Annotated in this window: 103 protein-coding genes, 1 tRNA gene and 2 pseudogenes (2 of these 106 only partly in view); 39 read left to right on the top strand and 67 right to left on the bottom strand. The window is 56.1% G+C overall.

Annotated features, from left to right (window positions below; translation table 11 throughout):
- From AC0TNJ_RS16760 to AC0TNJ_RS16735, 6 genes are all read right to left on the bottom strand, one after another.
- Positions 1-1,493, bottom strand: the 5' portion of a protein-coding gene (locus AC0TNJ_RS16760; RefSeq protein WP_473771748.1) for a S9 family peptidase. It extends 325 nt beyond the left edge of the window; only the first 1,493 of its 1,818 coding nucleotides appear in the window; its start codon is at positions 1,491-1,493; the stop codon falls past the left edge of the window.
- A gap of 36 nt (positions 1,494-1,529) precedes the next feature.
- Positions 1,530-2,564, bottom strand: coding sequence for a prolyl aminopeptidase (gene pip / locus AC0TNJ_RS16755; protein ID WP_473771747.1), 1,035 nt, complete (start codon positions 2,562-2,564; stop codon positions 1,530-1,532).
- Positions 2,565-2,928: 364 nt separating this feature from the next.
- Positions 2,929-3,861 carry an isoaspartyl peptidase/L-asparaginase family protein gene (locus AC0TNJ_RS16750; protein ID WP_473768158.1) on the bottom strand — a complete coding sequence of 311 codons (933 nt, stop codon included), beginning with the start codon at positions 3,859-3,861 and terminating at the stop codon, positions 2,929-2,931.
- A gap of 56 nt (positions 3,862-3,917) precedes the next feature.
- A complete protein-coding gene (locus AC0TNJ_RS16745; RefSeq protein ID WP_473768159.1) occupies positions 3,918-4,298 on the bottom strand; it encodes a hypothetical protein in 381 nt (126 codons plus the stop codon).
- Between the two features lie 48 nt (positions 4,299-4,346).
- On the bottom strand, positions 4,347-4,586 hold the full coding sequence (locus AC0TNJ_RS16740) for a hypothetical protein (RefSeq protein WP_473768160.1): 240 nt from the start codon (positions 4,584-4,586) through the stop codon (positions 4,347-4,349).
- A 187-nt stretch (positions 4,587-4,773) separates the two neighbouring features.
- Complete coding sequence (locus tag AC0TNJ_RS16735; protein WP_473771746.1) at positions 4,774-5,274, bottom strand: hypothetical protein; 501 nt, start codon at positions 5,272-5,274, stop codon at positions 4,774-4,776.
- Positions 5,275-5,475: 201 nt separating this feature from the next.
- On the opposite strand from AC0TNJ_RS16735, the gene AC0TNJ_RS16730 reads away from it, so the two are divergent.
- Complete coding sequence (locus AC0TNJ_RS16730) at positions 5,476-6,795, top strand: class I SAM-dependent methyltransferase (protein ID WP_473771745.1); 1,320 nt, start codon at positions 5,476-5,478, stop codon at positions 6,793-6,795.
- A 650-nt stretch (positions 6,796-7,445) separates the two neighbouring features.
- Here the strand turns inward: AC0TNJ_RS16730 and AC0TNJ_RS16725 are convergent.
- The 7 genes and pseudogenes from AC0TNJ_RS16725 to katA form a co-directional block, all read right to left on the bottom strand.
- Entirely contained in the window at positions 7,446-11,207 is a 3,762-nt protein-coding gene (locus AC0TNJ_RS16725) for an ATP-dependent DNA helicase (protein ID WP_473771744.1), read from the bottom strand.
- Positions 11,208-11,367: 160 nt separating this feature from the next.
- Positions 11,368-12,186, bottom strand: a pseudogene (locus AC0TNJ_RS16720) (tyrosine-type recombinase/integrase); the annotation flags it as partial.
- Positions 12,187-12,504: 318 nt separating this feature from the next.
- Positions 12,505-14,067 (bottom strand): glutamine-hydrolyzing GMP synthase, encoded by a 1,563-nt coding sequence (gene guaA / locus AC0TNJ_RS16715; protein WP_122001221.1) that lies wholly within the window; start codon positions 14,065-14,067, stop codon positions 12,505-12,507.
- 77 nt (positions 14,068-14,144) lie between these two features.
- Complete coding sequence (locus AC0TNJ_RS16710; RefSeq protein ID WP_473771743.1) at positions 14,145-14,807, bottom strand: 5'-methylthioadenosine/S-adenosylhomocysteine nucleosidase; 663 nt, start codon at positions 14,805-14,807, stop codon at positions 14,145-14,147.
- On the bottom strand, positions 14,804-15,259 hold the full coding sequence (locus AC0TNJ_RS16705) for a PaaI family thioesterase (protein WP_122001054.1): 456 nt from the start codon (positions 15,257-15,259) through the stop codon (positions 14,804-14,806). Before AC0TNJ_RS16705 ends, AC0TNJ_RS16710 begins: the two co-directional genes overlap by 4 nt.
- Positions 15,260-15,272: 13 nt before the next feature.
- Complete coding sequence (locus AC0TNJ_RS16700; protein WP_473771742.1) at positions 15,273-16,562, bottom strand: RsmB/NOP family class I SAM-dependent RNA methyltransferase; 1,290 nt, start codon at positions 16,560-16,562, stop codon at positions 15,273-15,275.
- 123 nt (positions 16,563-16,685) lie between these two features.
- Positions 16,686-18,185 carry a catalase KatA gene (gene katA / locus AC0TNJ_RS16695; protein WP_122001056.1) on the bottom strand — a complete coding sequence of 500 codons (1,500 nt, stop codon included), beginning with the start codon at positions 18,183-18,185 and terminating at the stop codon, positions 16,686-16,688.
- Positions 18,186-18,350: 165 nt separating this feature from the next.
- Between katA and AC0TNJ_RS16690 the strand changes: the two genes are divergently transcribed.
- Positions 18,351-19,280: a hydrogen peroxide-inducible genes activator gene (locus AC0TNJ_RS16690; protein ID WP_473771741.1), complete on the top strand. Its 930-nt coding sequence runs from the start codon at positions 18,351-18,353 to the stop codon at positions 19,278-19,280.
- Between the two features lie 86 nt (positions 19,281-19,366).
- Complete coding sequence (locus AC0TNJ_RS16685; RefSeq protein WP_473771740.1) at positions 19,367-20,458, top strand: c-type cytochrome; 1,092 nt, start codon at positions 19,367-19,369, stop codon at positions 20,456-20,458.
- 59 nt (positions 20,459-20,517) lie between these two features.
- On the opposite strand, the gene guaB is transcribed toward AC0TNJ_RS16685, so the two are convergent.
- Complete coding sequence (gene guaB / locus AC0TNJ_RS16680; RefSeq protein ID WP_473771739.1) at positions 20,518-22,011, bottom strand: IMP dehydrogenase; 1,494 nt, start codon at positions 22,009-22,011, stop codon at positions 20,518-20,520.
- A 116-nt stretch (positions 22,012-22,127) separates the two neighbouring features.
- On the opposite strand from guaB, the gene AC0TNJ_RS16675 reads away from it, so the two are divergent.
- The 4 genes from AC0TNJ_RS16675 to AC0TNJ_RS16660 all read left to right on the top strand — a co-directional run bounded on the left by AC0TNJ_RS16675 (position 22,128) and on the right by AC0TNJ_RS16660 (position 25,739).
- Positions 22,128-22,328: a hypothetical protein gene (locus tag AC0TNJ_RS16675; RefSeq protein WP_473771738.1), complete on the top strand. Its 201-nt coding sequence runs from the start codon at positions 22,128-22,130 to the stop codon at positions 22,326-22,328.
- A gap of 21 nt (positions 22,329-22,349) precedes the next feature.
- The gene (locus tag AC0TNJ_RS16670; protein WP_473771737.1) at positions 22,350-23,441 is read left to right on the top strand and encodes a P1 family peptidase; all 1,092 of its coding nucleotides are present in this window, start codon (positions 22,350-22,352) and stop codon (positions 23,439-23,441) included.
- Positions 23,442-23,539: 98 nt separating this feature from the next.
- Positions 23,540-25,420 (top strand): DNA mismatch repair endonuclease MutL, encoded by a 1,881-nt coding sequence (gene mutL, locus AC0TNJ_RS16665; protein ID WP_473771736.1) that lies wholly within the window; start codon positions 23,540-23,542, stop codon positions 25,418-25,420.
- An 82-nt stretch (positions 25,421-25,502) separates the two neighbouring features.
- The gene (locus AC0TNJ_RS16660; protein ID WP_122001062.1) at positions 25,503-25,739 is read left to right on the top strand and encodes a DUF2093 domain-containing protein; all 237 of its coding nucleotides are present in this window, start codon (positions 25,503-25,505) and stop codon (positions 25,737-25,739) included.
- Here the strand turns inward: AC0TNJ_RS16660 and lpxK are convergent.
- From lpxK to AC0TNJ_RS16630, 6 genes are read right to left on the bottom strand one after another with little or no spacing between them, the layout of a single operon-like run.
- Positions 25,736-26,767, bottom strand: coding sequence for a tetraacyldisaccharide 4'-kinase (gene lpxK, locus AC0TNJ_RS16655; protein WP_473771735.1), 1,032 nt, complete (start codon positions 26,765-26,767; stop codon positions 25,736-25,738). The two genes, AC0TNJ_RS16660 and lpxK, sit on opposite strands and share 4 nt — an antisense overlap.
- A 2-nt stretch (positions 26,768-26,769) precedes the next feature.
- The gene (waaA, locus tag AC0TNJ_RS16650; RefSeq protein WP_473771734.1) at positions 26,770-28,110 is read right to left on the bottom strand and encodes a lipid IV(A) 3-deoxy-D-manno-octulosonic acid transferase; all 1,341 of its coding nucleotides are present in this window, start codon (positions 28,108-28,110) and stop codon (positions 26,770-26,772) included.
- Positions 28,107-28,880 carry a lysophospholipid acyltransferase family protein gene (locus AC0TNJ_RS16645; protein ID WP_473771787.1) on the bottom strand — a complete coding sequence of 258 codons (774 nt, stop codon included), beginning with the start codon at positions 28,878-28,880 and terminating at the stop codon, positions 28,107-28,109. Before AC0TNJ_RS16645 ends, waaA begins: the two co-directional genes overlap by 4 nt.
- A gap of 17 nt (positions 28,881-28,897) precedes the next feature.
- The gene (locus AC0TNJ_RS16640) at positions 28,898-29,149 is read right to left on the bottom strand and encodes a DUF4170 domain-containing protein (RefSeq protein WP_071633573.1); all 252 of its coding nucleotides are present in this window, start codon (positions 29,147-29,149) and stop codon (positions 28,898-28,900) included.
- Positions 29,150-29,198: 49 nt separating this feature from the next.
- The gene (locus AC0TNJ_RS16635; RefSeq protein ID WP_473771733.1) at positions 29,199-29,996 is read right to left on the bottom strand and encodes a 3'(2'),5'-bisphosphate nucleotidase CysQ; all 798 of its coding nucleotides are present in this window, start codon (positions 29,994-29,996) and stop codon (positions 29,199-29,201) included.
- On the bottom strand, positions 29,983-31,326 hold the full coding sequence (locus tag AC0TNJ_RS16630) for a TldD/PmbA family protein (RefSeq protein WP_473771732.1): 1,344 nt from the start codon (positions 31,324-31,326) through the stop codon (positions 29,983-29,985). The genes AC0TNJ_RS16635 and AC0TNJ_RS16630 overlap by 14 nt, the downstream gene beginning before the upstream one ends.
- Positions 31,327-31,529: 203 nt before the next feature.
- Between AC0TNJ_RS16630 and AC0TNJ_RS16625 the strand changes: the two genes are divergently transcribed.
- Complete coding sequence (locus AC0TNJ_RS16625; RefSeq protein WP_473771731.1) at positions 31,530-33,377, top strand: monovalent cation:proton antiporter-2 (CPA2) family protein; 1,848 nt, start codon at positions 31,530-31,532, stop codon at positions 33,375-33,377.
- A 64-nt stretch (positions 33,378-33,441) separates the two neighbouring features.
- Here the strand turns inward: AC0TNJ_RS16625 and AC0TNJ_RS16620 are convergent, their stop codons facing one another.
- From AC0TNJ_RS16620 to AC0TNJ_RS16600, 5 genes and pseudogenes are all read right to left on the bottom strand, one after another.
- Positions 33,442-34,317, bottom strand: a complete 876-nt coding sequence (locus AC0TNJ_RS16620) for a patatin-like phospholipase family protein (RefSeq protein WP_473771730.1) — start codon at positions 34,315-34,317, stop codon at positions 33,442-33,444.
- 11 nt (positions 34,318-34,328) lie between these two features.
- Positions 34,329-35,669, bottom strand: coding sequence for a M16 family metallopeptidase (locus AC0TNJ_RS16615; RefSeq protein ID WP_473771786.1), 1,341 nt, complete (start codon positions 35,667-35,669; stop codon positions 34,329-34,331).
- 11 nt (positions 35,670-35,680) lie between these two features.
- Entirely contained in the window at positions 35,681-37,219 is a 1,539-nt protein-coding gene (locus AC0TNJ_RS16610) for a M16 family metallopeptidase (protein WP_473771785.1), read from the bottom strand.
- A gap of 85 nt (positions 37,220-37,304) precedes the next feature.
- On the bottom strand, positions 37,305-37,868 hold the full coding sequence (gene rsmD / locus AC0TNJ_RS16605; RefSeq protein ID WP_473771729.1) for a 16S rRNA (guanine(966)-N(2))-methyltransferase RsmD: 564 nt from the start codon (positions 37,866-37,868) through the stop codon (positions 37,305-37,307).
- Positions 37,849-39,618: pseudogene (locus AC0TNJ_RS16600) on the bottom strand (pseudouridine synthase). The gene rsmD and the pseudogene AC0TNJ_RS16600 overlap by 20 nt, the downstream one beginning before the upstream one ends.
- Positions 39,619-39,780: 162 nt before the next feature.
- On the opposite strand from AC0TNJ_RS16600, the gene AC0TNJ_RS16595 reads away from it, so the two are divergent.
- The gene (locus AC0TNJ_RS16595) at positions 39,781-40,233 is read left to right on the top strand and encodes a nucleoside deaminase (protein WP_122001224.1); all 453 of its coding nucleotides are present in this window, start codon (positions 39,781-39,783) and stop codon (positions 40,231-40,233) included.
- Positions 40,234-40,238: 5 nt separating this feature from the next.
- Here the strand turns inward: AC0TNJ_RS16595 and AC0TNJ_RS16590 are convergent, their stop codons facing one another.
- From AC0TNJ_RS16590 to AC0TNJ_RS16565, 6 genes are all read right to left on the bottom strand, one after another.
- Entirely contained in the window at positions 40,239-40,799 is a 561-nt protein-coding gene (locus AC0TNJ_RS16590) for a cytochrome b (protein WP_473771728.1), read from the bottom strand.
- 269 nt (positions 40,800-41,068) lie between these two features.
- Positions 41,069-41,743 carry a hypothetical protein gene (locus AC0TNJ_RS16585; RefSeq protein WP_122001073.1) on the bottom strand — a complete coding sequence of 225 codons (675 nt, stop codon included), beginning with the start codon at positions 41,741-41,743 and terminating at the stop codon, positions 41,069-41,071.
- A 248-nt stretch (positions 41,744-41,991) separates the two neighbouring features.
- Positions 41,992-44,904: an isoleucine--tRNA ligase gene (ileS, locus tag AC0TNJ_RS16580; protein ID WP_473771727.1), complete on the bottom strand. Its 2,913-nt coding sequence runs from the start codon at positions 44,902-44,904 to the stop codon at positions 41,992-41,994.
- A gap of 306 nt (positions 44,905-45,210) precedes the next feature.
- On the bottom strand, positions 45,211-46,008 hold the full coding sequence (locus AC0TNJ_RS16575; RefSeq protein WP_473768306.1) for a MipA/OmpV family protein: 798 nt from the start codon (positions 46,006-46,008) through the stop codon (positions 45,211-45,213).
- 162 nt (positions 46,009-46,170) lie between these two features.
- A complete protein-coding gene (locus tag AC0TNJ_RS16570; protein ID WP_473771726.1) occupies positions 46,171-47,160 on the bottom strand; it encodes a bifunctional riboflavin kinase/FAD synthetase in 990 nt (329 codons plus the stop codon).
- 41 nt (positions 47,161-47,201) lie between these two features.
- Entirely contained in the window at positions 47,202-48,050 is an 849-nt protein-coding gene (locus AC0TNJ_RS16565) for a TIGR01459 family HAD-type hydrolase (protein ID WP_473771725.1), read from the bottom strand.
- A 243-nt stretch (positions 48,051-48,293) separates the two neighbouring features.
- Here AC0TNJ_RS16565 and AC0TNJ_RS16560 point away from each other — a divergent pair, with 243 nt between their 5' ends.
- From AC0TNJ_RS16560 to groL, 3 genes are all read left to right on the top strand, one after another.
- Positions 48,294-50,186 carry a TadE/TadG family type IV pilus assembly protein gene (locus AC0TNJ_RS16560; protein ID WP_473771724.1) on the top strand — a complete coding sequence of 631 codons (1,893 nt, stop codon included), beginning with the start codon at positions 48,294-48,296 and terminating at the stop codon, positions 50,184-50,186.
- Between the two features lie 241 nt (positions 50,187-50,427).
- Positions 50,428-50,724, top strand: a complete 297-nt coding sequence (gene groES / locus AC0TNJ_RS16555; RefSeq protein WP_006472506.1) for a co-chaperone GroES — start codon at positions 50,428-50,430, stop codon at positions 50,722-50,724.
- A 78-nt stretch (positions 50,725-50,802) separates the two neighbouring features.
- Entirely contained in the window at positions 50,803-52,443 is a 1,641-nt protein-coding gene (gene groL / locus AC0TNJ_RS16550) for a chaperonin GroEL (RefSeq protein ID WP_122001077.1), read from the top strand.
- Positions 52,444-52,738: 295 nt separating this feature from the next.
- Here the strand turns inward: groL and AC0TNJ_RS16545 are convergent, their stop codons facing one another.
- Entirely contained in the window at positions 52,739-53,134 is a 396-nt protein-coding gene (locus AC0TNJ_RS16545) for a winged helix-turn-helix transcriptional regulator (protein ID WP_122001078.1), read from the bottom strand.
- 81 nt (positions 53,135-53,215) lie between these two features.
- On the opposite strand from AC0TNJ_RS16545, the gene AC0TNJ_RS16540 reads away from it, so the two are divergent.
- The 4 genes from AC0TNJ_RS16540 to AC0TNJ_RS16525 all read left to right on the top strand — a co-directional run bounded on the left by AC0TNJ_RS16540 (position 53,216) and on the right by AC0TNJ_RS16525 (position 56,181).
- Complete coding sequence (locus AC0TNJ_RS16540; RefSeq protein WP_122001079.1) at positions 53,216-53,776, top strand: NAD(P)H-dependent oxidoreductase; 561 nt, start codon at positions 53,216-53,218, stop codon at positions 53,774-53,776.
- A gap of 92 nt (positions 53,777-53,868) precedes the next feature.
- Positions 53,869-54,126 carry a hypothetical protein gene (locus AC0TNJ_RS16535; protein WP_122001080.1) on the top strand — a complete coding sequence of 86 codons (258 nt, stop codon included), beginning with the start codon at positions 53,869-53,871 and terminating at the stop codon, positions 54,124-54,126.
- 161 nt (positions 54,127-54,287) lie between these two features.
- Complete coding sequence (gene fumC, locus AC0TNJ_RS16530) at positions 54,288-55,679, top strand: class II fumarate hydratase (protein WP_473771723.1); 1,392 nt, start codon at positions 54,288-54,290, stop codon at positions 55,677-55,679.
- Between the two features lie 100 nt (positions 55,680-55,779).
- Complete coding sequence (locus tag AC0TNJ_RS16525; protein ID WP_122001082.1) at positions 55,780-56,181, top strand: DoxX family protein; 402 nt, start codon at positions 55,780-55,782, stop codon at positions 56,179-56,181.
- 97 nt (positions 56,182-56,278) lie between these two features.
- Here the strand turns inward: AC0TNJ_RS16525 and hisG are convergent, their stop codons facing one another.
- From hisG to AC0TNJ_RS16500, 5 genes are all read right to left on the bottom strand, one after another.
- Positions 56,279-56,974: an ATP phosphoribosyltransferase gene (gene hisG, locus AC0TNJ_RS16520; RefSeq protein WP_473771722.1), complete on the bottom strand. Its 696-nt coding sequence runs from the start codon at positions 56,972-56,974 to the stop codon at positions 56,279-56,281.
- Entirely contained in the window at positions 56,971-58,101 is a 1,131-nt protein-coding gene (locus tag AC0TNJ_RS16515) for an ATP phosphoribosyltransferase regulatory subunit (protein ID WP_122001227.1), read from the bottom strand. The genes hisG and AC0TNJ_RS16515 overlap by 4 nt, the downstream gene beginning before the upstream one ends.
- 8 nt (positions 58,102-58,109) lie before the next feature.
- A complete protein-coding gene (gene hisS, locus AC0TNJ_RS16510) occupies positions 58,110-59,618 on the bottom strand; it encodes a histidine--tRNA ligase (protein ID WP_473771721.1) in 1,509 nt (502 codons plus the stop codon).
- 110 nt (positions 59,619-59,728) lie between these two features.
- On the bottom strand, positions 59,729-60,346 hold the full coding sequence (locus AC0TNJ_RS16505) for a LysE family translocator (RefSeq protein ID WP_122001085.1): 618 nt from the start codon (positions 60,344-60,346) through the stop codon (positions 59,729-59,731).
- Between the two features lie 51 nt (positions 60,347-60,397).
- A complete protein-coding gene (locus tag AC0TNJ_RS16500) occupies positions 60,398-61,060 on the bottom strand; it encodes a DNA-3-methyladenine glycosylase I (RefSeq protein ID WP_473771720.1) in 663 nt (220 codons plus the stop codon).
- 238 nt (positions 61,061-61,298) lie between these two features.
- Between AC0TNJ_RS16500 and AC0TNJ_RS16495 the strand changes: the two genes are divergently transcribed.
- Positions 61,299-62,066 carry a L,D-transpeptidase gene (locus AC0TNJ_RS16495; protein ID WP_473768206.1) on the top strand — a complete coding sequence of 256 codons (768 nt, stop codon included), beginning with the start codon at positions 61,299-61,301 and terminating at the stop codon, positions 62,064-62,066.
- Between the two features lie 305 nt (positions 62,067-62,371).
- Positions 62,372-63,202 carry an aldo/keto reductase gene (locus AC0TNJ_RS16490; protein WP_473771719.1) on the top strand — a complete coding sequence of 277 codons (831 nt, stop codon included), beginning with the start codon at positions 62,372-62,374 and terminating at the stop codon, positions 63,200-63,202.
- A gap of 41 nt (positions 63,203-63,243) precedes the next feature.
- Here the strand turns inward: AC0TNJ_RS16490 and glcF are convergent, their stop codons facing one another.
- From glcF to AC0TNJ_RS16475, 3 genes are read right to left on the bottom strand one after another with little or no spacing between them, the layout of a single operon-like run.
- The gene (gene glcF, locus AC0TNJ_RS16485) at positions 63,244-64,551 is read right to left on the bottom strand and encodes a glycolate oxidase subunit GlcF (protein WP_473771718.1); all 1,308 of its coding nucleotides are present in this window, start codon (positions 64,549-64,551) and stop codon (positions 63,244-63,246) included.
- Positions 64,552-64,555: 4 nt separating this feature from the next.
- Positions 64,556-65,782, bottom strand: coding sequence for a glycolate oxidase subunit GlcE (glcE, locus tag AC0TNJ_RS16480; RefSeq protein ID WP_473771717.1), 1,227 nt, complete (start codon positions 65,780-65,782; stop codon positions 64,556-64,558).
- 15 nt (positions 65,783-65,797) lie between these two features.
- Positions 65,798-67,294: an FAD-linked oxidase C-terminal domain-containing protein gene (locus AC0TNJ_RS16475; RefSeq protein WP_473771716.1), complete on the bottom strand. Its 1,497-nt coding sequence runs from the start codon at positions 67,292-67,294 to the stop codon at positions 65,798-65,800.
- 197 nt (positions 67,295-67,491) lie between these two features.
- On the opposite strand from AC0TNJ_RS16475, the gene AC0TNJ_RS16470 reads away from it, so the two are divergent.
- From AC0TNJ_RS16470 to AC0TNJ_RS16455, 4 genes are all read left to right on the top strand, one after another.
- Positions 67,492-68,421 (top strand): LysR family transcriptional regulator, encoded by a 930-nt coding sequence (locus AC0TNJ_RS16470; RefSeq protein ID WP_473771715.1) that lies wholly within the window; start codon positions 67,492-67,494, stop codon positions 68,419-68,421.
- A gap of 165 nt (positions 68,422-68,586) precedes the next feature.
- On the top strand, positions 68,587-68,874 hold the full coding sequence (locus tag AC0TNJ_RS16465) for a hypothetical protein (RefSeq protein WP_122001093.1): 288 nt from the start codon (positions 68,587-68,589) through the stop codon (positions 68,872-68,874).
- Positions 68,875-69,003: 129 nt separating this feature from the next.
- Positions 69,004-69,816 (top strand): FCD domain-containing protein, encoded by an 813-nt coding sequence (locus AC0TNJ_RS16460; RefSeq protein WP_473771714.1) that lies wholly within the window; start codon positions 69,004-69,006, stop codon positions 69,814-69,816.
- Positions 69,813-70,556, top strand: a complete 744-nt coding sequence (locus AC0TNJ_RS16455; RefSeq protein WP_473771713.1) for a metallophosphoesterase — start codon at positions 69,813-69,815, stop codon at positions 70,554-70,556. Before AC0TNJ_RS16460 ends, AC0TNJ_RS16455 begins: the two co-directional genes overlap by 4 nt.
- Positions 70,557-70,561: 5 nt before the next feature.
- On the opposite strand, the gene AC0TNJ_RS16450 is transcribed toward AC0TNJ_RS16455, so the two are convergent.
- The 6 genes from AC0TNJ_RS16450 to AC0TNJ_RS16425 form a co-directional block, all read right to left on the bottom strand.
- On the bottom strand, positions 70,562-70,702 hold the full coding sequence (locus tag AC0TNJ_RS16450) for a hypothetical protein (protein WP_162997303.1): 141 nt from the start codon (positions 70,700-70,702) through the stop codon (positions 70,562-70,564).
- 253 nt (positions 70,703-70,955) lie between these two features.
- Complete coding sequence (locus AC0TNJ_RS16445) at positions 70,956-71,654, bottom strand: type 1 glutamine amidotransferase (protein ID WP_473771712.1); 699 nt, start codon at positions 71,652-71,654, stop codon at positions 70,956-70,958.
- Positions 71,655-71,722: 68 nt separating this feature from the next.
- Positions 71,723-72,589: an efflux RND transporter periplasmic adaptor subunit gene (locus AC0TNJ_RS16440; RefSeq protein ID WP_473771711.1), complete on the bottom strand. Its 867-nt coding sequence runs from the start codon at positions 72,587-72,589 to the stop codon at positions 71,723-71,725.
- Entirely contained in the window at positions 72,586-72,795 is a 210-nt protein-coding gene (locus AC0TNJ_RS16435; RefSeq protein ID WP_473771710.1) for a DUF1656 domain-containing protein, read from the bottom strand. Before AC0TNJ_RS16435 ends, AC0TNJ_RS16440 begins: the two co-directional genes overlap by 4 nt.
- A 19-nt stretch (positions 72,796-72,814) precedes the next feature.
- Entirely contained in the window at positions 72,815-74,908 is a 2,094-nt protein-coding gene (locus AC0TNJ_RS16430; RefSeq protein ID WP_473771784.1) for an FUSC family protein, read from the bottom strand.
- A gap of 52 nt (positions 74,909-74,960) precedes the next feature.
- Positions 74,961-75,395, bottom strand: coding sequence for a MarR family transcriptional regulator (locus AC0TNJ_RS16425; RefSeq protein WP_122001100.1), 435 nt, complete (start codon positions 75,393-75,395; stop codon positions 74,961-74,963).
- Between the two features lie 174 nt (positions 75,396-75,569).
- Between AC0TNJ_RS16425 and AC0TNJ_RS16420 the strand changes: the two genes are divergently transcribed.
- Together AC0TNJ_RS16420 and AC0TNJ_RS16415 are read left to right on the top strand one after the other, a co-directional pair.
- Positions 75,570-76,316: a 16S rRNA (uracil(1498)-N(3))-methyltransferase gene (locus AC0TNJ_RS16420; RefSeq protein WP_473771709.1), complete on the top strand. Its 747-nt coding sequence runs from the start codon at positions 75,570-75,572 to the stop codon at positions 76,314-76,316.
- A 98-nt stretch (positions 76,317-76,414) separates the two neighbouring features.
- Positions 76,415-77,788, top strand: a complete 1,374-nt coding sequence (locus AC0TNJ_RS16415) for a glutamate--cysteine ligase (protein ID WP_473771708.1) — start codon at positions 76,415-76,417, stop codon at positions 77,786-77,788.
- 61 nt (positions 77,789-77,849) lie between these two features.
- Here the strand turns inward: AC0TNJ_RS16415 and AC0TNJ_RS16410 are convergent, their stop codons facing one another.
- The 3 genes from AC0TNJ_RS16410 to AC0TNJ_RS16400 form a co-directional block, all read right to left on the bottom strand.
- Positions 77,850-78,602, bottom strand: a complete 753-nt coding sequence (locus AC0TNJ_RS16410) for a L,D-transpeptidase (RefSeq protein ID WP_473771707.1) — start codon at positions 78,600-78,602, stop codon at positions 77,850-77,852.
- A 109-nt stretch (positions 78,603-78,711) separates the two neighbouring features.
- Positions 78,712-80,292: an exodeoxyribonuclease VII large subunit gene (gene xseA, locus AC0TNJ_RS16405; RefSeq protein WP_473771706.1), complete on the bottom strand. Its 1,581-nt coding sequence runs from the start codon at positions 80,290-80,292 to the stop codon at positions 78,712-78,714.
- Positions 80,293-80,360: 68 nt separating this feature from the next.
- Positions 80,361-81,317 (bottom strand): LysR substrate-binding domain-containing protein, encoded by a 957-nt coding sequence (locus AC0TNJ_RS16400; protein ID WP_122001105.1) that lies wholly within the window; start codon positions 81,315-81,317, stop codon positions 80,361-80,363.
- A gap of 167 nt (positions 81,318-81,484) precedes the next feature.
- Here AC0TNJ_RS16400 and AC0TNJ_RS16395 point away from each other — a divergent pair, with 167 nt between their 5' ends.
- From AC0TNJ_RS16395 to AC0TNJ_RS16375, 5 genes are all read left to right on the top strand, one after another.
- Positions 81,485-81,787 carry a DUF1127 domain-containing protein gene (locus tag AC0TNJ_RS16395; RefSeq protein ID WP_473771705.1) on the top strand — a complete coding sequence of 101 codons (303 nt, stop codon included), beginning with the start codon at positions 81,485-81,487 and terminating at the stop codon, positions 81,785-81,787.
- A 361-nt stretch (positions 81,788-82,148) separates the two neighbouring features.
- Positions 82,149-82,222: transfer RNA gene (locus AC0TNJ_RS16390), tRNA-Gln, on the top strand.
- A gap of 301 nt (positions 82,223-82,523) precedes the next feature.
- Positions 82,524-83,543, top strand: coding sequence for a TerC family protein (locus AC0TNJ_RS16385; protein ID WP_473768219.1), 1,020 nt, complete (start codon positions 82,524-82,526; stop codon positions 83,541-83,543).
- A gap of 136 nt (positions 83,544-83,679) precedes the next feature.
- On the top strand, positions 83,680-84,561 hold the full coding sequence (locus AC0TNJ_RS16380; RefSeq protein ID WP_473771704.1) for a DMT family transporter: 882 nt from the start codon (positions 83,680-83,682) through the stop codon (positions 84,559-84,561).
- 122 nt (positions 84,562-84,683) lie between these two features.
- Positions 84,684-85,916, top strand: a complete 1,233-nt coding sequence (locus tag AC0TNJ_RS16375; RefSeq protein WP_473771783.1) for an FAD-dependent oxidoreductase — start codon at positions 84,684-84,686, stop codon at positions 85,914-85,916.
- A 10-nt stretch (positions 85,917-85,926) separates the two neighbouring features.
- On the opposite strand, the gene AC0TNJ_RS16370 is transcribed toward AC0TNJ_RS16375, so the two are convergent.
- The gene (locus AC0TNJ_RS16370; RefSeq protein ID WP_473768222.1) at positions 85,927-86,775 is read right to left on the bottom strand and encodes a MurR/RpiR family transcriptional regulator; all 849 of its coding nucleotides are present in this window, start codon (positions 86,773-86,775) and stop codon (positions 85,927-85,929) included.
- A gap of 109 nt (positions 86,776-86,884) precedes the next feature.
- On the opposite strand from AC0TNJ_RS16370, the gene AC0TNJ_RS16365 reads away from it, so the two are divergent.
- Genes AC0TNJ_RS16365 through AC0TNJ_RS16345 form a run of 5 tightly spaced genes read left to right on the top strand, consistent with a single transcriptional unit; the run spans position 86,885 to position 91,709 of the window.
- A complete protein-coding gene (locus AC0TNJ_RS16365; RefSeq protein ID WP_122001113.1) occupies positions 86,885-87,622 on the top strand; it encodes a 5-formyltetrahydrofolate cyclo-ligase in 738 nt (245 codons plus the stop codon).
- Between the two features lie 27 nt (positions 87,623-87,649).
- On the top strand, positions 87,650-88,621 hold the full coding sequence (locus tag AC0TNJ_RS16360) for an ABC transporter substrate-binding protein (RefSeq protein ID WP_473771703.1): 972 nt from the start codon (positions 87,650-87,652) through the stop codon (positions 88,619-88,621).
- Positions 88,621-89,388 carry an ABC transporter ATP-binding protein gene (locus AC0TNJ_RS16355; protein ID WP_473771702.1) on the top strand — a complete coding sequence of 256 codons (768 nt, stop codon included), beginning with the start codon at positions 88,621-88,623 and terminating at the stop codon, positions 89,386-89,388. The genes AC0TNJ_RS16360 and AC0TNJ_RS16355 overlap by 1 nt, the downstream gene beginning before the upstream one ends.
- Positions 89,381-90,952 carry an ABC transporter permease gene (locus AC0TNJ_RS16350; protein ID WP_473771701.1) on the top strand — a complete coding sequence of 524 codons (1,572 nt, stop codon included), beginning with the start codon at positions 89,381-89,383 and terminating at the stop codon, positions 90,950-90,952. The genes AC0TNJ_RS16355 and AC0TNJ_RS16350 overlap by 8 nt, the downstream gene beginning before the upstream one ends.
- A 16-nt stretch (positions 90,953-90,968) precedes the next feature.
- Positions 90,969-91,709 carry a 5-formyltetrahydrofolate cyclo-ligase gene (locus tag AC0TNJ_RS16345; protein WP_122001228.1) on the top strand — a complete coding sequence of 247 codons (741 nt, stop codon included), beginning with the start codon at positions 90,969-90,971 and terminating at the stop codon, positions 91,707-91,709.
- A gap of 54 nt (positions 91,710-91,763) precedes the next feature.
- On the opposite strand, the gene AC0TNJ_RS16340 is transcribed toward AC0TNJ_RS16345, so the two are convergent.
- Positions 91,764-92,372 carry a LysE/ArgO family amino acid transporter gene (locus AC0TNJ_RS16340; protein ID WP_473771700.1) on the bottom strand — a complete coding sequence of 203 codons (609 nt, stop codon included), beginning with the start codon at positions 92,370-92,372 and terminating at the stop codon, positions 91,764-91,766.
- A 94-nt stretch (positions 92,373-92,466) separates the two neighbouring features.
- On the opposite strand from AC0TNJ_RS16340, the gene AC0TNJ_RS16335 reads away from it, so the two are divergent.
- Complete coding sequence (locus AC0TNJ_RS16335; protein ID WP_473771699.1) at positions 92,467-93,375, top strand: LysR family transcriptional regulator ArgP; 909 nt, start codon at positions 92,467-92,469, stop codon at positions 93,373-93,375.
- A gap of 374 nt (positions 93,376-93,749) precedes the next feature.
- Here the strand turns inward: AC0TNJ_RS16335 and AC0TNJ_RS16330 are convergent, their stop codons facing one another.
- From AC0TNJ_RS16330 to minC, 4 genes are all read right to left on the bottom strand, one after another.
- A complete protein-coding gene (locus AC0TNJ_RS16330) occupies positions 93,750-93,920 on the bottom strand; it encodes a hypothetical protein (RefSeq protein WP_006468450.1) in 171 nt (56 codons plus the stop codon).
- Positions 93,921-93,965: 45 nt separating this feature from the next.
- Complete coding sequence (minE, locus tag AC0TNJ_RS16325; protein ID WP_006468449.1) at positions 93,966-94,235, bottom strand: cell division topological specificity factor MinE; 270 nt, start codon at positions 94,233-94,235, stop codon at positions 93,966-93,968.
- Positions 94,232-95,047, bottom strand: coding sequence for a septum site-determining protein MinD (gene minD, locus AC0TNJ_RS16320; RefSeq protein WP_122001119.1), 816 nt, complete (start codon positions 95,045-95,047; stop codon positions 94,232-94,234). The genes minE and minD overlap by 4 nt, the downstream gene beginning before the upstream one ends.
- 149 nt (positions 95,048-95,196) lie before the next feature.
- Complete coding sequence (gene minC / locus AC0TNJ_RS16315; RefSeq protein ID WP_473771698.1) at positions 95,197-95,925, bottom strand: septum site-determining protein MinC; 729 nt, start codon at positions 95,923-95,925, stop codon at positions 95,197-95,199.
- Positions 95,926-97,723: 1,798 nt separating this feature from the next.
- On the opposite strand from minC, the gene AC0TNJ_RS16310 reads away from it, so the two are divergent.
- On the top strand, positions 97,724-99,397 hold the full coding sequence (locus tag AC0TNJ_RS16310) for a hypothetical protein (RefSeq protein WP_473771697.1): 1,674 nt from the start codon (positions 97,724-97,726) through the stop codon (positions 99,395-99,397).
- 11 nt (positions 99,398-99,408) lie between these two features.
- Here the strand turns inward: AC0TNJ_RS16310 and AC0TNJ_RS16305 are convergent, their stop codons facing one another.
- The 12 genes from AC0TNJ_RS16305 to leuA form a co-directional block, all read right to left on the bottom strand.
- Positions 99,409-100,824 carry an aspartate aminotransferase family protein gene (locus AC0TNJ_RS16305; RefSeq protein ID WP_473771696.1) on the bottom strand — a complete coding sequence of 472 codons (1,416 nt, stop codon included), beginning with the start codon at positions 100,822-100,824 and terminating at the stop codon, positions 99,409-99,411.
- Positions 100,825-100,832: 8 nt separating this feature from the next.
- Positions 100,833-101,840 (bottom strand): NAD-dependent epimerase/dehydratase family protein, encoded by a 1,008-nt coding sequence (locus AC0TNJ_RS16300; RefSeq protein ID WP_473771695.1) that lies wholly within the window; start codon positions 101,838-101,840, stop codon positions 100,833-100,835.
- 15 nt (positions 101,841-101,855) lie between these two features.
- Positions 101,856-102,275, bottom strand: a complete 420-nt coding sequence (locus AC0TNJ_RS16295; protein ID WP_122001123.1) for an EamA family transporter — start codon at positions 102,273-102,275, stop codon at positions 101,856-101,858.
- On the bottom strand, positions 102,272-103,600 hold the full coding sequence (locus AC0TNJ_RS16290) for an FAD-binding oxidoreductase (RefSeq protein ID WP_473771694.1): 1,329 nt from the start codon (positions 103,598-103,600) through the stop codon (positions 102,272-102,274). Before AC0TNJ_RS16290 ends, AC0TNJ_RS16295 begins: the two co-directional genes overlap by 4 nt.
- Positions 103,600-105,039 carry a UbiA family prenyltransferase gene (locus AC0TNJ_RS16285; protein WP_473771693.1) on the bottom strand — a complete coding sequence of 480 codons (1,440 nt, stop codon included), beginning with the start codon at positions 105,037-105,039 and terminating at the stop codon, positions 103,600-103,602. Before AC0TNJ_RS16285 ends, AC0TNJ_RS16290 begins: the two co-directional genes overlap by 1 nt.
- 159 nt (positions 105,040-105,198) lie before the next feature.
- Positions 105,199-106,029 (bottom strand): SDR family oxidoreductase, encoded by an 831-nt coding sequence (locus tag AC0TNJ_RS16280; protein WP_473771692.1) that lies wholly within the window; start codon positions 106,027-106,029, stop codon positions 105,199-105,201.
- A 71-nt stretch (positions 106,030-106,100) separates the two neighbouring features.
- Positions 106,101-106,499 carry a DoxX family protein gene (locus tag AC0TNJ_RS16275; RefSeq protein ID WP_473771691.1) on the bottom strand — a complete coding sequence of 133 codons (399 nt, stop codon included), beginning with the start codon at positions 106,497-106,499 and terminating at the stop codon, positions 106,101-106,103.
- A complete protein-coding gene (locus tag AC0TNJ_RS16270) occupies positions 106,499-107,953 on the bottom strand; it encodes an MFS transporter (RefSeq protein WP_473771690.1) in 1,455 nt (484 codons plus the stop codon). The genes AC0TNJ_RS16275 and AC0TNJ_RS16270 overlap by 1 nt, the downstream gene beginning before the upstream one ends.
- A gap of 178 nt (positions 107,954-108,131) precedes the next feature.
- Positions 108,132-108,599 carry a redox-sensitive transcriptional activator SoxR gene (soxR, locus tag AC0TNJ_RS16265; protein ID WP_162997308.1) on the bottom strand — a complete coding sequence of 156 codons (468 nt, stop codon included), beginning with the start codon at positions 108,597-108,599 and terminating at the stop codon, positions 108,132-108,134.
- Positions 108,600-108,720: 121 nt separating this feature from the next.
- The gene (locus tag AC0TNJ_RS16260) at positions 108,721-109,257 is read right to left on the bottom strand and encodes a flavin reductase family protein (RefSeq protein ID WP_109986766.1); all 537 of its coding nucleotides are present in this window, start codon (positions 109,255-109,257) and stop codon (positions 108,721-108,723) included.
- Between the two features lie 220 nt (positions 109,258-109,477).
- Positions 109,478-109,870 (bottom strand): c-type cytochrome, encoded by a 393-nt coding sequence (locus AC0TNJ_RS16255; protein WP_109986765.1) that lies wholly within the window; start codon positions 109,868-109,870, stop codon positions 109,478-109,480.
- 88 nt (positions 109,871-109,958) lie between these two features.
- Positions 109,959-111,644, bottom strand: coding sequence for a 2-isopropylmalate synthase (leuA, locus tag AC0TNJ_RS16250; protein ID WP_473771689.1), 1,686 nt, complete (start codon positions 111,642-111,644; stop codon positions 109,959-109,961).
- A gap of 308 nt (positions 111,645-111,952) precedes the next feature.
- Between leuA and AC0TNJ_RS16245 the strand changes: the two genes are divergently transcribed.
- The 3 genes from AC0TNJ_RS16245 to AC0TNJ_RS16235 all read left to right on the top strand — a co-directional run.
- A complete protein-coding gene (locus tag AC0TNJ_RS16245; protein WP_122001131.1) occupies positions 111,953-112,702 on the top strand; it encodes an AraC family transcriptional regulator in 750 nt (249 codons plus the stop codon).
- 362 nt (positions 112,703-113,064) lie between these two features.
- Positions 113,065-114,234 carry an iron-containing alcohol dehydrogenase gene (locus tag AC0TNJ_RS16240; protein WP_473771688.1) on the top strand — a complete coding sequence of 390 codons (1,170 nt, stop codon included), beginning with the start codon at positions 113,065-113,067 and terminating at the stop codon, positions 114,232-114,234.
- An 88-nt stretch (positions 114,235-114,322) separates the two neighbouring features.
- A protein-coding gene (locus AC0TNJ_RS16235) for a hypothetical protein (protein ID WP_208851915.1) crosses the window boundary here: on the top strand, positions 114,323-115,343 show its 5' portion. Its footprint extends 341 nt past the window's final position; the window shows 1,021 of its 1,362 coding nt (coding positions 1-1,021); its start codon is at positions 114,323-114,325; its stop codon lies beyond the right edge, outside the window.

Genomic DNA, 115,343 nt, shown 5'->3' with positions numbered 1-115,343 from the left:
AGGAAATTGGCGATCCCGTAATATTCAACGCCAAGCTTCCACAGGTCGGGATATTCCGTCATGGCCGACAAGACCATGAACCCGCCATAGGAGCGGCCAAACACACCGATGCGGTTCCCATCCACATCGCTGCGCGCCGCGACCGCCATGCGCACTGCCTTGAGATCGGCAACGCTGTCCATGCGCAATTCGCGATCATCCAGATGCTGATAGGCGCGGCCATAACCGGTGCTGCCGCGAATATTCGGCGCGATGACCATAATGCCGTGCGCCAGCATGTGCTGGATGTCCGCCCGGAAATCCGGCTTCCACTGGGCTTCGGGGCCGCCATGCACGATGATCATCACGGGATAACCATCAGGGCCTGCGGTTCGCTCCGGCTTGTAGACGAAATAGGGAATGTCCAGACCGTCGAAACTAGCAACACTCGTTACTGTTGGTTCGAGGAAAGTCGGTAATTTGACCTTGGCCTTCGGCGCATCGGTCAGGCGGGTGAAGGCATCTTTTTCCACGTCGCAGCGCCAGATATCCCCCGGCGTCGCAGCACCCTCCATAGGCATGATCAGTGATGTGCCATCCGGCGTCCATGCGACCGAAGCCACCACCGCAGCAAACGGCAATTCAAACTCTTTCAGCACCGCGCCATCACGGTCGATCAGCACCAGATCATTCCAGCCCTGACGATTGAGGACGAGCGCTATCCTGCTCTGATCCGGCGATATGGCGAGCGCTTCCACATCTTGGCCGTCAAAGGCGGCAAGCTCGGTCAAGCTTGACGCATCATGCGGCTTGACCATGACCGAGAGATATTCGCGTTGCTGGTCGGCAATCATCACAATGCCGGAGCCGTCCTTGAAGAATTTCGGCGCCTGATAGAGCGCCCGGCCTTCATGAGGCAGGATATTCTCATAAGCGCCGGTTTCGAGATCGAGGCGGCAGAAATCCTGATCCGTCATGGCTCGCTGGCAATCATTGACGAGAAGCGACTTGCCATCGGGCGCAAAGGCGGCTGGCGTGCGCCAGCCGATGCCCTTGTAAATGCATTTCGTCTCGCCGGTGGCGACGGTCATGACATGGATGTCCATATGCGAACGGTCGCGATAATTGGCGCCAAAGGCGATCTGCGTGCCGTCAGGCGACCAGCACCCCCAGGCATGAACCACCGTGGTATCGGCGGTGAGAAGACGTGGTTCGCCTTCGGCGTTTTCGATCAGCCAGAGCTGGTGGCGTTCGTCACCGCCCCAGTCGGTGGTAATGAGCAGGTCACGGCTTTTGGGATTGAAGGCAAGATTGCTGACCGGCTCCGGCAGATTGGTGAGCTGGCGCGGCGTGCCGCCGGCAAGTGGACGCGTCCACACCTGCGCCGTGCCGCTTTCGTCGCTGAGATAGGCCAGAAGCTCGCCGTCCGGGGAGACAGCGGGCTTCACCGCCTTGCAGATATCGATGTAGTGCGTCATCGAAAGCGATATGTCGGCGGTCGTTGTATCGAACATCGAACTTTCCTCAATTCCAGAGATTGATGAATGGGGTCACGCCAACTGTCCTGCCAGCCGGGCCGATGCAGCGGTCAGCGCATCAGCCATCGGACCTATTGTCGACTGATGATTGGCAAGGGTGACGATGGTGAAACCGGCCTCCGGCCAGGCTTCCTTGAGCTTCCACGCCGTCATCATCGGCGTCACCGTATCGTAGCGCGCCTGTACGATTTCGGCGGGCAGGTGACGAATACGGTCAATATTCTCGATGAGATAATTCTCCGGCAAGAAAGCGCGGTTGACGCAATAATGTGTGAAAATGCGCGATACGGCCAAAGCCGCTTCCGGCTTCAGAAGTTTGGAAACGTGATCCGTGTTCGGTTCGAAGGTCTGTGTGCGTGCCGAAAATCCACGCAGGCTCTGGGCCGCTTCATGCTCCTGTGCCGGATCGCCCGAGATGAGACGCTTGTAATAAGCGGCCAGCAGATCGCCGCGCTCGCTCACCGGTATAAATTCGGCAAATTCCTGCCAGTGATCGGGGAAAATGGCCCGACAGCCATAGAACCACCAGTCGATATCCTCCTGTCCGCCTAGAAATATGCCATGCAGCCGAAAGCCGAGGCAGCGTTGCGGATGCGCAATGCCATAGGCAAGCGAGAGACACGATCCCCAGGAGCCGCCGGCTACCAGCCAGCGCTCGATATCCAGTTTCTCGCGTAAGTCCTCCATATCCGCGATCAGATGCTGCGTGGTGTTTTCAGCAATTTCTGCGACAGGGGTGGAACGTCCCGCGCCGCGCTGATCGAAGGTAATGACGCGATAGGTATCGAGATCGAAACTGGCGACCTGACTGGCCGAAACGCCCGCACCGGGGCCGCCATGCAGGAACACCGCGGGGATGCCCCGGGGATTGCCATATTCCAGAACGGAAAGCTCATGCAGATCGCTAACCCGTAAACGGAATTCGTGCGTCGGAAGAACGACGGCCTCCGCTCCACCGAGTTCGATTGGATTCAAGCCTTTGAATTGCTGCGCATTTTTGGCGGAAGGATAAATCTTTCCCTCCGGAACGCGCTTGGCTTCCGTCATTCATTTTCCCCATTTTTGCGCTCGTTGGAAAGGCGCGCCAGCCAACATTGCCCGAAGCAGATCTTCTTGCCTTTTCAAGAGCTTGAAGAAAACCCGGCGAGCAATCTCTCTTGACCGTCTTTTTTATTATTTGAAATTTATAGGCAGCAATTTTGGGGTTTGGCCAATGCAAATTTAGACTTGCCATTCCAATTTGGAATAGCGAGATATAACGGCCGCTTGAAATTTTCGGCCGCCTGTTTTTGGATCGTCATATGACTTTGGTCCCGCAGCACCAGCGAGACCAATATTGTCAATCAATATAGGAGGCCGAGTCGATGCTCGTTGAACCTGCCCCCACGAGGGTCAGGAAGTTCTTTCGGCGCTACCGATAGATTCCAGTGTGAACCTCACCGTCCAGACCGCACCACGCGCGGTACATGCCCGGACTGTTGAAGGGCAGGCTGACGTTCCCATTGCGATCCACAGCGACAAGACCGCCTGAACCGCCGATTTCGCCAAGTTCCCGGACGACAGCGCCAGCCGCTTCGTTGAGCGACTGCCCTGCCCAGCGCATCCGCGCATCCACTTCGTGGCCCACGGCCCAGCGAATGAAATATTCGCCATGGCCGGTGGCCGACAGCGCAACCGTCTGGTCATCCGCCCACGTTCCAGCGCCTATAACCGGGCTATCACCAACGCGTCCCGGTGTCTTGGCGGTCATGCCACCCGTGGAGGTGGCCGCAGCCAGATGCCCGAAGCTGTCTAATGCTACCGCGCCAACCGTCCCATGCTTACGGGCAGGGTCTCCGTCGTCCGCGGCACCGCTGCGGCGGCGCTCCATTTCGTCATGAAGCGCCTTGCGGCGCTGCTCCGTCGAGAACCATTCTGGAGCCATCATTTCGAGACCCGCAGTTTCACAAAACCGTCTCGCCCCTTCCCCTGCAAAGAATACATGCTCGGTCTGTTCCATTACAGCACGTGCCGCAAGAACGGGATTGCGCGGCCCACAAATTCCCGAAATCGCGCCGCATGCACGTGTTGCACCATCCATGATGGCGGCATCCATCTCATGCGTTTCATCCGTCGTGAAAACAGCCCCGCGACCGGCGTTGAACAACGGATTTTCTTCCAGGGCAATGACGGATGCCGTCACGGCGTCGAGCGCTTTCCCGCCACCCCGCAACACATCCAACCCGGCCTGCAGGCATTCGCGCAGGCTGGCGTGATAGGCCGCTTCCTTCTCCGGCGTCATATTGGCTTTGAGAATGGTTCCGGCGCCGCCATGCAGCGCGATTACAGGTACGAATTTAGACATCTGAACTCACTATTGAAGAGACTATCAAAGTCGAACAACTTGAAGAACCTTGCGATCTATCGAAATGTATCCGCCTGTTTTGACCGGTTCGTTACGCTTGGCGTACTTTCGAGTTCCTTGGGCAGAGGCGCACTGGAACAGCGGAGATGCATCTCGCGAACGAACAGTTTTCGTTTCTTCTCATCGTTCTCTTTTATAGCCGCAGCAATAGCCAGCCCGTAGGGACCTATGAGAAGCCCCGGTGCTAAATCGGAGGCTTTCTTTTCTCTCGCCTGATAATTCACGGCCTCTGCACGAATTTCCTCGCATTGTGGCGAAACCCATTTCGGGTCGTGCGGCGAGAGAGTGGCCGCATAATTCTGCGGCGCAGTCGTGCATCCAACTACGATCATGGACACCAGGCAAACGATCCCTGCCCCTAAACGTTCGATTACCATTTCATTCCGCTTCCATGCGCGACAGGTTTCGACCACGATTCGATCATTCTAATCTGCAACATTGCTATTGCCTGCAAGTATAGCATCTGCGGCCAACCCGCCAGCCATGCGATAATCGTCTGACCATTCTTCATCGTCAAACACGCAAAGCGCAATCGTCGCGCATCGCTGTCTTTCCCTGAGTATAGCAAGCGCGATTGCGTCAACAGGTGCTATTTTTTCGTCGGCCTCTGAGACTTCGAGCCACAAATTGCTGGCCGTATCTACGATGTCACGGGGAAATTCCATGCCCTCTGCCTTTTAAAGTGCTCCATTGCGCAGCAATTTCCGCTCGTCGAATCACAAATTTGTACGCGCCGTTTTTATATCGTTTCATAGTTCGACGTGTCAGACACTTCTCAGACACTTCTCAACAACGCCGAATTGAATGAACAAAAAGTGCCAGCCCGCAGATATATCGACTGGGATACACCAGCTACTTACCCGTACCGTCAGAAAACCTGTTTGCCTTATAGGTCAGGCTCCCCGGGTCAGCAGCCTCCACGTCGATCCGGATATTTCTGATTTCGATGGCATGTTGGTCAGGCGGGAAATCCAATATCTGCCCCGTATTCGGGGTTTGCAGATCATTGGCGGTGTAACCACGGATTTCAAAACGCATCCTGCCGTCGACAATGCCCAAATAAACGATATCAAAAATCGTTCCGGACTCGTTGGGATCGTATTCATCAGGATTCGGTATCTCCGACCCTTTTGCATAATCGCGCGGAGGGACGATGGGATCGCCGCTTAGAACGAACTGCGTCTGACCAAAGGTAGCAGTTGCCGGTGCAGGATGGTGCGATGTCTCTTCAGTGCCTATTGAAACCTCTGCATCCGCAGCTTGTTGGGCATGCAAGTCAGCCGAAAAACTCAGAATACAGCCTGCGATCAAGAATATTGCAAGCCATCGACTTATCTTTGAACGTTTATCCATCGCCTGTTCTTTTCCTGACTCGCAAGTTAACGCCGCTCTTTTGACCGAAACGCGACATGCAGGCAATCCTTCCTATCACACGCTGTTCTCGCTGAAGGCATGGCAGGAACTGTCACGATTTTATGACTGCAATCGCAAGCACCTTAGGTTAGGGTCGGCGTGGGAAGATCACCGTCGGAAACCTCAATAGAGAGGCATGGCATGACCGTTGAAGCCAGATCTGTTCGCATCATTCGGACAGTTGTTGAAACGCTGCGCCCACAGTTCAATGTGGAGTTATGGGACGGTACGCGCATAGGTGCATTCGACGGTCCGTCCCTGGTGATCAATGATCCGACGATCGTTCGGCAACTCCTTCTCAAACCGAACTACGATTCACTGATCGATATCTGGACCTCAGGTCGGGTGGATATCAGCAATGGTACAATCTTCGATCTCGCCAAAGCAAAAACCAACGGAAGCGTAAAGAACAGGTTGAAGGAGTTGCCAAAATGGCAACTCCTCAAGGACCTTCCAGCTCTTCTTTTTGCTGGTAAAGCCAGTGGGCGCGAAGTTCTCGACGGCAGGGAACCTTTCGTCAGCGGATCAAGCAAGGAGGCGATCACGCATCACTACAATGTCTCCAATGAGTTTTACCGCTTATTCCTGGACGAGCGGATGGTTTACACGTGTGGCTACTTCACGGATTGGGCAAATGATATCGACCAGGCCCAGAAGGACAAGCTGGAGCTCATCTGCCGAAAACTACGATTGAAGCCGGGTGACCGTCTTCTGGATATTGGCTGCGGTTGGGGCGCCCTTCTGATCTATGCGGTACAGAATTTTGGCGTCATTGGCACCGGCGTTTCATTGTCGGAAGCCCAGACGGCGCTGGCGCGCGAAAGGATCAGAGAAGCAGCACTGGAAGACAGGATTACCATCCACGTCAAATCCTATGCCGAGCTTGACGGTCAGTTCGACAAGATTTCCTCTGTGGGAATGTTCGAGCATGTCGGTATCGCCAATTACGACAGCTATTTCAGCGCTGTGAACCGGCTTCTACGCCCCGGTGGGCTTTACATGCATCATGCAATCACGCGACGCATGAAAAAGGACAAGAAATCCTTCAAACGCAAAAGCGCCGAGCACAAAGCACTGGTGAAGTACATTTTCCCGGGAGGAGAACTCGATCATCTGGGAATGACGGTAGAAAACCTGGAAGGACATGGCTTCGAAGTCCACGACATCGAGAATCTGCGCGAACACTATGGCATGACATGCCGGTTATGGTGCGAGCGTCTCTATAGCAATTTCGATAAGGCCGTCGCTGAAATCGGCTATCCGAAAGCGCGTCTCTGGCTGCTGTATCTTGCGGGTTGTTCGCTGGCATTCGAGCGCGGCACCGTCCAGATCAACCAGACTGTGGCTTCAAAACGCAAACGCGGCATTTCCGCCGTACCTCAAACAAGAGCGGATATTTATACCGATTTCGGAAGGTCCCGCTTAGCGACTCGAAGCGCTTCAGACAATGTCCAAGAATAGAAAAAGCCCGCAATCACGCGGGCTTAGATGTATCTCTATGCTCTCCGGTGCTGGTCTATGCCGGACGCGGGCTCATTCCCATTCGAATTTTTTTCGGCCCTAAGCGTCTGATATACTTACGAAAATAAATCCTCGGGCGGGTATACCGCTGAAGATACCGTCAAAAACTTAGCCTTTTGATTTTGCTATTTTTTTTTGGGATTTCAGGACGGTAAAATTCTGTGAACTATCGGTATCTATCGACCGTTTCGCGGTGAGGCGTAGACCTCAGACTTCGAATCTTTTGCTACCGATAAAAGTACCGCCAAAATCGGCGAAATCAATACACCCATCTCGATCTTGGGTTGCCGGGATGGTGGGTTTGGATCAAGCGCGACAGAGGTTGAGAGGGTGAAGACAGTTTCCCGGGAAGAGCTTCACGTATAGCAGACGTTCCCCAAAAACACCGTCACAACAAATCGTAGAGTCGAAGCACGAGCGTAGACGCCCCGCTGTAACGGCCCTCCTCCTATCCAATAGGAGGACAAATATCCCGACGAAAGCCATTCGCATAGGTGACAACTCTCACTCAGATTGTTTGATCAGGAAGAGGGCAGCCGCTGCACTCGCTAAGAGACAGGGCGTCAATACCAGAGACGATCGCGCAATGCTCAGCCCACGATCAAGCGGGCAAGCCGATTAACCTCGACCATGTCCAGGCCCGATCCCGCCGTTTCCATGGTCTCGATCAGGACATCTCCCCCTGCCTGTTCATCGATCGGCCGGATGCCTGCTGCCAGGTACGCCATGCGCTTGATCTGCCATCGTGCCGCGTATTGCGGGTCCGACAGCATGCCCAGATGCTCCCAATAATAGGTGACCCCCGAGTCCTCATCGACGATCGTGAAATCAGGCCAGCGCGTCTTCCCATCAAGTTGCAGGGGCTGTTCGTAGACGTAGCCGATGCCCATCCCGTTCAATTTCTCTGCGATGGCCAATTCCGATTTGGACCGCACGAACTCGCCGCGGCTCGTCCGATGCAGAAGATGCTTGTCGAGAAAGCGTGGGCCCGAGACGGTTTTCACTTCAACGGGCCCAGGCGCCTCGAAGAGGTCCGTCATTCGCCGCGCGATCTCCGAGGCAGACGGGTCTGAGTATCGCCGCAGGGCGCCGATGTCATCTTCGTGGAGAAGAATGAGTTCTTGCTGATGTCGCGTGATCGCGGTGTAGAGCAGTTCTCGCGACAAGGGCCGACAATTGCGCGGCAGCACAATAAACGTTCGCTCGAACTGACTTCCCTGGGTCTTGTGAACCGTTAGGGCATACGCAAGTTCGAGCTCCGGCGTGCCCTCTTCGCCAGAGAACTCGCCCGCATAGTAGGTAAATTTCACGCCGGGCTGACTCGCGAATTCGACTTCGAGGTCTCGCGGGCGAAACTTCATCTTCCCGGTCTTGTAGCCGCCGACGACGATGCCTATGTCGCCGTTGGCGACATAGGCTCGTTCCTGGCGCGGATAAGTGCGACGTCGGCCGTTGTTGCGGAGGTTGATCACCTTGTCGCCCCACAAAACGCCTTGAGGCCCGGCAGGCTTTGGGTATTTCGCATATGGGGTCAGCGCGCGATCTCGCACCTTGTCCCGAAACCGGCGCTGGATCGCCAGGTTAATTGCTTCCACACCGGGGGGGCCTGACCGCACAGGCGACAAGATTTGCCAGTCGTGAGCTGCCTCCGCAGCGCCGCCCTCGGTCTCACCGGCGCGTCGTGCCCAGAAAAGAACGTGCTCTTCCCATTCGCTTCCGCCGATGCTCAGTTCGAACCCGCGCTGATCGGAGTGGTCGGCAAGCGCCAGACCTCGGACAATCTCGTTCGTAAGTCGCGGCTCCAGGTCGCTCGGGAGGGCCCAATGCGCAGTTCGCACGTGCGACAGCGTGCCGGACCTCAGCGCCTCCCACACCTCGTCCGCGCCGGCATCCAACGGCTCGCCGCTGAACTGCCGGGCCAGCAGTACGTCGCCCCGGTCTGTTCCCCGCTGGCGACCGATGATCGTGAGTTCGGCGTAACCTGGCGCGACCTTCGGAAACTGAGGAGTTTCCTCAGAGGGCGCGAGCTTCCGACAGATGTCCACGAACGGCCTGCCAGCGCCTATGGGCGGGAGCTGGCGAGGATCGCCAACCAGGATCAAACGATCAACGCCCTCGATCGCATCGATCAGCGCCGAAAGCTGATCCTCGGTGAGCATCGAACATTCGTCGACGATGACCGACCGATATCCCTTTTCTCGCGGCGCTTCGGGATTCCGGAAGTAGCGCCCACTTGCGCCGTTGTACCGCTCATAGCGTTGGAGAAATTGAGCCAGTGTCTGACCCTCCCCAAGACGTTCCGTCGCTTCCTCCAAGCGCACGCGCGCTTTGCCGGTTGGGGCCAAAAGAAGAATCCCGCCCGAGCTTATCTCTGGAAGGTCACACAACACTTTCAGAAGCGTGGTCTTGCCCGATCCTGCCGGACCGATGAGGACGGAGAAACGTCCACATGCGAGCTGCTCAAGCGCTCCCGATTTTTCCCTTCGTGCCAGTTCCTCGACCTCCGCCTCCGGTCCGGCTCCTATCGGAGGCAGCACCGCATCGACGAGCGCGCGCCATTTGTGAACGATCGAGTGGCGCTTGCCACCGACGCGTTTCCGGATCGCGTTTGTGATTACGGTCCGCGAGGTGCCATACCGCCTGAGCTTCAGCGCGAGTTCGTCATCTGAGGTTCGCGCTCTCTCCAAGGTGAGGGCGAGGTAGTCCGCGACCATGTCGATAACGTCCTCGTCGACCACGCAGAGAGGATCGAGGGGCGCTTCGATTGCTCGACTCACAATCCAGCTCCGAGGAAGAAGCGTGTGCCCCTCGTTCTGAACGGCATGCTCCAACATGTTGGTGATCAGCGCGCGGACACGACGCTTGTCGATCCCGTCGGTCATCATCGATTGAGCTGGCAGCGGTGCAACATCGCGAATGACCTCCGCCGGGAATACGCCACGATCGACGACACCAAAGGCAATCCGTTGAGCCGCTGACTCATCCCGCTCGTAGAGCAGGTACGGATTGGCCAAGAGGTCCCCGTCGCTGGTCGCCTCAGTGAAGACGCCTCGCTGACTAGGCTGGTAGGCTCGCAGCGCCTGGTCGGCGGTCAGGTTGCAACGAGCGACAAGATCGAGCAATTGGCGGCGTGGCGATGCGAGGCTCTTCCATTTTTCGCGGTAAGTCGAGCCGAAGCCGAGCTTCTCGGCCTGCGGAAATGTCGATGGTTTCTTCACGATGCCGTCGATGAAGGCGAAGGCGTCGAACACCTCGCCTTCGCGGCTTCCGACACGCACGATCTCATGCGCGAGCAGCGATCCATGCTCCAGCCCGAAGGCGCTCAGAGCACTTCCGAGTCCCGGGTGAACGCCTCGCGCAGTCCAAAGGCGAGCAATCTCACGGTCGATCCACGCGAGCGAGCCGGAAACGTCGGTTTCGACAATCTTCGCGGTAGCTCGCAAAGCCGCGGCGCAGGAAAGCAGCGACGCTATCGCGCCATCGTGACCGAGATGCTCTGAGCCGTAGGAGAACGCGTCGAACTGGTCTTCCGGCGCGAAGGCCACGCAATCTTCGATGGGCACGCGCACGTCGGCCTGGGCAGCGGCTAACACGTCGTAATATGGCATCAGAAAGCCGTCGTCGCCCCCGGGCCGAAGGGAGTGCCTGACGCATCGCTCCCAGAGAACGCCCTTGAGGTCACCGGCCGATTCATAGGCGTATTCAGTATGCCCTCCGACGCCGTTCACCCTCGCAACGCCGACGATGACGCGGTTTGCGCTTTCCGAGAGCGGCGTTTTCTTCGCATAGAAAAAACAGAGTGATGTCTTTGGCTGGAGGGCACCGAAGAAAGTGTCCAGCATGATGAGCTGGTTCGTCTTGTCCTGAACCCAGCCCGTTTCAAAAGACAGGTCCGGCTCGCGCTCGGGATCGTAGGCTAGCCGCAACGCTGTTGCCTTGCCGAGCTCACACTCGCTCTCGTCGTCCTCGACGTTTGCTTTCAACATCCATCCGAAGGGGATGCATGCTGCGGAATAGGCTTCGATCCGCAGCTTCGTCTCGCCGAAATGGCCGTGCGTCGTAGGGCTCGAAAGTTTATAGGGGTGCTGCTTGGTCAGAACGAGGTCGTGATCGCACATGAAGCTGACGCGCTCATCGACACATGGCGGCAGCTCCGACGGCGCGAGCTCATCGAACAGCTTTCCCGCTACAGCATCCTGATTGTCGCGTTTTGCCGACGCGATGCGTCCGAGGACCAGACATGAGGTGTTCGCTGACGGGGCATTGCAGACACGCCCATTCCAACCACCATCATGCCAAGGCACACGTATCGTTATGTGCTGCCACGGCAGCTGTCTGGAACCTGCGATCATCTTCCCCCCCTCAATAACGTCGCCAAACCACCTTGCGGAAGCCTCCATCGATACTAGCCATTTTATCCCCCGGCAAGATCTCGAGAACTATAACTCCGAATTATCTAATCAACAGGAGGAACTTGAGGGTGCAGTGTGCAGTGCTCTCGAAGAGAGATGGATAGACGTTGTGCGGCTTGGAACGCTTCATCCGCTCCTTCGGGATCGACCACACCGCATTCTCGAAGTCGACTTCATCCCACACCGCGTCCTGCAACTCGCTCTTGCGAACCATTGTAAGCAGGATCAGCTTTAAGCCGAGCCGGATGGTCGGCAGCGTAGCCATATGCTCTAGCTGGCCGAGCATCACCCGAATTTCAGCGGGCGAAAGCGAGCGGTCCTTGGGAACGAAGGTCGCGATCGACGCCGGCCCGACCTCTTCGGCGGGGTTCGCCACCTTCTCCCCGTGCAGCTTCGCGAAGGCGAAGACCAGCTTCACAATGTCCCGGACATGGACCGCCGTGGCTGGCGCTCCCCGCTTCTTCACTTTGTCGCACATCGCCCGAAGATCTTCGTGCGTGATTTCCGTCAGCAACCGATTGCAGAACGTCGGCAGTATATCGCGCACGTAGATCGAGCGCCGCATCGCGCGAGTGCTTTCGGCCATCCGGTGCTCTTGCAGCCAGCGTTCGCCAAACTCGCCAAAGCTCTTTGCTTCCTTGATGCGGCGCTTCTCGCGCTGCTTCTCCTGGGCGGGCGACCGCCCCTCCTGAATCGAGCGCTGTGCGTCGATTAGCTTTTCCCGAGCAGGGGCGAGAGAAAGGCCCGCTGGCCCGTATCGGCCGAGGGTCAAGGTCTCGCGTCGACCGTGCATACGGTAGTCATAGCGGAACACGACGGCGCCCGACGGGTTTACGACGACATACATACCGTCACGGTCGGAGACCTTGTATAATTTATCCTTTGGTTTCAGTGCTCTGATTGCCGCATCGGTAAGCATTGGCCCCTCCTAGATCGTTCAAAAAACGCCAGAGAGCCCCTAAAAATACCGTCAGGCCAAAATCGACCAATCACGACGGCGAATTATCCTTTATTCTCAATGGAATAAGGTCAAAAAAATACCGTTACAAGCTCTCTAAGCCATGACGGTATATGCAAATCTGCGATGTCACACGACGCCCCATACCGTCAGCTCCCCCGTCGATCGTGAGGCTGACTCGGCGATTGACGGCGAAAGACGGCGGAAAGAAAAGTTTTTATTTTCAGTGGTTTATAGAGGTAGATAGGCGACTATCGGCGGCGTCTGGGTAGGCGCGAATCATTCCCACTCGATAGTACCGGGCGGCTTTGAAGTCACATCGTAGACAACGCGGTTGATGCCGCGTACTTCATTGATGATGCGGGTCGCCGCATTGCCAAGGAAGTTCATGTCATAGTGATAGAAATCCGCCGTCATGCCGTCCACCGACGTCACCGCACGCAGAGCGCATACGAACTCATACGTGCGGCCATCGCCCATCACGCCGACGGTCTGGACCGGAAGCAGGACCGCGAAAGCCTGCCAGATCGCGTCATAGAGGCCAGCCTTGCGGATTTCATCGAGATAGATCGCGTCTGCTTCACGCAGGATTTCCAGCTTCTCGCGGGTAATGCCGCCGGGGCAGCGTATCGCAAGACCCGGTCCGGGGAACGGATGGCGCCCGATAAAGCTGTCCGGCAGACCCAGTTCCTTGCCGAGCAGTCGCACTTCGTCCTTGAACAATTCGCGCAGCGGCTCAACCAGCTGCATCTTCATGCGCTCCGGCAAGCCACCTACATTGTGGTGGGACTTGATCGTGACGGAAGGTCCGCCGGTGAATGAAACACTTTCGATCACATCGGGATAAAGCGTGCCCTGCACGAGGAAATCTGCACCACCCAACTTTTTGGCTTCTTCTTCGAACACTTCGATGAAGAGACGTCCAATCGTCTTGCGCTTCTTTTCCGGATCGGTTTCGCCTTCCAGTTCGCCGATAAAGCGGTCGGAAGCATCCACAAGGATCAGCGGCAGATTGTAATGTTCGCGGAACATTTCAACGACCTGCTTAGCCTCGTTCTTTCGCATCAGGCCATGATCGACGAGAATGCAGGTGAGCTGATCGCCAATGGCTTCGTGCGCCAGAAGTGCGGCAACAGACGAATCCACGCCACCAGAAAGCGCGCAGATAACCTTGCCGCTGCCAACCTGTTTGCGGATCGCTTCGACCGCCTGCTCGCGATAAGCGCCCATCGTCCAGCCCGGCTTAACGCCGACAATACGATGAACGAAATTCTGCAACAGCTTCGCGCCATCTGGCGTATGTACGACTTCCGGATGGAACTGAACGCCGTAATATTTGCGCTTTTCGTCAGCAATGGCTGCAAAAGGCGCGTTCGGCGATGTACCGATAATCGTGAAACCGTCAGGAAGTGACGTCACGCGGTCGCCATGGCTCATCCAGACCTGATGGCGGGTGCCCTTGGCCCAAATACCTTCGAAAAGTGGACTATCTTCCTGCACGTCGAGGAACGCGCGCCCGAATTCACGATCATGGCCGCTTTCCACCTTGCCGCCCAGCTGGGCGCACATGGTCTGCTCGCCATAGCAGATGCCGAGAACGGGGATACCTTCTTCAAAAACGGCCTGTGGCGCGCGCGGCGACCCTATATCGGTCGTCGAATGCGGACTGCCCGAAAGGATAACGCCTTTGGGCTTCAGCCGTTTGAATGCCTCTTCAGCGGACTGGAAGGGGACAATTTCACAATAGACATTGGCTTCGCGCACGCGCCGCGCGATCAGCTGCGTAACCTGACTGCCAAAGTCGATGATAAGGATTGTATCGGGATGTGCCGTGGTGCTCATGTGCAGCATCTATTTAAAAAGTGACCGGGATGCAATGCCTATATGGTGTATAGCCCGCATGCTCAACAAGTGCGTTGTCAAAAACCGACGGATACTGACATACCATTGTCAGGAGCAGACAGGAGTCCCTCCACGATTGCGAGTTCCAATCGCTCAACGGCATCGGCCAGTTTTTCATCTACGACATGCAGATATTGGGTCCAGTCGCCCACGTGCCGCAACTCACTTGCACCATCGGAGATGCCGCGAAGGCCGAAAAGCGGAACTCCTGACAGCTGGCATGCACGCAGACACGCATAGGTTTCCATGTCGACCATATCTGCGTCGATATTGTCATATCCCTTGCCGGAAATGATATTGGCCCCTGTTGAGAGCGATGCAGCAGGGATACCGGGGACGAAAACCGGAAGTCTGATGACCTTGGGGAGGTCGAGAAACGGCGTTGTTCCCTTCTCAAATCCCAGTGGTGAAGCGTCCATATCACGATAGGATACGGAGGAAACCTGGAACACTTGCGCTTGCTGTAACCTGGCCGAGCCCGCTGAGCCCAGCGAGACAACAAGGTCAGGTTTTTCGCCTGCTTGCGTCAAACCTGCAAGGGCATAAGAAAGAGTAGCCGCCGCTTCGACTGGTCCAACTCCAACCATGAGTGGCGTGAACAGCTTCGCCAGATGGCGCCCGTATTCAGCATCTGCCGCCATAACGTAGAGCAGGCGCTTGCCCGCGACGATTTTCATCATCCCTGCAAGCCCTTTCTGTCCTGCACCACCATCATGGTACCGGTCATCGTGGCGATGAGGCGCACTTCCGTGTCGGTCACGGCAAAGGCCTGCCCGTCGCTTACCATGATGGTGCGGCCCGGCTTGGTGACTTCGCCGCGAAACAAGAACCGTTCACCCTTGCCGGGTGCAAGCAGATTCACCTTGAATTCGATAGTCAGTACGGCGGCTTCAGGAGGCATCAAGGTAAGCGCGGCATAGCCGCAGGCGGAATCGAGCGCGGCCGAAATCATCCCCGCATGCAAAATGCCGTGCTGTTGCGTCAATTCCTCCCGAAACGGCATTTCGACTTCTACGATGCCGGGCTCGCAACGCGTCAGTTCAGCGCCGATCAGTTTCATGGCGGCCTGCCGCCCGAAACTTTCCTCGACGCGCTCCTTGAAATCCGGTTCCGCTACGCGCTGGGCTGGCATCGGGTCCCCCGTCCTATTTCGATCTTTGTAGAATGCTTACATAAAATCCGTCAGTACCGGTGGACAGTGGCGAAAAAACCGTGCCCTGAGAAGGGAACACCGGGCTCAAATCGCCAGCATCGGCTACCACTGCATCCCACAATGCCTGTGGCTCAACTTCGGTGAAATCGTTGTTTTCCGCAAGAAATCGCGTCACTTGTCGCGTATTTTCCTCAGCAAAGAGTGAGCAGGTAACATAAGCAAGTCGCCCGCCCGGCTTCACATAATGCTTGGCGGATTCCAGAACCTCCATCTGATCTTGAACGCGCCGCTCAAGCTGCTGCTCGTTCAGCCGCCATTTCGCATCAGGACGGCGTCGCCAGGTTCCGGAGCCCGTACAAGGCGCATCGGTGAGTACAAGGTCCATCTGTCCCGTAAGAGGATCGAGCGCATCAAGGTTTCCGTGCACCTGCGTGTTGCGCACGCCTGCCCGCTGCAATCGCTCGTGCATGGGTGAGAGCCGAGCGCGCTCAGCATCATAAGCATGAATCTGGCCGCTGTTCTGCATTGCAGCAGCCAAGGCCAATGTCTTGCCGCCTGCCCCGGCACAATAATCAAGCACCTGTTGGCCAGGCTTCGCACCGGCGAAAAGGGCTGCGAGCTGCGAGCCCACATCCTGAACCTCGAACCAGCCATCAAGAAAAGCGTGCTCGCCTTGCACGTTTGGATGACGCCCAAGCGCTTCGATCGGCGGAATGCGCAGTGCCTGCGCCAAGAAAGGAGCTGGCGCCGCCCCAGCCTTTTCAAGCGCGGCGAGGGTTTTTTCAGGCGTCGCCTTCAAACTATTTACGCGAAGATCGACTGGAGGTCGCGTAGCCAGCGCCCTGCCTTCATCCACCCAGCGCGCACCGAAAAGCTCCTCAAGTGACGATGCGCACCATTCCGGTACATCTGCCTGAACGTAACCTGGTGCGTCAGTTATTTTCCGGCTTTCCCAGGCTGCACGGCGCGTTTGTTCCAGTGTTTCCGGTGCAAACTTGTCGCCGTCAAGCACTGTATCGATAGCGGCAATATCCATACCGCCGTCGGCCAGCAGTGCACCAAAAGCTAGAGCACGAGCATCATCGGCATCCATTCGCCACGCGATAGACAGTCTGCGGCGCAGCGCATCATAGACAATGTTGCCAATCACGGCGCGATCGCCTGCGCCTGCAAAACGATGGGAAGCTCCCCAATCCTTCAGCACGTCAGAAGCCGGGCGCGTGCCCGCTTCAATCTCGCCCAGAACCTCGATAGCCGCCTGCAGGCGTCCGCCAAGCCGCATTGTGTCTCCTTCTCGAATGCCTGCTCGGGCATAGCCTTCCTTGCAGGGAAAAGGCAATCGGCAAATCAAAACAAAAAGCCGGAGCTACGAGCTCCGGCCTTCTTTCTACTTTATGGAGGCGATTTATTCAGCCGCTGTTGCCTCTTCGTTTACGGCAATCGTGTTGGCTTCATAGCCATGAGCATTCTTGAGTGCCTTGCGCACACCGGCTTCGTAATCGGGATGAACGAGCTTGAAGTGCGCGAGCTGGCGTTCGACGATGAAGCCCGGCACGCCGCCCATTGCCGCAGCAATGTTGGAAAACAGACGTTGCTTCTGGCCGTCATCGAACAGATTGAACAGCGCGCGCGGCTGCGAATAATCGTCATTGCCGATACGATGGTTGTAGCGATCCGCATTGCCGGAGATGCGCAGCGGCGGCTCCTTGGCGGATGGCTGCTCCACCGGCCCATTGAACGAATTTGGCTCGTAATAGGCATCCGGATTGCCGGTCTTGATGCCGCCATAGACATTCATCTGGCCATCGCGGTGATAATGGTGCACCGGGCATTTCGGCTGGTTGACCGGAATGGTCTCATAATGCGTTCCGAGGCGATGGCGATGCGCATCCGCATAGGAGAAGAGACGCGCCTGCAGCATCTTGTCCGGCGAATAGCCGATGCCCGGCACAATGTTTGACGGCGAGAAGGCGGCATTCTCAATCTCGGTGAAGTAGTTTTCCGGATTGCGGTTCAGCTCCATGATGCCGATATCGATCGGCGGATAGTCGGCATGCGGCCAAACCTTGGTGAGGTCGAACGGGTTATAGGGCGTCTTGTCGGCATCAAGCTCGGGCATGATCTGCACCTGAACCTTCCACTTCGGGAAATCTCCCTTATCGATGGAGGTGAACAGGTCTTCCTGAGTGGATTCACGCGTGCGGCCGATCACCTGTTCGGCTTCCGCATTGGTCCAATGCCTGTGTCCCTGCATGGTCTTGAAGTGAAACTTGACCCAATAGCGCTCACCGGCATCGTTCCAGAACGAATAGGTGTGCGAGCCGTAACCGTTGATATGGCGCACATCGGTTGGCAGGCCGCGATCCGACATCAGGATTGTCACCTGATGCAGGCTTTCGGGCGACAGCGACCAGAAATCCCACATGGCGGTTGCCGAGCGCAAGTTCGTCTTGGGATGACGCTTCTGGGTATGGATGAAGTCGGGAAACTTGACCGGATCACGCACGAAGAAGACCGGCGTGTTGTTGCCGACCAAATCCCAATTGCCTTCTTCGGTATAGAACTTCAAGGCAAAGCCGCGCACGTCGCGCTCGGCATCCGCCGCACCCTGCTCGCCGGCAACGGTCGAAAAACGCGCCAGCATCGGCGTTTTGGCACCTGGCTGCAAAGCCTTCGCCTTGGTATATTTCGAAATATCGCCGGTGATCGTCAGCGTGCCATAAGCACCCCATCCCTTGGCATGCACTGCCCTTTCCGGGATACGCTCGCGGTTCTGGTGCGAAAGCTTTTCAATGAGCTGGTAATCCTGCATCAAAAGAGGGCCACGCTCGCCGGCACTCAAGGAATTCTGGTTGTCCGGTATCGGAGCGCCTGCACTCGTCGTCATAATTGGGCGATCTGTCATGGAAATTCCCTCCTGAAAAGCCGATATTAAATGAGACCAGCCTTGCTAGAGCGCGATCCAGTTCATCTGTGTCACGCTGCAGCCAGGCAACTAACCCAGATTAGACCTATTCCAATCATAATCTCCAATTGCTTTTCCGATTATTTTCGATAAGTTTTTCCTATCATGTTCACGGTCCGTCAAATGCGCTATTTCGATGCGCTCGCCTCCACTCTGCATTTTCGCAAGGCCGCGCAGCTGGCGCACGTATCCCAACCTGCCCTCTCCGCCCAGATTGCGGAAATGGAAGCCCTTGCGGGCGCCCCGCTTTTCGAACGGTCACAGCGACAAGTCATCATGACAGAGCTTGGCAAGCAGCTTTATCCCGGCATCCAGACCGTCCTGCGCGAACTCCACGCGCTTGAGGAGATAGCCGCGCAAAGCCGGGGCTTGCTGCAAACGCGGCTGCGTCTGGGTATCATTCCTACTGTTGCGCCTTATCTGGTTCCTGTTCTCATTCCGCTTTTGCGCGAACGGCATCCGTCATTCCGCCTTCAATTGCGGGAAAGCGTAACTGCCAAACTCCTCGATGAACTGCATGCTGGCGAAATCGATGCCATTGTTGCCGCATTGCCGATTGATGATGAGCGACTTACGCAGAGAAAACTGTTTGATGATCGCTTTCTGATCGCGACTTCCACCAACGATCAAACGGTTCTGTCCTCCCCCATGACACAGGACAATGTAGCTCTCGATCGTTTGCTCCTATTGGAGGAAGGGCATTGTATGCGAGATCAGGCGCTTGCCGTTTGCTCGCTACCCTCGCAGCGGCAGCTGGTAAAATATGGCGCCACCAGCATGACCACCCTTTTACAAATGGTGAGCCATGGTATGGGCCTTACGCTCATCCCAGAAATCGCGGTGCGCGCTGAAACACGCAGCAATCATATGCGTATCGTCCCGTTTGTAGGTGAACAGCCGAAGCGAGAGATCGCGCTGTTCTGGCGGCGGCAGAGTATGCGTCGAAAGGATTTTAACGCCCTCGCCGACTGTATCGCCGAAAGCGCACAAAAATTGAAAGTAAATCTGGACGATCTTAACACCTTCGGATCGTAAGACCGTCGCGCTCTTAAGGCTGCATTAAGCTTGAAAGCATAGCCACCCAACGTTTTGATTCTGAAACACATTGCCTGGAGGGGATAATGAGGTGGTCTGATTTGGCGGCCTATGGTGCGGTCTTTTGCCTTAGCCTGGGATATTTCGCGGTGACGAGCGACAGTTCGCGATCGTCTGCACCGCCACGTACGAGCAACAATGTCGCAAAGAGTGCGGCGACTGCGCCGCAAAGCACGGCGACGGCTGCAAACACGCAAAGCTCACCCGTGAAAGCCGCAGCGATTGAAGACGTGGCCTGGAACATACCGGATCCAGATGCATTGCCTGACGACGCATGGGGACGCGTTGTGCGTCAGGGCCGCGATCTGATTACTGCGACTTATGCGCATATCGGCCCGGAAGTAACCGATGAAACGAAGCGTTTTGCGGGCAACAATCTTTCGTGCCAGAGCTGCCATCTGGAAGCAGGGACCAAGCAGTACGGATTGCCGCTGGTTGGAGTCTACGGGGACTTTCCACAATACCGTTCCCGTGAAGGACAAGTCGGCACGATTGAGGATCGCGTCAATGGGTGCATGACCCGGAGCCTGAATGGCAAAGCGCTCCCTATCGACTCCGCCGAGATGAAGGCAATGGTCGCCTATATCAAGTACGTGTCCGCTGGCACGATTGTCGGTGAAAACACGAAGGGGCGCGGCTCTGGAAAAATGCCTGAATTGAAGCGCCCCGCCGACCCGGTGCGCGGGGAGAAGCTCTATGCTGAAATCTGCGCTGCCTGTCATGGAGCGGACGGCCAAGGCAAACGTGTCGGCGTCGTGGGCGATGCAAAGGGTTATGAATTTCCGCCGCTTTGGGGACCGGATAGCTTCAACGATGGCGCAGGCATGAACCGGCTGATTTCAGCCGCGAATTTCATTCATGCCAACATGCCGAATGGCGTCTCTCTGGATGAGCCGCAGCTGGAGCCGGAAGATGCCTGGGACATTGCCGCCTTCTTCCAGTCGAAGCCGCGTCCGGCAAAAGCGGATCTGGACAGAGATTTTCCGAACCGGTTGGAAAAGCCGGTGGATGCCGGTTATGGCCCTTATGCCGACGACCTGCCCGCTCAAACGCACAAAGTTGGCCCATTTGACGAAATCAGAGCCGAAATCAAGAAGCTGAAGACAGTGATGAACTGAAAAAGAAAAGACGGCGCAATCGCGCCGCCTCCTTTCCATTCCACCGATGCGAAATGATATTACATACCGCCAGGATAATTCGGGCTCTCACGGGTAATCGCAACACCGTGCGAATGGCTTTCCCGTAAGCCCGCATTGGAAATGCGCACGAAGGTTGCCTTTTCGCGGAACTCTTCCAGCGTCTTCGCACCCACATAACCCATGGAAGCACGCAGGCCACCAGCGAGCTGGTGTAGAACTGCGGATATCGGCCCCTTATAGGCGACCTGTCCTTCGATGCCTTCTGGCACAAGCTTCAATTCGTCGCGTACTTCTGCCTGGAAATAACGATCAGCAGAGCCGCGTGCCATGGCTCCGACAGAGCCCATACCGCGATAGGCTTTGAATGAGCGGCCCTGATGGAGATAGACTTCACCGGGGCTTTCCTCCGTACCGGCCAGCAGTGAGCCAGCCATCGCAGCGACCGCGCCCGCGGCGAGCGCTTTGGCGAAATCGCCGGAGAACTTGATGCCGCCATCAGCGATCACCGGAATATTCTGCTTCTGTGCTGCCTCGACGGCCGACATAATAGCCGAAAGCTGCGGCACGCCGACACCGGCAACAATACGCGTCGTGCAGATCGAACCCGGCCCGATACCAACCTTGACCGCATCCGCTCCGGCGTCAATAAGCGCCTGCGTACCGGCAGTCGTCGCCACATTGCCCGCAAGAATTGCGACATTCGGATAAGCTTTCTTGATGCGGGCTACAGCATCGAGAACGCGCTGCGAATGACCATGCGCCGTATCCACGACCAGAAGATCAACGCCCGCGTCGATCAGGCGCTCGGCGCGCTCGTAACCGTCTTCGCCGACGCTCGTTGCAGCAGCCGCCCGTAGGCGCCCCTGGGCGTCCTTGGCGGCATTGGGATTGAGCTGCGACTTTTCGATGTCCTTTACAGTGACGAGACCGACGCAACGCCCCTGATCGTCCACGACGAGAAGCTTTTCGATGCGATGAGCGTGCAAGAGACGCTTTGCTTCGTCCTGATTGACGTTCTCGCGGACCGTAATCAGGTTTTCGCGGGTCATCAGCTCATAAATTTTCTGCTTCGGATCGGAAGCAAATCGAACGTCGCGATTGGTCAGGATGCCAACAAGACGTCCCGGCCCCTTGGTTGCATTCTCAACAACCGGGATACCGGAAATTCCATGTGCTTTCATCAATGCCTGAGCATCTGCGAGTGTGGCGTCCGGCCCGATAGTAACCGGGTTCACAACCATGCCAGACTCAAATTTCTTCACCTGGCGGACTTCTTCAGCCTGACGCTCCGGCGTCAGATTGCGATGAATGACGCCAATACCGCCAGCCTGCGCCATTGCAATGGCCAGACGCGATTCCGTCACGGTATCCATGGCGGCGGAAAGAAGAGGAAGGTTGAGTTCGATATCCCTGGCGATGCGCGTGCGCAGATCAACCTGCCCCGGCATTACTTCGGAATGGCCTGGCTGCAACAGCACATCGTCGAATGTAAGAGCGAGAGCGCCAGTGGGCGATTCCACGATTTTAGCCATTGCCAATTCCTTTGCCGATTTTATCGAATGAGAAAAGCCGCCTCTCCGGAATAAGTCCGGGAGCAGCGACACATCTGGTTTGCTAGGTTGAATTGGCACCGGCTGGTAACACGGTTATGACCAAATGGAAAGCCTTTTACGGACAAGTTTCAGTTACCGATAAGGATTTGGGTGATAAATCTTTGCTCATCGCAATCTGGGAGAAGCCGGTTTTCAGGCAAAGTGAAAAAATCCGCCCGTGGATTCCGCCCAAGGCGCAGGCCAAACGATGTCCGATAGCCCCAGCACACAAAAAATATGCCCTCACAACAGAGTGAAAATGGAGGAGAAAACTGTTCATGGATCGAAGAACATTTGCCATGTCGCTTGCAGGACTTGGAGCAATGCCCTTTGTCGTCAATGCAGCGTCGGCTGCTAACAGGGGAGGAGAAAGCGTGCTGGAACTTATGGGTGGAAGTATCACGGATGTACCTGGCATCAAGCTGGGTCATCATACGCTGACAAAGCGTCCGACCGGCTGCACGGTTCTTCTGTGCGAAGAAGGCGCTTCTGCGGGCGTTGATGTGCGTGGTTCTGCACCGGGTACGCGCGAAACCGATCTGCTTGATCCGATCAATTATGTTCAACAGGTTCAGGCTATCCTGCTTTCCGGCGGCAGCGCCTATGGTCTTGCAGCCGCTACTGGCGTCATGCGTTATCTTGAAGAAAACAATCTCGGCTTCAAGATCGGAAAAGGCGTTGTTCCGATTGTACCGGCGGCAATTCTCATGGATTTGGGCGTCGGTGATTTTTCCGTCCGTCCCGATGAGGAAGCCGGCTATCTGGCATGCAAGGCGGCCAATGCCGAGGCATTCGCAGAAGGCAATGTTGGCGCTGGCGCTGGCGCGACTGTCGGCAAAATGTTCGGCATGGATTACGCCATGAAGGGTGGTCTCGGCACGGCGAGCTACAAAGTGCCCGGCACTGAAATCGTGGTTGGCGCAATTGTCGCTGTCAATGCTGTCGGCGATGTCTATGCGCCGAATTCACGCCAGATTCTGGCTGGTGCGCGGAGCGAGGACGGCAAGGGCTTCCGTGACACGATGTCAGCCATTATGCAGGGCCATGGCGTTGTCAAATCGGGCGGAGCCAACACAACGATTGGTGCAATAGCGACCAATGTCCCGTTCGACAAGGCTCAGCTCAAGAAGATTGCGGGCATGGCACATGACGGCTTTGCGCGCACGATCAATCCGATCCATACGATGTGGGACGGCGACACGATCTTCGCACTGTCCACAGGCAAAGCAACAGGCGTGGAAGCCGATGTCACTGCCATTGGTGCGATCGCCGCGACCGTCATGGCGGAAGCAGTGGCGCGCGCAGTCATCAACGCGGACAGCCTTAAGGACCTGAATCTGCCTGCATATAAGGATTATGCCGCGCAATAAGGTAATTTCTTCTGTAGTAATTCGACACCCGCAGAGACAGTTTTGGCGGGCTATAGAAGCATGTTCTTTGCAGGAGCGAATCCTTCTATAGTCCGCCCATGCCAATTCGACACTTAAGCGAAACCATCATTAACCAGATCGCGGCAGGGGAAGTCATTGAACGCCCCGCCAGCGTCATCAAGGAACTTGTCGAGAATGCCATCGACGCCGGTGCGACCCGTATTGAGGTCGTGACAGGCGGCGGCGGCAAGACATTGCTGCGTGTGACCGATAACGGTTCGGGAATTCCGGTCGATGAGCTTCCATTGGCAGTTTCCCGCCACTGCACCTCCAAACTTTCCGATGATGTGCACGATATCCGCGCACTTGGATTTCGTGGAGAAGCTCTGCCATCTATTGGCTCGGTGGCAAAACTGACCCTCAAATCCCGTCCGCAGGATGCGGACACCGGTTTCGAAGTTTCGGTTTCCGGCGGACATCTCGATGGTCCCCGCCCCTCCGCGCTGAACCGCGGAACGATTGCCGAGGTGCGCGATCTTTTCTATGCGACACCGGCCCGTCTCAAATTCATGAAGACGGATCGTGCGGAAGCGTCAGCGATAACCGATGTCGTCAAGCGCATCGCGATTGCTTTCCCGCATGTCCGCTTTTCGCTTGCAGGCACCGACAGAACACCACTGGAACTGGCTGCAACCGGTAGTGGCGCGGAAGCAACGCTTGAGCGTATCAATCAGGTTCTGGGAAAAGAATTCGGCGAAAACGCGCTTGCCATCGACGCCGAGCGTGACGGTGTGCGTCTGGCTGGGTTCGTCGGCATTCCCTCCCATAATCGCGGCAATGCCCTTCATCAGTTCGCCTATGTGAACGGTCGCCCGGTGCGTGACAAGCAACTTTTTGGCGCGCTGCGCGGGGCCTATGCAGATGTCATGGCGCGTGACCGCCATCCGGTTGCGGTCCTGTTCCTGACGTTGGACCCGGCATTGGTTGACGTCAATGTGCATCCCGCCAAGGCTGATGTGCGTTTTCGCGATCCGGGCCTCGTGCGCGGATTGATCGTTGGAGCGATCAAACAGGCACTCGCGCAATCGGGCATTCGGCCTGCAACCAGCGGTGCAGACGCCATGCTGCAAGCTTTTCGTGCGGAAGGGGTGCGGCCTTCCCCGCCATCCTTCACATCGCGTCCCGCTTCGACAGGCTATGCATCCGGGGCTTGGCGCCCCGCAACCTCCACAACCAGAACCGAATGGTCGCCACAGACTGCACATCCTGCTCATAGGCCCCTCGACCTTGGAGCATCATCATCTTTCCAGGAAAGTGAGCAGGCGATACTCGCCGCCATCAATATGCCTGCTGCGGATGCCCGCGCGACGCTTGAAGAAATACCGGCGGAACTCCAGCAAAAACCCCTTGGTGCCGCCCGAGCGCAGATCCATGCCAATTATATCGTATCCCAGACGGAAGATAGCCTCGTTATCGTGGACCAGCATGCAGCGCACGAGCGCCTTGTTTATGAAGCGCTGAAAAATGCCCTTCACTCGCGTCCCATACCGGGACAAATGCTGCTTATTCCAGAAATCGTCGATCTCCCCGAAGAAGATGCCGAACGGCTGGTAACCCACGCAGAAACACTTGCACGCTTTGGCCTCGGGATTGAGCAATTCGGGCCGGGCGCTATCGCCGTGCGTGAAACGCCTGCAATGCTGGGAGAAATGAACGTACAGCAACTGATCCGCGATCTGTCTGACGAGATAGCGGAGCATGATACTTCGGATGGCTTGAAAGCCATGCTGAACCATGTGGCCGCAACCATGGCTTGCCACGGTTCCGTGCGTTCGGGACGGCGGTTAAAACCTGAAGAAATGAATGCACTCCTGCGTGAAATGGAGGCAACTCCCGGCTCAGGCACCTGTAATCACGGGCGACCGACCTATATCGAACTGAAACTGACAGATATCGAACGGCTTTTTGGCAGGCGCTGACAGAATTGCCGCCAGGCAGCACAGGACGCTGCTGGACGCAATGCCCTGTGCTTGCTAGAGTCCTCAATAGAGGTTTAGACACATGAATAGATTTGAATCCCCCCGCTCGTCCGAAGCGGTTTTGCGCTATCTCGATGGTGATTATGAGATCGTCAGGCACGGCGCCTATGTCGCATGTGCGGTGACGGGTGCCCATATCCCGCTGGATGAGTTGAAATATTGGAGCGTCTCACGGCAGGAGCCTTATGCAACCGGCCTGATTTCTTTCGAGCGCGAGCTTGAAGTCAATCCTGAATTGCGCAGCCGCAAGAAGGCTTAAAATTTACTCATAATACGGCTTTTGAAACGCTCGATGACCGTATCCAGAATGCGGTGAAGAGCATCGCCGCGATCAAATTTAAGATCGACGTCGAGGACAGCGAGTTTCGCCAGAAATCCTGCGGGAACGCCGATCATCGTTGCCAGACGCACCTGATCTTTTGCCGTGGTAATCAGTCCCAATCCTTGACGGCGAGCCGTATCGATCAGGCTGCGAATATCGTCCGCACCGAAACTGTGATGATCCGGGAACGAGCGAGTTTCAACAATCTCGCCGCCTGCTTCGGCAACGCTCGCATAGAATTTTTCGGGATTGCCAATGCCCGCGAATGCAAGCCAGCGATTGCCCGCCACAGGTGCGATAGAGGACGGCTCAAGCCTGGCTTCATAAATCGGCCTACCCGCTCGCGCTGCCTGACGAATAACAAAATCAGCACCATCGCCCTTGCCTATGCGAAGCAAAGCGTCTGCCTTGCGCATCTGGTCTGTCAGTGGAGCCCGCAAGGGACCGGCCGGTATGACTCTGCCGTTGCCAATACCCCGCGCGGCATCCACCACCAGCAGCGAAAAATCGGCAAAAAGCCGAGCGCTCTGAAAGCCATCATCCATGATGATGAAATCACAGCCGAGGGTCTGTAAATGGTGAGCTGCCTTCAGTCGATCAGGACAGAGTGCTACCAACGCATGACGTGCGAGCAGGAGTGGTTCATCCCCAACATAGCGAGCGCTATCCTGGGCGATATCAACGACGTGCAATCCCTTATAGGCACCGCCATATCCACGCGAGACAATTCCGGGCTTAAACCCCCGTGCCTTTGCCTCTTCTGCGAAAGCAATTGCGGTCGGTGTTTTCCCCGCTCCGCCGACAGTAAAATTACCTATGCAAAGAACGGGCAAAGAAATCTTCGGTGGTTCAGCTTTCAGGAGCCGACGTCCAGCCACCGCGCCGTAAAGCCAGGCAGCGGGTGCCAATGACAAAGCGCGCCAATCAGGTTTTTCCCACCAGAATGGCGGCGCCTCGCTCGCCATGCTCAGAATCCGTCCGGCCGATAGGCTGCATCATTGCGGTTGCCCGGCAGTTGCGCCTGCAAAATCAATGGTTGGATAAACGGCTCAAGTGTTACAAGCGTACGGTCCAGCGCGCCGCGCATATCCCTCACTGTATTCACCCCCGCATTGATCATTGCGCGAAGGTGCTGGGGATTATTGAACAGGAAATTGATCGCTCCCGCCAGCATGTTGCGATCCTTCACAATGCGTGCGCCGCCGTTTTTGATGAGGCGCTGGAAGGATTCCCGGAAATTCTGGACGTTCCGCCCCGTTAGTACGGCAGTTCCCATCATTGCCGGTTCCAGCGGATTATGTCCGCCTTCCTTGGTGAGTGAATTACCAATAAACGCTATCTCGGTCAGCTGGAGATACAGCCCCATCTCTCCAATCGTGTCTCCCAAAAGGATATCGGTGTCGGCTTCAATCAGCTCACTGGCGCTACGTCGCACAACCTTCAGTCCCTTTTCAACCAGCATAGCCTCGATGGCTGGAGCGCGATCCGGATGACGCGGCACAATGATGGTAACAAGATGCGGATAGCGCACCTTCAGCATCTGATGGACTTCAGCCGCGATTGCTTCTTCTCCGTCGTGAGTGGAGATAGCGGCCCATGTCCGCCTTCCGGCGATCTGGCGTTGCAATGCGACCAACACCTGCGGATCAGCAGGCGGAGGGTTCGTGTCCACCTTGAGATTACCTGAAACACTCACGGGGCGCGCACCGAGCGTCCGAAAGCGATCTGCATCGAGTTCCGACTGCGCAACCACATAGGCAAAATTTTCAAAGAGCGCCTCCGCCAAAGCCGGCCTCTTCTGCCAGGAAGCAAAGGAACGATCAGACATGCGCCCATTGACCAGAACCTGCGGCGTATGCCGACTGCTGAGCGCAAGCACCGTTGCTGGCCAGACTTCGGACTCACAGCCAATAGCAAGATCCGGTTTCCAGTGGTTGAGAAACTTGTTCAGCGCAGGCTGCAAATCCAGCGGCGCATATTGGTGGATAACCTTATGGCCTAGATGGTCAGCGACAAATTTTGCCGAGGTCACGGTCCCCGTCGTCAACACGATATGAATACCGGTTGCCGCAATCCGCTCGATCAACGGCGCGATCGCAACGGTCTCTCCCACACTTGCCGCATGTGCCCAGATAACTGGTCCTTGCGGACGCATGATGGCAGATTTGCCGTAGCGCTCGCCGCGACGCAACCGTTCTTCCTTGCCGCGCGATGCGCGGTAGGCAATGTAAGGGCCCATGAAAGGATAAGCCGCAGAGCCGAGTGCACGGTAGGCAGACAAGATATTGCGCGCCCAGCGTTCGCTCATTTCGCTTTCTCCAACGCTGCATAGGCCTTGGTGGTCGCGTCGTTGAGTTGGCGCGTCAGCTCCATGCGTTTTTCTTCCAGTTGCGTTTCATCGGCATCAGCATCGACCCATACGTTTTCGCCACGTACGATAATCGAACGCCCAAAGGGCAGCGGAATCGTCGTCTTATCCCAAGACTTTTGCAGAACATGGTTCCGCGAGAAAGCATAAGCAACCGGTATTATCGGGCGACCGGACAATTTCGCCAATAAAATGATACCATCTCCGGCCTCACGCGCCTTGCCATGCGCAATGTCTGCAATTATCGACGCCGACTGACCTTTTTTTAGCGCATTCTTTAATGTCAGAAGTGCTCGCGCCCCACCCTTTTCAGGCTTGGAACGCGAACCGCGTCCGCCGGAACCGCGCACTGTCAACAATCCTAGTTTTTCCGCAACGCGAGCGTTCAACTCCGCATCCGCACTGCGCGAAAACATGGCAACCAGTTCAATACCCTTGGGGCAGATAAACGGCCCCATAAGATGCTGTCCATGCCAAAAGGTCACGATGAAAGGATCATCCTTGCCAACGAGCGCTTGCGGATCGGCAGATTCCTTCAGACGTGAATTGGTGAGATAGACAAATTTGAAGTAAGCGGTGATCAGCCACACAAGTACGGATTTGACCACCGCAGACTGCGCCAACGGCCCGCGAATGCGCCGCCAGAAGCGCTTCGCGAACCCTTGCTTCTTACGCCCGGCGTTCTGGCCCGGGCTATCTCCGCTGTGCATCCGGTATTGGCCGCAGCTTAGTCCGCCTTCAATGTCACGCCTTCCGGGTCGAGCAACCGATGCAGGTGCACGATGAAATAGCGCATGTGAGCATTGTCTACCGTTTGCTGGGCCTTGGACTTCCACGCAGTCTTGGCCGTTTCATAATCCGGATAGATGCCGACAATATCGAGGTTTTCAAGATCACGGAATTCAACGGTGCCAAGTTTTTTCAACTCGCCGCCAAACACCAGATGAAGAAGCTGCTTTTTGTCGCCTTCGACGCTCATGACAATTATCCCTGAACAAATTTGGTTCGCGGCATGATTAACCCAAGGGTCAGCCCGCGACAACACTCAACATTTCTTGCAGAAGGTTCCCGCTGGCACCAACGAGAGCACCATGGCTTAACGTCGGACCACCATAAATGATCGGCAAGGCATCGCTCGTAAGGACCGCCCCACCCGACTCACTCAGAATCAGATCAGCTGCTGCCAGATCCCAATCATGCGAATTTGGCCGAATGAAGGTACCGGCTATATCTCCTCGCGCCACCATCGCGATGCGATATGCGAGAGAAGGAACATATGGATGAATCTTTACCCGATCTCGCCAGCTTTCTGGCAACGCCGTTACCATATTGCGCGCTGACGCAATGACGATCTGCTCTCCAGGCCCCGGTAGGCTGGCGTGAATGGCGATACCGTTCTGCAAAGCACCGATTCCGTTGCCGGCCTCAATCAGTTCCTTACGCGCCGGACATTCCAGAACGCCAGCCAAAGGGCGCCCGTTCTCGACTATGGCGATGCTTACACACCATTGATCTTGTCCGGCAATAAATGCCCTCGTGCCATCAATGGGGTCAACCACAAACGCCTGACTGCGTTTTACAGCGACCCGTTCATCGACAGTCTCTTCCGATATCCAGCCATAATCTGGCCGTGCATTCAAAAGGACACCCTTCAGATAGCGATCGACTGCGAGATCGGCTTCGCTGACCGGCGACATGCCGTCTTTCAGCCAAACCTCCGGAGACTGGCCGAAATAGCGCATCGCAATGCGACCAGCCTCGCGCGCCGCCTCACGCAGCAGCGCCAGATCGCTGGCAATCTCTTTATATTTGTCAGTTTCCGGCAAGGGTCATGCCTTCGATCACAAGCGTCGGTGCCGCCATCCCGAAGTTTCGGTCAATATCAGACGCTGGCGTCATATTGAGGAACATGTCCTTGAGATTCGAAGCAATCGTCACTTCGCTGACAGGATAGGTGATCTCGCCATTTTCAATCCAGAACCCCGATGCCCCACGGCTATACTGGCCGGTAATCATGTCCACGCCCTGCCCGAACACCTCTGTCACGTAAAAACCAGTGCCGACAGCGCGAATTAATTCTTCAGCTGTCCGCAAACCCGGCTCGATGGCAAAATTGGTGGATGCAGGTGAAACACCAGAACCGGAGCGAACGCCACGCCCATTGCCTTGCAGCCCAAGTTCACGAGCGCTCGAACCTGAAAGCAGCCAATGATTGAGAACACCATCCTCGACCATCGTCAAGGGCTGCCCCTCAATCCCTTCACCATCGAACGGACGCGAAGACGAACCGCGCACACGCAAAGGATTATCGGTAACATTTATACCGCGCTTCAGAATCTGTTTTCCAAAACCGTCGCGAAGAAAGCTCGTCTTTCGCGCGACCGAAGCACCGTTGATCGCACTTGCGAGATGTCCCGCAATGCCGCGCGCAAGGCGCGGATCAAAGACGACTGTAACGGGCCCGGTCTTTGCCTGACGCGCGCCCAACCGCCTCACTGCGCGTTCGCCAGCGCGACGGCCTATGTCCTCGGGTGTATCGAGATCAGCAAAATGCAGACGCGAACTGAAATCGTAATCGCGCTCCATTTTTGTACCTCCGCCCGCAATAGCCGAAACTGATCGTCCGAAGCGCGTTGCAGCGTAGTGCCCTGAAAACCCCGTGGACGTGACCAGCACCAGCCCTCCCAGACTGCGTGAAGCGCCAGCCCCTCCTGAATTCGTTACGCCGTTGACCGCCAGCGCCGCCGCTTCCGTTGCAAGCGCGTCCTGGGTGAGGCGCTCGGAATCAATCTCCATTGGGTCAAAGAGATCAAGGTCACGAGGCGAAGCCACAAGCAGGGATGGATCAGCAAGTTGCTCATAAGGATCTTCCGGCGCAACCCGCGCCATGGCTACAGCCCGCTCTGCAAGACGGTCAGGATCGGCGCCCGCATTGGCTGAAACACTGGCAATGCGGCGGCCAACAAAAACACGCAAGGCGAAATCGTCGCTTTCCGACGATTCGGTTCCCTCGACCTTGCCTAATCTCACCGAGACGCTAACAGACCGCGCCCGCATCACAACCGCGTCAGCGTGATCGGCACCAGCTCGCTTTGCTGCAGCTACGAGAAGGGCTGCCCGATCAACGAGATTATCCGCCGAACTATCTGAAATCATTATACAATCCGAGTTTCCCAAGCATATCACGGCTCAACCGGGCACCGCAACTTTCGGCGAGGGAGAAACCGGGACTTGTTAAAAAATATCGTCAAACTGTTCGACAATGGGCTGATTACAGCCATATCTTGTTTCTATATTGCCGAAATCAAAGGGCTTCAAGGCAAGCCCTTCCACATTTCTCCAAATTCCAAGAGCTTGGCATGGTTGCAACCGGCGGAAATCTCTATCTACAGTGTCTGATGATTTTGGGCGGCGCCATTATAGCCGCGCCGCTGTTCAAGCGATTAGGGCTTGGCACGGTCCTCGGTTATCTTGCCGCCGGCATTACGATCGGCCCTGTAGCCAGCCTCATCGCCGATGGTGAGGAATTTCTACACTTTTCCGAACTTGGCGTTGTATTCCTTCTCTTTATTATCGGGCTGGAGTTGAAGCCGTCGCGACTTTGGGCGCTTCGCCACTCGATTTTCGGGCTTGGCACTGCGCAGGTTCTGCTTTGCGGAGCCGCCTTGACCGCCCTCGGCATCTACTTCGCTGGCCTCAGTCCGCAGGCAGGCGTTATCATTGGTTTCGGCCTTGCACTCTCTTCCACGGCATTTGCCATGCAGGTTCTGGAAGACCGGGCCGAAACAAACCAGAAGCACGGCCAGCGGGCCTTTTCGATTCTGCTGTTTCAGGATCTCGCTATCGTGCCAATCCTTGCCATCATTCCGGCACTCTCTCCGAACGAGCCTTCACAAGCAAGTGCCGGGTTCCATCTCGCCACGGCTATCGCGGCCATCGCAGCGCTGGTCGTTGCCGGACGCTATCTTATCAACCCGATGTTCCGCATTATCGCCAACACCGGTGCTCGCGAAGTAATGATTGCAGCAGCACTCTTCGTTGTATTGGGATCGGCCAGTTTGCTGCAAGCCGCCGGATTGTCGATGGCTATGGGTGCGTTCATTGCAGGCGTTCTGCTTGCAGAATCCTCCTATCGGCACGAACTTGAAGCGGACATTGAACCTTTTCGCGGCATTTTCCTTGGACTGTTCTTTGTTGCGGTCGGCTTGTCGCTGAACCTCACGGTGATCCTGCAGTACTGGAAGATTATTCTTCTTGCGGTGCCCATCTTCATGACAACCAAGATCGCCATCATTTATCTACTATGCCGTATCTTCCGGTCCAGCCATAACGATGCGGTGCGGATTGCCTTTCTTCTTCCGCAGGGAGGCGAATTTGCTTTCGTCCTGTTCTCTGCGGCCTCGGCTGCAGCCATCATTTCAAGTGCTCTCGGTTCCGAGCTTGTGGCCGCTGTCACCGTATCCATGGCTCTCACGCCGCTTTCCGTGGCGATCGGATCGAAGCTGCTGATCAAGGACAAGACTATCGACGTCATTGAGGAAAACTACGAGGGCGCAGGTTCTGACGTTTTGATGATCGGCTTTTCGCGATACGGTCAGATTGCATCGCAGATTCTTCTTGCAGGCGGTATCGACGTAACCGTGATTGACAGTTCGCCAAACCGTGTTCGTGCAGCCGGGAAATTCGGTTTCCGCATTTACTTTGGCGATGGCACCCGCAAGGACGTGCTGGAAGCCGCTGGAATTCGAAAAGCAAAGATTGTCGCCGTCTGTACACACAAAAAGGAAACGACCAACCACATCGTCAATCTCATACAGTCAGAATACCCGGATGTACGGCTGTTCGTTCGCTCCTATGACCGCGAGCATACGTTGCAATTGAGGGCTCAGGGCGTTGAATACGAACTGCGAGAAACCTTTGAGTCCGGTCTCCTTTTCGGTCAGCGGACGCTCGAAGGTCTTGGCATGGCCGAAGCACAAGCTTACGGAATTCGCGAAGACGTCCGTCAGCGCGACGAGGATCGGCTCCACGTGCAGGCATCCGAAGGAATCCTGGCGGGTCGTCACCTGTTGTTCAACAAGCCGGTCACACCAGAACCTCTGGTGAAGCCCACCCGCGAAGGCCAGCGCATCGACAAGGGTACGGACGATATCCTGTCCGCTTCACCGTCAACCGACACGGTCGGATCCCCGATCCCGGCGGAATAGCAAACAGTTAGAGCGGCTCCGACGGTTTCGTAAAAGCAGGAACCGCTCTAGGAAGCCGATAAATTCAAGTTGCAAGAGTTGAATTTATCGGCACCACTTTTCCCTCGACCGCCAGTTCTATGGCGCGCTTCAATTCGTCACGAATGTCGGCGCTCTGCTGCAGGATTTGCTCGAACTTCAGAAAATCGAGCAGTCCAATTCGTTCAACGTTGGGACGGATGAATACATGCGGCGGGCGAATGCGGAATTTATTCTCGATGATAGAGCACATCGTAAGCTGGTTCGCACCGATCACCGCCTCAAATGTGGTTGGCATGTAATCATCTGGTCCGACCGGGGTCCCGACAACATCGATGCCAATAACGATATCAGCCTCGTCGAATAACAAATCGAAGGGAACGGGATTGAGCAAGCCGCCATCGACCAGAATACGACCATTCCGGCGTACCGGTGCGAAAACGGGCGGGATGGCGCAGGATGCTGCGATCGCAGATCGCAGATCGCCGTCGCGAATATGAATCTCCTGAGCGGCGTGGAAGTCTGCCGCTGTGATACTCATGGGAATTTTCAGCTCTTCCACATTGGCGGGCAGGCTCACAGGCAGAAAAACGTCCAGCACCTTCTCGATATTGAACTGGCTAACACGCAGCCCCCCCTTGAGCAATTCTACCCAACGCGCTGGACGGGTCTGCCACACGCGCCTTGCGACTTCCGAGCGGCGATTGAAAATCGCCGCCATATAGTCGTGAATTTCCCTGCCGGTCATGCCACTGGCCATTCCGGCCCCTACGATCGAGCCGATTGAAGAACCCGCGATGGCAACCGGCTTAATGCCCAGTTCGTCAAGCACCTCAACAATATGGATATGGGCAATGCCGCGCGCCCCACCACCGCCGAAAGCGACGGCTATTCGGGGGGAAGACGGAATTGCCTTTTCCAAGTTGGCACCTTTCAGCTTTGGGCTGGACCGTAGATCAGAATAGCTGGTTCTGCTTCAAGCAGCTTCTTGGCAATGGCTTTCACCTGATCCAGCGTCACTGCATCAATCAGTTGCGAACGCTTGTCGATATAATCGCGCTGGAGTTCGGCTTCCTGCAAGCTTACGAGCGTTTCGGCGATTGCCGCAGAAGAATCCAGATTGTTGACGGCATAGGATCCCTTGAGGAAGCTCTTGGCTGCGGCCAGCTCCGCTTCTGTCGGACCATCGGCAGCTATCGCGGCAACCTGTTCACGGATGATTTTCAGCGATTCCTGCGCCTTATCAGGTCGGGTTGCTGTCGAAATCATCAATGCTGAAACATGGTCGCGCATAACCATGGATGAGGAGACCGAATAGGCAAGGCCACGCTTTTCACGCACTTCGGCATAAAGGCGCGAGGTGAAGCCACCACCCAGAATATGGTTCATCAAATAGGCAGCGAAGAACTCGGGGTCCTTGCGCGGGATAGCCGGATAGACGAAGCTGATCGAGGTCTGCGGCATATCAAAATTGAGGCTGGTGGTTGTACCCAGCGCCAATTTTGCATCAGGCACGGGAACCAGTTCGGCCGTTGCCGGCAATTCACCGAATACCTTATCGAGCAGTCCACCGAGATCTTTGGCGCTGATAGCCCCCACGACGCCGATTGTCAGGCGGTCCCGCGCAAAGTTCTTGCGATGAAAATTCACCAGCTCGTCGCGTGTGATCGATTGTAGCGACTTCACGGTGCCGTCGTTGGGACGTGCATATGGATGATTGCCATAAAGAACTTCGGAAAACTTGCGCGATGCGATCGTCGAAGGGTCGCGTTGCGAAGCTTCGATGCTGGCAACGACCTGCTGGCGAATGCGGTCAACGGCATCCTGATCAAAGCGCGGCTTATTGACTGCAAGGGCAAGCAGACTGGTTACTGTATCGCGATTTTCGGCAAGCATGCGAATGCCGCCTGAAACCGAATCCTGCGTCGCGGAAAAGCTCATTTCCGCGCCCAGATTATCCATCCGTTCCTGAAACGCGTCCGATTTCAGATCGCCCGCGCCTTCGTCGAAAAGACCCGTCATCAGATTAGCCAACCCTTCCTTGCCGGAAGGATCCTGCGATGTGCCGCCCTTGAACGAAAACCGCATCGAAATAAGTGGGACCGAGTCATCCTCGACCAGCCAGGCATGAATGCCTTTTGACGAAACAACTTCCTGAATTTGGATGGCCCGTGCGGGCAAAGCGCACACAACCAACAACGTCATAGTCGCCACGTACAGGCCCAAAGCGGACCGAGCATGGCGAGACTCAAAAACACGTTTGAAGTTCAGCATGAGAATGTTCTTCACTGGATCGCTCCTCCCGCCCCGTTGCCGCCTACGCCTTCAGCGGATGCATTCGGGTTCTCGCGAGCACTTTGCGGCTCCGCATTCGGTGGAAGCAGGTAACTTGTTACCGATTGGTCTTTAACGAGATAACGTGTCGCGACATCCTTGATCTGGTCGACGGTAACGCTCTTGATGACCTCCGGCCATTTCTGGACGTCGTCAACCGTTTGTCCCACCGATAACGATGAGCCATAGATCCTTGACATACCCGCCTGGCTATCGCGCGCAAAGATAACTGCTTTCAGGAAGCGATTGCGAGCCTGATCAAGCTCGGTCTGACTGACGCCATCCTTGATGATCCGCGCGACTTCGGCTTCCACGGCCTTTTCGACATCGCCGAGTGTAGCGCCATTGCGCGGCGCACCATAAACGGAGAACGTACCGTCATCGAGCGCGTCGCCGCCATAGCTCGCTCCCGTATTGGCGGCGATACCCTGTTTGACGATCAGTTCCTGATAAAGACGCGAGCGCAATGAACCTCCCAGAATTTCACTCAGGAGATCCAGAGCGGGAGCATCTCCCGGCTTCACATTCGGAAACCGCTTTTCATTCGCATAGGACGGCACAAGCCAGGACACACGGAATGAGGGCGTGCTGACACGTTCGTCGTGCAGCGTCACAACGCGGGCCGCATGCTTCGCAGGCTCCTGCGGGCGCTCTCGCGGCAGGACTTCGGCGCGTTTCGGTACCTTTGCCCAGGTTTTCAGTGTCAGTTCGCGTACGCGCTCAGGTGAAACATCTCCGGCAATAATAAGCGTCGCGTTGTTCGGCGTGTAATATTGCTGATAAAAATCGATAGCGTTCTTGAGGCTCAGCTTTTCCATCTCCTGCTGCCAGCCGATGACCGGCTTGCGGTAGGGATGGTTATAGAAAAGAACGGCGTCGGTGTTTTCCATGAGCATGGACGCAGGGTTCGAGTCGACCCGCATGCGGCGCTCTTCCAGAATAACGTCCCGTTCTGTTTTCACGGCCTCTTCGTTCAGGATCAGATTTTCCATCCGGTCCGATTCGAATTGCATTACCATTTCCAGAGCTTCGGGCGATACGCGCTGAAAATAAGCCGTATAATCATAGGAGGTGAACGCATTTTCCTGCCCTCCGATGGAGGCAACTTTCGCGGAGAATTCACCTGCCGGATGATTTTTCGTTCCCTTGAACATCAGGTGCTCAAGGAAGTGCGCAATGCCCGAAACACCGGGTGCTTCATCCGCCGACCCTACGTGATACCAGATCATCTGGGTCACGACCGGAGCGCGATGATCCGGGATAACCACCACCTCCAGGCCGTTTGGCAAAGAAAAATGACTGACACCGTCCGACTGGGCAATTTTGGGCAGGGTTTCCTGCTCGACGGCTGGTGCGGACGTCGTTGCCGGTTGTGCTTCAGCAGGAGCGGGCTGATTATCCGCCCGGACAGCACCGCTTGCCAACGGCAACACCATTACGAAACCCAGGGCGGTGGATAATAGCAAGCGCCGGAGTGAGGGGCTATTCACCAAGCGACATCTCCAATCGGTTTCATTACTACCCGGTCATTCCGGCAGCATATCAACTTTCATGCGGACAGGATCGTCCGCTCATTCAACTGGGGGCTTTGCATTGGATCAACCGAACGATTGTGCCCCCGTAGTTACGCTCTTCCAGGACAACGAATCGCTCATCCAGTTCCAACGCCGCTTCACCATCTTCTTCAAGCACCAAAAGTGCGTCAGGATTAAGCCAACCGCCTTGGAGTGCTGACAAAAATGCCTTTTCCCCCATGCGTCGTCCGTAAGGGGGATCAGCAAAGACCAGATCGAACGGCTCCATCGTACCGACGATACCCAGCTGGCAGGCATCGCGCCGCAAAATCTTCGTGTGCCCCTGAAGACCGAAGGCCTCGATGTTCTGGCGCAGCAATCCTCGTCCTTCGGCAGATTCCTCCACGAAGGTCGCGTAGCGGGCGCCTCGCGACAAGGCCTCCAGACCAAGCGCACCGGTACCCGCAAACAGGTCGAGCACGCGTGCGCCCTCCACCTTATCGGGGAACTTGTGCGCAAGAATGTTGAACAGGCTCTCGCGGGTGCGGTCGGTGGTAGGACGAATAGCGTTGGTCGAGGGCGTTACGAGCGCACGCCCACGAAACTTACCGCCGACGATCCGCACCGCCGCCTCCACTTCTGCCACCGCCTGACTTGCCGCCGCCACCCGGTTTTCCGCCTGGCTTGCCACCCGGCTTATTTCCGGGGCCGCGACGCGGACCATCATCAAAATTGCGGGACTTGCCGCCGGGGCCACTGCTGCGTGGGCCTGAACGCGTATCGCGGTCGGAAGCGCCAAACCGGCCTTCTCCACGCGGCCCACCCGGTTTACCGGATTTGCGCCCCTCAAAGCCACCCTTGCCACGTTCCGCGCTCCGCCCCTCTGCGTCACGCAATTCTGCACGCTCGCGCTTGCCGGGGCGGCGCTCCTTGCGTCCATCCTCGCGAGGCTCGCGGCGCGCCTCTTCCGAGCGATTTGCATCAGGACGCGATGGACGTGCATCCTTGTCAAAGCGGCCTTCTGGACGCTTGCTGTAGCGACGTTCGCCGCCTTCTTCGCGCCCTTGGTCCTCATCACCAACCCGGCGCGGACGCATCTGCAGATCACCACTGAACTTCGCCGACCGATGCGGAAGCTGATGCTCGACACGCGCCGACTTTGCGGCTGCCTTTTCACCCTTCGGGCGTGCACCCGGAGCCATCCAGACATTGGCATTTCCGCGACGACGCGGCTCGACTTTTTCAGTCTTGTCTTCGCGTCCGCGGCGACGATCCCCCGTGCTGGAAATCCATTCGCGCTCACGCGGCTGACGGCGACGTTCGCCTTCCTGACCTGGTTCGCCTTCTTCCATTTCGCGGCGTGTGCGCCCTTGCACCGCCGTATTGGAAAATTCATTCAAAACCGGCGCATCGAAATCTGCTCCGGATTCCTCGATAAGCTTGTCACCGAGCTGATCCCGCAGGATACGCCCCTTGATTTCGCGCACCGCGCCTTCTTCAAGGTCGCCGAGCTGGAACGGGCCGAACGAAACGCGGATAAGCCGGCCGACCGTAAGCCCCAGTGCGCCGAGAATGTTCTTTACTTCGCGGTTCTTGCCTTCGCGCAGTCCGATGGAAATCCAGACATTGGCGCCTTGAACACGTTCAAGTTCAGCTTCCACGCTGCCATAGAACACGCCATCCACGGCAATGCCGTTCTTCAGATCATCCAGCTGTTGCTGAGTGACCTTGCCGTGAGCACGCACGCGATAGCGGCGAAGCCATCCGGTGGACGGCAGCTCAAGGACTCGAGACAAGCCGCCATCATTGGTCAGCAGCAGAAGCCCCTCGGTATTGATATCGAGCCGCCCAACCGACAGCACGCGAGGCATTTCCGCAGGCAGCGCCTCAAAGACCGTTGGACGACCTTCCGGATCACGATTTGTCGTCACGAGCCCTGCTGGCTTATGATAAAGCCAAAGACGGGTGCGTTCGGCCTGCTTCAATGGCTTGCCGTCGACCGTAATGACATCCGTACGTTTCACATTGACGGCCGGACTTTCCAGTACCTTGCCGTTTACTGCAATACGTCCGGCCGCGATCATCGTTTCAGCTTCGCGCCGCGACGCAATTCCAACGCGAGCAAGACGCTTGGCGATGCGTTCACTCGTCTCTTCCTGACCCTCAACATCGCGCGGCCCGAATTTGCGCGACTTGTCGCGCCCGGCATCATCGCGGCGCTGACGGCCTTCGCGGTCTTTGTCACGGTCTGTCCGCCCGGGACGGTCGGAGCGTCCTCCACGGCCATGCGGACGCTTGCCGTCCTTGTTGTCGTCGTCTTTAGTCATCTGATATGGCCTTTCAGCAGCGCTGCCGTGTCACCCTACACCTTTAATGACAGGCAAGGGACAGCCGGAAACAGGAACGCCGTATAAATCCGTTCGCAAATCGGTTTCGATTTCGAGAAATATGCAGTAACAAATCACTCCATGGCTTGCGAGCGAAATTTCTGAAAGAATGCACGAAGTGGAACAGGCGTGAAAAAGCGTGCCGAAGCCATGAACCGGAATGTGGCAGCTCCAATGGAGGTCGCGTTAGCAGAAGCGCGCGCTGCCAGTGCACGCGGTGAGGTCCCCATTGGTGCGGTCATCGTGCATCAGGGCTCGATCATCGCACAGGCGGGCAACCGTACACGAGAATTCAACGACGTAACCGCACACGCTGAAGTGCTTGCAATCCGCGAAGCAGGTCTGGCGCTGCAATCGGAACGACTTGTCGATTGCGATCTCTATGTAACGCTGGAGCCGTGTGCGATGTGTGCGGCCGCCATTTCTTTCGCCCGCATACGTCGCCTCTATTACGGCGCTTCCGATCCGAAAGGGGGAGGCATCGAATATGGGCCGCGCTTTTACACGCAGCCCACCTGTCATCATGTACCGGAAATTTATGCAGGCTTCTCCGAAGGCGAGGCCCAAGCGATCCTGAGGGATTTCTTTCGAGAGAAACGCTGAACGGTTCAGTTCAACACTTTCCGGCCGGTCATATAACGCAACGTATCATCCCCTAGCGCGAAATGATGGACAAGCGCCATCAGAACATGTCCCGCAATAACGGCCAGCAAAACCCATCCCAGCAAACCGTGCAACGCGTTGCCCGGAGCAGTCAGAACCGCATTTTGCACGCCTGTCTGTTCGAAAATCTGGATGCCAAGAAACGCGAAGCCTCGCCCACTGCCATATGTACGCAGCAGAGCCACCGCTGGAACTGTGAACATCAGTCCATAAATTGCAAGATGACCCAACAGAGCGAGCTTTCCGGCGAGGCTTTGCTTATGCGGTCGGCGGTGAATATTCAACAATCCCCAGATACCGCGCAGCAGGACAAGCATCAGAAGCACAAAACCAAGCTGGTGATGCGCAGACCAGAAAAAATTATAAACTGCCGTATTCTTGGCAAAGATACGAAGAATGGCAGACATAAACTGCCATAGAAACAATAAAGCCATCGACCAATGGAGCACTCTGCTGAGCAGTCCATATCCACTACGACTATCTAAAAAATTATTCACATTGCTCATATAATCAAACCTTACACCTAGATCTAATATGATACGATCTATTGAAAATTGATCTTTGATTGAAATCAAATAAACGTCAAAAGAACATTAAAAAAATTTAACAATAGAGTGAGCATGATAAAATGCACACTCTATAACGAAGAGATACCGGCCTACAGACTAACCAAACACCCCTTGTTCGAACTGAATCAAACCGCCGCGACATTACTCTCAAATACAAAAAGCCGCAGATTAATTGCTGCGGCTTTTCTGGGAATACCAATTCAATATTAGTTCCAGGGCAGATAATCGCGCCATCCCTTGGACTTGCCGGACGCCTTCTTGCGCTCGCGTTCCTTCTGGGCCTCATCTGTACCCAGCTCACCTACAGCAGCGGTTGATGCAGGCTGGCGGTAAGCAAGCGGCGGCTCGCTGAGATAGCGGCGCGTCGTGGAAGACCCCTGAACCTGCTGTTGGCGCGCTGCCTTGTAGGCTGCAACCTTTGCCGGATCGAATGTCGGCGTGCGGGATTCATAGTCTTCGCGGCGGCTATTGCCGCGGGGCAATGCCGCCTGGATATTGGACGCTACCGGCACATCCTGAACGACCGGAGATACGAAATTCGGATCATCGCGGTTCGCGGTAATTTCGTCCCGGAGGCGCTTGCGGCGCTGTTCCGGCGATTCCGGCCAATTCGGATCGTTAGCGCTGGCAACACTTTGTTGAGGCGCAGGCAGCTGGCCCTTGTCACCCGGAGCCGGGCGGACCAGATCGGGACGCGGCTTGTAGTCAATCCGCTCTTTCTTGTTCTTACCCTGTCCGAAGCTCGCCAGATTCGACACATCGTCAAAGAGCTGCGCTCCTGCCGTTTTGTCGGTTCCATAGGTTGGCGAAGACACGCAGCCAGATAGCGAAACTCCCGCTATGGCTGTCATAAGCACCAGAACTCGTCCTTCAATCTTCATTAGCGCCACTTCTTTTACGCCTGCCGGTTTTATCTTCACCAAGATTTGCTCAGACGAGCCTTGACTGAAAAAACCGGCAACTCCAAGGCAGATCTTGAAATTATCCGAGGACTGCCTTGTACATGAGTGCAACCCATGCGGCAATCCGATGTTAACCGCTATTTCACCATGTTCGAAGGGAAGTTTGCAACCCCGTTTCTAAAGCTCCCGGCACGCGAAATGCCGAGAGCAACTTCGCGCGAATGCGATCAAACCTCAAGCTTGCCCAGAGCCTTGAGCTCGCGAAGCGCCATCGCGTCCCGCGCCGACACCTCGGGAAACTCGGGATCGGAGCCGACATCCGTCGTATAACGCCATGAGCGGGCGCATTTTTCACCCTCGGCGCGTGCAGGCACAACGGCCACACCTTTTACATCACCGAGCGTGAAGGCATCGTCAGGCGCGTTGGCATCGCTCAGCGAAATGCCGCTTGTGATGCAGATTTCCGCAAAATCGAGACCCTCGAGCGAATCGGTCAGGCTCTTGTCGGAAATGTAGACAACCGGAGAAGCTTCCAGCGACGATCCGATGCGCTTGTCGGCACGTTCCAGTTCAAGAGCACCCGTGACGACACGGCGCACCGCGCGCACCTTGCGCCACTTTTCAGCCAGCACGTCGTCGCGCCATTCGGCTGGCGTCGGGCGGAATTGTTCGGCATGGACCGAAACCGACTGCGGATAACGGTCGAGCCATGCTTCTTCCATGGTGAAAGGCAGCATGGGCGCAAGCCATGTCGTCAGGCGGTCGAAGATTTCGCGCACGGTCTGCAACGCGGCCTTGCGGCGAACGCTTGACGGCGCATCGCAATAAAGCGCGTCCTTGCGGATATCGAAATAGAAGGCCGACAGCTCGACATTCATGAAATCGATCAGCGCACGGGCAATGCGCTTGAAGTCGAACGCGTCATAACCGGAACGGACGACTTCATCCAGCTCGGTCAGACGATGCAGCATCAGGCGTTCCAGTTCCGGCAGATCGGCATGAGCGACGTTTTCGCCTTCGTCATGCGCCAGCGTGCCGAGCATCCAGCGGATGGTGTTACGCAGCTTGCGGTAGGCGTCGATATTGGTCTGGATGATGCTCTTGCCGAGGCGCTGATCTTCCCAATAATCGGTCGTCATGACCCACAGACGCAAAATATCCGCGCCGGATTCCTTGATGACGTCCTGCGGGGTCACCGTATTGCCGAGAGACTTCGACATCTTCTTGCCATGCTCGTCCATGGTGAAGCCATGGGTCACAACGGCATTGTACGGCGCGCGACCCCGCGTACCGCAGCTTTCCAGAAGCGAGGAATGGAACCAGCCGCGATGCTGGTCGGAACCTTCGAGATATACGTCCGCCGGCCATTTCATGTCCGGGCGATCTTCCAGCGTGAAAGTGTGGGTCGAACCGGAGTCGAACCACACGTCGAGGATGTCGCGCACCTGCACCCACGACTCACCAGCGCGGCTACCGAGGAAACGTTCACGCGCACCTTCAGCGAACCATGCGTCCGCACCTTCGGCCTCGAAAGCATCGAGAATGCGCTTGTTGACGGCATCGTCCAGGAGAATATTGCCCTCGTCGTCCGCGAAGACGCAGATCGGCACACCCCATGCGCGCTGGCGCGACAGCACCCAGTCCGGGCGACCTTCGATCATCGAACGCAGGCGCGTCTGACCGGCAGCCGGGACGAAACGCGTATCGTCGATCGCCTTCAGCGCACGCGAACGCAGCGTGGTGCCGTCGCCGAGGTTCTTGTCCATATAGACGAACCATTGCGGCGTGTTGCGGAAGATGACCTGTTTCTTTGAGCGCCACGAATGCGGATAGGAGTGTTTCAGGCGACCGCGGGCGAAGAGCTTATCGCGGGCGATCAACTGATCCATGACGGATTTGTTGGCATCACCCTTCTTGCCGTTGTCGTCGATAACGCGTGCAGGACCGCCTTCGCGGTCCGGACCGAAGCCCGGCGCGTCCTTGGTATAAAAGCCGGCATCGTCAACGGGGAACGGGATGGCGACATCGATACCGCGCGCTTCCAGCTCACGGACATTGTTCATCCAGGCTTCAAAGTCTTCACGACCATGGCTCGGCGCAGTGTGCACGAAACCGGTACCGGCGTCGTCGGTGACATGATCGCCGTCGAGCATGGGTACAACGAACTCATAACCGCCGCCAAAGCCCTTCAACGGATGGTCGAGCACAACCTTGCCAAGTTCGTCCGTCGCGACGCCGCGCAAACGCTTGAACTGGAGCTTGGCCTTGGCGAAGCATTCCTCGGCCAGCTTGTCGGCAAAGATAAGCTTTTCGCCGGGACGCGGGCCGAAGTCGTTCTCGGCTTCGGTCACTTCGTAAAGGCCATATTCAATCCGCGAGGAATAGGACACAGCCCGATTGCCGGGAATGGTCCATGGAGTGGTCGTCCAGATCACCACGGCGCTGCCAGAGAGATCGTTCTGACCAGCCACCGGGAACTTGACCCAGATCATATCCGACTCGACGTCGTGATATTCGACTTCAGCTTCGGCAAGTGCCGTGCGCTCGACGACCGACCACATCACCGGTTTGGAGCCACGATAAAGCTGGCCGGAAGCGGCAAACTTCAACAATTCGCCCGCAATGCGCGACTCGGCATGGAAGTTCATTGTCGTGTACGGGTTTTCAAAGTCGCCCAGGATGGCGAGGCGTTTGAATTCTTCCGTCTGGACCTTGATCCAGCTGGCGGCGAATTCCCGACATTCCCTGCGGAATTCGTTGATCGGCACCTCATCCTTGTTCTTGCCTTCAGCGCGATATTTCTCCTCGATCTTCCACTCGATCGGCAAGCCATGGCAATCCCAGCCCGGAACGTAGTTCGAGTTATATCCGCGCATCTGGAAGGAGCGCGTGATGACATCCTTGAGAATTTTGTTCAGCGCATGGCCGATATGGATATTACCGTTGGCGTAAGGCGGACCATCGTGAAGCACATAAAGCGGGCGATCCTTCGCCTGTTCACGCAACTTCTTATAGAGGTTCATGCCCTCCCAGCGCTCGACGAAAAGCGGCTCGCGTTGCGGAAGCCCGGCGCGCATCGGAAATTCTGTCTGCGGGAGATAAAGAGTTTTGGAATAATCGATTTTGGTCGTCTCAGTCATGAGGGTATTCGCCTGTGAAGCCCCGGCCAGAGATGGCGGGCATGTGGATCAAAGAAAACAGGGGACTGTAGAGCACAGCCGGTCGCTCCCGGACCTCCGCACCACATATTGCCTGGCAAAACAGCCGTTCAGGCAAAGCGGGAGGCCGGGCCAATAATTCGTATGGCCGTCATGATAAGCCGAAAATCCGTCATCATGGGCACGCTTTTAGCAATGAGCTTCGCAGGAATAAAGAGGCCTGAGGGACAAAGACGCAATAAAACTGCATCCCTGCCCCTGAAAAGGTTTACATAAACGCCGTTGAGGTCAGTCCAACGAGAAATCGAAACGATAAGTCGCCGACACGCCGACCATGAACTGATCCCGCGAGCCGCGCTCCTTGACGATGCTCGAATCCTTCGCCGATCCTTGCAAGCGGTTGTACTCTCCGAACAGGCTGGTATCGACCTTGTCAGTCGCCTTCCAGGTGATCGCACCACCAACACCAGCCGACTTGAAACCGCTCCCCGGCTTGTATTCTGAAAGTCCCGACGCCGCAGCCTCTTCGGCATCAACGCCGAAATAAGTCTTGAAATAGTCTTTCGAGGCGAAAGTCGCACGCGGGCCGCCCGACACGCGAACGGTCGGGGTCACGTCATAGAACGCGTCAGCAGCAATATCGGCTACGACGCCGTTATGCGCACGGATACCATGGCGCACTTCGCCGCGCACACGCAGCCAGTCGGTCGGATAAACGTCAACAAACGCACCTGCTTCGCCGCCAAACTTCGTGTCCTTCAGGCCATGAATATCGTCATTGCGTTCGAAGAGAAGCTTGCCAGCAAGCCCCGCACGGAAGCGATCATTGTCAATCAAAGCGAAGGACACGTTGTCATTTCGCGATGAAAAGCGCGTCGCTTCTCCCTGTCGGCCAAGTGAGATCAACGGCTGGGCAGAAAAGCGATACTTGTTTGAACCTTCGAATTTTGGAGCAACAAGACCAGCCGCACCAACCTTGAGATACCAGTCACCGGACCAAAAATGCTTGCGGGCCGGCTGCGCCGCTTCCGCAGCATAAATATCCGTCTGCTGAACGTCTGCGGAAAAAGCAAACGGGCTGCTCATTAGAAATGCGGCACCTGCAACGAGCGCCAGAGAAACAATACGTGCCACATTAAACTCCAACAAAAAGCGCCCCAGCTAGTATTGAGGCATTTATCACTTTTGGTCAAAAATAAGTAAAATTTGATTTAAATTTTAAGTGGAAAACAGGAGCAAGACTTCGCTTCACGCGAAAGAAAGCAAGCGATCCAGTTCAGACAGCGGCTTCGCCCCGGCAAGTAGAGCTCGCGCCTCAGCATCATCCCGCTTCATCTGATCAATAAGCGGATCAAGGCCATCGAACTTGATCTCGCTGCGCAGATAGCCGAAGAACGAGACGCAAGCAGTCTCGCCATAAAGATCGCCGGAGAAATCGAAGAGAAAGGTTTCAAGAAGCGGCATACCGTCACTATCCACAGTGGGGCGACGACCGAAACTTGCGACTCCATCGTGCAAGTCGCCATTCTCGCGCCTGAACCTGACAGCATAGATGCCGTGTTTCAGGCCCGCCTGCGCATCAATTTTCATATTGGCGGTCGGAAATCCAAGCGTACGCCCAAGCTTTTGGCCGTGAATGACCTCACCACACACCATATAGCGATAACCAAGAAGTCCTGCCGCCTGGGCGACATCGCCTTCGCACAGCAAGTTTCTTATGCGAGTCGACGAAACCAGATTGGCACCTTCATCTGTAAATGCATCGACCAGCGTAACCGTAAATCCGGCAAATTCTCCCGCCTTTTGAAGAAACTCCGGCGTTCCGCGCCGTCCTTTGCCGAAATGAAAATCGTAGCCGGTGACAACACAGCTCGCATGCAGCCTTTCCACCAGAATGTGCTCGACAAAATCTTCCGCCGAACGGGACGAAAACTCACCCGTGAAAGGCTGCTCCACGACGGCGTCAAACCCCATAAGGCGTAATATGTCCGCTTTCTTTGCAGCCGCAGTCAAACGATCAACCGGCGCGTCGGGCTTGAAAAAGCTGCGAGGGTGCGGCTCGAAAGTGAGAACCACAGCTGGCAAGCCGCTTCTTTCCGCGATTTCCAACGCACGTTCGAGAACAGCCTGATGGCCGCGGTGGACTCCATCGAAATTGCCGATCGCCACCACACAATTTTGCAGGCGTTCAGGCAAGGAATCCGTTCCAGAAAGGCGCTGAAAGCTGGATTTGATCATCTTTGTCTGGTCTTCGATTGGTCGTAAGAGGTTGCCAGCGTTCAAACGAGAGCATTCAATGAAGCAACCGGACGGTTGCCGTGCTTCTGCAGAAACGCTTCCATTCGGGCAATGTCAACGGTGCCGTCAGTTGTATAATCCGCTGCATGCACTCCGCCGGAGATGTAAAGCACATCCAGTCCGAAGTCGGCAGCGCCCTTCACATCGGTCAGAACACCGTCTCCAATACCGAGAATTCGACTTTTTTCCAATTTTCCGCCGCGAATTTCTTCAGCAAACTGCAACGCTGCCTCATAAATCGGGCGGTGGGGCTTTCCAGCGATGAGGGTACGGCCGCCCAACTGGCTATATTCGCGCGCGAGAGCGCCAGCGCACCAGATCAACCGCGAGCCGCGCTCAACCATAATATCCGGATTTGCGCAGATGAACGGAAGATTGCGAGAGCGCAAGCGGACCAGCAGTTCCTTATAATCGTCGGGCGTTTCGGTTTCATCATCATAGAGGCCGGTGCAGACAACACCTGCAGCTTCGAATTCTTCGACCCGTTCCACGTCGAGACCGTCATAAATGGTCAGTTCTCGCTCGCAGCCGATATGAAACACCTTTCGCGGACCTTCTGCGATCAGATCTCTGGTTACATCGCCCGATGTCACAACACGGTCATATGTATCCGCAGGCACGCCAAGTCCCAGCATCTGCGCTTCGACATCAGGATGAGGTCGTGGAGAATTGGTTACCAGAATGACTGTAACGCCGTTGGCGCGTGCGCGTTTTAGCGCCTCAATCGCCGCCGGATAGGCGGACACACCGTTATGCACTACACCCCATACATCGCAGAAGAGCACATCGTACTGGTCGGTCAGATCATCGAGGCGGTCGAGCTGCTTCATGGTTTCCTCTTGATAATTCATCTGTAAGGCGAGAATTGCCAGCGCTCCATCTAACCCAGCCGACCCCATCTGTCACGGCCTTTGGCCCGGATTCCGACAGGTAAAGCTTCGTTCAATCATCCCACAGGGGATTTCACCCTTCATTTACCCTGCTTCGTGACCGACTATTAGAAAGATATTGATAGGAGCGGATACAACTTTCCATTTCATGCGCTGCAGATACAACCGCCGGCGGGGGCAAAATTGAAAAACTGGTTTGTTAAATTCGGCAGGCTTTCGCTGCTTGCCTTTCGCCGTATGCCTCATTCACTGCGCCAGCGTTTCATCGAGGATGAGCGCGGTAATTTTGCGATGATAACAGCCTTGGTGCTGGTACCCCTGCTTCTCGCTGGCATGGTCGCGGTTGACACCGCCAATCTCATGCGCGTGCGCAACAATGTGCAAGCTTCGCTTGATGCGGCTGCTTTGGCTGTGGGTAAAAGGTTCTCCACCGGAGCCTCCCAATCCGATATGCAGGCATATGGAGCACTGATCTTCGGCGCGAACCTTACTGCCATAAACGTTGATGCGGTGCAGTTTCAGGTCAGTTTTCCAGAAGGAGCGCAAGCAAACCAGCAAGTACGGGCAACTGCCAACTTCACATATCAGTCCCTTTTCGGGGTCATAGCGTCTCGCCTGCTTGGTTCAGACCGAAATGACTGGGATGATAAAAAATACGCGATGCAATCAGCCGTAAGACTTAAGAACACGGTCGAAGTTGCGCTTGTCCTCGATAACTCCAAGTCCATGGATGAAACAAGAAGCGGATCGTCAAAAAAACGCATCGATCTTCTAAAGGAAGCCGCCTCGCAACTTGTGGAAACGATGGCCTCACAATCCGCCCTCATAACCCACGTCGAAAAACCTGTGCAGTTTTCGCTGGTTCCTTTCGCCGGTTCTGTGAACGTCGGCTCGCAATACCTCAATGCGGCCTGGATGGACCCGGAAGGCAAGTCTTCTGTCAATCTTGAAAATTTCAGCCTGCCCGTCACGATCGACAGTACCCGCAAGATAGAAGAAAAGCCCGCGGGCAGCGGGCGATATTACAAAGTGGGAACCGGCTGGGGAGAACGGAACAACAAGCCTTTTTCGCGCGCGGAGCTTTATGCTGACCTTACACGGAGATCAAGCGAGCCGTGGCTCTCCTGGCAGGGGTGCGTCGAATCCCGTCCCGGCCCTTATGCGCTGGATGTAACGCCGCCTTCTGACAGCAATCCGGATACGTTGTTTGTACCGATGTTCGGCCCGGCTGAGTATTACAACACCGACAGCAGAGGGAACGTCACTTCCACCGTTTTGAACAGCTGGTGGCAAGACGACACCTCCCTCGCCTACTCGCCGCGACAAAGCGACTTGAAAAAATATTACCTGCGCGATTCCCTCGACAGGATCTATCGAGGCGGAAGATCGACAGACGGCGGTCCTAACTATAGCTGCACCACATCACCTCTCACGCCCTTGACTGATGTTACAACCGCGCAAGGAATGAAAACGATCCAAACCGCGATCAAGGCAATGGTGCCAGCCGGTGGCACGAATGTTCCTGAAGCCATGGCCTGGGGCTGGCGAACCATCGTTCAGGGTGCCCCGTTCACGGAGGCCCGGGCTGCAACGGAACGAGGCAATGACAAGGTGGTGATCGTGCTCACCGATGGCGCCAATACTTATTATAAATATGACGGTTTGGCTGGCTCGGGGCCAGACCGTGCCGGAAACCTGTCTTATTACTCGGCACATGGCTATACCACCCGTATAACAAAAAAATATAGCCAGAGCCGCCTCTTTCAGGAAAGCGGCGTTTCGGTTTCGCAAAACAACGCTACATACACCAAGGCTATGAACGCCCGTTTTGCAAAACTCTGCGACAACGCCAAATCCGCCAATATCATCGTCATGACGGTCGCGCTTGATCTCAACGAAGCAAACAGCACAGAAAAGGCCCAGATCGACCTGCTGAAATCGTGCTCTTCAAACTCACGTGTGCGCATGGAAGGGGGAAAACCAGTCAAACTCTTCTGGAATTCGACCGGCGGCGAGCTGAGCGAAACCTTTCGTCAGATTGGCGACGAATTGTCCAATCTACGCATCGTCAATTGATATCGGCAACGGCATCACCATATGCGGGTATCGGCTGCGCCTGCCCGATGGTGGTCCTGTGTTAAGTATGGTGCAAATTAACCATCATTCGCCTGTCAAATTCATCAGGCAATCTTGACAAGATAAGGCACGGCTTCTATCTCAGAGCCACGTTAGCACTCTTACACGATGAGTGCTAACAAGCGCGGATCGGTTTGATCCGTTAACAGGGTTCAACGTCTATAACACCAAGGGTTATACCATGGCTGATATCAAGTTCCGCCCGCTTCATGACCGCGTCGTCGTTCGTCGCGTTGAATCGGAAGCCAAGACCGCTGGCGGCATCATCATCCCTGACACCGCCAAGGAAAAGCCGCAGGAAGGCGAAATCGTCGCTGTTGGCGCTGGCGCTCGTGATGAAGCAGGCAAGCTGATCGCTCTGGAAGTCAAGGCTGGCGACAAGGTTCTGTTCGGCAAATGGTCGGGCACCGAAGTCAAGATCGGCGGCGAAGACCTGCTGATCATGAAGGAATCCGACATTTTGGGTATCGTTGGCTAACCAAGCCTCGGGCGGTTTCGCTCTTACCTGAAAACCAATTCACCATAATCTGACCGGGACAATTCCCAGGAGAGTAAAATGGCTGCTAAAGACGTAAAATTCGGCCGCACTGCGCGCGAAAAGATGCTGCGCGGCGTCGATATCCTCGCTGACGCTGTTAAGGTAACGCTTGGCCCGAAGGGTCGTAACGTTGTTATCGACAAGTCCTTCGGCGCTCCGCGCATCACCAAGGACGGCGTATCGGTCGCCAAGGAAATCGAACTGGAAGACAAGTTCGAAAACATGGGCGCACAGATGCTGCGCGAAGTAGCTTCCAAGACCAACGACACCGCCGGTGACGGCACGACGACCGCGACCGTTCTGGGTCAGGCAATCGTTCAGGAAGGCGCCAAGGCTGTTGCCGCTGGCATGAACCCGATGGACCTGAAGCGCGGCATCGACCTCGCAGTTTCGGAAGTTGTTGCTGAACTTCTCGGCAAGGCCAAGAAGATCAATACGTCGGAAGAAGTTGCCCAGGTTGGCACGATCTCCGCTAACGGCGAATCCGAAATCGGCAAGATGATCGCGGAAGCGATGCAGAAGGTCGGCAATGAAGGCGTGATCACGGTTGAAGAAGCCAAGACCGCTGAAACCGAACTCGAAGTCGTTGAAGGCATGCAGTTCGATCGCGGTTACCTGTCGCCTTACTTCGTCACCAACCCTGAAAAGATGGTTGCTGACCTCGAAGACGCCTACATCCTTCTGCACGAAAAGAAGCTCTCGAACCTTCAGGCTCTTCTGCCGGTTCTGGAAGCTGTCGTTCAGACCTCCAAGCCCCTCGTCATCATCGCTGAAGACGTCGAAGGCGAAGCTCTTGCAACGCTCGTTGTCAACAAGCTGCGCGGCGGCCTGAAGATCGCTGCTGTCAAGGCTCCTGGCTTCGGCGATCGCCGCAAGGCCATGCTCGAAGACATCGCGATCCTCACCGGTGGTCAGGTTATCTCCGAAGACCTCGGCATCAAGCTCGAAACCGTTACGCTTGACATGCTCGGCCGTGCCAAGAAGGTTTCGATCTCCAAGGAAAACACCACGATCGTTGACGGTGCAGGCCAGAAGGCTGAAATCGACGCTCGCGTTGGCCAGATCAAGCAGCAGATCGAAGAAACCTCTTCGGACTACGACCGTGAAAAGCTTCAGGAACGCCTTGCCAAGCTCGCTGGCGGCGTTGCCGTGATCCGCGTCGGCGGTGCAACGGAAGTTGAAGTGAAGGAAAAGAAGGACCGCGTTGACGACGCCCTGAACGCAACCCGCGCTGCGGTTGAAGAAGGCATCGTTGCTGGTGGCGGCACTGCCCTCCTCCGCGCTTCGGCCAAGATCACTGCCAAGGGCATCAATGCCGACCAGGAAGCTGGCATCAACATCGTTCGTCGCGCTCTGCAGGCTCCGGCTCGTCAGATCACGACCAATGCCGGTGAAGAAGCTTCGGTCATCGTTGGCAAAATCCTCGAAAACGCTTCCGAAACCTTTGGCTACAACACCGCCAATGGCGAATTCGGCGACCTGATCAAGGCTGGCGTTGTCGATCCGGTCAAGGTTGTCCGCACTGCCCTGCAGAATGCAGCATCGGTTGCTGGCCTCCTGATCACCACCGAAGCCATGATCGCTGAGTTGCCGAAGAAGGACGCAGCTCCGGCTGGCATGCCTGGCGGTATGGGCGGTATGGGTGGCATGGACTTCTAAGAAGTTCGAACGCCATTTTACTGAGAATGCGAGAAAGGCGGCCCTTGGGTCGCCTTTCTTTTTACCTCACGTAACAGTTTGTGATTTATGAAAAATTTACTCTGCTTTCGCTTTGCCGCAGGGAATTTCTTATTTTAGAAACTTCTGATTGACTCTCTACCATCAATCATGGTCAATCCCGAGTGATAGCGAGATGGACTTCCTGTTTGCCCCCGCACCTTGGAAGTCCTGTCTCAGGCAACAGGAAAGACAGGCCTCGGCTTGTCTTTCCACCTGCTCTCCTGAAAAGCCGGTTTTATTCTGCGGCGGAGATTCTCAACCCATCCGATGCGCGGGCGTCATATCGAGCGCGAGCCATCATTACTTTTGCTTCATTGGCGATGGCCCACTCACCCAGTGCGCGCACCGGGCGCAAAAGGTCGCGCCCCATTTCCGTCAATTCGTACTCGACCTTAGGCGGGATCGTCGGAAAGATCGTGCGCTTAACGAAGCCATCCCGTTCCAGATTGCGTAGCGTCGTCGTCAGCATTTTTTGAGAAATGCCGTCCACGGTTCGGCGCAACTCGTTGAAACGCATGGGATGATTACCAAGATAACTCACCACAAGCACTGTCCATTTATCACCTACGCGAGACAGGATCTCCGTTACTGTCCTGCATGCACTGGTTTCCTTGAAGTCACCGGGTTTCAAAAAAGTGCCTCCTTGTGCCGAAAATTAGTCACTTATATAGCGTCGGTTCCCAACGGTTACCACTCAATTGAGGTACTATCCATGTCTAAACTCAAAGTCGCTGTCATCATCGGTAGCACGCGCGAACAGCGTTTTGCCCCGGTCCCTGCCCAGTGGATTGCGAAGCTTGTTGCCGAACGGCCCGAAATGGACGTCGAAGTTCTTGACCTCGCCGACTATCCAATGGGGTTCTATGGCGACACCGCCACCACGCCCGCTCAAGCGGAAACCGCCGACAAATGGAAAACGAAACTGCGCGGGTTCGACGCGTATATTCTTACGGCGGCTGAATATAACCATGCCCCCACCGCCGTCCTGAAGAACGCTATCGACTATGGTGAGTGGATACAAAAGCCAATGGCGTTCGTTGGCTATGGTGGTGTGGGCGGCGCCCGCGCTGTCGAGCAATTGCGGATGATCGCAGTGGAAATGTCTTCCATGTCCGTCAAAACAGGGGTCCATATCCTCTTCCCTGATTATCTCGCAGTCGTTAAGGGCGAAAATACTCTGGACGATTTCCCTCATCTGGCGGAAGCAGCCAAGAACATGCTGGATCAGCTGATCTGGTGGGGTAGAGCTCTCAAGTCCGCTCGCGCCGTATAACGAAAATGGCAAGCCGGACATCAGAATTCCGGCTTGCCGCTGGCATCGGGCGCCCTATGATTATCCGCAGCTATAACGGAGTGAATAGTCATATGCGCAAGGAACTTCCCATCGCGACAGCCCCGAAAGATGGCCGCAAGATAACAGTCGTCTGGACCGACGAAGACGACCAGCGCAACGAGTCGATTGCGCAATACCGAACACTTGCTCAATTGCAGGCTGGCGGCGGGCAATGGGATGAAACAGATACAGGCTGGTGGACTTTCACCGACAGCAAGACACAACGCAAGATCGAACCAACTGCCTGGATTTCCGAGACGGACGATAGCGAACAAGAAGACGACGCTTGACGAAAAGTCCGGTCAATAAAAATTGACCTTTATAATCATATTTTATCAGTCTATCGGATATTAGAAGTTTCACGGAGAAACATTGACCCGCCAAAGATTTGGCGGTGCTATATTCATTCTAAAAGGCTCGGTTCCGAGTCCAAGTTTGCCGGAGACATGAAATGACCGCTACGCGTACCGAAACAGACACTTTCGGCCCGATTGATGTTCCCGCAGATCGTTACTGGGGCGCCCAGACGCAACGCTCGCTGCAAAATTTCCGGATCGGAGGCGAGCGCATGCCGCTTCCGTTGGTTCATGCGCTGGGGGTCGTCAAGCGCGCGGCAGCAGAAACCAACATTGCTCTGGGAAAGCTCGACCCTGTTCTTGGTCAGGTAATCGCGGTGGCGGCGTCCGAAGTCATCGAGGGCAAGCTGGACGATCACTTCCCATTGGTCGTCTGGCAGACCGGTTCGGGAACGCAATCCAACATGAATGCCAATGAGGTCATTTCAAACCGGGCTATCGAGCTTCTCGGTGGTGAAATGGGATCCAAGAAACCGGTCCACCCCAATGACCATGTGAATATGAGCCAGTCATCGAATGACAGTTTTCCAACAGCCATTCACATTGCAACCGCCGTTGAAGCAGTAAATCGTCTTTATCCGGCGCTTGAGCATCTAACGACAGCCTTGAAAGTCAAGGAAGACGCTTTCAAGGACATTATCAAAATAGGTCGCACCCATACTCAGGATGCAACGCCGGTCACGCTCGGACAGGAATTTTCCGGTTATCGTGCAGCATTGGAATATGCGCGCCATCGGATCTCGCAATCGCTTGCAGACGTTTTTCTGCTTGCGCAAGGAGGAACCGCCGTTGGCACGGGATTGAACGCGCCGATCGGTTTCGATGCGGGTTTTGCTGAAGCCGTGAGCGAAATTACAGGCCTGGCGTTCAAAACAGCGCCCAACAAATTCGAAGCGCTTGCCAGCCATGGCGCCATTCTCAACTTCCACGGAAGCCTGAATGCCTTGGCGGCAGACCTTTTCAAGATTGCCAACGACATCCGTTTCCTGGGTTCCGGTCCGCGCTCCGGCCTAGGGGAACTATCATTGCCGGAAAACGAACCGGGTTCCTCCATTATGCCGGGCAAGGTCAATCCAACCCAGGCTGAAGCGTTGACGATGGTGGCAACCCAGGTCTTCGGCAACCAGACGACCGTAACCGCCGCGGCCAGTCAGGGCCATTTTGAGCTTAACGTGTTCAAGCCAGTTATTGCATATAATGTCCTGCAATCGATCCGCATCCTTAGCGATGCCATGGTGTCATTTGCCGATCATTGTGTTGAGGGAATCGAACCGAACTTGAACCGCATCAAGGAATTGCTGGATCGCTCGTTGATGCTCGTAACCGCATTGGCCCCAGCCATAGGCTATGACAATGCGGCCAAGATCGCCAAGACAGCACATAAGAACGGCACGACCTTGCGCGAAGAAGCTCTGGTGAGCGGGCTCGTATCCGAAGAAGACTACGATCGGCTGGTCCGCGCAGAGAGAATGATTGCGCCTGAGTGAATTGGTATTCATACTGTAAACAAACTGTCGAGGATTAGACGGCTTTCCTTGACAGTCAACAATCGTTAATTGATGCCTCAGCTCAACAGGAGATAGCCCCATGTCCACTATCACTCCGCAGACGAATGGCGTTGTAACGCTTATCGCCCGCATATTCCTATCGATTCTCTTCATTATTGCCGGCTACGGCAAGCTCACCGCCATTTCTGGCACCGCAGGCTACTTCGCTGGCCTCGGCCTTCCATTACCGACTGTCACCGCCGTGATCGTCGGCCTGGTTGAGTTGGTCGGCGGCCTTGCAATTCTCGTCGGTTTCCAGACCCGTATCGCAGCGGCCATTGTTGGCCTCTTCACCATCGGAGCAACGCTCGTTGCGCATATGGACTTCTCGCAGGCTATGAACGCCATGATGGCCCAGAAAAACCTGGCAATTGCCGGTGGCCTGTTCATTCTCGCCCTGCATGGCGCAGGTTCGCTGTCGGTCGATGCCAAGCGCAGCTGATAAAAGCACTACATACGACGAAAAAGCCGCGCCTTCATCGGGCGCGGCTTTTTCAATTGAGCGTATACGAACCGGCTCCATGCAAGGCTGATTGCTATCAGCGCCCTAACCCTTGGCGAATACGCGATGCTACCTCCGCCACACGCGCATTGCCGTGGCTTCGTCGCGCCGAAACAAGACAGGCCTGCGAGCGCAAAATAACGCCGTCTTCCAACACCTTGAGACGGTTGGCGCGCAAGGTGGACCCCGTAGAAGTTATATCCACGATCATGTCGGCAGAACCTGCCGCCGGTGCACCTTCGGTCGCACCGAGGCTTTCCACGATGCGATAGACCTGAATACCGTGTTTCTGCGAAAAGAACTGCTGAGTCAGACGCCAGTATTTTGTGGCGATGCGAAGGCGACGGCCATGACGCTGACGAAAATCTGCAGCCACATCGTCCAGATCTGCCATGCTGGTCACATCACGCCAGACTTCGGGTACAGCCACCACCACGTCAGCGTGACCAAAACCAAGCTCAGCTTCAACAGCCACACGCTCTTCCGAATGTGCCAATGTCTCGCGAACGAGGTCTTCACCTGTCACGCCCAGATCGACGCTGCCATACCCAAGCTCACGCGCAATTTCCGAAGCAGAAAGAAACAGGATATCCAGATCATCCTCACCTTCGACGCGCGCACGGTAATTGCGCGAGTCATCCGGCAGGACGACTGTGTAACCTGCATTTTTGAGCACCGCCAGCGTCTGCTCTTTCAACCGTCCCTTGGATGGCAATGCGAGTGTCACGCTCATTTTTTCTCTCCCGCCAGCATCTGCAACCGGTCGAGCCAGATGGAAAAGCCAACGCCGGGGATGTTTTCCGAAGCGCCAAGCATGGTCAGAAGCCGGTCATAGCGGCCGCCGCCCGCAAGAATGCCATCTTTCTCGATGCCCGCAGCCCGGATTTCGTAAACGAGACCGGTATAGTAATCGAGCGGACGCCCGAAGGATGCATCGTAGATGATGTCGTTGGTGGCAATACCCGCATTCGCGATGGCTTCACTGCGTGCTTCGAATTTCTGCAGCACCGCAGCAAGATCAAGAGCGTTTTCCGCTGCAAATGCCCGCAGGGTAACGGTCGCGGAATCAAGCGAAACGCGCATTTCAAGAAACTGCTTCAGAAGATCGAGCGCCGCGGCAGGGAAGCGCGTGGCCGCCAGATCTTCCTTTTCGATCAGTCGGCGAGCGATTTCAGCCGGCGAACGTCCGGCGCCGGGCGACATGCCGGCTTCAAGCATTTCCGCTTCCAGCATCCGCGCAAGTCCGGTTTCGTCACCTTCTGCGACCAGCACTGCGAGCGTTTCCGGCAACGGATCACGCCGCTGGTCTCCCGTCAATTCAGCGAGCACCTGTTCCATCGAACTGGCGTCGCCGAAAGAACGGAGAATCTTCTTGCGCCAGCCCTGCGGGAGCCCCAGCGCTTTCAGCATACCTGCGAAAACGGACTGATCGCCCAACACGATCTGAAGTTCAGCCTGGGGAGCCGCGGCACGAACACAAGTCAGCGCATCAACGATTGAGCGTGCATCAGAGGCGGCTTCATCGGATGCGCCCAGATCCTCAATGCCAGCCTGCAAAAACTCAGCCGCGCCATCACGACGTTGACGAAAAACTTCGCCGAGATAGGCATAGCGTTTGGGCGTCGCGGCATTCAAAGCGATGTGATTACGGCAGACCGGTATGGTAAATTCTGGCCGCAGGCACAGGCTATCGCCGTTTTCGTTCTCGGTCAGGAAGATACGGCGGCGCAAATCCTCGCCCGCCATATCCAGAAATGGATCAGCTGGCTGGATCAGCGGAATTTCGACAAGCTCCGCTTCGCGCGCATCAAGTTCTGCGCGAAGCGAGTTAAGAACCTCAGACGAACGCGATCCAGTCATGGCTTCCGTCACTTCGACTGTTCTGCGCGGTCACGCGCCTGACTGCCGAGAATTTCGCGGACGGCATCGATCAGCCCATCTTCCTTGACGGTGATCTGCGCCGGACGGCTTTCGCGCCAGGTCACATTATCTTCGATCTCTGCCGAAAGACGCTTTCCCTCGACCAGATCCTTGATCTGCACCTCACCAGCCTCGCGTTCCTGCGAACCCTGAATAATGACGCAAGGGGCCTCACGGCGATCGGCATATTTCATCTGTGCCTTCATGCCGGAACCGCCAACATACATTTCAGCGCGGATACCAGCCTGACGCAGATTGGAGACCATCTTCTGGTAGCGGCTGAGGCTTTCTGTATCCTTGTCCATGACCAACACGACAACAGGACCGACCACATCGGAAACATCCAGTTTGCCCAGATTCTTCAGCGCGGTCATCAAGCGTGAGACACCGATGGAAAAGCCCGTCGCCGGAACCGGCTCGCCCCGGAAGCGCGACACAAGGCCATCGTAACGACCGCCGCCGCCGACCGAACCGAACACGACCTTCTGACCGTCTTCATTGGTAACGTCGAACAGAAGTTCTGCCTCGAAAACCGGACCGGTGTAATATTCAAGACCACGCACAACTGATGGATCGATCTTCACACGGCCATCATATGCGCCTGCCGAAAACAGCGCCTGCATGTCGGCAAGTTCGCTGACGCCTTCTTCGCCCTTGGCATTGCCTGCGACGACAGCGCGAAGATTGGCAATCGTATCGGCACCAGTTGCACCGCCAGCGTCAGTGAAAGCCAACACTTTTTCAATCGCGGCATCGGCAAGTTCAGCACCCTTGGTGAAATCGCCGCTTTCGTCCAGACGACCCTTGCCAAGCAGAAGCCTAACGCCTTCAGGACCGAACTTGTCGAGCTTATCGATAGCGCGCAGCACATTGAGGCGCTTCGCGGCATTGCCCTCGCCTTCCAGGCCAATTGCATCCAGCACGCCGTCGAGAACCTTGCGGTTATTGACGCGGATTACATAATCCCCGCGCCGAATGCCGAGACGCTCCAGCGTGTCGGCCATCATCATGCACATTTCGGCATCGGCAGACACGTTCGGCGCACCGACCGTGTCGGCGTCGAACTGCATGAACTGGCGGAAACGGCCCGGGCCGGGCTTCTCGTTGCGGAATACCCAGCCATTGCGATAGCTGCGATAAGGCTTGGGCAGCGACTCAAAATTTTCAGCGACGTACCGCGCGAGCGGTGCGGTCAAATCATAGCGTAGCGACAGCCATTGGTCGTCATCGTCCAGAAACGAGAACACGCCTTCATTCGGGCGGTCCTGATCCGGCAGGAATTTTCCGAGCGCATCCGTATATTCGACCAGCGGCGTTTCCACCGGCTCGAAGCCATAGAGGTCATAAACTTCACGGATGGTCGCCATCATCTTTTCGGCGGCGCGCAAATCATCCGGCACCCGATCGACAAACCCGCGCGGCAACCGCGCCTTCATCTTGTCCGCTTTATCGGCCATTTTTCCTGCCTGATCGCTGATTTGTACATATTGCCGATTGGAACCGGCATCAATTGTGTTGCCGGTTTCCTAACCGATCAAGTCCGTTGCGGCAAGTGCAGGGAATGTGTTCAGCGTGTCGCAATGGCGACTGCCGCTCCTGCCATCATGCCGGCGCTGGTTCTGTTGGCAATCCGCATCATGCGCGGACTGCGAAGAAACCGCCGTGCCTGCGCTGCAAGTACTACCCACGCCGTATCGACCGCAGCGAGAACGGCGAACATGACCAGCAGCAATTCGCCCCAGCCCACAAGAGAAACATGGGTGATGTCGACCACCGTCGGCAGAATGGCGAGGTAAAACACCATGATCTTGGGATTACCGAGCGTAATCGCCAGCGCGCTAAGGAAGAGCTTCCCGGCTTCCCCCTGACGAGGAATAGCGTTTTCATCGGAAACTTCATCAACTGGTGCGATCCACATCTTCCACGAAAGATAGATCAGGTAGGCAACGCCCACATATTTGAGAATGAGAAATGCTGTATGAAACGTATTGGCCAGCGCGGCCAGTCCCCAGACCGCCAATGAAAGCCAGATCGCATCACCGAGCCACAGGCCGAACATGAATGGAAAGACGCCCTTGTGGCCGCGGCTGATGACACGCGCCACCAGCGCGCCGACATTCGGCCCCGGCGTACCCGCCGCCACAACCAGAATACCGGCGAATGCCAACAACGACACCAAGTCCATGATTATCTCCCATACTCAAAGTTGGGATGTTTCTGGCAGAAATGATGCAGCTTAGCAATCGCTGCTCGGGCCCGGCCTTTTGAAACTCTCTCGCAACTTTTCGATATGCGCTCGACAATGGCAGCCTTCAATGTGGTCGTTCACCAGCCCCATCGCCTGCATAAACGCATAAACCGTCGTCGGCCCCACAAATGACCAGCCGCGCTTCTTCAGGTCTTTGGAAATGCGGATGGACGTTTCAGTCTTTGGATTGGCAATCAGAGTTGGATAGTCCACCACCGCAGGGCGATCTTTTGAGCCCGGCTCGAAAGACCAGAAATAGGCTGCCAATGAACCTTTCTCCGCAACGAGTTCAATTGCGCGTTTGGCGTTATTGATCGTGGATTCGATTTTCCCGCGATGGCGCACAATACCCTTGTCAGCCAGCAGGCGCTCCACATCCGCCTGACCGTATTGGGCAACACGATGGAAATCGAAGCCATCGAAAGCGGTCCGAAAATTCTCCCGCTTTCGCAAAATCGTGAGCCACGACAACCCCGACTGGAAACCCTCAAGGCAGATCTTTTCGAAAAGCCGCAAATCGTCGGAAACAGGAACACCCCACTCATTATCATGATAGGCAAGATAATCGGGTAATTCACCTGGCCAGAAACAACGCATCATTCCATCGGCACCGACGATCAGACCGGTTCTTGCCTCCGCAACATCGTTCATTGTTCCGCCTCTCAAGCTTCATCCATAATTAATTATGTCGCGCAACCTGACACTAACCACAACTTTAATTGGAAGGAGCATGAGGCAAAACACGCGGCGAAATTTACCTTTATGATTCCATTCCGGCACACAATCCCCCCATGAGCATGAGGGCCGCTCTCCTGACAAGCGATGTCAGGAGCTGCAAGGGGCAACTGCGCCAACAAGGTTTTCCGGCGCAAAGAGACGGATCTGGATTATGAAACCACGTCATCTTCTTTTAATCGGATCGCTTGCGGCGATTGCTGTTTCCATCGTCAGCACCGGCATGGCGTTTGCCAATGATCGCTATGCAACACCGCCACCTGTGCGTGTCAGCCCTGATCTTTCCGCGCCATGGGTCGCTCAGTTGCAGGGGCAGCCCGCCAGAATACGGGTCGTGCAGCAGTCTCAGCAGCCAGCGCCGCGCGTGGCTGCCAGGCAGAAACAAAAAGCCAGATCGAACTACCGCCAGGTTTCATACCAGCGTCCGGCAGCAAACCCTTCCAATACTGTGCGAAAACACCAGATCGACTCGGCTTACCTGCCGCAGACGGTTTCCTATTCCGGTACTGAAAAGCCGGGAACCATTGTCATCGATACAGGCAAGCGCTTCCTTTATCTTGTTCAATCCGGCGGTAAGGCAATGCGTTATGGCGTCGGCGTCGGCAAGCAAGGTTTCAGCTGGAAAGGTTCACAGCGCATCAGCCGCAAGGCCGAATGGCCAACCTGGACGCCTCCAAAGGAAATGATCGCGCGTGAACGCAAAAAGGGACGTATCCTGCCTGCGCGCATGGAAGGCGGCATCAATAACCCGCTTGGTGCACGGGCGCTCTATCTGGGTGCAACGCTCTATCGCATTCATGGAACCAACCAGCCATGGACCATCGGCAAAGCCATGTCTTCCGGCTGCATTCGCATGCGCAATGAGGACGTCACCGATCTTTATGAACGTGTTCCGATTGGTGCAAAGGTTGTTGTCCGTTAGAACAATCGCCTTTTTCAAGCTGCTTGCGACCGCCCTCTTGCCGGGGCGGTCGTATTGTTTTCACAAATCTGAAAACATCAAAATTTCTGCACAGAAAGAATGATTGCAGACCTGCAAACATGATTGAAAGGGCTTTTCCTTTTCTGCCGAACACCCATATGCTGACGATGGCAAAGTCCAATGAAAGATGAAATGGACCGCTGGAAGGCAGTCCGTGCCGGAGAAGAACCGGCATGTGGGTCAATAGCATTTTGAGCATCTCGGGATCTGCCCGCGCTGAATGCTTCGGAGGGAAAGGATAAATCATGACCGTACCGATGGTTAAACTGAACGACGGCAATCATATTCCGCAGCTCGGTTACGGTGTCTGGCAAGTGGGTAACGACGAAGCGGTCGCCGCTGTCAGCGAAGCGTTGCAAGCAGGATATCGCCATATCGATACTGCCGCCATTTATGGCAATGAAGAAGGCGTCGGCAGGGCGATCAAGAACTCCGGCATTGAACGCAATGACATTTTTCTTACCACTAAATTGTGGAACAGCGATCAGGGCTATGAATCGACGCTGAAAGCATTCGATGCCAGCCTGAAAAAGCTTGGAACGGATTATGTGGATCTTTATCTCATCCACTGGCCCATGCCATCGAAAGATCTGTTTATGGAAACCTGGCGTGCCTTTCTCAAGCTGAAAGAAGAAGGCCGCGCCAAGTCCATTGGCGTATCGAATTTCCGCACAGCCGACCTTGAACGCATCATCAAGGAAAGCGGCGTCACGCCGGTTCTCAACCAGATCGAACTCCACCCACAATTCCAGCAGGATGAGTTGCGTTTGTTCCACGGCAAGCACAGTATCGCGACCGAAGCCTGGAGCCCGCTCGGCCAGGGTAAAATTCTCGAGGACGCCACGCTGAAAGCCATCGCCGAAAAGCATGGCAAATCGGTTGCACAGATCATCCTGCGCTGGCATATCGAAACGGGCAATATTGTTATCCCGAAGTCCGTTACACCCGCCCGCATCAAAGAAAACTTCGGTATTTTCGATTTCCGCCTCAATGGAACCGATCATGATGCGATCACAAAACTGGACAAGGCCGATGGACGGATAGGTTCGAACCCGAGCACATTCTCGGCAGGCTGAGCAGGCATCGAAGAAAAAACCGGGCCGCCGCCCGGTTTTTTTCAAGCGGCGATTTGTGACAATCCCTGCGGCTTCGGCCCGCCATAGGCCCAGTCAATCAGTTCTATCGTATGTACGATAGGCAGGCGGCTGCCCGGGGCGATCTGGGTCATACAGCCAATATTGCCGGTTGCGATCAGATCGGCACGCGTCGCCTCGATGTTCTTCACCTTGCGATCACGCAGCTTGGCAGCAATCTCCGGCTGCATGATGTTGTAGGTACCAGCCGATCCGCAGCACAGGTGCCCTTCCAGCGGCTCCTTCACCGTGAAACCCGCCTTCGAGAGCAGGTCCTTCGGCTGGCGCACGATTTTCTGCCCGTGCTGCATGGAGCAGGCGGAATGATAGGCAACCGTAAGGGCCTGCGGCGCATCCGGTTCAGGCAGTTCGATGCCTGCGAGATACTCGGTAATGTCCTTGGCCAGAGCCGACACACACGCCGCCTTATCCTTATAGGCAGCATCGAGGCGCAGCATGTAGCCGTAGTCCTTGATGGTCGTGCCACAGCCCGAAGCCGTGACGATGATCGCATCGAGGCCGCCCGCTTCGATCTCGCGCATCCACACGTCGACATTGTGCCTTGCCTGTTCCAGCGCCTGCTCCTCGCGGCCCATATGGTGGACCAGCGAACCGCAGCAGCCCTCCCCCTTCGGCGTCACCACTTCGATACCGAAGCGGTTCAAGAGCCGCAGGGTCGCGGCATTGATGCCGGGATTAAGGACAGCTTGAGCACAGCCATTGAGGATCGCCACGCGACCACGCTTTTCGCCTTTGGCTGGGCTGACCGTTTTGATCTCGGTTGCCACAGGCAGGCTTTGCGGCGCAAGGTCGAGCATGGCCGCCATCGGCCGCAATGCCGGACTTTTGCGCAATAGCGGCGCGAAGGGCTTGCCTAGTTTCGCAAGCTTCAGGGCGGCGCGGAAGCGGCCCGGATAGGGCAAAACCTGCGCCAGAACCCCACGCAGGAAGCGGTTCATGAAGGGGCGTTTGTACGTTTTCTCGATATGCGCGCGCGCATGATCGACCAGATGCATGTAATTGACACCCGATGGGCAGGTCGTCATGCAGGAGAGACAGGACAGGCAGCGATCCACATGGCGCACGATTTCCTCATCCGCCGGACGCCCGTTTTCGAGCATGTCCTTGATGAGATAGATGCGTCCGCGCGGACTATCCAGTTCATTGCCGAGCGTCACATAGGTGGGGCAGGTGGCGGTGCAGAAGCCGCAATGCACGCATTTGCGCAGGATTTTCTCGGCTTCATTGACGCCGGGATCGCGTAGCTGGTCGGGGCTGAAATGAGTCTGCATGGTTTCAAGCTCCGGCCTGACGGGGATGCATACGCCCCGGATTGAGGATGTTTTCTGGATCGAATTGTTGTTTCAACCGCCGGGAAAGTGCTGCAAGTGCTGACGGTTGCGGCTCAAACACCTCTACATTTGCTCGAGTATGTTCCGGCGCGCGCACAAGCGTTGCATGACCGCCGCCATGTCTGGCGATAAGCTTGCGCAGAGTTTGTGCTTCCGGTTCGGCTTCCATCCGCATCCAGATCAGGCCGCCCTGCCAGTCGTAGTAGGCATCGACACCGGCATACCGACGGAACTCGTCCACCATTTGCCAGCCCTGCATGGGCGTCATTGAAACGCGCCAGACAGCTCGGTTATCCCCTGCATTGGCATAGGGCAGCACATCGCGCACCTCACGCCAGAGCTGTTGTGACTGCGCTTCATCAAGCACATCAACCGAGCCGCCAAGCAATGCCCGCAATTGCTTGCTGCGATGCTCAACCGAAGGTGCAAAGCCCTCAAGCCGCAACACGGTTGCCGCTTCCCAACCGAGCTTTCCATCCAGAAAACGATTGATGACCGTCGGCGGCAGATGCGCCGCGGAAGCGACTTCTTCTCGCGAACCCATGGCCATAGCCATGACGCGCGCCGCCTGTTCATCAGTCAGTCCGCGCACGGCAAGCGTCGCCGCAGTTTCTGGCTTCGGCAGGACCTTGAATGTCACTTCCGTGGCAACGCCCAACGTGCCCCACGAATTGGCCATGCCTTTGGAAAGGTCGTAGCCTGTCACGTTCTTGACCACCCGTCCGCCGGACTTGAACACTTCGCCGCGCCCCGACACGACCCGCACACCGAGCACATGGTCGCGGGCAGCACCGGCCTTGAGACGGCGCGGACCGGACAGGTTGGCGGCCAGTGTGCCGCCAATGGTGCCGCGACCGCCCTCACCAGACAACAACGGCCCGTAATCCATCGGTTCGAAATGGAAGCACTGATTGTTGTCGGCCAAAAGCTTTTCGATCTCGGCCATGGGCGTACCGGCCTTTGCGGAAAGCACCAGCTCGTCCGGCTCGTACAGGGTCACGCCCGACAGAGCCGATACGTCCAGCACACGACCGGCATCAACGCGGTGGCCGATACCGCGCTTGGAGCCGTGGCCAATGATTTCCAGCGGCATGGAGCCTGCCAGCGCTTCTTGCACCGCCTCCAGAACGCCCGCCTCATCCTGAGGCTTCAAGATATTTGCGTCACTCATGATCGGAACCACAGGTCAGAATCGGGGAATATCCGGGAAGGCCAGCTCGCCGCGATGCACATGCATGCGGCCAAGCTCGGCGCAGCGGCGCAATTGCGGAAAGACCTTGCCGGGATTGAGCAGATGCTTGGCATCGAAAGCGCATTTGACGCGCATCTGCTGATCGAGATCGATCTCGTTGAACATTTCCGGCATCAGGTCGCGCTTTTCTATACCCACGCCATGCTCGCCGGTGAGAACACCGCCCACTTTCACGCAAAGCCGCAAAATGTCGGCACCAAAATCTTCCGCCGCTTCCAATTCGCCAGGAATATTCGCATCATAGAGGATCAACGGGTGCAGATTGCCGTCGCCCGCATGGAACACATTGGCCACCCGCAATCCGTATTTTTCCGACAGATCGCGCATGCCGGAGAGAACACGCGGCAACTCCTTGCGCGGAATGGTCCCGTCCATGCACAGATAGTCGGGCGAGATGCGCCCTACTGCCGGGAAAGCCGCCTTGCGCCCAGCCCAGAAAGCCAGACGCTGTTCCTCGGACTGCGACAGGATGCAGGTCGTTGAGCCGTTTTCAAGCGCCAGCGCCTCGACCCGACCAATCAGATAATCCACTTCAACCGGGGGACCGTCCAACTCGACAATCAAAAGTGCCTCGACATCGAGCGGATAACCCACGCGTACGAAGTCTTCCGCGGCTTTGATGGCTGGCCTGTCCATCATTTCCATGCCGCCGGGAATGATGCCTGCGCCGATAATATCGGCGACGCACTGACCAGCCTGTTCGCTGGAGGGAAAGCCAATCATGACGGCGCGCGCCGTTTCCGGCTTCTGCAAGATGCGCACGGTGATCTCCGTCACCACGCCGAGCAGACCTTCCGAACCGGTCATCAGACCAAGAAGATCGTAGCCCTCGCTGTCGAGATGCTTGCCGCCGAGACGGATCACCTCGCCGGTAATCAGCACCATTTCAATGCCCAGAACATTATTGGCGGTGAGGCCGTATTTCAGGCAGTGCACGCCGCCCGCATTTTCCGCGACATTGCCGCCGATAGAACAGGCGATCTGCGACGACGGATCGGGCGCATAATAAAAGCCCTCATGTTCCACGGCCTTGGTGATGCCAAGATTGGTCACGCCTGGCTGCACCACCGCGACACGGTTGGGATAATCGATTTCCAGAATACGGTTGAAGCGCGACAGGCCAAGCAGAACCGCATCCTGCAACGGCATCGAGCCGCCCGATAGCGAAGTGCCCGCGCCTCTAGGAACGACACGAACATTATTATCGCAACAATAGCGCAAAACCTGCGAAACCTGGTCAACCGTTTCAGGCAGCACGACCACCAGCGGCAGCGAGCGGTGCGCCGTCAGCCCATCGCTTTCGAACACGCGCATCGCATTGACAGCATCAACGACGCCCTCGCCCGGCACGATGCCGCGCAGGTCAGCGACGATCTGCTCGCGCCGTTGCATGACGGACGCGTCCGGCTCCGGCATGATGAGTCCGCTCATATTCTCCTCCACCACTTGTGTGGCCAAAGTGCACTGCGCACCGTTTTCGTCAAGTGGTAAATCATTTTTACCACTTTGGTCCGCGACTGAACAGTTTCCGCGCTGCGGCATAATTGCTTGCCTAGTTTCCCAGCGCTCGGCTAGATGCTCTAAACCCAGCGCTTTCGCAAAGCATCCAGGGAGTGGGATAACCGAATATGATGAGCAGTCTGGCAGATATGGAAATTTTTGCTCGTGTTGTGGCAACGGGCAGCATGTCGGCGGCTGCGCGGGATCTCGGTCTTTCGCCCGCAGTGGTTTCCAAACGACTCGGACGGCTGGAAGAACGGCTTGGAACCCGACTTCTCCAACGCACGACTCGCCAGATTGCGCTTACCGAGGCCGGTCAGGGCTATCATGAGCGGGTTCTCGCCATTCTCTCCAACATTGAGGAAGCGGAAGCATTTGTCGCCCGTCGTTCCGCCGACGCACGCGGTACGCTCAAGATCTCCGCCCCCACCACCTTTGGACGCATGCATATCGCGCCTTATCTCGTGCCGTTCATGCGTGCCAATACCGATCTCACCGTGAATATGCAGCTCACCGACGATATGGTGGATATTGTGGGCGATGGATACGATCTTGCCATCCGCATCGCAGAACTTTCCGATTCCACCCTTGTCGCACGCCGCCTCGCCCCCGTCCGTCGCATCCTCGTTGCCTCTCCGGGTTATGTAGCAGAGCGCGGCACGCCGGAGACAATCGAGGATTTGCAACACCATATCTGTCTGGCGCCGCACAACAATGATCCATGGCGGCTGGAAGGGCCTAAAGGCCCCATTGTCATACGTCCGGTGGGTCCGCTGCAAACCAATTCCAGCGAAATGGTTCGCGAGGCAGTCCTGGCAGGCCTCGGCATCGCGCAACGCTCAACCTGGGATATCGGTCCCGAACTGGCAGCAGGCAAACTGGTCCAGGTACTGCCCGAATATGCGGCTTCCCGTAACGTCGCAATTCACGCCGTCTATCCATCGAAACAGTTTCTTCCGGCAAAGGTGAGGCTGTTCATCGACTATCTGGCCGATCTGTATGGACCGGTTCCCTACTGGGAAAGCGGCGCATCCCCAGATGAAATGCCTAAAAAATAGACTAATTTTCATTCGTCGATTAATAAGTCGCGCATGTTCTATTAGCGAAGCAGCATATAGAGCTGGCTAAGCCTTTGATTTCAAAACGCTTGGCTCCTCCACAATCCGTGATTCAAGCGAATCGGATGATTTCCTCCCTATTGTCCTGATTTCCGGGAAAAAATGATGAACACACCTGTACGCCTCATTCTAGCAATCATCGTTGCCGTTATCGTCGGTTGCGGCTTCATGTTTTACGACAAATCGCGCGGTGCCGAATGGGTTGTTTCCCCGCAGCAAATCGAACAGGCCAAAGCCGAAGGCAAGCCAGGCTTTGAAAGCCGCCCCGGCACAGTGACCGTGCTTCCAATCCGTAGCGAAACCGCTGACGCACTTCCTTTCAAATGGGCTATGTATGGTGTCGTTGCGGGCCTTTTTGTACTTGTGGCAACGCGCAAGCGTAAAAAAGCCTGATCGCTTTTCGATGACAAACCAAGAAAGCCCGGCTGGATTATGAACCGGGCTTTCAATTTCAATATATTCCGTTGCCGGATATGGGGCTAACGGCTACTTTGCCGCCGTTACACAGAGGCTTCAGAGGGCATGGCGGAAACGATTTTTTCACGCATACAGGCGAGCCGCACGGCAGATGATGTTGTGCACCAGATTGAGACGCTTATTCTCGAGGGTGTTCTGCGTGGCGGCGACAGGTTGCCTGGCGAGCGAGAACTGGCCCGTCAGTTCGATATTTCCCGCCCCATATTGCGCGATGCCCTCAAGCGGCTTGAAACAGCCGAACTCTTGATCTCCCGTCACGGCGGCGGCACATTCGTTGCGGACGTCATTGGACAGGTATTCAGCGCCCCTGTGGTGAAGCTTTTTGCCGATCACCGCAAGGCAACGGCGGACTATCTCGAATACCGCCGTGAAATCGAAAGCATTGCCGCCGAATATGCGGCACTTCGGGCGACACCAGCAGACAAGGCGCTTCTGACCGAAATCATGACCGGGATGGAAAAAGCTCACGGCGCGAGCGATTTCGATACCGAAGCGCATCTCGACGTGGAATTGCACAATGCCATTGGTGAAGCTGCCCATAACATCGTCCTTCTGCACACCTTGCGATCCTGCTATCAACTGCTGAAGGACGGTGTCTTTTACAATCGCAGCCTTATTTATAGCTATCCCGGCGTGGCCGACATGTTTCTGTCGCAACATCGCGCCATTTACGATGCAGTCATGGCTGGCAATCCGCAGGCTGCGCGCGAAGCCGTCCAAAAGCATATTCGTTTCGTGGAACAGGCAACGCACGATCGCGAGCTTCATGAGGAACGCGAGCGTGTCTCGCGCCTGCGTTATCGCCAGAGGGCCGGCACTAAGACTGGCAAAGACATGAAGGAAGATGACGACGAATGAGCGTGGTTTTCAAGGATGCGAAAGGACCTGACGGGGTCCGGATTTACGCCATTGGCGACGTGCATGGCCGTCTCGACTTGCTGGAAGACATGCATGGGCTCATTCGCGCCGACCTTGATCGCCGTCCTGTCCACGACTGGCGCATCATTCATCTGGGTGACTATATCGATCGCGGTCCGAAATCGAAGGACGTGCTGGATTTCCTGATCGACGCATCGGAACGGGACGAACGCGTGATTTCGCTGCTTGGCAATCACGACGACGGTTTTCTCGCCTATCTCGCAACGGGAGACGTTGCCGGGATATTCGCACTGCATGGCGGCGTCGACACCGCTCGATCCTATGGTGTGGAAATTGATTTTACCGACGCGGATTCAGCCCGCCGTGGTCATGCAGCGCTCGTCGACGCCGTTCCGCATAGTCATATAGACTTCATCCGCGCCATGCCCCGCTCGGTCGATTTTGGCGATTTCTTCTTCTGTCACGCTGGCGTCAATCCCGCAATGTCGCTCGATGCGCAAGACCCCGAGGAACTGATCTGGATTCGCACAGCCTTCTTGAAGTGGGCCGAGCCATTCGAAAAAGTCATCGTCCACGGCCATACGCCACAAAGCGCCATCGATATTCAGCCCAACAGGGTCAATCTCGATACTTATGCGTGGAAAAGCGGCCAGCTTTCGGCCATCGTGATCGATGGTGCGGAAAAGCGTTTTATTGAAGCGAGGGTGAGGACCTATTAACGCGCTCAGTGCGCGCTGGAAATGCCGTAACCGTCGGTAGACATCGCATTGTTGTTGCCAGCGTCGACGGTGAATATGCCGACCGCCATGAACACGATCGCGGAAACCATCAGAACGGTGAGAAGAGTGGCATGCTTGACGGTCATATTCGGAACTCTTTCGACAGGGCCGGACGAAATTCGTTAGACGAGCCGCCACTTGAGAGCTTGGCGATCAGCCATGCTCACTCGGTCGCTGCCCGGGAAGACGGCGTTCAGTTACACCCGAAAAAAGTTACCCGCAACTGAACGGTTCCCGCCAGATCACGGCTTTTGCCGTGAAAACCAGAATTGACTGTGAGCTGTGGCAAAGCCGCAACGCCGGAGTGCGACTTAAGGTTAAGGAGCGGTTACGGAATCTTCAGATTTTGGCTATCCAAGCCCTTGCTAAAGCTGCGCCTGCAGCATCCGCCTGTATTCCGAACTTCTTTGAAATCACGGGATGCTGTCTTGGCCAGTCCGGCGCGAATCCCGAGATGAGTTCGCCAAGCTGCTCGCTCCACTCGCCTACAAGCGCCGTGTCTGCCTCGAAATGGAACTGCGTGCCGTAGACTGCACGACCGATACGATAGGCCTGATTGAGTGTCATATCGCTCGTCGCCATGTGTATCGCATCCTTCGGAAGCGAAAACGTATCGCGATGCCAGTGAAAGATTGGAAAGGCATCCCCAGCCGCCGACAGGACTGGGTCGCGTTTGCCTTCCTCGGTAAGCCGAACCTCCCGCCAGCCGAATTCCATGGGGCGATCCAGAAGGTTCTCGGCGCCGTAAGCACGAGCTATGAGTTGGCTGCCCAGGCAAATACCGAGAACGGCCTTATCACTGCTGCCAAACTTGCGTATCAGCTCTAGCAAATGCGGAAAATAAGGACATTCGGCGTCGGCAAGCGCATTTTGCTCACCTCCAAGCACGATCAAGGCTTCGTATTCATCATCGTCAGCGGGCAATGCGTCACCGCTGCAGGGACGCCGAAGATCGATGGAAAAACCCGCCTCTGCCAGAAGGGGTTCAATTTGCCCCAATCCAGACCCTTCGTAGTTCTGAACGACCAGCACACCCATGAGAAATCCCCGACCGCTTTTTTGCTTGCTAACATGGAAAAGGCCCGGACGACAGCCGGGCCTTGAAATCAGTTTACAACTGAAACGCTGACCGTTCGGCCCGCAACCAGATGAACGTTATCTGGCACCTCTTCAAGTTTCACACGCACCGGCACGCGTTGCGCCAGTCGCACCCAGTTGAAAGTCGGTGAAACATTTGCGAGCAGGCTGGAAGAATCACTGCGCTCACGATCCTCAATCCCTCCGGCGATGCCCTCGACCTTTCCTTTGATCTGGACTTTGCTGCCCATGATGTCGACCACCACGGGATCACCGATATGGATGCGTTCAAGCTTGTTTTCCTCGAAGTAGCCGGAAACGTAGAACGAATCCGTATCCACAAGCGCCGTCACAGCGGAACCTGCAGAAACATAATCGCCCGGCTGAAGCGAGAAGTTGGTAATAACGCCGTTCACAGGCGCCTTGACGGATGATCGGTCCAGATTGAGCGCGGCAAGATCGCGGTCCAGCTGCGCCTGTCGATATGAGGCTTCCGCCTGCTGGGCTGTTGTTTCAATCTGCTCCAGTTTCTGACGGGTCACCGTGGTGTCGTTGAGCTGGCGGTAGCGGACCAGATCCCGATTGGCCATGTCGAGTGCAGCCTTGCTGCTATACACCTTCGCTTCTGCTGTTTGCAGGGCGAGTTTGTAGCGGGCCTGGTCGATGCGGAAAATCACATCACCTTGATGCACAGCCTCATTATCATGAACGAGCACTTCGCCAACAAGGCCCGAGACGTCCGGAGCCACACGCACGACATCCGCACGAATCTTGCCATCGCGTGTCCATGGCGCGTTCATATAGTAATCCCATAGATGCCAGCCAAGAAGTCCCGCCATTGTGACCATGACGAGGGTTACAAAGACCCGGCCTGAATGTGCAAAGAGCTTTTTCATAGCGGTATTCCATTGAGAGTGACGGCGGTAACGCCGAGAATGCAAAAATACATCGCAGCATCGAATAAGGGCCGATGCCACACGAAACGATAAAAGCGCATGCGCGCCAAAAGGCGCTGCATGGCCGTATTTGCGAAGTAGGCTCCCAGCGCAAGAACAGCGAGGGTTGGAATATAAATCCCATAGATGTCGAGTTCAGGTTGCATCACAAATCACATCATTCTTTCAGGCTGCTTGCGAGAATTGGGCCAGCGGTAGCGGCGGCAATACGAAAGGCGGTGCCTTCGGGAAAAGATTGAAGCGAAGTGCCACCAGCGCCATTCGCGTGCGCTTGGCAATCGCTGGCGATCCGCTCCCGATAATGGCCGCTATTGCCGCATCAATGGAGATCAGCAGATTTCGATCAATTTCAGCTGCTTGCCGCGGCTTGTTCGCCAAAGCCCGGTAATGAGCGCCGACACCGTCCAAAACCTCATCCACTGCCGAGCGACAGTTTTCCGGTAATTTGGAACGATATTGCTGAAGATCGATCGTGTTCATACCGTTCCTCAAATCCCGCAACAGATCGACCTTCGCCACATCTGCAGCCGGAACCAATGCCAGCCGTGGGGTCATCATGCCAATGCGGTCGATCATGCGAAGCAAGAGGCGGTTCATGCGCTGTCGGCGATGACGCCCCGGACGGCGCTCGGCAACGAGCGCTATATCGTTCCAGCCGGCCTTTATGAGGCGGCGGACACTCCATTCTGCACCAACAGAACGCACGATCGATGTCACAACAGCCGCTATTACGATACCCAGCACCGTTGCGAGATTGGCATTGGCAAAACTGACGAAATCATGTGTCAGATGCCCCTGTAGCATGAGCATGTTGGGCAAGTTCACGCACAGCACCATGCCGAGCAGGAATTGCGAGGGAATGGCGAGCAGCAAGCCCGCTGGAATGAGAAACAATCCCAGCACCAGCACCAAGGGAAAGAAACCATCCACCAGTGGCAGCAACGCGAATTCGAAAACGAAAGCGGCAACGATCACAATCAGGAGCAGCCAGTTGAACTTGCGCATCACTGGCACCGGATCATCCATGGTTGCAAAAATGCAGCAAAAGATGCCCGCCATCATGGCTGCCGCGCTTCCCTGAGACCAACCGGTCGCAATCCAGAAGGCGGTTGCCACGCAAGTTGCCAGAAAAGCCGAGAAGCCGGAGAGAAGCGCCATGCCGTAGTCCCGATGCATTGGGCGGCCTTTCAGATGTGCATCATAGCGGCGCCAGCGCAGCGAATGTCTGGAACCTGACACGATGTCCTGGCGCAGCGTGATGCAATCGCTCCATATCTGAACCAGATCGCGAACCCGCGCAGCCACATTGAAAGGCAGCAATTCACCCCAGCTCGTCGCGTCCTTCCCATGTCGGTCAATCTCTTCGATCAACTGCAACAGAACGGCCCGACGTTCGTCAGTCAGGTTTTCGCCACTTTCGATCCAGTCACAGGCCTCGTCCAACAGCTTTTGCACAGCCGGATGCCAGGATTTTTCGTTCTCTCCGGGTTTCAATGCCAGCACATCGTGCAAGCTCGATATGATCGGAAGAACAGCCACCATGCGCTGCTGCAACACCTGCAGCAAAGCCCCGACATTCCTGATCGACGACGTGTCATAGGCGACATGCGTGGTCAAATTACGCAATTCCAGCGCATCGGCCGCAAGACGCTGACGATCCCGAAGAAATTCGGGTGTCGCGCCTTCACCCCGCATGCTTGCCAGCGCAAGTTTGGAGCCGTCACGCAACCAGTTATCAATACGATTGACCAGCACCGGACCGCTATGACGCGGGAAAACGAGACGATTCACGACAGCGGCGCAAATAATGCCGATTGCGATCTCTTCGACACGGCCGACCGCATAATCGAACGTCGTTTCAGGCACCGAAACAACCGCGAAGCTTGCGATTGCCACCGTATAGCCGGCCAGCATGAAGAGATAGCTGCGCGGTGTGCCGTCAAGCAGGCTGATCGCGAGACATAGCCCCATCCAAAGACCGATGGCCAATGTCAGAATTTCAGGAGAATTGACCAGATGCGGCACGAACAGGACAGTAACAGCCCCGCCGATTATCGTACCGATCAGACGATAGAAGCCCTTTGACGTAGTCGCCCCTGACAGCGGATGCGCAACGATATAAACCGCCGCAATCGACCAATAGGGATTGGGCAAGTTGGCCATCAACCCGATCCACAGGGCAAGCATGGCCGCAGCGAAAGTCTTTAATGAAAAGACTACGTCCCAGAACTTCGGGGTTGTTTCGGCTGGCTTCGTCATAGCTTGTGGAACACCGGTTGAATGCATTGCATCTCTCCGGTCGGAAGGCCGATCAGAAAGACTGTTGAAACTTCTCATTCAGCTTGCGCAGCACTTCCATGGCGACGTCGACCGCATCGGAATCGAAACCGCCGAGGAAATGGGCGCGAAGACGGGCAGCAGATTTTTCCACCTTGCTGGCAAGGGCGCGACCGTCCTCTGTCAGTTGAATGAGCTTGATGCGACGATCAGCGTCGTCGGCGATGCGCTGGATCAGGCCATCCTTTTCCAGCTCATCCACAACCCGAACTATCGTTGGCCCCTCTATGCCAACCCGTTCGGCCAGCACACCTTGGGGAATACGATCTCCGTGCCGCAGCAGGATCATCAGCGGTATGGCTTTCGCGTCGGAAAGACCATGTTCCGCCATCGCCGCATCGAAAGCTTTTCGCCAACCTCTGGCGGCGCTTGCAAGAAGCGGTGCGAATTCGACCCACGCTTGTTTCATCACATCAATTCCATTCAAATAGATAGCTTCATACCTATATGGATACAATCTATTTAAATGCAACAGGCATGATGTTTCCCATCAATTGTTTGTGTAGGAATGACAATCGATTGCCTCTTGATGCGTCGCCATAGCGCTTGACCTCTGCCCCTGCCCTCTGCCATCGATGCTGACATGCGCGCAAACTACAAAATGCAGAGACTATACGTTGAAAACGATCTTGAATCTGGCAGCCAGATTGAGGTCGCCTCACAGGCCGGACATTATCTTACCCATGTCCTGCGATTGAAGGATGGCGATGAAATTCTCGCCTTCAACGGGCGCGACGGTGAGTGGAAATCACGACTGAGACCGGAGGGTAAAAAACGGCTTTTTCTCGAGCCCTTCGAACAAACGCGCTCGCAGCCTTCTGCAAGCGACCTGATCTATTGCTTCGCCCCGCTGAAGCAGGGGCGGCTGGACTATATGGTGCAAAAAGCGGTGGAGATGGGTGCAGGCGTGCTGCAACCAGTCATTACGCAGCACACGCAGGTACCGAAACTGGGAACTGACCGCGTCAGAGCCAATGCGATAGAAGCTGCGGAACAATGTGGCGTTCTTTCCCTGCCTGAATATCGCGAAGCCATCCGCTTCGACCGCTTTATCGAGCAGTGGGACAAATCCCGTCATCTGATCTTTTGCGACGAAGGCCACGAATCGGACGATCCGCTGGCTATCTTGCAGAAGATGACACCAGGCCCTGCGGCGGTGCTGATCGGTCCGGAAGGCGGTTTTTCAGAAGACGAACGTCAAACTCTTCGAACACTCCCATTCGTGACACCCATTCCGCTCGGCCCACGAATCCTGCGAGCCGATACGGCTGCGGTTGCGGCACTGGCTTTAGTACAAACTGTACTGGGAGACTGGTCCCATGCAGGATGACGTTCTCGAAATTTGATGTTCAATGGAATTGACTTGCGCGATTTGACAATTTTGTCCAATCACGCTGAAAAGCGAAAAAACGACTAGGGACAGACTGCATGGCGCGCGATACGACGGACGAAACGGCACTGACGGGCGTTGAACAACTGGCAACCTATCTGGCTGGCGGGTGCAAGCCCAAGGATGCCTGGCGCATAGGAACCGAACACGAGAAATTTCCCTTCTATACGGTCGATAACAGCCCAGTGCCCTATGAGGGACCGCGCGGCATCAAGGCCATACTCGAAGGCATGCAGGCTACGCTTGGCTGGGAACCGATTATCGATGAAGGCAATATCATCGGGCTTGTAGAACCCACCGGACAGGGCGCAATCTCTCTGGAACCCGGCGGTCAGTTCGAGCTTTCCGGCGCGCCGCTTTCGACAATTCACCAGACATGCCGTGAAGTAAACGCCCATCTGTCTCAGGTTCGCGAAATCGCCGAACCTTTGGGCATCCGTTTTCTGGGTGTCGGCGGCAGTCCCAAATGGACCCGGGCTGAAACGCCTGCCATGCCGAAATCCCGTTACAAGATCATGACCAACTACATGCCCAAAGTCGGGCATGAAGGACTGGACATGATGTATCGCACTTCGACCATTCAGGTAAATCTCGACTTCAGTTCAGAACGTGACATGCGCCGCAAGATGCAGGTTTCGATGAAGCTGCAATCGGTGGCCACCGCGCTTTTTGCGAGTTCGCCTTTCACCGAAGGCAAGCCGAACCGTCTCCTGTCGTGGCGCTCGAACATCTGGCGCGACACGGACAACCAGCGCTCGGGCGTTCTGCCTTTCGTCTTCTCGGAAAACTTCGGTTTTGCCGATTATGTCGATTGGGCTCTCGATGTGCCGATGTATTTCATCCTGCGCGACGGCCATTATCATGACTGTACGCATGTTACATTCCGCCAGTTCATGAACGGCGCATTGAAAGGTGAAGTCAGCGATCCGGTTCCCAACATGGGCGACTGGACCAATCACCTTTCAACGCTTTTCCCCGAGGTTCGCCTGAAGCGGTTCCTGGAGATGCGCGGAGCCGACGGCGGCCCATGGCGCCGCATTTGCGCCCTTCCAGCCTATTGGGTGGGTTTGCTCTATGACGAAGAAGCCCTGACAGCCGCCGAGCTTTTGACTATGGACTGGACGTATGAAGAAGTGCTTGCACTTCGCAACGAAGTTCCAGCCAAGGCATTGAACACAACCTTCCGTGGCAAACCGCTGGAACAGATCGCCCGCGAGACCTTAAAAATCTCCCGTCTGGGCCTTTTGAACCGCAACAAGCTCAACAGTGAAGGCCATGACGAAACTCACTTCCTTGCCCCGCTGGAAGAAATCGTCGCTGCCGGGGTGACTGATGCCGAGCGTATGCTGAAAGCCTATAACAGCGTCTGGGCTGGTTCGGTCGATCCGATCTTCCTGGAATATGCCTATTGAGCCTTGAGCCCAAAGCACATCGAACAGAAAGGGCGCGAAATTCGCGCCCTTTGTGTTTTAATCAGCTCGTAACCTGCTGACCCTTCGTCGGATCGGGGATCACGACAATCGTGCTGCCATCGCGCACATTATTATAAAGATCGATCACATCCTGATTGAGCATGCGTATACATCCTGACGATACAGCCTTGCCGATGCTCCAGGCTTCCGGCGATCCATGAATGCGGTAAAGCGTATCCCGCCCGTCCTTGTGAATATACATCGCTCTTGCGCCAAGCGGGTTCTTGATCCCGGGGGGCATTCCGCCATTGGCAATGCTGTAGGGCTCCAGCGATGGCTGGCGGGCGACCATCTCGTCCGGGGGCGTCCACCGCGGCCATTGCCGCTTATAGGCAATTTTTGCACGTCCCGCCCATGCAAAACCATCACGCCCAACGCCGATACCGTATCGCATGGCTCGCCCATTGCCGAGCACATGATAAAGATATTTGTTCGGCGTATCGACGATGACCGTGCCTTTTACTTCGTCTGTCGGATAATCGACCTCCTGCCGCCAGAACTTGGGATCGACCTTGCTCGTGTCAACCGCAGGAATTGGGAATTGTTCTTCCGGCAATGCCTGGTACATCAGCGGCACGGGTCGCGAAGGTGCGGGTTGAGGCAGTTTTTTCACCGGCTGTGATGGCTGCGGCGGCACCGTCGAAACACAGCCCGACAACGCAATGGCGCTGGCACCGATAAGAAAGCCACGACGGCTGAAAGCAGCCTTCGCAAAGCCATGTGCAAGATTGTCTTGGGAATTTTTACGCGGCATCCTGGATCCCTAATAATGGCAGATGCGCGAAAAAAGGAGTTCAAGCTTAAGTCAGCCTTAAGGCCAGGCAATCTCGGCAGAAATCGGAGAACACCGCGACTGACTGTTGCTAAAATAACGATCCCTGATTTCCAGACTCCGGCGATGGCGTCCTTTTGCTTTGTGGAGACTTCGTAGTTTCATTTTCTTCGTGGCCCGCAACGACCGCCACGTCACCATCGCGAAACCGAACGGACAATGCATCACCAGCCGATACTGATGCAGCCTGCTTTACCGGTTTCCCTTCTGTATCGAAGACAACCGCGAAGCCGCGATCGAGAACGCTTTCATAAGAAAGCGTGCGCATAAGACGTTCCAACTCCTGACCGCGCCGTTTGGCTCTTTCTATGAGAAGCCGCACGGCCTGGTCGCGACGACGATCCAGCTGCTCTATCGAGAGGGTCGCAAGCTTCGTGCGCCGCAGTATCGGCTCAGCCGAAAGACGACTTGCCCGATGTGAGAAAGCAGTTCGCCGTTCGCGCAGAAATTTCTCAAGCGCACGGGGCAATCTTTGTTCAAGAACGGAAATCTGGCGTTCCAGTTCCGTGAACCGGCGTTGCAGAAGGCGCGGCGATAATTGTCGCGCATGGCCTTCAAAGTGAACACGCTTCTTTTGCGTATTGACGAACAGTGCCCGCGTAAGACGCGAAGCCGCTTCATCGAAGCGGCGACGCGGCAAAGCCAACAGTTGGTCTGCTGACGGAAGAGAACGCGCCGCTGAACGATGCATTTGCCGCTTCAGATCGATAAAGCGGGACATCGCCGACGAGAGCCGCGCGGATTGGCCAGCCAATGCTGCGACGAGGTCCGCCTTTACAGGAACCGCCATTTCCGCAGCGCCTGTCGGCGTGGGGGCACGAACATCCGCCGCAAGGTCTATCAAAGTCCAGTCGGTTTCGTGACCGACCGCCGAGATCACCGGTATATGCGATGCAGCAACAGCGCGCACCACAATCTCGTCATTGAAGCCCCACAGGTCTTCCAGACTGCCACCGCCGCGCGCCACGATCAGCACATCCGGCCTCGGAATGTCCCCGTCTTCGGGCAAAGCGTTGAAACCATCCACAGCGGCGGCTACTTCCGGCCCGCTCGTCTCGCCCTGCACACGCACGGGCCAGACGATGACATGCAGTGGATAGCGGTCTGAAATCCGGTGAATAATGTCGCGAATGACTGCCCCGGTTGGTGAAGTCACGACCCCGATCACACGGGGCATAAACGGCAGAAGCTGCTTGACGGCGGGATCGAACATGCCTTCCGATGCCAGCCGCCGTTTACGCTCTTCTAGAAGCGCCATCAGCGCTCCGGCGCCGGCAGGCTCCATCTGTTCGATGACGATCTGATATTTTGAAGAACCCGGATAGGTGGTGAGCTTGCCGGTGGCAATCACCTCCATCCCTTCTTCGGGCCGGAAACGCAGGCGGCTCATCGAACCGCGCCAGATCACCGCTTCGAGCCGCGAACGATCGTCTTTCAACGCGAAATAGGCATGTCCCGACGAATGCGGGCCACGATAGCCGGAAATTTCGCCGCGTACGCGCACATGCCCGAACGTATCCTCTACCGTGCGCTTCAACGCGCCGGAAATTTCGGAAACGCTATACTCGGCCACATTGGACGATGCGCCGGTAAAACTCGAATCGGAAGCCATGCTCATCCCATCATTGGCAACCAGAGAGCATGGCCGGTCAAGAAGCCATGCGGCGATTTACTGCGTCATCACCAGCCCGGCAGCAATTCATTGGCTCGCACCCTCCTCGTACGAACCGCCGGAAACGGCGAAATTTCCGCCGAAGCCATCGCGCCGGGTTGCGGTGACGATATATTGTCTAGACTTTCGATGATATGCTGCGCAAGTGCATCTACAACAGCGTTTTGTTTTGCGTGGCCCCGCATGATGCCGATGCCGAATTCCGGCAACATCCCAAACCCGTCAGCTTCACCAAGCACACGCATACCGGGGCGCAGCGCACATTCCGGCAGCACGGAGATTGCAAGTCCCGAAAGAACTGCGGCCGCGAGGACCGTCGCAGACCAGCTCGTGATGATGATGCGATAATCGCGTCTGGCTGCTTCCAGCACATCGATCGCGGCATGACGCCAGATGCAGGTTGGCCGTCCGACTGCAAGCGGCAGCACAGCTTCTTCATGCACTGCGTGGTTGGCAGATGTGACCCATAGCAACGGCTCAGTTCGGACAACTTCCGAACGACGTTTGTCGTCGCATTGGGTAACAAGGGCAATATCCAGTGTTCCGCGACGAATCATTTCATCGAGATTGACGGTTGGCTCGCACACGACCGACAATTCGACGCGGGGATTTGATCTCGCAAACCGCGCCATGATTTCAGGCAGAAACCGATCGGCATAATCGTCTGGCGTCCCGATCCGCACGTGTCCTTCCAGCTGGGTATCGTCAAATGCGGCGATAGTCTCGCCATTGAGCTGCATCATGCGACGCGCATAGAGCAAAAGCCGCTCGCCTTCTTCCGTGAGACGATTGGTCCTTCCGTCACGCTCGAACAAAGGCTTGCCGATACGCTCTTCCAGACGCCGCATCTGCATGGACACGGCGGATTGCGTCTTGAAAACAGCATCTGCGGCACGCGTAAAACTGCCCATATCCGCAATGGCGATGAAAGTCTGCAACTGATCGAGATCCAGAGGTGTACTCATTGGCGTCATCCATCATTATTATTGAAGAATGACATTAAAAACATTCGTTGGAACAATCAATTCGATTGTTGGATAAAGCCGCCATCGTAGAGGAAAAGGAGCCGCGAAAGCGAATGACCCTGGCGATAAGGATTACATAGACCCCGCTAAATCAAAGGAGAGCGGACATGACAGCGACAAGCAAGATGACGACCACACACTTACCGGCAGCGAGCGCACCGACTTCCACGCTCACGCAGATGGTGAAAGCCGTGTTTATGTCGATCGTGCGTCGCTGGACGTTTTCCCACGGTCGACGGCAAGTGCTGAATCTGAGCGACTTTGACGATCATATGCTGCGCGATATCGGGCTTCGCCGTGAGGATATTTACACGGCGGTCCATTATCGCGGGGCGGAAGATCCGACCCAAGTTCTGGGCGAGCTAGCGGATGCACGGCTGCGGATCAAGGCAACACGCCATATCTGCTGAAAGGCATCTTCCTGGAGTCAGAGGCCAACTCTCTGAACTCGCAGAGCGAACATCTGGCAGGCGCCACCTTCACATGCCGGGTCCCCTCTCGGCCAGCCTGCCTTCTTGCCCGGCCGCTCCTCCGCTGGCCGGGCTTTTTTTATGGGCTGGGTTCCGGGAAACAGTTCATTCGCACGACAATCCGCGCCAACCCGACCACTTAAAATCAGCGATTGCGGGATAACTGAAATCGCTGTGATTTTTTTCGAAGAAAAGTATTGCGTTCGGTGTTTGAGTTCGCTAGATGGAGGCCGTCGTGAACGAGCTAACGCTTCAATCACGCTTGCAAGCCTCCAATCGGAAGGCATTTGCAAATCCCTGCTGGGGGATAGTTTAAGGGTAGAACAGCGGACTCTGACTCCGTTAGTCTTGGTTCGAATCCAGGTCCCCCAGCCATTTGATTTCCTTACATAATTTCCGAAACAGCGGATAGGCTGCCCGCGTCCATTCTTCCCGATTGTTGAATTGATCAGCCGACAGCAATCAGCTTCCGGTACTCAAATCATATGTCGCGAGCCGGATTTTTGGTTCTCGGAGACACCTATCAGACCGAACATTACAAAAAATATCGTTCTGCTCTTGAACTTGCCAGATCCATGCACATTTGAAGAAATGCAGCGCCGGGCCCCTCTGGTCATGGCTACCGCTATGGCGATGTCGGGGCTGCTCCACTTGTTCAAATGGAGATGGTCCGGCGATGGATTCGCTTATTGTAGCCCTTTCGGGCGATTTTCTCGGCACACCTGTATATTTTTGGGCGGCATTTATCATTGTGGTCGTCGGCCTGCTCGTCTTCGATCTCGGCATTCTCCATCGTGACGAACACGAGATCGAAGCCAAGGAAAGCCTCCTGCTTTATGGCTTCTATGTTCTGATCGCACTCGCCTTCGGCGGCTGGGTCTGGTGGCAGCGCGGAGCGGCAGCCGGTCTGGAATTTTATACCGGCTATCTGATCGAGCAGAGCCTCGCGATGGACAACATGTTTGTTATCGCAACGATTTTCGGCTTTCTCGGCATCCCGCGCCTTTATCAGCATCGCGTCTTGTTCTGGGGTATTCTTGGCGTCATTGCCTTCAGGGCAATCCTGATCGGACTGGGCGCCGCACTTGTGCACGAGTTCAACTGGATTCTTTTCCTCTTCGGCGCGTTCCTCGTTTTCACCGGCTTCAAGATGTTCGGCCACAAAGATGAGACGCCCGACATCGAACAGAACGCCGTTTTCAGATTCCTGCGTCGGCGGTTCAACATCACCAGCGAGCTGCATGGCCGCAAATTCACGGTCAAGCAACCGCATCCGAAGACCGGCAAAATGGTTACCTGGCTGACACCACTGGCAGTTGCTCTGATCATGGTGGAAACAGTTGACCTCATCTTCGCAGTCGACTCAGTGCCAGCCGTCTTCGCTGTCACTCAGGACACGTTCATCGTCTACACTTCGAACATCTTTGCCGTTCTCGGCTTGCGCGCCCTTTATTTCGCACTCGCTGCTGCAATGAACCGGTTCCGCTATCTGCAGGTCTCGCTTGCCATCATTCTGGTGCTGATCGGCATCAAGATTTTCCTCGTGCCGCTGGGTGTTCACATCAACACGTTGCTTTCGCTTGTCGTGACGCTCGCCATCCTCGCGAGCGGTGTACTTTACTCGCTTTATAAAACCCGCAACGAGCCTGACATGACCGTCGAGGACCTCGCCAAACAGCACCACATCGAAAACTGATCGAAAGCAGCTCCAACCACGAAAAGGCTGGCGTTAACCGCCGGCCTTTCTGTCTATACAGTCCGCCCCCATTACTATCTGAGCATATGAGAATTTATGGGTAGCACCCGCGAGATTGTCTCGATATGAGTGCGCCATGACACGCAAAGGCCAAGGCTATCTCTTCACGCTTCTCGCGGTTACCATTTTTGCGACGCAGGATGGTATCTCGAAGTACCTCGGCACCCATTATTCGCCCATCCTGATAACGATGATCCGCTATTGGGTCTTTGCAGTGTTCGTTCTTCTGCTTGCTGCTCGCTCCGGCGGCATTGCAAAGGCCGCGGCAACGAAACGCCCCCTCCTTCAGCTTTTCCGCGGTCTTCTGCTTGCTGCTGAAATCGTTACATTCATCTTCGCCCTCAGTCGCGCCGGCATGGCAACGGCACAATCGATCTTTCAGGGTGCGCCGCTATTGGTGACGATGCTCTCCGTACCGTTCCTCGGTGAAAAGGTCGGCTGGCGACGATGGACGGCAATCATCGTGGGGTTGATCGGCGTTTTGCTGATTATCAATCCGGTGAACGCGACATTCGATGCCAGCCTGCTATTGCCGGTAGCGGCGATGGTCATGTTTGCCGTCTACGCTGTCGCGACGCGCGCCGTCAGCAAAAGTGACGATGCCATGACAAGCTTTTTCTATACCGGCGTGGCGGGCGCGGTCGCTCTCACCTTTGTCGGTAGCTTCTATCTCATGCCGATTGCCAGAAGCGACTGGTTCTGGATGGCAGCGCTGTGCGCCTGCGGTATAGCGAGCCACTACTTCCTCATCCGCGCCTATGACATTCTCGAGGCTGGAGAAGTGCAGCCGCTCACCTATCTGCAGCTTGTTATCGGCGCCTGCATTGCGGTCACGGTGTTCGACGAACAGTTGTCATGGAACATCATCGTAGGGGCGACTATCGTTGTTGGCGCCGGACTGTTCTCGGTCTTCCGCGAACGGCAGCTTGGTAAAAGCAAGCCGCCGACGCTCGGCTAGGCAGAACTTATCGAATTGATTGGCCAAAACGTCGCTTGACCCGGCGCTCTGGCTTGACCTGCCGAGAGTGCAGGTCCTTTTATGTCTTCTGTACAGTGCAAGCAGGGTCGAGCGGGTATGACATGACGCAGACAGTCGCATCGCATATCACTTCCATCAAAACCGACTGCGCGATTGCAGGCGGAGGGCCAGCAGGTTTGATGCTGGGTCTTCTGCTTGCCCGCTCAGGCGTGAACGTGACGGTTCTTGAGAAGCATTCGAATTTTCTACGGGATTTTCGCGGCAATACAATTCACCCGTCCACTCTTCAGATCATGCATGAACTCGGTTTGCTGGACGGGCTCCTTGCGTTACCCCATACCAAGGCATATCGGCTAAACGCGGAAATCGGTGGTCAGGACATAACCATCGCGGATTTTTCGAAGATTCCGGCGCAATGCCGATTCATTGCTTTCATGCCGCAATGGGAGTTTCTCGATTATATCGCACGTGAAGCTGCGAAATACCCCAACTTCAAACTCATCATGCCGGCCAGCGTGGTGGAACTGATTGAACGGGACGGCAATGTTACCGGTCTCGTCGCGGCAACGCCCGATGAAACGATCAATATCAGCGCCAAGCTCGTGGTGGGTGCCGACGGCAGAAACTCCGTGGTGCGCGCAAAAGCCGGTATGGAGATCGAGAGCTTTGGTTCGCCAAGCGAGATACTCTGGATGAAATTATCTCACCTTGCCAACGACCCGCCCTATACGATGGGGCATGGCGGACCCCGGCAAGGTTTTGTGATGATCGATCGTGGTGATTACTGGCAATGCGGTTACGTGCTCCGCAAACAGTCTTTCACCGAGGTAAAACAAAAGGGGCTCGAGGCATTCAGGGAAGCGGTAGCGAAAGTGTCCCCATTGCCCGCTGACCGAATGGATGAAATACATACGTGGGATGACGTCCATCTGCTGAGTGTACGCATTGATCGGCTGAAGAAATGGTGGAAACCGGGACTTTTATGCATCGGGGACGCCGCCCATGCCATGTCGCCTATCGGCGGGTTCGGAGTTAATCTCGCCATTCAGGATGCCGTTGCGGCAGCGAATATTCTGGCTGCACCGCTCAAGGGCAACGTGGCCTTATCCCGTCACCTCGCAGCCGTCGAGGCGCGACGCCGCTTTCCAACAAAGGCAACGCAGAAGCTGCAGCTGATGATGCGCAGCGATCGCCGCAAACGCGAAACGAATGACACAAGACAAGATGGACCGCCCGCTTTCATGCGTCATCTCGCCCGCTGGCCAATACTGGCCCATCTCGCCGGCAGACTGATTGGGGTCGGCTTCCGCCCGGAGCACGTCCGCAACAAGTGAGCGGAAGATTTCAGTCTATATCGTCGAGTTCGTCGTGAATTCCGGCAACAATCTCCAGCCGCTGTTGCGCCGATTTGCCTGCGAGCGAAGCGTAGGTCAATGCGAGAAGCCGAATGGCGCTGCTGACTGCCGTATAAGATGCCCCCAATGCAAAACTGTCCACATGGCACGGCAGGACGACACGAGCATAACGCTGCGCCTCCGAAACCGATCCCCGGTCCGTAATAGTCACGATATTCAGCCGGCTGGTAACGGCATATTCGAGAATTTGTTTCAGCAAAGCCCGATGCGGCGGCAGCGTGATCAGCAACAACACGTCTTTCGGGCCGGTCATGGCCAGATCTTCAGCCCACGAACCCTGATTGATGCCAAGAATCATCACACTGTGCCGCAGCCTTGAAAACAGAAGGCGCGCGTACCGTGCGAACCCTTCCTCATCGCCCATTCCGATCACCCAGACGCGCGGCGCGGCAGCGATCATTTCCGCAGCCTCGCGCATCTTGTCGGAACGCAGCGCCTCGAAGGTTCGCGTGATATTGGCGATCTCCAGATCGAGATGCGCGCTGATGGTACGCACCAACGGCACTTCTTCGTCAATTGCAGCCGAATATTCATATGGTTCGGTGCGATTGCGCTCCTCACGCGCCTGGAGTTTTACTTCATTGAAATCGGCATAACCAAGATGCTGAAAGAAACGAGCCGTCGTTGCCTTGGATACACCGGCCATCTCCGCGATTTCGGTAGCGGAATGAATAAGAATATCGTCCTCGCGTTCAAGAACAAGCTGCGCGATTTTCTGCTCTCCTGCCGTGAGCTTTGCGTAGCGCTCTTGTATGCGCAGTACCAGACGTGAAGCCATGTGCGTTTATTCCGAATCTCTAATGCACTAAAAAAGCTTATCATTGCCTCTTGCAATACTGAAACATTTGTTTCATTGATAGTGAAACATTGAAATTCATGGAATCTCCATGGCGTACTCCCGCAATACCCGGCAGCGCATATGGGAGCGACTGAAAGATGTCGCACGCCCCGATGCACGCTTCCACCTCAAATTTTCGGAATTCATTCCAGATTTTGAAGGTGTCGAGACAGCTACCGATCAATTGCTGGCGCTGGAAGGGTTTGCAAAGGCCAATCTGGTTTTTGTTACCCCGGATAATTCCATGATCGAGTTGCGCCGTCGCCTGATCATGTCGGGTACACCATTCATCATGCCGACCTACGGCATGCAGCGCGGCTTTCTCCTGCTGGAACCGGGATCCGTTCCCCCGGGGCTGGAGAAAGCCGCAGCCTGGCTTGACGGAATGGAACATTTCGGCCGGCCGGTCAGTCTTGAGGACTTGACCCATATCGGTCGTTTTGATGTCATCGCGACTGGCGCATCCGCTGTTTCCATCGACGGAGTCCGTTTTGGCAAGGGCCATGCATTCTTCGATCTGGAATGGGGCATGTTCACCGATCTGGGGCTTGCCGACGAGCAATCCCCGATCGTAGCAGCTGTGCATGATGTGCAGATCGTGGAAGAGCGCCTTAACGTTTCCGACAAAGATATCGCACTCGATTTCATCGCCACGCCCAGCCGCCTGATAGAAGTAACGCGTAATCGCCGCCGCCCCCGCGGCATCCGCTGGAACGACGTTTCAGCGGAAGAGATCCAGTCGATCCCGCCGCTGCGTGAGCTTGCGCGGATGCGTGGCATTGCCTGACAATTCAGCACCAAAAAGGAAGATTCAATGAATATTGCCCTGGATCGCCGCCGTTTTCTTGGACTGATGAGCGCCGCAGCCGCTTTGCCTGCGATGAGCCGTTTTGCCCGTGCGGATACGCCATTCAACTTTCAGGCTTCCTGGATAAACGATGCCGAATTCAGCGGCTATTTCATTGCGGCCGACAAGGGATTTTATCGTGAAGAGGGTCTGGACCTGAATTATATTTCCGGCGGCCCCGATGTCATTCCCGAGAGCACCATCATCGCGGGCAAGGCTGACCTGACCCTCACCACCCCTGATACGACAATCAAGGCCATCGTCGAACAGGGGGCGCCTTTCAAGATCATTGGCGCCCAGTATCAAAAGAACCCTATCGGCATTGTTTCGCTCGCCAAGAACCCGATCAAGGAGCCGAAGGACCTGATCGGCAAGACCCTCGCCGTACCGCCGGTCAACGTCATCTCGGTTGAAGCCATGCTGAAGATTTCCGGCATCGAGCCTTCTCAGGTCAACATCGTTCCTTATGCATATGATCCGACGCCGCTCATCAAAGGCGAAATCGATGCCTCGCTTGACTTCACGACCAATGTTCCCTTCACCATCAAGCAGGCTGGAGAAGAGGCTGTGTCCTTCCTGCTCTATGATTTCGGCTTTACGATCTTCAACGATACGGTTGTCGTAACGGAAGAGACGCTGAAATCGAAGCGCAAGGAAATCGTTTCGTTCCTTCGCGCAAGCCGCAAGGGCTGGATTGAAAACCTCAAGGACCCGGCAGCCTACCCGCCGAAATTTGCCGACAGCTGGTTCAAGGGAACGGGGCGGTCAATCGAAAACGAAATCTATTTCAACACCACGCAGAAGCCGCTGATCGAAACGCCTGACGGCATATTCTCCATGAGCGAGGAAGCCATTGAGAAAACGATCACGGCGCTCGGCACTATCGGCATCGCCGCCAAGCGCGACCATTTCGACACAACGCTTCTCGAAGAGATTTGATGCCTGAAATGTCCGGGATCAAACTTGAAGATGTGACGCGCTCCTTTTCGGGGCGCGGCACGAATGTAACTGCGCTTTCCGACGTTTCACTCGAATGCCCGACCGGTTCCCTTACCGCACTCATCGGGCCGTCCGGGTGCGGCAAGTCCACCATGTTGCGTCTGGCGCTTGGTCTCGACCAGCCCGATAAAGGCTCGATTTCCGTCATGGGCAAAAGCCCGATCGAGGCCGCAAAAGCCGGGCTGACGGGTGTGGCTTTTCAGGACGCGGCGCTCATGCCGTGGCGTAATGTCGAAGATAATATTGCTTTGCCGCTGGATGTTCTCGGCCTGCCCCGTTCCGCCAAGGCAGAACGGATCGCCGAACTGATCGCTCGTGTCGGCCTGAAAGGCTTCGAAAAATCGCTTCCCGGTGAGCTTTCCGGCGGCATGCGCCAGCGCGTCGCCATCGCCCGCTCTCTGGTAACCGATCCGCGCGTCCTGTTTCTGGACGAGCCTTTCGGCGCCCTCGACCAGATATTGCGCCGCCAGATGAACATCGAGCTTCAACGCATTTGGCTTGAAAGCAAGGCGACTACGCTGCTTGTCACCCATGGGATAGACGAAGCGGTCTTTCTCGCCGACCGGATCGTGGTGATGCACAGCCGCCCCGGACGCATCGCGCAGATCATCGATATTCCGCTGGAGCGTCCACGCAGTCCCGAAATATTCAGCACGCCGCAATTCCATGCGCTGGAGGACGCCGTCGCGGAGGCTTTGCATGGCTGACGTGAAGCCGTCCAACCATCTCTCGACCTTGCGCAACTGGATTATCCTTCTTGCGATATGGGAGTTGTGCGGCCGCTTCTCGCTGATCGCTGATGGCGCCCTGCCCGCGCCTTCCGCGATTTTGACCCGCCTTTGGATAGACCGTGCCGACTATCCCGCCCATCTCCTAGCCACACTTCAGGGTGCGGGTGCGGGCTTTATCATCGGCAACCTTATCGCGGTTGCAGCAGGCATCCTGTTCGCTCTGTTTCCCGCTGCCGCCAAACTGGGGCGCGGCGTCAACATCGCGATCTTTGCGCTGCCGCCGATAGCGATCTCGCCCATTCTGGTACTGACTTTTTCAGGAATGACACCGCGCATCACGCTGGCGGCGCTCGGTTGTTATTTCATCACAATGGCTGCCACCGTAACCGGCATCAGCCAGACAGACCGCCGCATGATCGACATCGTCCGCGCCTATGGCGGCAACCGATGGAAAGTGTTGCGCCTGGCGCAATTGCGATCTGCATTGCCGTCGACCCTCGCGGGTCTGCGCATTGCCGCTCCGAATGCTGTTTTAGGTTCCATTCTGGCCGAGTTCGGCGGCGGTGGTCGTTTCGGTCTCGGCGCCTATTTGATCGGTTCGCTCGGGCGAGCCGAACCGACCAGACTCTGGGGTATCGGCCTCTGCGCCACCTCTCTTGCCGGGCTGGCCTATGCGCTTTTTTCCGTTCTTGCTAAAATCCTGACTGGCAGCACGAAGGCTATCACGGTCCCGTCAAGCGCTCCGAACTTTGAACCTCGCGGGTCTCGCAGCCTGAATTTTGTCCTCACCATCTGTTCAATCGCGCTTCCGTTCGTCTTGTGGTGGCTGCTTCTGGTCAGCATGGGAACACCGGCCATGATTGCCAAGACACCGGTCGGACTGTTCGACTATCTGTTCCTCGCCCCGTCAGCTGCTCCCGCGCAGGCAAAATTGCTGACAGCACTTTCGCAAACTTTGCCGCTCACATTTCTCGGCATGGCCGCAGGCATTGTCTTCGCCTTCGCCCTTGCCGTGGCGTCAATTGCCAGACCCGCCATCGTGCGCGGCTTCATGCCGATCGCCCTTGTGACGCAGACAATGCCGCTCGTCGCGCTGACGCCCCTGCTCGTCCTGCTGCTGGGACGCGGGCCGTCCGTCATTCTCTGGATCACTATTTCGGTTACATTTTTTCCCGCCTTCGTGACCATGGCGCAAGGCATGGCACTGGTTCCGCGTGCTGCACTGGATGTCCCCCGCGCATACGGCGCGAGCGTCTGGAAACAAATTCGCCTAGTATCCGTGCCTGCTTCCCTGCCCTATCTCTTTGCCGCCATTCGCCTGGCCGTGCCGCGCGCGCTGCTCGGCGTCATGATCGCCGAATGGCTGGCAACGGGTACAGGCCTTGGAAACCTTCTCAACCAGTCTCGCGGATATCTTGACTATGGCATGATCTGGGCCGTTGCCGTGGTGTCCGTCCTGTTGTCCGTTTTTTTCTATCAAATCGTAGCCCTCTGCGAGCGCAAGGTACTCGCACGCCGGGGCATGAACCCGGCAAACTGAAATGCAAGGAGTCCCCATGGAAATCACCGATCACAAAGCTTCCGTTCGCGAACGTGTATGGAACGAGCTGCGCAAGGTCGCCGTTCCAGATAGCCGTTTCCATTTCGACTTTGGGGAATTCATCGCGGACTTCGAAGGCGGCGAGGAGGCGGTGGCCCGTCTCACAAGCCATCATTACTATCAGAATGCCGATTTCATTTTCATCACACCCGATAATTGCCTTGATCGTCTCCGCCTGCAGGCGTTGAAAGACGGCAAGACCGTTCTGATAACAACTTATTCGATCAAGCGCGGTTTCTGGGTGCTCGACCCGAAGCTGATTTCGTCGGATCTCTATCTTTATGCCTCCACGCTCGACGGGATGGAGCGCGTGGGACAACCGGTAACGCTGAAAGATATCTCGGCCATGCCTGTGGTGGACTACATGGTCACAGGCACTGGCGCGATTAATCTCGAAGGCGTCCGCTTCGGCAAGGGGCATGGCTTCTTCGATGCCGAATGGGGCATGCTATACCAGCTTGGCCGTATCACGGCTGCAACACCAGCGGCCGCTGTCGTTCACGACTGTCAGGTATTGAGCGAAAAGCTGACGCCCGATGTTTACGACACGGTGGCGGACGTGATTTTCACGCCGACCCGCACCATTGAGGTGAAGGACCCGCACAAGCCAACCTGTGGGATCATCTGGGACCGTCTCGACCCCGTCATGTACGAGACAATCCCCCCACTTCAGGAATTGAAGGCCATGGGGCTGTAAGCATCATGCTCTGAAACCTGAAAAGCCGGATGGGTCTGCCCTCCGGCTTTTCAGTTACATACCAATCACGAGCTTCCCCGCAATAGACCACATCGTAACCGCGATAACGCCTTCCAGGATACGCCACGAAGAAGGCCGAGCAAAAATCGGACGCAGCCAGCGCGCACCGAAACCCAGCGAAAAGAAGAACACGAAGGACGCGGTGATAGCCCCCGCGGCGAAAGACGTTTCAAAACCCGGAAACTGCGTGGAGATTGTTCCCAGAAGAACGACCGTATCCAGATAGACGTGCGGATTAAGCCATGTCAGCGCGAGACAGGTCGCCAGCGTCTTGGTCAGGCTTACGGACGCCCCGTTCGCCGTCGCCAGCGCGGCAGACGACGTAAAGGCAGAATGAAGGCTTCGCGCACCGTACCAGATGAGGAAAGCCGCACCGCCGTAGCGCATGACAGGATCAAGCGTTGGCATGACGGCAGCGATCTTCTGGAAGCTTGTGACACCGATCAGGATCAGGATGGCATCCGATATGGCACAAGCAAGGCTTACAGCGAACACGTGCTCATCGCGTAGCCCTTGCCGCAGGACAAAGGCGTTTTGAGCACCGATGGCAACGATGAGGGTAAGGCCCATGGTGAGGCCGGTGACATAGATTGAAGCATTCATAAATGGTCGCCGTCTGGGAGCAAGTTAGGCACTTGATACCGAAAGTCAGGGAGTTAGAATAGTTAAACTTTATAATTCTGATTAAGGAATACTAATGATCGACTATTCCGCCTTGAGAGCAGTGGCGATGGTGGTTCAGACAGGCAGCTTTGAGAAGGCCGCGCGGGCTTTGAACGTAACCCCTTCCGCGATCTCGCAACGCGTCAAACATCTCGAAGAGCGGCTTGGAGTCGTCCTCATTGAGCGAGGCTCTCCGTGCGCAGCCACGGAAAAGGGCGACTGGCTCTGTCGTCATATCGAACAGGTGGGCATGCTCGAACGCGAACTTCTGGCGGAATTGCCAGGGCTGTCCGGCAGCGAAAATACTGCACAGCGCGTAACGCTCCATATTGCGACCAATGCCGACAGTCTGGGCACATGGTTTCTGAAAGCCATCTCGCAGTTCAGCACGGCATCGGACTATCTTTTCAACATAGCAGTCGATGATCAGGATCATACTGCCGAATGGTTGCGGCGCGGGCGTGTGGTTGCCGCCGTCACTGCCCTGCACAAACCCGTTCAGGGCTGCCGTCTCACCCCGCTTGGCGTGCTCCGCTATCGGGCTACCGCCTCCCCTGAATTCATCGCACAGCATTTTCCGGAGGGCATAACCCGCAACGCTATTGCCAAGGCTCCAGCACTGACATTCAACCAGAAGGACAGGCTACAGGATGCATGGGTACGCACCGTCCTAAAAACCGATATGGCTTGCCCCACACATTGGCTTCCATCGACGCAGGCCTTCGTCGATGCCAGCTTGTCCGGCATGGGATGGGGGATGAATCCGGTGCAATTGGTGGACCAACATTTGACGTCCGGGCGGCTGGTTGAGCTGATCCCGGACACGCCGCTGGATATTCCGTTGTTCTGGCAGGTCAACCGCCTCGCGGCAGACAGGCTTGCAGATCTTACACAGATGGTCTTGTCGACCGCGCGACAGGAACTCTCCCCTTCGCGGGAATAAACCGGCTCGCTTCTGCCAAATTTATTGGCGCGCATCCTGATGGCGCGAAATGCGCTTTCAAAAAAACGCATGGAAACAAAAAGCTATAGCTCCGATGTGATCGAAGCCGTGCTAAAAACAGATAGCCGGGGTAAGGTTTTTCTTCCCCTGACGGTCAATCACTATCTGTTTTCTTGAATGTGAACAGCGATTGAGCGATCCATAGACGATGAAGCTCCTGTTTCTCATCGCTGCGCTGATCGCCCTTGTTTTCCTCGGCTGCTATTTGCAGATGTTCTTTGCCGTGCCGTGAAGGTCAGTTAATCCCGTTTCCGGCCTCCAGAAGTCGCAGAGACGGAATGTTCGAGACAGCAATGTCCGCAAAAAAGGCAGGATCAATGATCCTGCCCGGTTTGTGCAACGCCGGCCGCTTCTTCGCAGACCCTGACATGTTCTGCCAGCGCCTCGAGTTGCAAGAAGGCGCTGATGCTACAGATATCCCGCTTCTGAAACTTGGGAAGCTCCTGAAGCTCCTTCAATCTGGTGAGAAGTGCACCGCGGTTCATGGTTTCTCCCTCCATCTTTCTGGCTATCCGCAAGATTGGTGTTAATCAGGCTGCCCGCACCTTCGCTTTCGTTTTCAAGGGAAGTTCGATATCGACTTCGAGCGTCGACATCTGGTCGCCCCGGTCCATTTTCACGCTGACCTTGTCGCGATCAATCTGGATATGTTTGGCGATGACAGCGAGGATTTCCTCCCGCAACACCGCAACCAGATCAGAATGTTCGTGTGACGCCCTTTCATGGGCGAGCAAAACCTGCAAGCGTTCGCGCGCTTGTGGCGCGGAAGCAGGCTTGCTGAAAAAACGAAACAGGCTCATGCCGCTCTCCTTCCGAAAAGTTTACCCAGAAGGCCGCGCTTTTCGGATGGAACAGTCATCGGCACTTCTTCACCGGCAAGGCGGCGGGCTGCGTCGAGATAAGCCAATGCAGGCGCACTGCGCTGATCGGCAAGCGTCACGGGTGAACCAATATTGGAAGCCCGCAGAACGTCCTGGCTTTCCGGGATGATGCCGAGAAGCGGAATGGACAGAATTTCGAGAACGTCATCAACCTTCAGCATGTCGCCGCGTTCGGCGCGCACCGGATCATAACGGGTCAGCAGAAGATGCTTTTCGACACGTTCGCCGCTTTCGGCCTTGAGTGTCTTGGCATCGAGCAAGCCGATAATGCGATCGGAGTCACGCACCGACGACACTTCAGGATTCGTTACAACGACCGCCATATCCGCATGGCGCATGGCAAGCGTGGCTCCGCGCTCGATCCCGGCAGGGCTGTCGCAAATGATCCAGTCGAACTCTTTCTTGAGCTCTTCCATGACGCGGTCAACGCCGTCAATGGTCAGGTTATCCTTGTCGCGGGTCTGGGAGGCCGGGAGCAGATACAGCGTCTCAAGGCGTTTGTCCCGAATCAAAGCCTGCGGAAGCTTGGCATCGCCCTGAATGACATTGACCAGATCGAACACGACACGGCGTTCCGCCCCCATGACGAGGTCGAGGTTGCGCAGGCCGACATCGAAGTCGATAACGACAGTTTTCTCGCCGCGTTGCGCCAGCGCGGCGCCGATTGCAGCGGTCGATGTCGTTTTGCCAACGCCACCCTTACCGGAAGTTACAACAATCACTTTTGCCATATTTGTCTCCTGTATCTCCCGCGCGCCTCCAGAGCATCCGTTACCGGGTATAGAAAATGCTCTGCTTTTCTTTTGTGGCACTCAAACGTGCCTGACAATTTGGTTGGGCATACGCTTTCCCGCAGCGCTTTTGCCCTTAAACGAGCTAGCTAGCTCAGCGTTTCCGCCATCATATAATCGCCATCGAGCCAGAGCTGGACAGCCTGTCCACGCAATCTGCTCTCCATGTCCTCGGCCGTCTTGTAGAGGCCGTCGATAGCGACAAGCTCGGCTTCCATCTTGCGGCAAAAAATGCGCGCATTGGCGTTTCCGGCTGTTCCGGCCATCGCACGACCGCGCAATGCTCCGTAAACGTGGATCGAACCGCCCGCCACCACTTCCGCACCCGATGCAACAGAACCGACAATCGTCACATCGCCGTCAGGAAAATAAACCGACTGGCCGGATCGAACCGGCTCGGTCACAACCATGGAAGGCACGGCCTTGACGAGCTGTACCGATGCTGGCGCAACCGGTGCATGTTCCCTCGGTTTCGTTTCCACAATCTCCGGGTCGAAATCGGCGGCTGGTTGCCCCCCACGCATCGCAGGCGGCATGCCGGGACCCAAAAGAGAAGGCCTGGCATTTTCGAAGCCGGTAATCCACACGCCACGGCTCACCAGATCCTCAAGCAGCTGAACCAGTTGCGGGCGCTCGATCGATACATTCTCCAGATCGAGAACAATCGGGCGGTTCAGGAAGAACCCCACTGAACGTGCTGCCAAATCATCCAGCTTGTCGAGCCAGCCGTCGAGCGGTAGTTCAGGCGAGAGCACCAGCGCCAGAAAGGACCTCCCTTTCAAGCGGATTGGACGAGACTGTGTTAGCACTTGATTCATCTTGGTTAAAAAACGGTTTATCCGGTCTATATGCGCAATGGTTAACAGATGGTTAATTTCTGAAGCCTGAATGATCCCGACAGCCAAGGCAGTCGGCTCTTTTTTGACACTCAGAGCATAACAATTGGATTCGCGATCCACTCCAGGCACAGAACGCAACATTGTACCCGTACGGAATGCCGAAATCGCTTCCAGCCGGGAAACGACTCAACTTTCTCTCGATTATAGCCGGATATCTTGACCGATAATTGCCGTATCTTCACCCTTCCACAGAAGACGCAGCGGAAAATATAAAATTAAATTTCAATCAAATGTGACGTTACGTAATGTATTACAAATTTATAATATGTTTTTATTATGAGATGTGGGGAGATAATTTTAGGCATCACCAAGAATAATCAAGTTTCTGCCGCACCAATTAAAAGTATACTCTAATTCATTTGCAATTTTTCTATACCCGTCGAATGGATAGTCGGTATTTTCATGCCCTCCAGCCAGAGGCCTCATAAACAAACTCAAGCACAAAATTCGCGCCATCCCATCAAGAAACCTTCATCGCGGTGACGAGGAATATAGCGATAGAACAATTGCTGTTTTCCGGTCGTCTTTTTGCTTCATCGAACACAGCTATAAAGTGGGCCTCTGCGCATTATCCAACGCAAAGCCGCTTCGCACTTTTGCTGAAAATACTCCAGCTGCAATCGGCAAATTCTGCCGAAGATGCCCGAATACGAAATATATCTTGGAAGGTTCCGCTCAAAGGAACCGCCTCGCGTTTGGGCGGGGGGCTTAGGGGCGCGAGGCGGGCGAGCTCTCAGGAGTGCACGCACTAGGAAAATGGAACGTTAGCTCCGATTCTGGAACTAACAATACGTTCCAGCGTGAAAAAATACGTGATTGCAGTGCAAAAAAGCCCGAATAGTTGGGGGAGGACCATTGCGGGTCACCGGACTCCGCAATCTGTAACCCGTCGGGTCTGCTCGCTCAATTCACAAGCTTGCAATGCTGATATGCACTGTCACCCGCACCCAAATTAAAAACCGCCTCGCAGCGAATGAACGCGCTGAGGCGGCGTACCTCCTCCGAAAGCCCCCAATCGAAGAAGATGGCAGGAACTTACTCACAGCTTTGCCGAAAATAAATAGACAATTTATCGGTACACTTGAAAATCCGGTGAACAAATCGCCCAAGAGTTGAAGACCGCTCGAACTTCGAATTTTCCGCGTCGATATCTTTGGCGGGAGGCTCGGCTGAGGGAAGACCCGCTTCCATTCTGCGGCGCATGGCTTCCACTGTGAGATCAGCTTGAGCTTTTACCGCCACCGTCCGATAAACATACATAAATTTCAGTAATTTCTGAAAATTATAGAGTTTTATAAAGGGGTTGCTTTCTGAATGAGCGTGTTTATTGTTCCCTCCACTTGGAGGAGGGAGTACCGCCCCAGCGCGCTCGATCGCTGCGGGGCGGTTTCTTTTTAGCTACCCGAAAATGCATATCTGCCTTGCAGCATTGCCCCTTGTAAGCGGCAGCCCCTACCCCTATCTTGGCGTTGTTCGGTTTTACTCCTCCTCCCAAAAACCGAACCCAAAGCGCGATACTCCTCCTCCCAATCGCGCTTTATAGATCCGCCCACTGCACACTCCTCCTCCCAGTGCAGTGGGCGTTCTCTTTTCTGGCCTCTCCCCGAACTCCTCATTGACTTTCTTCAATCCGAACTGATGATGCGCTGGCTCTTTCAGTTGTTTTAAGGGTTGAGGGATAATTTCGGTACTCGGCGCGGCAGGGGAGCGGGGTTCCATGTATTTTAGCAAGATTTTCAATTCCGCCAGGCGGGTGCACGGGGCGCCCTTGTTCTGGCTGGCTTTAGTTCTGCTCTTGCAGATCGTACTTCTGTCGTTGAGGCTTAATGCGCCGATCGGCCCCATGTATTGGGACAGCTACATCTATTTTGATGCTGCCCAGCGCATAAGAATGGGGCAGATTCCGAACGTGGACTTCTCCACCCCCGCAGGACCGCTTGGTTATTATCTGTTTGCGTGGGGACAAACCTTGTTTCCAAAAGCGCAACCGCTGTTGCTCGTTCAATGGTCTCTTTTGGCTATCGCGGCGCCTCTGATGGCATGGGTGCTGGCGCAGCTTCAACCCCGGAACCAGATGACCGGTTTTCTTCTTCTTGTTCCATTTCTGGTTTTCGCGGTCTTTCCGGCCAATACACAGAGCTTTTATCCCTATCCCGGATTGGATGGCTTCGGGATTTATAACCGCCACACGTCGCTCCTGCTTTACGTGCTGATATGCGGCCTGATGTTCAGGCGTGACGGCGCGAAGCTTGCGCTTTTTTGCGCGGCGGTCATGCTTGCACTCTTCCTTATGAAGATTACGGGCTTTCTTGCAGGCGGCTTATTCGGTCTTGCGGCGCTTCTGGCGGGAAGAATCTCAATTCGCAGCGTAGCGCTGGCTGCTATGACCGCCATCACGGCGCTGTTGGCTCTGGAACTGAATAATGGAATTATCAGCGCGTATGTTCGCGATATCACGACATTGATCGCATTGAATGAAGAGGCGCTATTGCCGCGCTTCCTCACCGTCATATCGTTGAAACTCGATGTCATCGTCCCGGCAGCGGTTCTCGTTCTGGCCCTTTTCTGGAGGGAGCAGCGCCTACCCGGAACGCAAGGCCGCTTCTTCGATCGGGGTTCCGTCTGGCTCGCCATCGGGCTTCTGGGCGGCGTCATTCTTGAAACGCAGAACACCGGCAGTCAGGAATTCATTTTTCTTTGGCCCATCCTGCTCATGATCTTTCGACGCGTGAAAGCCGGCAGCGAGAAGTTCAAGATCGTCTTCGTCACGCTTGTCGCCTTCTGTGTCATTCCGACTTTCACCAAGGTCACACACCGCACCTTGCGAGCCGTGGCCGTCGCGCCGACTTATGTTCAACCCTCTTTGCCGAAGTTGAAGAACTCGGGCCAAGTGCTTACGCGGCCTGATTTCCTGAAGCGGGCAGAACTTTTCCAATCCCATTATCCAGAGAACAATGCCGCCTATGACGTATTGGCCAAACAGGGCCAGCTGCCCAGTTGGCAGCTTTATTCGGAAATTGACTTTCAGGTTTTCTGGCTCCTTTCTGCAAACCAGATGGTGGAGGATTTGAAAACCTTCGAAACCCGCAACAATATCCGCCTGCAAAGCATCATGTCGCTCGACTTCGTCAATCCGTTCGCCTGGATTTTGGACCGCGACGCCACACGGCATATCCAGATCGGCGCTGACCCGTTCCGCACGGTGCCTGCTCTGTCCGAACGAACGAAAGCCGCCGTGGAAGCAACCGATGGTATATTGCGTCCGAAATGTCCGACGACGACCAATCGTCTTGCCCTGCAGGAAATATACGCCGAAGCGCTAAAGGATCGCTCCGTTATCGCTTTGAACCCGTGCTGGGATTTGCTGCTTCGCCACGGTCTTATTCCGTAAGCGGAATCCACTTACTTGATTTGAGCCTTGACGAAATCCCGCACAATCCGGACGATGCCGCGTGAAAGCACTTCATTCAGCGCCTTGATGAACGCGTCCACATGCTCGCGGCCGCAGATCAGCGGCGGCTCGAGGCGAATGACATTGCGGTTATACTCGGTAAAGGCGACCAGAACCCCATGATCGCGCAGCAGATGGCTGCCGATAAAGCCGGGGAGCGAACCTTTCAGCTTTTCATCCAGCATTCCCAGAACAGGCCGCAGCACAGCTGGCATTGTCTGGGAAAAATCATGGAACTCCAGTCCCACCATCATCCCCTTCCCGCGCACATCTTTCACAAGCGCAGGATAGCGGCCCTGCAACTCGCTCAGCCTTTCCAGAAGATAATCCCCTACCTCGGCTGCGTTATCGATCAGATGCTCATCGTATAGAACATTCAAGGCTTCAATGGACGTTACGCAGGCTTCGCCGATCCCGCCAAAAGTCGCCATCGCATGGATCATTGCAGTCTTGGGCGTGCCATAGGCCTTCATGTAGATGCCACGGCGCGCGATCATCGCGGCCATGGCTGTCTTTCCGCCGCCAAGCGACTTCGCCAGCGCAGTGACGTCTGGAATGACGCCATAATGCTCGAAAGCATAGAATTTCCCGGTTCGTCCCAACCCGCACTGCACTTCGTCGGCGACCCAGATCACACCATACTGGTCACACAGGCCACGCAGCTTCTGCCAGAACTCTGCATCAGCCTGAATGATGCCGCCGCCGCCCTGCACCGTTTCAAGCACGATCACCCCGATTTCAGGGTCCGCGCGAAACGCTTTTTCAATGGCTTCTATATCGCCGAAAGGCACGCGCACAGTGTTGTCGACCAGCTTGAATTCGCCGCGATAAAGCCCGCCATCCGTGATGGACAGAACGCCCTTGGTCTTGCCGTGAAACGAGTTTTCAGCATAGACGATCTTCGGCTTGTTCGGACCGGCGGCGCGCTCCGCAACCTTGATTGCGGCTTCCATCGCTTCCGAGCCGGAAGATCCGAGGAACACCATGTCGAGATCGCCGGGTGAACAGGCTGCAATGTCATAAGCAAGAGCAGCCGCATATTGGGACATGAAGGCGATTGCAATCTCGTGGCGCATCTCTTCCTGAAACTGTCGCCGTGCTTCCAGAATGCGCGGGTGATTATGACCGAAAGCTAATGAGCCGAACCCGCCGAAGAAATCGAGGATCGGGCGCCCGTTCTGGTCGGAATAATACATGCCTTCCGCACGCTCGATCTTCACCTTGTGAAAACCGAGCAGCTTCATGAAGTGAAGTTGACCCGGATTGAGGTGAGCCGTGAACAGTTCCGTCATCTGCGGCAGATCGAGCGCTTTTGCTTCGTCAACAGTCAGCAGTTTCGGCTTTGGCGTTGTGTTGGACTGGTTCATGTCTGCCCCTATACAGCTTCCGGTGCCTGGGCGTCGGAGGATGCAGCTTCGATCTTTTTGCGATACTCGCTATAGGCTGCGATCAGCATATCCTCGTCCCGATATTGCGGCACCCAGCCAAGCTCGCGCTCGCCCTTTGAAACATCCAGAACGCACATTTCATCGGCAATCAGATATTGCTCCGGGTCCATGATCGGCATGTTCATCCAGTCGAGCAGGCCCAATGTCCGCTTCACCGCCCAGGCAGGCGTCGGCAACAAGACGGATTTTGATCCTGCATGGCGGACGAGATCCCCGAGCAGTTTGCGAACCGGGGGCGGGTTGAGCGAACCGAGATTATAGACCTCATTAGGTATACCCGCCTTGAAAGCAGCCCGTGCCGCCTCGGCACAGTCGAATACCGAAATAAACTGGTAGGGATTTTTGCCCGAACCGATCATCGGCACCGGCAGATTGTAATCAATCAGCTTGAACAGCTTTTCCAGAATGCCGAGGCGTCCGGGGCCGATGATAAGGCGCGGACGAAACAGGGAAATATTCATCCCCCGCTCGCGCCATTCAATGGCAAGTTCTTCCGTCTTCAGCTTGGAAAGCCCGTACTCGCCGAGCGGCTTGCAGGGATGGTCTTCCTTCTGCGGCCATGTGTAGGTGTGCCCGTACACCATGTCGGTGGTGAAATGCACAAGCTTGTTCGCCCCTGCCGCATCCATCGCCCTGATGATGTTTTCCGTCCCGTAATAATTGACGGGAAAAAAGAAATCATGCCGTTTTGCGCGGACCTGTATCGGCGAGAGCATCTTGGCCGACAGATTGTAAACCACGTCGTCGGCGCGAATGCCGAACCTGCGGATTGCTTCCGGATCGGTTACATCGGTCGCGACGAAAGCGACGTCGGCATAGTGCGGCAGATCGCTTTTCACGATATCCGCGACAATCACCTCATGGCCATCGCCAAGAAGTTTGGGAGCGAGATAACGCCCCACAAATCCATCACCGCCGAAGATTATGTGTCTCATTGCGTGCCCCCTCGCTCAACCCCGCGTCTGCTGGTTCACATTCGTCTCTGCCTTCGGCTCGGATGATTTGCCGCTTTGCGCAATCAGGACCGTCCCGATGCAAATGAACGCGATGCCTGCGATCTTGTATGCCCCAAGTTCCTCCTTGAACAAAAACCATGCGAACAGAGCCACCGCCACATAGGCAAGGCTAAGGAACGGATAGGCGAAGGAAAGATCAACCTTGGACAACACGTAAAGATGCGATGCCATGGAGATGACAAAGGTCAGAAGGCCCGCAAAAACCCACGGATTGAAAACGATCTGGAACACGCGCTGGATCAGTGTTTCTGCTGAAAAGCTGATCGGTCCGAGCGTCAGCATGCCGTATTTCAGCATCAGTTGCGCGGCGGCATTGGTCATGACTGTGAACAGGATGAAGGGTATATATTTCATTGCATTGCCTCACCTGCCTCACTGAGCGTCAAAGCCGTGCGGCGCCAGAAATTGGAATTGAAAGCCTTGTCGCGGAAAGGTTCGAAATCGCGCCAGTGCGGATAGCTTGCTGCAAACGTTCGGGCGCTCATCCTCTGATCCTTATAGGGGTTGACCCGACCGGCGGCCTCGACGGTCATCCGGTCCAGACGGTCCAGCAATTCCAGCGTCTTTCGGCCACGATTGGGGAAGTCCATGGTCAGCGTATATCCCGGCATCGGAAATGACATGGGACCGGGAGACTTCACCGACCCGAAACGCTTAAGCACAGTCAGGAACGATACCTGCCTCGCCTCGCGGCTTGCCGCGAGCATGGCCGGAATGACGGTTCTGGCAGCATCAAACGGGATCACGCTTTGGTGCTGGTAAAGCCCTGCCGGGCCATAAAGCCGGTTCCAGTTTCGGATGGCGTCGAGAGGATAAAAGAAGTTCCGATACGGCACTCCATGCGCTGCCGTCATCCGTCTCTTGCGATGAAAATAGGCTGTATTGAAGAGCACCAGGCTTGCCCTGTTCAACACGGGAAACGGCAAGTCAAAAGGCACGTCGAGGCGCGCAGATGCCGCGATATGCGCGCCGCCCGGCGCGGCAACATGATTGCCGACCATCAGCAGGCCCCTACCATTGGAAAGCTGATCGACCCAGGCCACGGCATATTCATTCTCACTATCGGCAATCTCGGCCATATCGAAATATGCATCGAGATTGGCGAAGGGCAAAATCTTCTCCTCAATATCGAGACCGCCCACGCGCATAAGCCGGATCGTTGCGCGGAGGATCAATCCGGTCAGCCCCATTCCGCCGATTGTGGCTCGAAACAGGTCGGGATTTTCCGCTGCGGAGCATCTATAATGAACACCGTCCGAGCGAAGCAGGTCCAGCGCGTCGACATGGCACCCGAAGGTCCCCTGCCGATGATGGTTCTTGCCATGCACGTCATTGGCAATAGCGCCGCCGAGCGTCACAAACTGGGTGCCGGGCGTAACAGGCAGAAAATAACCATGCGGCGCAACATGAGCGATGATTTCGCCCAGAAGCACGCCGCTTTCTGCCGTCAGCACTCCCCGGTCGGGATCGAAATGCACTATTCTTCTTCGCACCTGCATGGGCACGAGGAAGCCCGCATCGTTGTGGCAGCTATCACCGTAGGAGCGACCATTGCCGAATGGCAACAGGCTGGCATCTTTGGGCAAGGTGCGCGTGAAATCAGTCTCCAGCCTCTCCAGCGAAAGAGATCGGCGCTCTCGGCGATCAACACGCCCGAAACTGTCGAAGGACTGTTCCATCAGCGCATTCCAGCCACAAGAAGCAACACTGCGCCAAGCGCGATGACGAGCTGGCTGCGCCAATCCTTGGCGATAAAGAGAACGGGATCGTCATCCATGTTGCCCCGATGCGCCAATATCCAAACGCGAACATTCATATAGAGCACCATCGGACCGAGCGGCCATATCAGCCAGGGATAGGTATAGAGCGTCTTGACCGCATCGCTATTGATATAGAGCGCCAGAACCAGCGCTGCAGTAAATGCGGCTGCCACCCCGCACTGCCCCACGATATCGCGATCTTCGGGGCGATATCCCCGCCCGGCGATCTTGTCCTTTTCCGTCGCTACCGCGCCTTGCAGCTCGACATAGCGCTTCGCCAATGCGAGCGAGAGGAAGAAGAACATGGCAAAGGCCATCAGCCAGAAGGACGGCGGAATATGTGATGCCGCCGATCCTCCCAAGAGCCGCAAGCTGTAAAGCCCTGCGAGACAAATCACGTCGCCCAGCAGCATGCGTTTCAAGGCAAATGTATAGGCGGTCGTGACAACCAGATAGGTGACGATTGCCAGCGTGAAAGCCGGCGGCAGGAAAAAGCAGATGAAAGCTGTCAAAAGCAGCAACAGAGCCGCGACCGAAAGGCCGAAAGGAATGGAAATCTGCCCCATTGCAAAGGGCCGCTGATTTTTTCGCGCATGTCTCCGGTCCGCCGGAAGATCGGAAATATCGTTGACGATATAGATCGCAGACGCTGTCGCACAAAAGGCAATGAATGCCAGGCAACCCGCAATGAACACGTCCGGCTTCACTATATCGTGCGCCAGAGTGGCAGGAACAAAGACCAGCAGGTTCTTCAGCCATTGATGAACGCGCAGCATCCGGGCATAGGTTCGGATAGTCGGTTTTCCGGCATTGAAAACTTCGCAGCCGGTTCGCTTCTGAAAGCGCGCTGCTGCACGATCGGGTGCCACGACAATCGCCTGCCGCGCCGCATCGAAAACCGGCAGATCGTCGCGATCATTCCCCGCATAATCGAACCCCTGCCGCCCATAGCGCTCCACCAGCAGTTCGGCTCTGCTTTTCGCGGAAGATTCTTTTGTCAGGGACATTGAGCAGACCTCACTGAAGATACCGAGTTCCGACGCGACAGCAGTCGCTACCGGTTCCGGAGCTGCCGTCACCAGCACCAACATGCGTCCTGACTCATATTCTCTGCGCAGAAAATCCAGAAACTCGGTTCGATAAGGAAGTCGCGACGCATCCAGCGTGACGCGGCCTGCCACCTGTTGCCTGAGATATGCCTTGCCGGAGAGCAGCCAGACCGGCAACATGAAGACCAACAGAATGTTCTTTTTCAGAAGAAGAAAAATGCCTTCCCACAGCAGATCAGTCGAAACCAGCGTTCCGTCCAGATCGACTGCCAGCGGCACATTCCTGCTGCCCTGCCCCCGCGTGTCCATTTTTAGCCCTTTACCGCCCGAGCCTCTCTTGTAACGGGACCGCGACAGAAGCCAAATGAAAAATGTACTTTCTCGATATAGATTGCGCTAAACGCGCATTCCCGCTGCAAAACGGGTCGAGAACCTCATTCTCGGTCGCAACCGCTTGCCAATCGTTGTTTACTTTGCGGGGATGATCGGTTTCGGCCTGAACTCCGGCTTGATAGCCTTGAGCGCCATGCGGTCCACCAGCGCGGGAGCTATAAGCTTCAACCAACGCCCCAGCCGCATCTGCCGGGTCATCAGCACTTCCCGTTTGCGCGCCTGCACGCCGTCCAGCATCAGCCGCACAGCTTCTTCGACCGGCATCATGTCATCCTCGCGCACGCCGCTCGTTCCAAGTGCGGCCCCACTCGCACTGTAGCCCACCTTGCGAATGTCGGTCTTCACGACACCCGGATAGACGATTGTCACGGATATGCCGCTTGGTTCCAGCTCCGCGCGAAGCGCCTCGCAAAAGCCGGAAAGGGCGAACTTCGTTCCGCTGTAGGCCGTGCGTCCCGGCACGCCGATCAACCCGGCAACGGATGAGACCGCTACAATCCGCCCCTTGCTTGCAGCAAGATGGGGAAGTGCGGCATGGATAGGCCAGACACTGCCCCAGTAGTTCAACTCCATCAGATCATGCATCCAGCCGAGATCATCCCGCTTGATCTCGGCAAAATTGGCATGGGCCGACATGCCCGCATTCACGATTAGCGTATCGATGCGGCCATAGGCGGACACCGCCTTGTCAATCAAAGCGATGCAGGCAGCGCGATCTTTCACATCGGTTGGCACCACGAGGGCAGAACTGTCCAGCTGCCGCAATTCGGCTGCCAGATTTTCCAGCTTGTCCACATTGCGCGCGGCGAGCACCAAAGCAGCATTTGCACGGTCGCGCCGGGCAATCTGCCGTGCCGTTTCGGCACCGATACCATCCGATGCTCCCGTTATGATCGTCACATCCATGCCAGGCCCTCCCTGCCTATCGATCAGACGACAGGCAAGGTACAGGCAGGCCAATCCTTGCGTCCAGTGGTTTAAACCCTACGCGCCAGGATCGCGGCTATGGCGAGGCCACCAATCAGCGATATGTGCTCCAGTGCGACCGTCATGTCCCGGAAAGCTTCTTCTCCTTCTTTCGCCCAGAATGGATGAGCGACCGGAATGGTCAGGATCGTAAAGACCGCAAGAGAGCCGCAAGCCAGCCAGGTTCCGCGATTGAAGATAATCATCAACGATCCGCCGATTTGCAAAAGCAGGGTCGCGCTGTTGAACAGCCAGCCCGGATAGAGACCGAAGCTCTCCATTTCCGCGACATTGGCACCGAAATCAAAGAGCTTGGCCAGACCGCTGGACCAGAAAACAAAGGTGAGAACGATCCGCGCCAGCAAAAGACTGACGCGGGAATCGAGAATGTCAGCAATGAAGCGCGGCATCAATCAGCCTTTCCGCCAGTGATCCGGTTGACCTTGAATGCCACGGCAATCGCAATTGCCGGTGCGAGCGCGAAAATTACCGAGAGCCAGAGCGAGGCATTGGCCGCGCCTTCCACGCCGCCAGGCACTGCAATACCGGCGAAATTGGCAACCATGCCCGCACAGGCCGTCCCGAAGGCAATGGCGAAGAGCTGCACGGTCGTCATGCCGCCTGCGGCAAGGTCCTGCTCGGTCGACGGAGCGCTTTGATAAACACGGGTGACGAGGCTCGGCCAGGCAAGGCCGATCCCGAAACCGATCAGGATGAGCCCAAGGCAGACAGGCGCGAGCAATGACCAGTTGCCGTTACCGTGAACCGGAAGGAATACGGCGAGCAACACGAGGCCCCCAAGCGCAAGGATGGGGCCAGCCACGACAAGCTTGTCGCCGCCCTTCTCCTGCCATTTGGAACTGAGGAAGGATGCCACAGTCCAGCCAATGGCCATCAGTGCCGCCAGATATCCCGCCCATAGCGGAGACTGGCCATGCAGGTGCTGAAGCAGGTAGGGCACGTATATTTCGGGCTGCATGCTGAGCATCAAAAGCGCGATTGTAAGGTAAAGCGCACCCAGCGGCGTCGACAGGCTGAACGAGCGGCGCGGCAGGAGGCGGGCCTTGGCATCGCGGTCCACGACCGCAATAATGGCAATCATGAATATCGCAGCCCCCAGTCCAACGATCTTCCATAGCGTCTCCTGAGACAGGCTGCCTGCCGACACCGCAAGGACAGCGCCGGTCAAAAGGATGAGTTGAAGAACGGGAATGGAAACGCGCTCATTCTTGTCCCAGCTCGAACGCGGCAATGTTGCGAATGCGACCACAGCGAAAAGGCCCGAAACGGGCAGCAACGACCAGAAAGCGGCGCGCCATGCGCCATATTCGGCAAAGATGCCGCCAATCGCCGGACCGATCAGTGTCGCCACGCCAAACATCGCGGAAATGAGCCCAATGGCCCTGCCCCACAGACGCTCTGGCAGCACGACACGGGTGAGACCATAGGCAAGCGCATAAAGGAAGCCGCCGCCAAGGCCCTGCACGCTCCGCCCCACCAGCATCACAGGCATATTGATAGCCAGAGACGAAATCAGTGTACCGGCCGCGAACAGCAGGGTCGCCACGACATAGGCGCCCCTTGGACCCGCACTTTTCAGAAGCCGCGCAGTGAGTGCGGCGCCCAGAATGGATGCAACGACGAATAAGGTCGTGGCCCAGGCATAGAAATCCATGCCGCCAATATCCTGCACCACGCTCGGCATGACTGTGGTCGCGATGTACATATTGACCGCGTGGAGCGTGACCCCACCAGCCAAAGCCAGGGCATAGAGGCCATTTTTACCGCTTAGAAGCTCACCCCAGCCAGCGGGCTTATAGCCCGCATCCCCCGCCGGAATTGTTTCTTCGATCGAACTTTGCACTGTCGGCCTCCGTGAACTGAATTGTTGCCGACGGGTTTATAGAACCTCAACCTTGGTTGAGGTCAATAGGCTATTTCGACTGAAAACATCAGGATTTAATCGGCCAAATCCAAAACAAAACCGCCACTGCGAACGAGCGCAATGGCGGTGGGGAAAACTCGGCTCGGACGCTCGAAAATCAGGTGAGATTTCCGGTCTTGGCCATCAATCTTCTGGGGCCAGCACCCTGTTGCCCGAGGATATCGTCCGGATTTCGCAACGGGCATTCGGAAAGCGAGAGACAACCGCAGCCGATGCAGCTCGTTATCTGGTCACGAAGCTGCATCAGACTGTCGATACGTTCCTGAAGCATGCCTTTCCAGGCTTCCGAAAAACGTCTCCAGTCTTCCGCTGTCGGTACGTGGTCATGCGGAAGGTCTTCCAGCGCCTCACGAATGATCGCGAGAGGGATACCCGCGCGTTGCGCGATCTTGATAATGGCAATGCGACGCAGCACGGCGCGGTGATAACGTCGCTGGTTTCCCTCTGTGCGCCAGCCCTCGATAAGCCCCTTGGTTTCATAGAAATGAACCGTAGAGACCGCCACGCCAGCGCGCCGGGAAACGTCACCAACTGTCAGGCTTTTCTTGAGACCTGAATGTTCCATATCGTCAAACTCGATCATGCCGAATGTGTAGGCCTTTGAGCACATCCCGAAAAGTGTGAAACGGCTTTTGGTTCAGATGCGCGGAAGAAAAGCGCTCCAGCCGCGCGCCATCGCAAGCGTCTCATAAATCCGCGTCATGTCTCAACGCGCGATAATTGCGACGCGCCCATAGCAACGGGCGAGAATGCAGCGGCAAATCGGTATTCGTTACCAGCCCGGCAAAAAGCGTGTGATCCGCCATTGGAACACTGCCCGCCAGTTCGCAATCAATCGCAGCTGACGCCCCGAAAAGATGCGGCCTGCCCGACGGCCATTCGCCCCACACCCCAATGAGAAATCTTTGCCCATGCGGTATTTTGCCTGCAAAGGCGTCGCCGATCATCTCCTGCCCTTCCGCGAGCATGGCGAGTGAGAAGCCGCCATCGGAAATGATCGCCGTTGCCAGTGCGCTGTCGCTTTTGACCGAAACCAAGACCATCGGCGGTTCGGCGGAAAGCGACAACACCGCTGTCACCGTGCGACCGTGGGCTTCGCCAGCGTCGCGCGCTGTCACCACGGACACGGTCGCGGCCATACGCGACATCACATCCGCGAACTCTCGTTTCGAAACAGCGCCAATTGCGTCCCGGTCTATATGCAGCACGTTCGTGTTCATCATGTCAGGCAACCTTCGGCTTCTGTCCCTGCTTAGAGCGGTTCCTGTTTGACGGCATCGTCGGAACCGCTCTATCTATTTGTTTTTCCACATTTCCGAACGCAAAACCGTTTCACACTTTTGCTGGAAATGCTCTGGCGCCGGTCGGAATCGCCCCGCAGCGTTTCCGACCGGCCATGGCCTTACGTCGGGATGTCCGTTCGGCCATATCGGCTCCAAACAGCTATTCGGAATGCTGTTTCAGATAGGCGATCATGTTTTCGAGGTCTTTTTCCTTGGTCAGCCCGGCGAAAGCCATCCATGTGCCTTTCACCATGGCTTGCGGTTTCTTGAGAAAGCTCTTCAGCTCATCCTCGTTCCAGACCAGCCCTTCGGACGCCGCCTTGCGCATTGCATCCGAATAGGGATAGCCCGGATAGGAGGCGGCCTTGCGGCCCACCACGCCCTTCAATGACGGGCCGCGTTTGCTTTCATCGGCATCCGCCGTGTGGCAGACGGAGCATCGCTTGAAGAGTTTTTCTCCCGCGGCAGCATCCGCCCCTTCACCAGAGGCGGCTGTCGAAACAATGAGAGCAGTGGAAAAGGCAAGGGGAACAAGAAGGAGCGACAAGCGCATGGACGATACTCCAGATAATCGGCCATGCTTCTCTAGTTCCTCAACCTTGGTTGAGGTCAAGAGCAAATCTTGCCTGCCTCCTCACTTTTTAAGCACCGCTCGCAGAAAAATTCGCGGCAGCGCTTAACACAGCCCGTATCGACGCGGTTGCGATATCGTCATCGATCCCGACGCCGAAAACTTTCCGCCCATCCTGCGTCCGACATTCGATATAGGCCGCGGCCTGCGCGTAGGTGCCTTTTTTCAGCGAATGCTCGTGATAATCGACGATTTCCAGATCGATATCGCAACCGGTCTGCAATGCCGAGACCGCACTTGAGATCAAACCATTGCCGCGCCCCGTTATGGCGATTTCCTTGCCGCGATGCCGGATTCGCCCGGCAAAGACACGCGGCTCGCCGCTCCGCGCCGGTCTGCTTTCCCTGTAATTCAGAAGCTCGAATTCGACGTTTGCGTTCAAATGATACAGGTCGCTAAACAGCGTCCAGATCATTTCAGAGGTCGTTTCCTTGCCGGTATCGTCGGCAAATGCCTGTACGCGACGGCTGAAATCGATTTGCAGCGGACGCGGCAGTTTCAGGCCCCGGTCCTGTTCCAGCACCCACGCCACGCCGCCCTTGCCCGACTGGCTGTTGACGCGAATGACGGCTTCATAGCTCTCGCCGATATCCTTCGGGTCAATGGGCAGGTAAGGCATTTCCCATATTCCGTCATTACGCGTTTCATGCGCGGCAAAGCCCTTGCGGATAGCGTCCTGATGCGAGCCGGAAAAAGCTGTATGGACCAGTTCGCCTGCATAGGGATGGCGCGGATGAACTGGCAAGTCATTGCAATGTTCCACCGTTCGCACGACGGAACGCATTTCTGGAAAATACAGTTTTGGGTCGATGCCCTGCGTATAGAAATTCAGCGCCAGCGTAACGAGATCGACATTGCCAGTGCGCTCGCCATTGCCGAACAGGCAGCCCTCGACACGATCAGCGCCTGCGAGCAGGGCCTGTTCCGTTGCAGCCACCGCTGTGCCCCGGTCGTTATGCGGATGGACGCTTATGATCACGCTGTCGCGGCGGGAAAGATTGCGGCAGAACCATTCGATCTGGTCCGCATAGACGTTCGGCATTGCCACTTCAACGGTAGCAGGCAGATTCAGGATCGCCTTGTTTTCCGGCGTTGGCTGCCAGACATCCAGAACACGTTCACAGATTTCCAGCGCAAAGTCCGGCTCGGTAAAGCAGAAGGTTTCCGGTGAATATTCAAACGTCCAACGCGTCTCGGGTTGCTTCCGGCTTTCCTCCAGCATGGCCGTTACGCCACAGACGGCCAGGTCGATTATCTCGTTCTTTTCCATCTTGAACACAACGCGACGGAAGAGCGGCGCTGTCGCGTTATAAAGATGGACAATGGCCTGACGCGCTCCGCGCAGGGATTCAAAAGTGCGTGCAATCAGGTCGGCTCGCGATTGGGTGAGCACCTGAATGGTCACATCGTCGGGTATCAGTTCCTCTTCGATCAGGCGGCGGACAAAATTGAATTCCGTCTGCGAAGCTGAAGGAAATGCAACCTCGATTTCCTTGAAACCGATTTCCAGGAGCATGCGATAAAAGCGCATTTTCTTGTCGCCATCCATCGGGTCGGCAAGCGCCTGATTGCCGTCGCGCAGGTCTGTCGATACCCAGCGTGGCGCCTGCGTCAAGCGCCGGTTCGGCCACTGGCGATCCGGCAGTTCGATTGGAGATATGAAAGGACGGTATTTGCTGTCCGGGTTCTGCAACATGACAATAGATTCCTTCGGCTGCGCGGAGCAGCGACTGCGACAATGGGAAAGGGATTGACGGCAGATTACGACCGCCGGGATGCCATCAGGCCCAACGGTCGCCGGTAAGTCGAAGGAGAAGAAGCAGGGACGCCAGTCGCGCATTGCCGACCGGAGTGTTCAACTCCGTCGAAACAACTGTGTTGTGGCAGGCGCAAGCGGACACGTTCAGGCTTTCTGGAAAACTGGCTTCTCCACCCGATAATAGACGTCCCGATATTGGCATTCTTGCGCATCAGGGTCATAATAGAGCGCAAAAGGGTCAACCCATGTCGCTGAACTACCCCGCGCCGCTTGCGCTCGCCCTATCGGCCCTGGCGCAAGATGACACGTCTTTTGCCGGGCCGCCGCACCGCCATCAGGATGCGCAACTGATCTATGCGCGATCCGGCGTGGTATCCGTCACAACGGAGAGCGGCACCTGGGTCGTGCCGCCAAATCGTGCGGTGTGGGTACCGCCGATGGTGGAACATGCAACGCGCAGCCATGGACCGGTCCAGTTTCGTACGATCTTTGTCCGTTCGGATGCGGCCAGCTCCCTTCCCCCGTCCTGTGGCGTGGTGGAAGTTTCGCCATTATTACGGGAACTGATCCTGCGTCTGGTTGAATTGCAGGACCAGCCTGTTACATCCTTTGCACAGCGTATCAGCGAACTTTTGCTGGAAGAACTGACCTTTCTACCCGCGGAACCGCTCAATCTTCCAATGCCTCTGGATCAACGGTTCCGCAAACTTTGTGAAGCCCTGCAAGCAGAGCCCGATACAGAGCTGTCCCTTGACGATGCCGCTGATCGAACCGGCATGAGCAGGCGCAGTTTCATGCGACACTTCGAGCGCGAGACCGGCATGACCTATGGCCGTTGGCGGCAACAGGCACGATTGCTCGCTGCCCTGCCCGCCTTGGCCGCGGGAATGCCCGTCGTCACCGTTGCGCTGGACTGCGGATATCAAAGCGCAAGCGCTTTCGCCGCAACGTTCAAACGCAGCCTCGGGCGAAGCCCGGCAAGTTATTTTTCCTGAAATATTCACAAAGTTGTGTGATGGCAACCGAAGTGAAAGCGAACATTTTCAATCGCTTATATTCCGGGGCATTTCGACCGCGAACTTTCTGGCCTTGATTCAGCCCTCCTGATCGAAGGGAGAAATTGACAGTCCTGCTTCTTATCCTGTATCGGTCGTTTAGTTTTGAACATTGTTCAATATACTGAACAGACGAGAAGTTTCTCCCAGGCTTTTCTTCAGAACCACCGATGCATCGGCTGTATCGGAAAATGACGGAGGCGCTTCCTTCCCAAGACAGAAGCTTTTCCGGGATAAGCCCAGCGTTGTGTGCCGGTGAGGAAGTGAGAGACCTCGGCGCTGGTGAAAGTGATAAGGGTGGAATGATGACAACAGAGATCAAGCCATTTTCGTTCGATACCGTCGGCTCGATGCTCGTCGAATGGAGCGCTGCCAAGCGCCTCGGCGAAATCCTCGGCGAGCGGTTTTCCGAACGCAAGATTCTGATCGTGACGGACAAGGGCCTGCACAAGGCCGGCGTCCTCAACCATGCGCTGGCCTCGCTTGAAAAGGCTGGATTCGGTATCAGCGTGTTCGATGACGTGGTAGCCGATCCGCCGGAATCCGTATTGTTTGCCTGTGTTGAGCAAGCAAAGGCCGCCGGTTGCGATATCGTACTTGGTCTGGGCGGCGGCTCTTCCATGGATATCGCCAAGCTCGCGGCTGTGCTGCTCGTTTCCGAACAGGAACTTTCCGAGCTTTACGGCATCGGCAAGGTGCAAGGCAGCCGTCTTCCGCTGATCCAGATTCCGACAACCGCTGGAACCGGATCGGAAGTCACGAACATCACAATTCTGACAACCGGCGAAACCACGAAGATGGGCGTCGTCGCCCGCCAGCTTTACGCTGACTTTGTTATCCTCGATGCGGAGCTGACCTGCGGCCTGCCCGCCCTTCATACGGCGGCGACCGGCATCGACGCCATGGTCCATGCGATCGAAGCCTATACGAGCCGGATCAAGAAGAACCCGCTGTCAGACGCATTCGCCCGCGAAGCGCTGAAGCTTCTTTCAGCCAATCTGGTTGCAGCCTGCGAAAACGGCAATGACCGTCATGCCCGCGAGGCCATGCTGCTCGGCGCCAACTATGCCGGTCAGGCCTTTTCCAACTCGCCTGTCGGCGCCGTTCACGCGCTGGCTTATCCGCTTGGCGGTCATTATCATGTGCCGCATGGCCTTTCCAACGCGCTGATGCTGGGACCTGTCCTGCGTTACAACATGGCGGGCGCAGCCACGCTTTATGCCGAGCTTGCCGATCTCCTGCTGGAGAAATCTGAAGGCACGACGGAAGAGCGTTCAGCGGCCTTCGTCACCTATATGGAAGAGCTGATGAACAGCTCCGGCGCACCGCGCCGCCTGCGTGATGTCGGCGTGACCGAAGACAGCCTTGAAATGCTGGCGCGCGACGCGATGCTGCAGACACGGCTTCTGGGCAACAACCCGGTTGACGTGACCGAGGCCGATGCGCTCGCGCTTTACCGCGAAGCTTTCTGATCAATAACAACGACCTGACGGAACGTGCCGGAGAAGCGAGCTGATTGCCGCTTCTCCGCAGCCGTTCCTCATGTCTTCGGAGAATAAATTGAGCACTGAACGTATCGACGGTCAGGAGCAGCCATACTGGCCTGCCGGACCATTCAAAATTCGCCTGCCCTTCCTTCACTACAAATTCGAATGGCCGGATTATTTTCAGGGCCTGCTGATGTGTGCAGTGGACCTGTCCGCCATCCCGCTGATGACCGAACTGCTCGGCATGCCCTTCGAGGTCGCCCTTGCCGTGGTGGTTCTCAATGGGCTTTTCTATCTTGCCCACCATCTTCTGGGCGATCCTGTCGTTCCGGGCTGGATCACCCCTGCCATTCCGCTGCTGATGGCCTATTGCGCCACATTCCCTGAAGGACCGGAACGCGTTCACGCGCTGGTCGCATTCCAGATGATGCTGGGCATATTCTCCATTTTCATCGGCGCGACGGGCATGGCGCATCGCGTGGTGCAGCTCATTCCAGCCGCCATCAAGGCGGGCATCATCGTCGGTGCGGGATTTGCCGCTGTCATATCGGTTTTCCAGCTTGGCGGGCGTTTCGATACGTTCCCCTTCACGATCACCATTGCCGTCGGCCTTGGCTTCTATGTCATCTTTTCCCGCCATTTTGCGCGTATCAAGAACAGCAATCCGATACTCGCCATCATTGGAAAGCTTGGCGTGTTTCCGATCATTCTGCTTGCTGTCATTATCGCTCCCCTTTTCGGGGAAGCGCAGTGGCCGAAGCTCGAATGGTCGCTCACCAGCCCGGACTTCGCAACGCTGTGGCGTGAATACACGGTTTTCGGCCTCGGCTTGCCGCCGCTTTCGATGTTTCTCAGCGCTATCCCGACCATGCTTGCGGCCTATATCGTCGTATTCGGCGACGTACTGCAAAGCCGCGCCATCCTGAAGGAAGCCGACGAGGCGCGCCCCGACGAAAAAGTGGACTACAATCCCGATCGCGCGCACCTGATTTTTGGCGGGCGCAACGCGGCAATGAGTGTTCTGGGGCCGGATGTTTGCATGTGCGGACCGCTCTGGTCGGCCATGCATGTGGTCATCACCGAGCGTTTTTCGC

The organism is Ochrobactrum sp. PL_is483 (genome assembly GCF_055816855.1).
The sequence above is the reverse complement of the archived record's forward strand: the minus strand, read 5'-3'. Positions and strand labels throughout refer to the sequence as shown.

Excerpts from the sequence above, each read along its gene's own strand:
- pip (WP_473771747.1), bottom strand. The coding sequence starts at position 2,564 with ATGACGGAAGCCAAGCGCGTTCCGGAGGGAAAGATTTATCCTTCCGCC.
- AC0TNJ_RS16750 (WP_473768158.1), bottom strand. The coding sequence starts at position 3,861 with ATGTCTAAATTCGTACCTGTAATCGCGCTGCATGGCGGCGCCGGAACC.
- AC0TNJ_RS16745 (WP_473768159.1), bottom strand. The coding sequence starts at position 4,298 with ATGGTAATCGAACGTTTAGGGGCAGGGATCGTTTGCCTGGTGTCCATG.
- AC0TNJ_RS16740 (WP_473768160.1), bottom strand. The coding sequence starts at position 4,586 with ATGGAATTTCCCCGTGACATCGTAGATACGGCCAGCAATTTGTGGCTC.
- AC0TNJ_RS16735 (WP_473771746.1), bottom strand. The coding sequence starts at position 5,274 with ATGGATAAACGTTCAAAGATAAGTCGATGGCTTGCAATATTCTTGATC.
- AC0TNJ_RS16730 (WP_473771745.1), top strand. The coding sequence starts at position 5,476 with ATGACCGTTGAAGCCAGATCTGTTCGCATCATTCGGACAGTTGTTGAA.
- AC0TNJ_RS16725 (WP_473771744.1), bottom strand. The coding sequence starts at position 11,207 with ATGATCGCAGGTTCCAGACAGCTGCCGTGGCAGCACATAACGATACGT.
- guaA (WP_122001221.1), bottom strand. The coding sequence starts at position 14,067 with ATGAGCACCACGGCACATCCCGATACAATCCTTATCATCGACTTTGGC.
- AC0TNJ_RS16710 (WP_473771743.1), bottom strand. The coding sequence starts at position 14,807 with ATGATGAAAATCGTCGCGGGCAAGCGCCTGCTCTACGTTATGGCGGCA.
- AC0TNJ_RS16705 (WP_122001054.1), bottom strand. The coding sequence starts at position 15,259 with ATGCCAGCCCAGCGCGTAGCGGAACCGGATTTCAAGGAGCGCGTCGAG.
- AC0TNJ_RS16700 (WP_473771742.1), bottom strand. The coding sequence starts at position 16,562 with ATGCGGCTTGGCGGACGCCTGCAGGCGGCTATCGAGGTTCTGGGCGAG.
- katA (WP_122001056.1), bottom strand. The coding sequence starts at position 18,185 with ATGACAGATCGCCCAATTATGACGACGAGTGCAGGCGCTCCGATACCG.
- AC0TNJ_RS16690 (WP_473771741.1), top strand. The coding sequence starts at position 18,351 with ATGTTCACGGTCCGTCAAATGCGCTATTTCGATGCGCTCGCCTCCACT.
- AC0TNJ_RS16685 (WP_473771740.1), top strand. The coding sequence starts at position 19,367 with ATGAGGTGGTCTGATTTGGCGGCCTATGGTGCGGTCTTTTGCCTTAGC.
- guaB (WP_473771739.1), bottom strand. The coding sequence starts at position 22,011 with ATGGCTAAAATCGTGGAATCGCCCACTGGCGCTCTCGCTCTTACATTC.
- AC0TNJ_RS16675 (WP_473771738.1), top strand. The coding sequence starts at position 22,128 with ATGACCAAATGGAAAGCCTTTTACGGACAAGTTTCAGTTACCGATAAG.
- AC0TNJ_RS16670 (WP_473771737.1), top strand. The coding sequence starts at position 22,350 with ATGGATCGAAGAACATTTGCCATGTCGCTTGCAGGACTTGGAGCAATG.
- mutL (WP_473771736.1), top strand. The coding sequence starts at position 23,540 with ATGCCAATTCGACACTTAAGCGAAACCATCATTAACCAGATCGCGGCA.
- AC0TNJ_RS16660 (WP_122001062.1), top strand. The coding sequence starts at position 25,503 with ATGAATAGATTTGAATCCCCCCGCTCGTCCGAAGCGGTTTTGCGCTAT.
- lpxK (WP_473771735.1), bottom strand. The coding sequence starts at position 26,767 with ATGGCGAGCGAGGCGCCGCCATTCTGGTGGGAAAAACCTGATTGGCGC.
- waaA (WP_473771734.1), bottom strand. The coding sequence starts at position 28,110 with ATGAGCGAACGCTGGGCGCGCAATATCTTGTCTGCCTACCGTGCACTC.
- AC0TNJ_RS16645 (WP_473771787.1), bottom strand. The coding sequence starts at position 28,880 with ATGCACAGCGGAGATAGCCCGGGCCAGAACGCCGGGCGTAAGAAGCAA.
- AC0TNJ_RS16640 (WP_071633573.1), bottom strand. The coding sequence starts at position 29,149 with ATGAGCGTCGAAGGCGACAAAAAGCAGCTTCTTCATCTGGTGTTTGGC.
- AC0TNJ_RS16630 (WP_473771732.1), bottom strand. The coding sequence starts at position 31,326 with ATGATTTCAGATAGTTCGGCGGATAATCTCGTTGATCGGGCAGCCCTT.
- AC0TNJ_RS16625 (WP_473771731.1), top strand. The coding sequence starts at position 31,530 with ATGGTTGCAACCGGCGGAAATCTCTATCTACAGTGTCTGATGATTTTG.
- AC0TNJ_RS16615 (WP_473771786.1), bottom strand. The coding sequence starts at position 35,669 with ATGCTGAACTTCAAACGTGTTTTTGAGTCTCGCCATGCTCGGTCCGCT.
- AC0TNJ_RS16595 (WP_122001224.1), top strand. The coding sequence starts at position 39,781 with ATGAACCGGAATGTGGCAGCTCCAATGGAGGTCGCGTTAGCAGAAGCG.
- AC0TNJ_RS16590 (WP_473771728.1), bottom strand. The coding sequence starts at position 40,799 with ATGAGCAATGTGAATAATTTTTTAGATAGTCGTAGTGGATATGGACTG.
- AC0TNJ_RS16585 (WP_122001073.1), bottom strand. The coding sequence starts at position 41,743 with ATGAAGATTGAAGGACGAGTTCTGGTGCTTATGACAGCCATAGCGGGA.
- ileS (WP_473771727.1), bottom strand. The coding sequence starts at position 44,904 with ATGACTGAGACGACCAAAATCGATTATTCCAAAACTCTTTATCTCCCG.
- AC0TNJ_RS16575 (WP_473768306.1), bottom strand. The coding sequence starts at position 46,008 with ATGAGCAGCCCGTTTGCTTTTTCCGCAGACGTTCAGCAGACGGATATT.
- AC0TNJ_RS16570 (WP_473771726.1), bottom strand. The coding sequence starts at position 47,160 with ATGATCAAATCCAGCTTTCAGCGCCTTTCTGGAACGGATTCCTTGCCT.
- AC0TNJ_RS16565 (WP_473771725.1), bottom strand. The coding sequence starts at position 48,050 with ATGAAGCAGCTCGACCGCCTCGATGATCTGACCGACCAGTACGATGTG.
- groES (WP_006472506.1), top strand. The coding sequence starts at position 50,428 with ATGGCTGATATCAAGTTCCGCCCGCTTCATGACCGCGTCGTCGTTCGT.
- groL (WP_122001077.1), top strand. The coding sequence starts at position 50,803 with ATGGCTGCTAAAGACGTAAAATTCGGCCGCACTGCGCGCGAAAAGATG.
- AC0TNJ_RS16540 (WP_122001079.1), top strand. The coding sequence starts at position 53,216 with ATGTCTAAACTCAAAGTCGCTGTCATCATCGGTAGCACGCGCGAACAG.
- AC0TNJ_RS16535 (WP_122001080.1), top strand. The coding sequence starts at position 53,869 with ATGCGCAAGGAACTTCCCATCGCGACAGCCCCGAAAGATGGCCGCAAG.
- fumC (WP_473771723.1), top strand. The coding sequence starts at position 54,288 with ATGACCGCTACGCGTACCGAAACAGACACTTTCGGCCCGATTGATGTT.
- AC0TNJ_RS16525 (WP_122001082.1), top strand. The coding sequence starts at position 55,780 with ATGTCCACTATCACTCCGCAGACGAATGGCGTTGTAACGCTTATCGCC.
- hisG (WP_473771722.1), bottom strand. The coding sequence starts at position 56,974 with ATGAGCGTGACACTCGCATTGCCATCCAAGGGACGGTTGAAAGAGCAG.
- AC0TNJ_RS16515 (WP_122001227.1), bottom strand. The coding sequence starts at position 58,101 with ATGACTGGATCGCGTTCGTCTGAGGTTCTTAACTCGCTTCGCGCAGAA.
- hisS (WP_473771721.1), bottom strand. The coding sequence starts at position 59,618 with ATGGCCGATAAAGCGGACAAGATGAAGGCGCGGTTGCCGCGCGGGTTT.
- AC0TNJ_RS16505 (WP_122001085.1), bottom strand. The coding sequence starts at position 60,346 with ATGGACTTGGTGTCGTTGTTGGCATTCGCCGGTATTCTGGTTGTGGCG.
- AC0TNJ_RS16500 (WP_473771720.1), bottom strand. The coding sequence starts at position 61,060 with ATGAACGATGTTGCGGAGGCAAGAACCGGTCTGATCGTCGGTGCCGAT.
- AC0TNJ_RS16495 (WP_473768206.1), top strand. The coding sequence starts at position 61,299 with ATGAAACCACGTCATCTTCTTTTAATCGGATCGCTTGCGGCGATTGCT.
- AC0TNJ_RS16490 (WP_473771719.1), top strand. The coding sequence starts at position 62,372 with ATGACCGTACCGATGGTTAAACTGAACGACGGCAATCATATTCCGCAG.
- glcF (WP_473771718.1), bottom strand. The coding sequence starts at position 64,551 with ATGCAGACTCATTTCAGCCCCGACCAGCTACGCGATCCCGGCGTCAAT.
- glcE (WP_473771717.1), bottom strand. The coding sequence starts at position 65,782 with ATGAGTGACGCAAATATCTTGAAGCCTCAGGATGAGGCGGGCGTTCTG.
- AC0TNJ_RS16475 (WP_473771716.1), bottom strand. The coding sequence starts at position 67,294 with ATGAGCGGACTCATCATGCCGGAGCCGGACGCGTCCGTCATGCAACGG.
- AC0TNJ_RS16470 (WP_473771715.1), top strand. The coding sequence starts at position 67,492 with ATGATGAGCAGTCTGGCAGATATGGAAATTTTTGCTCGTGTTGTGGCA.
- AC0TNJ_RS16465 (WP_122001093.1), top strand. The coding sequence starts at position 68,587 with ATGAACACACCTGTACGCCTCATTCTAGCAATCATCGTTGCCGTTATC.
- AC0TNJ_RS16460 (WP_473771714.1), top strand. The coding sequence starts at position 69,004 with ATGGCGGAAACGATTTTTTCACGCATACAGGCGAGCCGCACGGCAGAT.
- AC0TNJ_RS16455 (WP_473771713.1), top strand. The coding sequence starts at position 69,813 with ATGAGCGTGGTTTTCAAGGATGCGAAAGGACCTGACGGGGTCCGGATT.
- AC0TNJ_RS16450 (WP_162997303.1), bottom strand. The coding sequence starts at position 70,702 with ATGACCGTCAAGCATGCCACTCTTCTCACCGTTCTGATGGTTTCCGCG.
- AC0TNJ_RS16445 (WP_473771712.1), bottom strand. The coding sequence starts at position 71,654 with ATGGGTGTGCTGGTCGTTCAGAACTACGAAGGGTCTGGATTGGGGCAA.
- AC0TNJ_RS16440 (WP_473771711.1), bottom strand. The coding sequence starts at position 72,589 with ATGAAAAAGCTCTTTGCACATTCAGGCCGGGTCTTTGTAACCCTCGTC.
- AC0TNJ_RS16435 (WP_473771710.1), bottom strand. The coding sequence starts at position 72,795 with ATGCAACCTGAACTCGACATCTATGGGATTTATATTCCAACCCTCGCT.
- AC0TNJ_RS16430 (WP_473771784.1), bottom strand. The coding sequence starts at position 74,908 with ATGACGAAGCCAGCCGAAACAACCCCGAAGTTCTGGGACGTAGTCTTT.
- AC0TNJ_RS16425 (WP_122001100.1), bottom strand. The coding sequence starts at position 75,395 with ATGAAACAAGCGTGGGTCGAATTCGCACCGCTTCTTGCAAGCGCCGCC.
- AC0TNJ_RS16420 (WP_473771709.1), top strand. The coding sequence starts at position 75,570 with ATGCGCGCAAACTACAAAATGCAGAGACTATACGTTGAAAACGATCTT.
- AC0TNJ_RS16415 (WP_473771708.1), top strand. The coding sequence starts at position 76,415 with ATGGCGCGCGATACGACGGACGAAACGGCACTGACGGGCGTTGAACAA.
- AC0TNJ_RS16410 (WP_473771707.1), bottom strand. The coding sequence starts at position 78,602 with ATGCCGCGTAAAAATTCCCAAGACAATCTTGCACATGGCTTTGCGAAG.
- xseA (WP_473771706.1), bottom strand. The coding sequence starts at position 80,292 with ATGGCTTCCGATTCGAGTTTTACCGGCGCATCGTCCAATGTGGCCGAG.
- AC0TNJ_RS16400 (WP_122001105.1), bottom strand. The coding sequence starts at position 81,317 with ATGAGTACACCTCTGGATCTCGATCAGTTGCAGACTTTCATCGCCATT.
- AC0TNJ_RS16395 (WP_473771705.1), top strand. The coding sequence starts at position 81,485 with ATGACAGCGACAAGCAAGATGACGACCACACACTTACCGGCAGCGAGC.
- AC0TNJ_RS16385 (WP_473768219.1), top strand. The coding sequence starts at position 82,524 with ATGGATTCGCTTATTGTAGCCCTTTCGGGCGATTTTCTCGGCACACCT.
- AC0TNJ_RS16380 (WP_473771704.1), top strand. The coding sequence starts at position 83,680 with ATGACACGCAAAGGCCAAGGCTATCTCTTCACGCTTCTCGCGGTTACC.
- AC0TNJ_RS16375 (WP_473771783.1), top strand. The coding sequence starts at position 84,684 with ATGACGCAGACAGTCGCATCGCATATCACTTCCATCAAAACCGACTGC.
- AC0TNJ_RS16370 (WP_473768222.1), bottom strand. The coding sequence starts at position 86,775 with ATGGCTTCACGTCTGGTACTGCGCATACAAGAGCGCTACGCAAAGCTC.
- AC0TNJ_RS16365 (WP_122001113.1), top strand. The coding sequence starts at position 86,885 with ATGGCGTACTCCCGCAATACCCGGCAGCGCATATGGGAGCGACTGAAA.
- AC0TNJ_RS16360 (WP_473771703.1), top strand. The coding sequence starts at position 87,650 with ATGAATATTGCCCTGGATCGCCGCCGTTTTCTTGGACTGATGAGCGCC.
- AC0TNJ_RS16355 (WP_473771702.1), top strand. The coding sequence starts at position 88,621 with ATGCCTGAAATGTCCGGGATCAAACTTGAAGATGTGACGCGCTCCTTT.
- AC0TNJ_RS16350 (WP_473771701.1), top strand. The coding sequence starts at position 89,381 with ATGGCTGACGTGAAGCCGTCCAACCATCTCTCGACCTTGCGCAACTGG.
- AC0TNJ_RS16345 (WP_122001228.1), top strand. The coding sequence starts at position 90,969 with ATGGAAATCACCGATCACAAAGCTTCCGTTCGCGAACGTGTATGGAAC.
- AC0TNJ_RS16340 (WP_473771700.1), bottom strand. The coding sequence starts at position 92,372 with ATGAATGCTTCAATCTATGTCACCGGCCTCACCATGGGCCTTACCCTC.
- AC0TNJ_RS16335 (WP_473771699.1), top strand. The coding sequence starts at position 92,467 with ATGATCGACTATTCCGCCTTGAGAGCAGTGGCGATGGTGGTTCAGACA.
- AC0TNJ_RS16330 (WP_006468450.1), bottom strand. The coding sequence starts at position 93,920 with ATGAACCGCGGTGCACTTCTCACCAGATTGAAGGAGCTTCAGGAGCTT.
- minE (WP_006468449.1), bottom strand. The coding sequence starts at position 94,235 with ATGAGCCTGTTTCGTTTTTTCAGCAAGCCTGCTTCCGCGCCACAAGCG.
- minD (WP_122001119.1), bottom strand. The coding sequence starts at position 95,047 with ATGGCAAAAGTGATTGTTGTAACTTCCGGTAAGGGTGGCGTTGGCAAA.
- minC (WP_473771698.1), bottom strand. The coding sequence starts at position 95,925 with ATGAATCAAGTGCTAACACAGTCTCGTCCAATCCGCTTGAAAGGGAGG.
- AC0TNJ_RS16310 (WP_473771697.1), top strand. The coding sequence starts at position 97,724 with ATGTATTTTAGCAAGATTTTCAATTCCGCCAGGCGGGTGCACGGGGCG.
- AC0TNJ_RS16305 (WP_473771696.1), bottom strand. The coding sequence starts at position 100,824 with ATGAACCAGTCCAACACAACGCCAAAGCCGAAACTGCTGACTGTTGAC.
- AC0TNJ_RS16300 (WP_473771695.1), bottom strand. The coding sequence starts at position 101,840 with ATGAGACACATAATCTTCGGCGGTGATGGATTTGTGGGGCGTTATCTC.
- AC0TNJ_RS16295 (WP_122001123.1), bottom strand. The coding sequence starts at position 102,275 with ATGAAATATATACCCTTCATCCTGTTCACAGTCATGACCAATGCCGCC.
- AC0TNJ_RS16290 (WP_473771694.1), bottom strand. The coding sequence starts at position 103,600 with ATGGAACAGTCCTTCGACAGTTTCGGGCGTGTTGATCGCCGAGAGCGC.
- AC0TNJ_RS16285 (WP_473771693.1), bottom strand. The coding sequence starts at position 105,039 with ATGGACACGCGGGGGCAGGGCAGCAGGAATGTGCCGCTGGCAGTCGAT.
- AC0TNJ_RS16280 (WP_473771692.1), bottom strand. The coding sequence starts at position 106,029 with ATGGATGTGACGATCATAACGGGAGCATCGGATGGTATCGGTGCCGAA.
- AC0TNJ_RS16275 (WP_473771691.1), bottom strand. The coding sequence starts at position 106,499 with ATGCCGCGCTTCATTGCTGACATTCTCGATTCCCGCGTCAGTCTTTTG.
- soxR (WP_162997308.1), bottom strand. The coding sequence starts at position 108,599 with ATGGAACATTCAGGTCTCAAGAAAAGCCTGACAGTTGGTGACGTTTCC.
- AC0TNJ_RS16260 (WP_109986766.1), bottom strand. The coding sequence starts at position 109,257 with ATGATGAACACGAACGTGCTGCATATAGACCGGGACGCAATTGGCGCT.
- AC0TNJ_RS16255 (WP_109986765.1), bottom strand. The coding sequence starts at position 109,870 with ATGCGCTTGTCGCTCCTTCTTGTTCCCCTTGCCTTTTCCACTGCTCTC.
- leuA (WP_473771689.1), bottom strand. The coding sequence starts at position 111,644 with ATGTTGCAGAACCCGGACAGCAAATACCGTCCTTTCATATCTCCAATC.
- AC0TNJ_RS16245 (WP_122001131.1), top strand. The coding sequence starts at position 111,953 with ATGTCGCTGAACTACCCCGCGCCGCTTGCGCTCGCCCTATCGGCCCTG.
- AC0TNJ_RS16240 (WP_473771688.1), top strand. The coding sequence starts at position 113,065 with ATGATGACAACAGAGATCAAGCCATTTTCGTTCGATACCGTCGGCTCG.